Annotated in this window: 100 protein-coding genes and 5 pseudogenes (1 of these 105 cut by a window edge); 34 read left to right on the top strand and 71 right to left on the bottom strand. The window is 59.3% G+C overall.

Annotated features, from left to right (window positions below):
* Positions 1–24: 24 nt before the first annotated feature.
* The 7 genes from ACVDG8_RS34565 to ACVDG8_RS34535 form a co-directional block, all read right to left on the bottom strand.
* Positions 25–429 carry a hypothetical protein gene (locus ACVDG8_RS34565; RefSeq protein WP_447252476.1) on the bottom strand — a complete coding sequence of 135 codons (405 nt, stop codon included), beginning with the start codon at positions 427–429 and terminating at the stop codon, positions 25–27.
* A 390-nt stretch (positions 430–819) separates the two neighbouring features.
* Positions 820–2244 (bottom strand): hypothetical protein, encoded by a 1425-nt coding sequence (locus ACVDG8_RS34560; RefSeq protein ID WP_447252475.1) that lies wholly within the window; start codon positions 2242–2244, stop codon positions 820–822.
* Complete coding sequence (locus ACVDG8_RS34555) at positions 2211–2615, bottom strand: hypothetical protein (RefSeq protein WP_447252474.1); 405 nt, start codon at positions 2613–2615, stop codon at positions 2211–2213. The genes ACVDG8_RS34560 and ACVDG8_RS34555 overlap by 34 nt, the downstream gene beginning before the upstream one ends.
* Before the next feature lie 113 nt (positions 2616–2728).
* Positions 2729–2926, bottom strand: a complete 198-nt coding sequence (locus ACVDG8_RS34550) for a hypothetical protein (protein WP_447252473.1) — start codon at positions 2924–2926, stop codon at positions 2729–2731.
* Positions 2927–2991: 65 nt separating this feature from the next.
* Positions 2992–3252: a hypothetical protein gene (locus tag ACVDG8_RS34545; protein ID WP_447252472.1), complete on the bottom strand. Its 261-nt coding sequence runs from the start codon at positions 3250–3252 to the stop codon at positions 2992–2994.
* Entirely contained in the window at positions 3249–4538 is a 1290-nt protein-coding gene (locus ACVDG8_RS34540) for a tyrosine-type recombinase/integrase (RefSeq protein ID WP_447252471.1), read from the bottom strand. Before ACVDG8_RS34540 ends, ACVDG8_RS34545 begins: the two co-directional genes overlap by 4 nt.
* Positions 4539–4740: 202 nt before the next feature.
* The gene (locus tag ACVDG8_RS34535; RefSeq protein WP_447252470.1) at positions 4741–5064 is read right to left on the bottom strand and encodes a hypothetical protein; all 324 of its coding nucleotides are present in this window, start codon (positions 5062–5064) and stop codon (positions 4741–4743) included.
* Between ACVDG8_RS34535 and ACVDG8_RS34530 the strand changes: the two genes are divergently transcribed.
* Positions 5057–5302, top strand: a complete 246-nt coding sequence (locus ACVDG8_RS34530) for a hypothetical protein (protein ID WP_447252469.1) — start codon at positions 5057–5059, stop codon at positions 5300–5302. The genes ACVDG8_RS34535 and ACVDG8_RS34530 overlap by 8 nt on opposite strands.
* A 106-nt stretch (positions 5303–5408) precedes the next feature.
* Here ACVDG8_RS34530 and ACVDG8_RS34525 read toward each other — a convergent pair whose 3' ends face one another.
* Positions 5409–6038, bottom strand: coding sequence for a hypothetical protein (locus ACVDG8_RS34525; RefSeq protein ID WP_455707427.1), 630 nt, complete (start codon positions 6036–6038; stop codon positions 5409–5411).
* A gap of 253 nt (positions 6039–6291) precedes the next feature.
* On the opposite strand from ACVDG8_RS34525, the gene ACVDG8_RS34520 reads away from it, so the two are divergent.
* Positions 6292–6834, top strand: a complete 543-nt coding sequence (locus ACVDG8_RS34520) for a DnaJ domain-containing protein (protein ID WP_447252466.1) — start codon at positions 6292–6294, stop codon at positions 6832–6834.
* A gap of 278 nt (positions 6835–7112) precedes the next feature.
* The gene (locus tag ACVDG8_RS34515; protein WP_447252465.1) at positions 7113–7367 is read left to right on the top strand and encodes a hypothetical protein; all 255 of its coding nucleotides are present in this window, start codon (positions 7113–7115) and stop codon (positions 7365–7367) included.
* 43 nt (positions 7368–7410) lie between these two features.
* On the opposite strand, the gene ACVDG8_RS34510 is transcribed toward ACVDG8_RS34515, so the two are convergent.
* The 4 genes from ACVDG8_RS34510 to ACVDG8_RS34495 form a co-directional block, all read right to left on the bottom strand.
* Positions 7411–7704, bottom strand: coding sequence for a hypothetical protein (locus tag ACVDG8_RS34510; RefSeq protein ID WP_447252464.1), 294 nt, complete (start codon positions 7702–7704; stop codon positions 7411–7413).
* A 376-nt stretch (positions 7705–8080) separates the two neighbouring features.
* The gene (locus ACVDG8_RS34505; RefSeq protein WP_455707426.1) at positions 8081–9076 is read right to left on the bottom strand and encodes an ATP-binding protein; all 996 of its coding nucleotides are present in this window, start codon (positions 9074–9076) and stop codon (positions 8081–8083) included.
* A complete protein-coding gene (locus ACVDG8_RS34500; protein WP_455707425.1) occupies positions 9051–9323 on the bottom strand; it encodes a hypothetical protein in 273 nt (90 codons plus the stop codon). The genes ACVDG8_RS34505 and ACVDG8_RS34500 overlap by 26 nt, the downstream gene beginning before the upstream one ends.
* Entirely contained in the window at positions 9320–10066 is a 747-nt protein-coding gene (locus ACVDG8_RS34495) for a response regulator (RefSeq protein WP_447252462.1), read from the bottom strand. Before ACVDG8_RS34495 ends, ACVDG8_RS34500 begins: the two co-directional genes overlap by 4 nt.
* A gap of 229 nt (positions 10067–10295) precedes the next feature.
* Here ACVDG8_RS34495 and ACVDG8_RS34490 point away from each other — a divergent pair, with 229 nt between their 5' ends.
* The 7 genes and pseudogenes from ACVDG8_RS34490 to ACVDG8_RS34460 all read left to right on the top strand — a co-directional run bounded on the left by ACVDG8_RS34490 (position 10296) and on the right by ACVDG8_RS34460 (position 18488).
* A complete protein-coding gene (locus ACVDG8_RS34490; protein ID WP_447252461.1) occupies positions 10296–10964 on the top strand; it encodes a hypothetical protein in 669 nt (222 codons plus the stop codon).
* Positions 10965–11080: 116 nt separating this feature from the next.
* The gene (locus ACVDG8_RS34485) at positions 11081–11287 is read left to right on the top strand and encodes a hypothetical protein (protein ID WP_447252460.1); all 207 of its coding nucleotides are present in this window, start codon (positions 11081–11083) and stop codon (positions 11285–11287) included.
* Positions 11268–11597, top strand: a pseudogene (locus tag ACVDG8_RS34480) (efflux RND transporter permease subunit); the annotation flags it as partial. The gene ACVDG8_RS34485 and the pseudogene ACVDG8_RS34480, both read left to right, overlap by 20 nt.
* Before the next feature lie 162 nt (positions 11598–11759).
* Positions 11760–13031, top strand: coding sequence for an efflux RND transporter periplasmic adaptor subunit (locus ACVDG8_RS34475; RefSeq protein ID WP_447252458.1), 1272 nt, complete (start codon positions 11760–11762; stop codon positions 13029–13031).
* Between the two features lie 3 nt (positions 13032–13034).
* Positions 13035–16193, top strand: coding sequence for an efflux RND transporter permease subunit (locus tag ACVDG8_RS34470; RefSeq protein WP_447252457.1), 3159 nt, complete (start codon positions 13035–13037; stop codon positions 16191–16193).
* A gap of 12 nt (positions 16194–16205) precedes the next feature.
* Complete coding sequence (locus tag ACVDG8_RS34465; protein ID WP_455707424.1) at positions 16206–17699, top strand: efflux transporter outer membrane subunit; 1494 nt, start codon at positions 16206–16208, stop codon at positions 17697–17699.
* 102 nt (positions 17700–17801) lie between these two features.
* The gene (locus tag ACVDG8_RS34460; RefSeq protein ID WP_447252455.1) at positions 17802–18488 is read left to right on the top strand and encodes an aspartyl/asparaginyl beta-hydroxylase domain-containing protein; all 687 of its coding nucleotides are present in this window, start codon (positions 17802–17804) and stop codon (positions 18486–18488) included.
* A 16-nt stretch (positions 18489–18504) separates the two neighbouring features.
* Here the strand turns inward: ACVDG8_RS34460 and ACVDG8_RS34455 are convergent, their stop codons facing one another.
* Positions 18505–18810, bottom strand: a complete 306-nt coding sequence (locus tag ACVDG8_RS34455) for a DUF982 domain-containing protein (protein WP_447252454.1) — start codon at positions 18808–18810, stop codon at positions 18505–18507.
* Positions 18811–19025: 215 nt separating this feature from the next.
* Here ACVDG8_RS34455 and ACVDG8_RS34450 point away from each other — a divergent pair, with 215 nt between their 5' ends.
* On the top strand, positions 19026–20069 hold the full coding sequence (locus ACVDG8_RS34450; protein ID WP_447252453.1) for an ABC transporter ATP-binding protein: 1044 nt from the start codon (positions 19026–19028) through the stop codon (positions 20067–20069).
* A 6-nt stretch (positions 20070–20075) separates the two neighbouring features.
* Here ACVDG8_RS34450 and ACVDG8_RS34445 read toward each other — a convergent pair whose 3' ends face one another.
* Together ACVDG8_RS34445 and ACVDG8_RS34440 are read right to left on the bottom strand one after the other, a co-directional pair.
* On the bottom strand, positions 20076–21743 hold the full coding sequence (locus ACVDG8_RS34445) for an ABC transporter permease (RefSeq protein ID WP_455707423.1): 1668 nt from the start codon (positions 21741–21743) through the stop codon (positions 20076–20078).
* An 84-nt stretch (positions 21744–21827) separates the two neighbouring features.
* Positions 21828–22802, bottom strand: a complete 975-nt coding sequence (locus ACVDG8_RS34440; RefSeq protein ID WP_447252452.1) for an ABC transporter substrate-binding protein — start codon at positions 22800–22802, stop codon at positions 21828–21830.
* Between the two features lie 281 nt (positions 22803–23083).
* Between ACVDG8_RS34440 and map the strand changes: the two genes are divergently transcribed.
* From map to ACVDG8_RS34425, 3 genes are all read left to right on the top strand, one after another.
* The gene (gene map / locus ACVDG8_RS34435) at positions 23084–23911 is read left to right on the top strand and encodes a type I methionyl aminopeptidase (RefSeq protein WP_447257173.1); all 828 of its coding nucleotides are present in this window, start codon (positions 23084–23086) and stop codon (positions 23909–23911) included.
* Between the two features lie 32 nt (positions 23912–23943).
* Positions 23944–24606: a JAB domain-containing protein gene (locus ACVDG8_RS34430; protein ID WP_455707422.1), complete on the top strand. Its 663-nt coding sequence runs from the start codon at positions 23944–23946 to the stop codon at positions 24604–24606.
* 147 nt (positions 24607–24753) lie between these two features.
* Positions 24754–26007 carry a tyrosine-type recombinase/integrase gene (locus tag ACVDG8_RS34425; RefSeq protein ID WP_447252450.1) on the top strand — a complete coding sequence of 418 codons (1254 nt, stop codon included), beginning with the start codon at positions 24754–24756 and terminating at the stop codon, positions 26005–26007.
* Between the two features lie 172 nt (positions 26008–26179).
* On the opposite strand, the gene ACVDG8_RS34420 is transcribed toward ACVDG8_RS34425, so the two are convergent.
* Positions 26180–26782, bottom strand: a complete 603-nt coding sequence (locus tag ACVDG8_RS34420) for a hypothetical protein (RefSeq protein WP_447252449.1) — start codon at positions 26780–26782, stop codon at positions 26180–26182.
* 90 nt (positions 26783–26872) lie between these two features.
* On the opposite strand from ACVDG8_RS34420, the gene ACVDG8_RS34415 reads away from it, so the two are divergent.
* From ACVDG8_RS34415 to ACVDG8_RS34405, 3 genes and pseudogenes are all read left to right on the top strand, one after another.
* Positions 26873–27124, top strand: coding sequence for a helix-turn-helix domain-containing protein (locus ACVDG8_RS34415; protein WP_081296097.1), 252 nt, complete (start codon positions 26873–26875; stop codon positions 27122–27124).
* Between the two features lie 135 nt (positions 27125–27259).
* Positions 27260–28416, top strand: a pseudogene (locus ACVDG8_RS34410) (IS30 family transposase).
* A 356-nt stretch (positions 28417–28772) separates the two neighbouring features.
* Positions 28773–29921, top strand: coding sequence for a PIN domain-containing protein (locus tag ACVDG8_RS34405; protein WP_140555330.1), 1149 nt, complete (start codon positions 28773–28775; stop codon positions 29919–29921).
* 264 nt (positions 29922–30185) lie between these two features.
* Here the strand turns inward: ACVDG8_RS34405 and ACVDG8_RS34400 are convergent, their stop codons facing one another.
* From ACVDG8_RS34400 to traA, 5 genes are all read right to left on the bottom strand, one after another.
* Complete coding sequence (locus ACVDG8_RS34400) at positions 30186–31595, bottom strand: UvrD-helicase domain-containing protein (protein WP_447252448.1); 1410 nt, start codon at positions 31593–31595, stop codon at positions 30186–30188.
* Positions 31595–33304 (bottom strand): ATP-dependent nuclease, encoded by a 1710-nt coding sequence (locus ACVDG8_RS34395; protein ID WP_447252447.1) that lies wholly within the window; start codon positions 33302–33304, stop codon positions 31595–31597. The genes ACVDG8_RS34400 and ACVDG8_RS34395 overlap by 1 nt, the downstream gene beginning before the upstream one ends.
* Before the next feature lie 12 nt (positions 33305–33316).
* Positions 33317–35245: an ATP-binding protein gene (locus ACVDG8_RS34390; RefSeq protein WP_447252446.1), complete on the bottom strand. Its 1929-nt coding sequence runs from the start codon at positions 35243–35245 to the stop codon at positions 33317–33319.
* A gap of 211 nt (positions 35246–35456) precedes the next feature.
* Positions 35457–35669, bottom strand: a complete 213-nt coding sequence (locus tag ACVDG8_RS34385; RefSeq protein WP_447252445.1) for a helix-turn-helix transcriptional regulator — start codon at positions 35667–35669, stop codon at positions 35457–35459.
* A gap of 128 nt (positions 35670–35797) precedes the next feature.
* Positions 35798–38845 (bottom strand): Ti-type conjugative transfer relaxase TraA, encoded by a 3048-nt coding sequence (traA, locus tag ACVDG8_RS34380; RefSeq protein ID WP_447252444.1) that lies wholly within the window; start codon positions 38843–38845, stop codon positions 35798–35800.
* A 634-nt stretch (positions 38846–39479) separates the two neighbouring features.
* Here traA and ltrA point away from each other — a divergent pair.
* The 3 genes from ltrA (at position 39480) to ACVDG8_RS34365 (ending at position 41927) form a co-directional block, all read left to right on the top strand.
* Complete coding sequence (ltrA, locus tag ACVDG8_RS34375; protein ID WP_447250876.1) at positions 39480–41006, top strand: group II intron reverse transcriptase/maturase; 1527 nt, start codon at positions 39480–39482, stop codon at positions 41004–41006.
* Positions 41007–41299: 293 nt separating this feature from the next.
* Positions 41300–41626: a conjugal transfer protein TraD gene (locus ACVDG8_RS34370; protein ID WP_447257172.1), complete on the top strand. Its 327-nt coding sequence runs from the start codon at positions 41300–41302 to the stop codon at positions 41624–41626.
* A 1-nt stretch (position 41627) separates the two neighbouring features.
* Positions 41628–41927: a conjugal transfer protein TraD gene (locus ACVDG8_RS34365; RefSeq protein ID WP_447252443.1), complete on the top strand. Its 300-nt coding sequence runs from the start codon at positions 41628–41630 to the stop codon at positions 41925–41927.
* Positions 41928–42421: 494 nt separating this feature from the next.
* On the opposite strand, the gene ACVDG8_RS34360 is transcribed toward ACVDG8_RS34365, so the two are convergent.
* The 19 genes and pseudogenes from ACVDG8_RS34360 to betI (ACVDG8_RS34270) all read right to left on the bottom strand — a co-directional run bounded on the left by ACVDG8_RS34360 (position 42422) and on the right by betI (ACVDG8_RS34270) (position 66640).
* A complete protein-coding gene (locus ACVDG8_RS34360) occupies positions 42422–42781 on the bottom strand; it encodes a DUF2958 domain-containing protein (RefSeq protein ID WP_447252441.1) in 360 nt (119 codons plus the stop codon).
* Positions 42782–43173: 392 nt separating this feature from the next.
* Positions 43174–44715: an argonaute/piwi family protein gene (locus ACVDG8_RS34355; protein WP_447252440.1), complete on the bottom strand. Its 1542-nt coding sequence runs from the start codon at positions 44713–44715 to the stop codon at positions 43174–43176.
* A gap of 2 nt (positions 44716–44717) precedes the next feature.
* Positions 44718–46100, bottom strand: coding sequence for a toll/interleukin-1 receptor domain-containing protein (locus ACVDG8_RS34350; protein WP_447252439.1), 1383 nt, complete (start codon positions 46098–46100; stop codon positions 44718–44720).
* 63 nt (positions 46101–46163) lie between these two features.
* Positions 46164–46868, bottom strand: coding sequence for a M48 family metallopeptidase (locus ACVDG8_RS34345; RefSeq protein WP_447252438.1), 705 nt, complete (start codon positions 46866–46868; stop codon positions 46164–46166).
* Between the two features lie 4 nt (positions 46869–46872).
* Complete coding sequence (locus tag ACVDG8_RS34340) at positions 46873–47145, bottom strand: hypothetical protein (RefSeq protein WP_447257171.1); 273 nt, start codon at positions 47143–47145, stop codon at positions 46873–46875.
* Positions 47037–49914: pseudogene (locus ACVDG8_RS34335) on the bottom strand (type I restriction enzyme subunit R domain-containing protein); the annotation flags it as partial. The gene ACVDG8_RS34340 and the pseudogene ACVDG8_RS34335, both read right to left, overlap by 109 nt.
* Positions 49915–50054: 140 nt before the next feature.
* A complete protein-coding gene (locus ACVDG8_RS34330) occupies positions 50055–51305 on the bottom strand; it encodes a restriction endonuclease subunit S (protein WP_447252436.1) in 1251 nt (416 codons plus the stop codon).
* Positions 51298–52164 carry an N-6 DNA methylase gene (locus ACVDG8_RS34325; RefSeq protein ID WP_455707876.1) on the bottom strand — a complete coding sequence of 289 codons (867 nt, stop codon included), beginning with the start codon at positions 52162–52164 and terminating at the stop codon, positions 51298–51300. The genes ACVDG8_RS34330 and ACVDG8_RS34325 overlap by 8 nt, the downstream gene beginning before the upstream one ends.
* 295 nt (positions 52165–52459) lie before the next feature.
* A complete protein-coding gene (locus tag ACVDG8_RS34320; protein ID WP_455707421.1) occupies positions 52460–54418 on the bottom strand; it encodes an acetoacetate--CoA ligase in 1959 nt (652 codons plus the stop codon).
* Between the two features lie 150 nt (positions 54419–54568).
* On the bottom strand, positions 54569–55462 hold the full coding sequence (locus ACVDG8_RS34315) for a 3-keto-5-aminohexanoate cleavage protein (RefSeq protein WP_447252435.1): 894 nt from the start codon (positions 55460–55462) through the stop codon (positions 54569–54571).
* Between the two features lie 266 nt (positions 55463–55728).
* Positions 55729–56499, bottom strand: a complete 771-nt coding sequence (locus ACVDG8_RS34310) for an SDR family oxidoreductase (protein WP_447252434.1) — start codon at positions 56497–56499, stop codon at positions 55729–55731.
* Between the two features lie 234 nt (positions 56500–56733).
* Positions 56734–58083, bottom strand: coding sequence for a flavin-containing monooxygenase (locus ACVDG8_RS34305; RefSeq protein WP_455707420.1), 1350 nt, complete (start codon positions 58081–58083; stop codon positions 56734–56736).
* 271 nt (positions 58084–58354) lie between these two features.
* A complete protein-coding gene (locus ACVDG8_RS34300) occupies positions 58355–59128 on the bottom strand; it encodes an SDR family oxidoreductase (RefSeq protein WP_447252432.1) in 774 nt (257 codons plus the stop codon).
* Positions 59129–59330: 202 nt separating this feature from the next.
* Positions 59331–60287, bottom strand: a complete 957-nt coding sequence (locus ACVDG8_RS34295) for a helix-turn-helix domain-containing protein (RefSeq protein ID WP_447252431.1) — start codon at positions 60285–60287, stop codon at positions 59331–59333.
* Between the two features lie 130 nt (positions 60288–60417).
* Complete coding sequence (locus ACVDG8_RS34290) at positions 60418–61236, bottom strand: SDR family oxidoreductase (RefSeq protein ID WP_447252430.1); 819 nt, start codon at positions 61234–61236, stop codon at positions 60418–60420.
* A 212-nt stretch (positions 61237–61448) separates the two neighbouring features.
* Complete coding sequence (locus tag ACVDG8_RS34285; protein ID WP_447252429.1) at positions 61449–63518, bottom strand: ABC transporter permease; 2070 nt, start codon at positions 63516–63518, stop codon at positions 61449–61451.
* A 20-nt stretch (positions 63519–63538) separates the two neighbouring features.
* A complete protein-coding gene (locus ACVDG8_RS34280) occupies positions 63539–64639 on the bottom strand; it encodes a quaternary amine ABC transporter ATP-binding protein (protein ID WP_447252428.1) in 1101 nt (366 codons plus the stop codon).
* Positions 64640–64719: 80 nt separating this feature from the next.
* Positions 64720–65652 (bottom strand): ABC transporter substrate-binding protein, encoded by a 933-nt coding sequence (locus tag ACVDG8_RS34275; RefSeq protein WP_447252427.1) that lies wholly within the window; start codon positions 65650–65652, stop codon positions 64720–64722.
* Between the two features lie 355 nt (positions 65653–66007).
* Positions 66008–66640 (bottom strand): choline-binding transcriptional repressor BetI, encoded by a 633-nt coding sequence (gene betI, locus ACVDG8_RS34270; protein WP_447252426.1) that lies wholly within the window; start codon positions 66638–66640, stop codon positions 66008–66010.
* 84 nt (positions 66641–66724) lie between these two features.
* Between betI (ACVDG8_RS34270) and ACVDG8_RS34265 the strand changes: the two genes are divergently transcribed.
* A complete protein-coding gene (locus tag ACVDG8_RS34265; RefSeq protein ID WP_455707419.1) occupies positions 66725–67804 on the top strand; it encodes a helix-turn-helix transcriptional regulator in 1080 nt (359 codons plus the stop codon).
* Between the two features lie 200 nt (positions 67805–68004).
* Here the strand turns inward: ACVDG8_RS34265 and ACVDG8_RS34260 are convergent, their stop codons facing one another.
* The 3 genes from ACVDG8_RS34260 to ACVDG8_RS34250 all read right to left on the bottom strand — a co-directional run bounded on the left by ACVDG8_RS34260 (position 68005) and on the right by ACVDG8_RS34250 (position 70933).
* Positions 68005–68871: an SMP-30/gluconolactonase/LRE family protein gene (locus tag ACVDG8_RS34260; protein WP_455707418.1), complete on the bottom strand. Its 867-nt coding sequence runs from the start codon at positions 68869–68871 to the stop codon at positions 68005–68007.
* A gap of 58 nt (positions 68872–68929) precedes the next feature.
* Positions 68930–69427 carry a thioesterase family protein gene (locus tag ACVDG8_RS34255; RefSeq protein ID WP_447252421.1) on the bottom strand — a complete coding sequence of 166 codons (498 nt, stop codon included), beginning with the start codon at positions 69425–69427 and terminating at the stop codon, positions 68930–68932.
* Positions 69428–69733: 306 nt separating this feature from the next.
* The gene (locus tag ACVDG8_RS34250) at positions 69734–70933 is read right to left on the bottom strand and encodes an IS256 family transposase (RefSeq protein ID WP_023780675.1); all 1200 of its coding nucleotides are present in this window, start codon (positions 70931–70933) and stop codon (positions 69734–69736) included.
* Positions 70934–71567: 634 nt separating this feature from the next.
* Here ACVDG8_RS34250 and ACVDG8_RS34245 point away from each other — a divergent pair.
* Positions 71568–72356, top strand: coding sequence for an SDR family NAD(P)-dependent oxidoreductase (locus ACVDG8_RS34245; RefSeq protein ID WP_447252420.1), 789 nt, complete (start codon positions 71568–71570; stop codon positions 72354–72356).
* A gap of 366 nt (positions 72357–72722) precedes the next feature.
* Here ACVDG8_RS34245 and ACVDG8_RS34240 read toward each other — a convergent pair whose 3' ends face one another.
* From ACVDG8_RS34240 to ACVDG8_RS34205, 8 genes are all read right to left on the bottom strand, one after another.
* Positions 72723–74147: an aldehyde dehydrogenase family protein gene (locus ACVDG8_RS34240; RefSeq protein ID WP_455707417.1), complete on the bottom strand. Its 1425-nt coding sequence runs from the start codon at positions 74145–74147 to the stop codon at positions 72723–72725.
* Positions 74148–74380: 233 nt separating this feature from the next.
* A complete protein-coding gene (locus tag ACVDG8_RS34235) occupies positions 74381–76483 on the bottom strand; it encodes an ABC transporter permease (RefSeq protein ID WP_447252419.1) in 2103 nt (700 codons plus the stop codon).
* Positions 76480–77559, bottom strand: coding sequence for a quaternary amine ABC transporter ATP-binding protein (locus ACVDG8_RS34230; RefSeq protein ID WP_447252418.1), 1080 nt, complete (start codon positions 77557–77559; stop codon positions 76480–76482). Before ACVDG8_RS34230 ends, ACVDG8_RS34235 begins: the two co-directional genes overlap by 4 nt.
* Positions 77560–77662: 103 nt before the next feature.
* A complete protein-coding gene (locus ACVDG8_RS34225; protein ID WP_447252417.1) occupies positions 77663–78607 on the bottom strand; it encodes an ABC transporter substrate-binding protein in 945 nt (314 codons plus the stop codon).
* Positions 78608–78661: 54 nt separating this feature from the next.
* Positions 78662–79438: an SDR family NAD(P)-dependent oxidoreductase gene (locus tag ACVDG8_RS34220; protein WP_447252416.1), complete on the bottom strand. Its 777-nt coding sequence runs from the start codon at positions 79436–79438 to the stop codon at positions 78662–78664.
* Complete coding sequence (locus ACVDG8_RS34215; RefSeq protein WP_447252415.1) at positions 79435–80565, bottom strand: acetoin dehydrogenase dihydrolipoyllysine-residue acetyltransferase subunit; 1131 nt, start codon at positions 80563–80565, stop codon at positions 79435–79437. Before ACVDG8_RS34215 ends, ACVDG8_RS34220 begins: the two co-directional genes overlap by 4 nt.
* A 21-nt stretch (positions 80566–80586) precedes the next feature.
* Positions 80587–81594 carry an alpha-ketoacid dehydrogenase subunit beta gene (locus tag ACVDG8_RS34210; RefSeq protein ID WP_447252414.1) on the bottom strand — a complete coding sequence of 336 codons (1008 nt, stop codon included), beginning with the start codon at positions 81592–81594 and terminating at the stop codon, positions 80587–80589.
* A gap of 13 nt (positions 81595–81607) precedes the next feature.
* A complete protein-coding gene (locus tag ACVDG8_RS34205; protein WP_447252413.1) occupies positions 81608–82576 on the bottom strand; it encodes a thiamine pyrophosphate-dependent dehydrogenase E1 component subunit alpha in 969 nt (322 codons plus the stop codon).
* Positions 82577–82880: 304 nt separating this feature from the next.
* Between ACVDG8_RS34205 and betI (ACVDG8_RS34200) the strand changes: the two genes are divergently transcribed.
* Complete coding sequence (betI, locus tag ACVDG8_RS34200; protein ID WP_447252412.1) at positions 82881–83471, top strand: transcriptional regulator BetI; 591 nt, start codon at positions 82881–82883, stop codon at positions 83469–83471.
* Positions 83472–83614: 143 nt separating this feature from the next.
* On the opposite strand, the gene ACVDG8_RS34195 is transcribed toward betI (ACVDG8_RS34200), so the two are convergent.
* Positions 83615–84091, bottom strand: a complete 477-nt coding sequence (locus tag ACVDG8_RS34195; RefSeq protein WP_447252411.1) for a hypothetical protein — start codon at positions 84089–84091, stop codon at positions 83615–83617.
* Between the two features lie 1879 nt (positions 84092–85970).
* Between ACVDG8_RS34195 and ACVDG8_RS34190 the strand changes: the two genes are divergently transcribed.
* The 4 genes from ACVDG8_RS34190 (at position 85971) to ACVDG8_RS34175 (ending at position 88919) form a co-directional block, all read left to right on the top strand.
* The gene (locus ACVDG8_RS34190) at positions 85971–86429 is read left to right on the top strand and encodes a MucR family transcriptional regulator (protein ID WP_447252410.1); all 459 of its coding nucleotides are present in this window, start codon (positions 85971–85973) and stop codon (positions 86427–86429) included.
* A 1215-nt stretch (positions 86430–87644) separates the two neighbouring features.
* Positions 87645–87884, top strand: coding sequence for a hypothetical protein (locus ACVDG8_RS34185; RefSeq protein ID WP_447252409.1), 240 nt, complete (start codon positions 87645–87647; stop codon positions 87882–87884).
* A gap of 250 nt (positions 87885–88134) precedes the next feature.
* Positions 88135–88344: a hypothetical protein gene (locus ACVDG8_RS34180; RefSeq protein WP_447252408.1), complete on the top strand. Its 210-nt coding sequence runs from the start codon at positions 88135–88137 to the stop codon at positions 88342–88344.
* A gap of 350 nt (positions 88345–88694) precedes the next feature.
* Positions 88695–88919 carry a helix-turn-helix domain-containing protein gene (locus ACVDG8_RS34175; RefSeq protein WP_447252407.1) on the top strand — a complete coding sequence of 75 codons (225 nt, stop codon included), beginning with the start codon at positions 88695–88697 and terminating at the stop codon, positions 88917–88919.
* A gap of 363 nt (positions 88920–89282) precedes the next feature.
* On the opposite strand, the gene ACVDG8_RS34170 is transcribed toward ACVDG8_RS34175, so the two are convergent.
* The 4 genes from ACVDG8_RS34170 to ACVDG8_RS34155 all read right to left on the bottom strand — a co-directional run bounded on the left by ACVDG8_RS34170 (position 89283) and on the right by ACVDG8_RS34155 (position 93371).
* Entirely contained in the window at positions 89283–90467 is a 1185-nt protein-coding gene (locus ACVDG8_RS34170) for a hypothetical protein (protein WP_447252406.1), read from the bottom strand.
* 91 nt (positions 90468–90558) lie between these two features.
* Positions 90559–91380, bottom strand: a complete 822-nt coding sequence (locus ACVDG8_RS34165; RefSeq protein WP_447252405.1) for a hypothetical protein — start codon at positions 91378–91380, stop codon at positions 90559–90561.
* Positions 91381–91468: 88 nt separating this feature from the next.
* Positions 91469–91768, bottom strand: a complete 300-nt coding sequence (locus tag ACVDG8_RS34160) for a hypothetical protein (protein WP_447252404.1) — start codon at positions 91766–91768, stop codon at positions 91469–91471.
* 829 nt (positions 91769–92597) lie between these two features.
* Positions 92598–93371: an AraC family transcriptional regulator gene (locus tag ACVDG8_RS34155; RefSeq protein ID WP_447252403.1), complete on the bottom strand. Its 774-nt coding sequence runs from the start codon at positions 93369–93371 to the stop codon at positions 92598–92600.
* A gap of 200 nt (positions 93372–93571) precedes the next feature.
* On the opposite strand from ACVDG8_RS34155, the gene ACVDG8_RS34150 reads away from it, so the two are divergent.
* The 5 genes and pseudogenes from ACVDG8_RS34150 (at position 93572) to ACVDG8_RS34130 (ending at position 97222) form a co-directional block, all read left to right on the top strand.
* The gene (locus ACVDG8_RS34150) at positions 93572–93955 is read left to right on the top strand and encodes a Rid family detoxifying hydrolase (RefSeq protein WP_447252402.1); all 384 of its coding nucleotides are present in this window, start codon (positions 93572–93574) and stop codon (positions 93953–93955) included.
* A gap of 217 nt (positions 93956–94172) precedes the next feature.
* The gene (locus tag ACVDG8_RS34145; protein ID WP_455707416.1) at positions 94173–94808 is read left to right on the top strand and encodes a fumarylacetoacetate hydrolase family protein; all 636 of its coding nucleotides are present in this window, start codon (positions 94173–94175) and stop codon (positions 94806–94808) included.
* Between the two features lie 61 nt (positions 94809–94869).
* Positions 94870–96030: a pyridoxal phosphate-dependent aminotransferase gene (locus ACVDG8_RS34140; RefSeq protein ID WP_447252400.1), complete on the top strand. Its 1161-nt coding sequence runs from the start codon at positions 94870–94872 to the stop codon at positions 96028–96030.
* Between the two features lie 3 nt (positions 96031–96033).
* Positions 96034–96510: pseudogene (locus ACVDG8_RS34135) on the top strand (PLP-dependent transferase); the annotation flags it as partial.
* Between the two features lie 115 nt (positions 96511–96625).
* Positions 96626–97222 carry a PLP-dependent transferase gene (locus tag ACVDG8_RS34130; RefSeq protein WP_455707415.1) on the top strand — a complete coding sequence of 199 codons (597 nt, stop codon included), beginning with the start codon at positions 96626–96628 and terminating at the stop codon, positions 97220–97222.
* Between the two features lie 312 nt (positions 97223–97534).
* Here ACVDG8_RS34130 and ald read toward each other — a convergent pair.
* Positions 97535–98652 (bottom strand): annotated as a pseudogene (gene ald, locus ACVDG8_RS34125) (alanine dehydrogenase).
* Positions 98653–98675: 23 nt separating this feature from the next.
* Entirely contained in the window at positions 98676–100076 is a 1401-nt protein-coding gene (locus tag ACVDG8_RS34120; protein ID WP_447252398.1) for an aminotransferase, read from the bottom strand.
* Positions 100077–100409: 333 nt separating this feature from the next.
* Between ACVDG8_RS34120 and ACVDG8_RS34115 the strand changes: the two genes are divergently transcribed.
* Positions 100410–100652 (top strand): helix-turn-helix domain-containing protein, encoded by a 243-nt coding sequence (locus tag ACVDG8_RS34115; RefSeq protein WP_455707414.1) that lies wholly within the window; start codon positions 100410–100412, stop codon positions 100650–100652.
* Complete coding sequence (locus tag ACVDG8_RS34110; protein ID WP_455707413.1) at positions 100567–101040, top strand: cupin domain-containing protein; 474 nt, start codon at positions 100567–100569, stop codon at positions 101038–101040. The genes ACVDG8_RS34115 and ACVDG8_RS34110 overlap by 86 nt, the downstream gene beginning before the upstream one ends.
* Before the next feature lie 88 nt (positions 101041–101128).
* Here the strand turns inward: ACVDG8_RS34110 and ACVDG8_RS34105 are convergent, their stop codons facing one another.
* The 13 genes from ACVDG8_RS34105 to ACVDG8_RS34045 form a co-directional block, all read right to left on the bottom strand.
* Positions 101129–101959, bottom strand: a complete 831-nt coding sequence (locus tag ACVDG8_RS34105) for an ABC transporter permease (RefSeq protein WP_447252396.1) — start codon at positions 101957–101959, stop codon at positions 101129–101131.
* Positions 101956–103218 (bottom strand): ABC transporter permease, encoded by a 1263-nt coding sequence (locus tag ACVDG8_RS34100; RefSeq protein ID WP_447252395.1) that lies wholly within the window; start codon positions 103216–103218, stop codon positions 101956–101958. The genes ACVDG8_RS34105 and ACVDG8_RS34100 overlap by 4 nt, the downstream gene beginning before the upstream one ends.
* Before the next feature lie 97 nt (positions 103219–103315).
* On the bottom strand, positions 103316–104365 hold the full coding sequence (locus ACVDG8_RS34095) for an ABC transporter substrate-binding protein (RefSeq protein WP_447252394.1): 1050 nt from the start codon (positions 104363–104365) through the stop codon (positions 103316–103318).
* A 75-nt stretch (positions 104366–104440) separates the two neighbouring features.
* The gene (locus ACVDG8_RS34090; protein WP_447252393.1) at positions 104441–105550 is read right to left on the bottom strand and encodes an ABC transporter ATP-binding protein; all 1110 of its coding nucleotides are present in this window, start codon (positions 105548–105550) and stop codon (positions 104441–104443) included.
* Between the two features lie 75 nt (positions 105551–105625).
* Complete coding sequence (locus ACVDG8_RS34085; RefSeq protein WP_447252392.1) at positions 105626–107140, bottom strand: aldehyde dehydrogenase; 1515 nt, start codon at positions 107138–107140, stop codon at positions 105626–105628.
* Positions 107141–107519: 379 nt separating this feature from the next.
* The gene (locus ACVDG8_RS34080; protein WP_447252391.1) at positions 107520–108476 is read right to left on the bottom strand and encodes an IS481 family transposase; all 957 of its coding nucleotides are present in this window, start codon (positions 108474–108476) and stop codon (positions 107520–107522) included.
* An 84-nt stretch (positions 108477–108560) separates the two neighbouring features.
* Positions 108561–109370, bottom strand: a complete 810-nt coding sequence (locus tag ACVDG8_RS34075; RefSeq protein ID WP_447252390.1) for an MBL fold metallo-hydrolase — start codon at positions 109368–109370, stop codon at positions 108561–108563.
* Between the two features lie 984 nt (positions 109371–110354).
* The gene (locus ACVDG8_RS34070; RefSeq protein WP_447252389.1) at positions 110355–111749 is read right to left on the bottom strand and encodes an aldehyde dehydrogenase family protein; all 1395 of its coding nucleotides are present in this window, start codon (positions 111747–111749) and stop codon (positions 110355–110357) included.
* 169 nt (positions 111750–111918) lie between these two features.
* A complete protein-coding gene (locus ACVDG8_RS34065; RefSeq protein ID WP_455707412.1) occupies positions 111919–112395 on the bottom strand; it encodes a zinc-binding dehydrogenase in 477 nt (158 codons plus the stop codon).
* Positions 112396–112441: 46 nt separating this feature from the next.
* Entirely contained in the window at positions 112442–112945 is a 504-nt protein-coding gene (locus ACVDG8_RS34060) for an alcohol dehydrogenase catalytic domain-containing protein (protein WP_455707411.1), read from the bottom strand.
* Positions 112946–113100: 155 nt separating this feature from the next.
* Positions 113101–113883 (bottom strand): transporter substrate-binding domain-containing protein, encoded by a 783-nt coding sequence (locus tag ACVDG8_RS34055; RefSeq protein WP_447252387.1) that lies wholly within the window; start codon positions 113881–113883, stop codon positions 113101–113103.
* A gap of 286 nt (positions 113884–114169) precedes the next feature.
* A complete protein-coding gene (locus ACVDG8_RS34050) occupies positions 114170–114886 on the bottom strand; it encodes an amino acid ABC transporter ATP-binding protein (protein ID WP_447257168.1) in 717 nt (238 codons plus the stop codon).
* 109 nt (positions 114887–114995) lie between these two features.
* Positions 114996–115343, bottom strand: partial view of an ABC transporter permease gene (locus ACVDG8_RS34045; RefSeq protein WP_447252386.1) — the 3' portion only. Its footprint extends 387 nt past the window's final position; 348 of the gene's 735 nt are visible here — the last part of the coding sequence; the start codon falls outside the window, past its right edge — the gene reads right to left on this strand; it ends in the stop codon at positions 114996–114998.

Below are 115343 nucleotides of genomic sequence, written 5' to 3'. Positions count from 1 at the left end.
TTCACGGCGCTTGCCTTGGAAAAATTACGGCCGTTTCAGTGGGATAACTGAACGAAGAAACTCCGGCACTTCTGGACGCTCAGGTAGCGGATGCCGCGAATCTAGATTGTCCTTTAACCCGAGAGCAAAGCGCAGGGAAAGCACGGCGTGCGCGGCATAATTGGTTAGTTCTTCGCAACTGAAAACCTTATCCTTCGGAATCTGGCGCTGTTTTGCTCTATTGTGAAATACAAAACCTGAGCCATCGTCAGCCATAATACCGTGAATCGTGTCATTCCGAACGATCTGCAATCCCTTCATGACCGCCGACAATTCGCCAAGCGCTTTCTCGGCTTCTGCATTTAGCGGCTTGACCTTGGCAAGCTGGCCAAGGCGTTGGAGCCGCTGCTCTGTCGATAGCGGAAACACCATAATGACCGCTTCTTCCATGGACAGACCGAGTAAGGTTCTGAGACAGTTCCCGATAATGTGCTCGATATGAGCCCACCTCATTGCAAGTCTCCCAAACTTCTCAAAGTCACTCGGGCTGAGTTCCGATTCATATCGAAAAGGCGAGTCGAGCATGTCGTCAAAACCTTCGTATTTGCCTGGAGTTGATTTGCCCACATCTGCGGTAGGAAACGATCGGAGGTTCGTAGGAAAACAAATAGGATATCTAAGTCATTGAAATATATATAAATAGGAGAAATAGGAAGGATATCTCTCTCCCTCCCCTTTTTTGCCGGCTTGGGTGCCTTCTTTAAATCGCTTCCTATCGTCCTATTTTCCTATTCGCTGCGAAATCAATGATTTACGCGCCGACACGGCCTCCTATTCGCATTAACCCCCGAAAACCCATTGCTGGTCAATTATCGTATAAGCTTCGCCGCTATAACCAGCAAATTTTTTGTTCTTGTCAACCGGCCCCAATCTCCGCAATACAGCCATATCGCACAATGTTGACAGCGTGGCTTTAATCGCGGCAGGAGCCTTTCGCCTATCGTTTCTAAAGGCAGCTAGCTTGCTAACAGAACGGCTAATATCACTATAGGAAATGACATAATTGCTCTGCATGATAGCGGTAATTTCATCCTTAAATTCGCTATTGTCCTTAGTGACGTACTTTCTCACTACCTTTTTGATTTCATAAATCTGCCGCTCGCTATCTGTCTCGTCCTGAGCGCCCATTTCGCCGGCTTCGTACTTCGCGAGAAGACGCTTAGTATCCTTCACGATTAGAGAAGCTGACCATTTGACCATATCCGCCGTGATGACTGGCGCTCTCCAATCAACTGAAACCGCCAGCAATGCGGCCAGCCGTTGCGCCTTCTGATCAACTCGGGACCAAATTCCGCTTACAACGTCACCGGGGCGTGAATTCCTAATGGTGCGCGTGTATTCGCGAATTGCGTCGAAGACGCTATCTGCTTCTGTGTTAATTCCGACCGTGATAACTCTGTCATTCTGCACAAGCTCTGACACGTGGGCATATAGAGAGTCACAGCGTTCGATAAGCCCGTCACTTACTTGGACGAATTGATGCGACTTGTTATATGTGGGACAAATCCCGCCGAACTCAATTATCGTAAATCGCGGCACGAGGCCATGCTTTACCTGATTATCATCGAGAGCATCATAGATCGTTTCACCGGTTCCCTCTCCAAGAATGGTAAGCGCAGGGGAGTGAACGACATCCGTATTGTTTCTCTTGTCGGCGTATTCATACGCTTCCAGAATGCGGCCGTTTCCTGAAAGACTATAGAATTTCAACAGTTCCCTTTTCAGCGTTTGATTGTGCTCGGCTGAGCGGGGATTGGCTAGCTGTTGAAGCTTAATACCGAACTCGCCGGCAACGCACACGAAACAGGGATTTAATCGGCGCGCTGCGATTGACCGAACCAATCCGGGACCGCTAGAGAAATCGGCTGGCCCAATGATCGCTTTGGCAGCGGGCCGCTTCTTGACAAGCTTCGCGAGAATTTTGGACATGCCGGCGCTGGCGGCTTCCTTGCCCATTCCCGTATCGGCTACGAGCAATATGTACTGGTTTAGCCCCTCGTTTGAGAAGTTGTATTGCCTGCCCACAATTCCCGCGAACAAGGCAATCGCGCCTGCTAACGCAACCTCGTGAATTGGTTGCGGAGCTTGCGCCAGAATGAAATCTTGGATTTCGCCTATTAAGCCTGGAGGCCGGTGAGAATGCCAATCAGGCGGAACGATCTGATCAATGCTCATGACCACGATGCCGCCCGATAGTGCTTCCAATCGACGGTGTCTTCGTTGCGATTTCTTGTGAGGTGGTCAATCAGTTCGAAGACTTCATCATCCGTGGTAACGTCCGCGTATTGAAATCCGTCAACCGCTTTGAACTTAAATGGGACGTGCCCGCGAAAGAGCGGCAATATGATATGAGTTCCGGGCTTTCTCTGAATTACCCATACGAGCAGCCATTTGAAATCGTCGTACCAATCCGCTTGGAACTCATCCTTGCCGACTAATCTAATTAGATTATTTCGTTTACCGAAACGGGTATTCCTGAATGCAATTAAATCACTGTCGTAAGCCTTTCCATGTTCGCTTGGCTTATCAATAGTGATCGTATGCATTTCCGCAATCGTCGGGCAGTACTCAAGCATCGCTCGGCCTCGAAATTCATTGATTTTGCCGGCGACAGGCTTTATTGGTACTGCCTTCGGCTAGGTTCGATTGGGCCGGTTCTCTTTGCGGGGGCCGGCCTAATTTTTTTGCGCTATGCCGCTGCCATAGAGGCCGCTTCGCGGGCTTTGCGCCAATCGGCGGCGGCTTCCTTGGATACGAGCACGCGACCGCCCACACGCATGATGCGCGGCCCCTGGGCGGCTTTCTGGAGGTTGTAGAAGCTGGCGCGGCAAATCCTGTGGGCAGCACAGAACTCAGGCACCGTGTAGGCTTCGGTTTGCAAATCCATGACCGGTTACTCCTGTTCAAGACAGGCGAGCATTGGCCACAAAGTACCAAGGCAGTCTAGCGGCCTCAACGGTCAGGAATTGCAATAGAAAAGTGCTTTTTTAAATTCCTTCTTAGTAATGATCGCTTCTTGTCACATTCACCTAGCGCATTCTTTATGATTTGATTTGCAGCATGATCAATATCGCGATAAGCGCCAGCGTTAATTCCGGCGATTGCCGCATCAAGATATTTCTTGTCTTCGTGAGTACCGTTAAACGACTTGCTCTTGCGGCCTCGCTTCGGCCGTTCTAACGACGGTGCCCATTCAATTTCAAATTTCTTCATTTCGCGGCATCCATGCGGACAACATTCGTTGGCTCGCTATCACCAAAGCGCGGAGCGCCCGCGCGGATAGCATCCGCGATGTATGACGGAGCCAAATGGCCGTAATGCTTTTCGACCATGCGCGTATCCGCGTGGCCTAGATTCCGAGCGACAACCATCAACGGAACGCCATTCATGACGGCATGCGATGCCCACGTATGGCGCAAGCCGTGGAACCCGATAGGCGGGCTCAGCTTTGCATTGGAGCATGCATCGGCCATAGGCCGTGATTGGTGCGACTTCCCCCACGCCTGCCCCGTAGGGCCGCTGAACAGCCTCTGAGAGCCAGGGAGGCCGGCTGTAGCGCCCTTGAAGAACTCAGCGCCCTCCGCCGTCAGCACAACATGCCGCCCGCTGCCGGTCTTGCTCTGTCGGATATGGACGGTTCCCGCGTCGGGATTGAAATCCTCCACTCGAAGCGCGGCAATCTCGCCATATCGAGCGCCGGTTTGCAAAGCGGCTTGAACCAGTTTGCGGAAATCCGGCTCGCTGGCGTTGATTAGTCGCTTGGCTTCCGCGACCGTCAGATATCTCACGCGGGCAACATCCGCGTTTTCAAACGGCTCTACTCGTCGCCACTGAGCATCAGACAAAACCTTGCCATCGCGCCATGCGTGGTTGAGCGCCGCTTTCAGGATCGTTAGGACGCGGTTTGCACTCGCCTTCCTTCGCCGCTTCGCGTCGTCATCGTCTGACAGTTCGCGGAATTTCTGCTCAGCGCCTTTCTTGGTTCGAACGCGCGGCGCTGACTTGGCAGCTTTTTTGAGCCAATCGCGAATATCCTTGGCCTTGAGCTTGGCAACTTCCTTATTGCCTAGCGCGGGCACAATCAACGCCTCAGCTCGCCAGCGAGCGTCCTTCGCCGATTTCCGGTTGCTCTCCATCCATTGCAGATATTCCTCAATGGCTTCCTTGATTGAATAGGTGTGGGCAATCACGTCTTCGCCCGACAATTCCGCGTGTTTCTTCCGCGCGCGTTCCCACGCTTGATCGTGATCAAGAACAGTGTCGCCATTGGCCGGATACACGTCATCGGCATCAGCCAGCGTCTCAACGGTATAGACGCCCTCGTCCTGGCCCTTTCGCTCATCTCGGTAGCGCAACACCCAACGGCCGACTTTCTTGCCCTTGCGATAACCCAGGTGAACGCCTGAGCCGATCTTGGCGTAATAGGGATCGCCGCGCGCCATTAGGCCGGCCCGAGCGCCCTTGCTGTCGAATTTTTCGGCCTTGACCGTCTTCGCCATCGTCACGAATTCCGCATTTGTGAAATTTTGTGGAATATACAGGACCGATAGCGGATAGGCAATGCTAGACAGTTTTAGACATAACTAGCTGTAATTGCTAGATAATTATGGATTGCGGCAAACCACGATGGGATGTTTAGCGTCTCTTTCACGGCGGTAACAGGGGTTCGATTCCCCTTGGGCGTACCAGGTTTTCAAGCACTTAGCTGACATTCTGGCCGATGCACCCAATATGCATCGAATGTACTCCCGCGAATTTGCGTGAACGCTCTGATTGATTCTGCCCACATTCTTGCTTGCCTAAGCAACCAGCCACCACCAACGACTCCTCGCCCTTCGGAACAAAGAGGATATCAGCCCTCAGTGAACCCCAAGGATGGATATCGGCCTGCAACAGGAAGCTCGTCGCCGAAAGCTCCTCCGAGTGGCGGCACAACCGGATCGAAGAAATAAGCCCGCCACCGTGAGACTTCCGCTCGTCGAGCAGGAACCTGTGACCGGCAAGAGCGTTGTCGCGGATGCTCAAGAAGATCGCTTTTGCCGCCCTGTTATTTCAAGTCGCCTGCTTCTCGGCGCTGATCACCCAAACGCTACTTTTCTCGTCTGCGACACAAGCCGCCAACGCCCCAACCAGCGGGCCGGTCGCGGTCACACGGAGCGAATGTGCCGAAGCAACATGGCCAGATATCCCGGCCCACTGCCTAGAGCGCGTGGAGGTTCGAAAAGTCATCGCCGTAGTGGCCGACTACGTCAGTCGGCCTTAATCCAAAGATTGCCCGCCGCGCGCCGTCCAGCCAAGCGACGGCTCTTCGTCGGCCTCGTCCTCCAGATCGCAATCGACTTCCATCATGTCGAGCGCGGTGATGAGGATCAGGGCACGGTCCAGGAGGTCTGTGGCGTTTTCGGAACGAAAGGCTTCGGTGACGGTTTTCTAATGGAAGGGACCGCCGACACGAAGGACGATTCAGAATGGTTGAACTTTTGAACTTGGAAATGGCGGTCGCCAGGCAACGCGCGAAGCGCGCCGAACTTTCCCTCATGCAGGCCGAAACAATGCTCAGCGACAACCACGGGCTGGCGATCAGCCTTGCCTTGTGCTGCCGCATACGCACCGGGCAAGCGCGAGCGAAAGCAGCCCGCCGGCGACTCCTGAAGATCGCACGGCCAAGCACGTATTGAGGAGTCCAGGCCATGACGATGATGTTTGCCCCCCTGGACATGCACGGCGAAAAGCGCGCCGATCTCCATCGAGCCGCCAAGCTTGATCTGCTGCACAATCGGCTGGCAAAGCGCCTTGATCGGATCGAGCACTTGGCCGACGAGGTTGAGCGTGCGGCGGCCGTGCTGGTGGCCGTTGCTCACGGAGATGCTGTTGAGGCTTTTGAGGATGCGGTGTTTGAGAATTCGTCCGCGGCGTTCCTTCAGCTGGACAAGGGTCAGACACTCGGGCTTTGATCTCAGAGGAAGAGCACCGACGTTAGATATGCCTCTTTTTCCCAAGCGAAGCTCTAAGGTCTCTCTTCGGTTTTCCGTATGGGTATGGTTTCAATCTCGGTCCCCGTATATCGATAGTGCTTCTATACGGTATCCATGAGCGGGAGGCGCGACGCGATCGGCGGACTATGGTCCGACTTGTGACCGATCCTCAACAGGCGCAACTTGTCAGATGAACCTGACGGCTGAGGGCCTGGGTCGCAAAATTAGGCGGCCCGGGCCCTTGGTTTCTTCGGGCGATGTTTGAGGGAGCAGCGCTTTGTTCGTTGATTACTACGAACTCCTGGAGATCAGCCCCAACGCCAACTCGGAGACGGTTGAGCGGATATTTCGCTATTTTGCGATGCGCTACCATCCAGACAATCAGCAGACTGGCAATGAAGCCCGCTTCAGTGAAATCGTGGAGGCCCACAACGTCCTGAAAGACCCGGTAAAGCGAGCCCAATACGACATCGCATACCAAGAGCATTCCGGCCTTCGCCTGAAATTGGCCGGAGAAGCAAGCGACGCCAAAGGTGTCGAGCGAGACGCTGTGGTCCAGGCCAAACTGCTTTCGCTCCTTTACGTGAAACGCAGGCAGGACGTCACCAATCCCGGCATCGGAGATGTCGAGCTTGAGCGATTGTCCGGCTGCCCCCGGGAACATCTGGAGTTTCATTTATGGTACATGAAAGCAAAGGGATGGATATCCAGGATCGAGAACGGCACGATCGCCATCACCGTTGAGGGCGTCGACCGCGCCAACTCAGATCATCTCCGCGATCCGACGATCCGGCTGCTCGATCACGTGGCCACCTCGTGACCCCTTTTGCCCATATGGCGCATCAAGCCTAGTCACAAGCTAGAGCAATTCCAGGAAAAGTGTGATCGGTTTTCCGTCCGGAATTGCGTAGAAACAAAGAGTTAGAGCGTTTCGCCGTTTCCGTGAAACGGTGAAACGCTCTAATTGCACGTCTCCTGCAATAGAAGGATTCAACGCGCTCGCAGCAACGCGTCGTTAACGTCGTTGGCGAGTGACGATACCGGAACCCAGGTCAGAAAGTGTAAAATCCCACTCGCTCTCAGCCATGGGAGGCGAGAATGAACTTGCTTCGCACAGCGCTCTTATGCGCCGCTTTGACCAGCCTGGCCGGCGCGCCGGCCGTTCGTGCCGACGACCAGACGGCCCAGCCGACTGGCCAAACAACGACGCAAAAGCCACCGGCCATCCACTGCGAGGGACAGAATTGCCTGCCGCCGGCCGACGATCCCGTCCTCGACTGCAAGGGCGCGGATTGCACGCCGGCGCCACCGGCCGACCAGACGCCGGCTCCCGAAATTCAGAAGGTCAAGTGAGCGGTATTAGCTGGTATCGGAGACTCCCCGCGGTGTCGGCCGGTCACTCCGGAACCATTGGCGATGGCTCTTCGCACCGATAAACCATGCACCGACCGTCACTGGCCGGGACATAGTCAACCATCGGCACGTAAGGCGCATCGCACTCATTACCGAATTGGCGGACATAGCGGTCATAGGTGTTCGGTCCGGTGGACAGCACCGCGGCATGCTGGCTCTGGATCAGCGCCTGGGTCTGCGCGCACGTCATCTTGCGCGTGTCGGGCCGTGCGTTGGCGAAATTTGTGGCGGCAATGATGATTGCTGCCGTGCAAAGCATAATCCTGCCTATGGGCATGGTGGCGTCCTCGCAAAAACATCGTGTCATCAAATTCGCATCTCGTGACGCAGTCCCGCAATGGCCGCGCTGTCACGATGCGGCGAGCGAGGCCGCCTGTCCACGCAGTCAATCCCAGGTCCCCCGCAGCCAATCCGCCCAGCCGGTCGGGCGCTCGTCATGGATCAGCGGCGCGCTGAGCAGGTCGGCGGGATTGCGAAGGCGCTGGCCAGCGCCTTCGTCGCAACGGGCGACAGAGTATCCTTGGCGATCAGCAGGCTCTCGCAGTTCTCGGGCGCTTCCATCGGCCGAAAGCACTCGACCAGAAGGCGCTGAAGATGTGGTGCCTGGGATCACGCCAAGGGGCTGGAATAGCACCAGGACGAACGGCCGGATTCTAGACCGCCGCGAACACCACCGTTTGCAGCAGTCCGCCGCTCGGCCGGTTCTCCAGCCGGATCGTGCCGCCGTAGCGCTCGATGATCTCCTTGGCGATGGCAAGGCCGAGGCCGGCGCCCGCAATGAACTGCGTGCGCGCCGGGTCAACGCGGAAGAACGGCTCGAACGCTTTGTTGAGCAGGTCCGGCGGAATGCCCGGCCCGCGATCGGCGATGGCGAGAACGGCTTGCCCACGCTGGGCCGACAGCGAGACGGTGCAGCTCTTGCCGTGCGTCGCGGCGTTGATGATCAGATTGCGCAGCGCGCGCCGCAGGCCAAGCGCGCCGGCCTTGACCGAGACCCTGTCCAGGTGCTCGATCGAGACGGCGTGGCCGAGCGTGGTCATTTCGGCCTCTATATCGCGCACCAGCCGGTCCAGTTCCAACGGCTCGACCGCGTCCTGGTTGACCTCCTCGCGCACCAGCCGGATGGCGCTGTCGGCGATGCGATCGAGTTCGTCGAGGTCGTTCAGCCATTTGTCGCGGTCTTCGTCGAGGAATTCGGCCCTGAGCCGCATCCTGGTCATCGGCGTCCTGAGGTCATGGCCGGCGGCCGCGACCAGCCGCATGCGGCTTTCCATCGCCGTTTTCAGCCTTTCGGACAGCTCATTGAGCGCGCGCGCCGTCGCCCTGACTTCGGCCGGCCCTTTTTCCGGGACAGCCGCCAGCATGCCATCCGACCCGATCTTGCTGACAGTGGCCTCGAGCATTTCGAGTGGCCGCACCAGCACGCCGGTGAAATAGATCGACACCGGCGTGGCGCCCAGCACGATCAGCGCCATCCAGCCCGCCAGCCCGTACCAGACATCGCTCGGCGGACCCAGATCGGCAACGTCGACGATCATCCAGCGATTGCCGGGCAATGCGACCGAAGCGACCATGCCGGGCCTGCCGGCATTGCGTGTCACGACGGCTGAAACCGCGACGCCGTCATGCTGCAGCATGTCGTTCAGCACGCGTGTGCTTGCGGTCCTCAATGCCGGCTGCCGGGTGGTCGCTGATGGTCACGGGCGCGTCGCTGGCGCTCTGCGCGTGGCCAGGAACGAGCTGCACCATATACTGGATCTGATGCGCAAGCGGACCCATGACCAGCTCCGGCGACGGACCGCCGAGCACCTTGACCGCGACGAACGTAGCCAGCCCGACCACGCCGAGGATCGAAACGACCAGAAGGATGATCAGTCGGCGGCGCAGCGAGGTCATGTCTCGGCCTTCGCCGTCGGGACGCGGTACTCCGTCGTCTCGACGCGCGCCGTGAGCTGGTAGCCGCCATTGCGCACCGTCTTGAACAAAGCCGCCTCGCCCGCTTCGGCAAACTTCCGTCGCAGCCGGCTCACCAGCACGTCGACGGAGCGCTCCAGCGGATCGCGCTCGCGGCCTTGCGTCAGGTCGAGCAATTGGTCGCGCGACAGCAGCCTGCCGGGGCGGTCGAGGAAGACCTGCAACAGGTCGAACTCGGCGCCGGTGAGGTCGATCGCCGCTCCTTCGCCGTCGATCACCTTGCGCGTGTCGGGCTCCAGCCGATAGCCGGCGAAGTGATAGACGCGCACCTTGGGCGGCGCCGCTTCTTCCGGCGCTGCGCGCCTGAGCACGGCGCGGATGCGGGCCGAAAGCTCGCGCGGGTTGAACGGCTTGCCGAGATAGTCGTCGGCGCCGAGCTCGAGCCCGATGATGCGGTCGACATCTTCCTTCAGCGCCGTCAGCAGGATCACCGGGACATGCGGCTTGCGGTCCCGCAACGCCTTGCAGATGTCGAGACCCGAGCCATCCGGCAGCATGACGTCGAGCACGACGAGATCGAACTGGCCCGCGCCAAGCTTCTGCTCGCATTCGCGTCGGTCGGCCGCGACCGACACGCGAAAACCCTGGCCGTCGAGATAGCGCCCGAGCAACGTACGGATTTCGCGGTCGTCGTCGACGACGAGGATATGGGGTTGTGACTGCATTCCCTGCCCGTGTTGCCTGGTTCGCCCGTGATCACTCGCTCATGATTATAGGGAGAGCCGCCAGCAAGCGGCATGAAAAATTGCAACCGAACGTTTCCGGCAAGACCATGGAAACATTCGGAAACAAATCTCCTTTTTGCGGAAACCTTCGGCAACATGCCGACGCGAAGCGGCAAAAGTCGCTTCCTATCCTCCCTGCCATCCGAAGCATGCAGGAAAGGATCACGTCATGCGAGGCACATTACTGGCGTTCGGCTTGTTCTCAGTCGCGGCCATCCACCCGGTGCTCGCCGCACAGCCGCAACCCGGCGCCCCAGGCGACCAGCCGCCGGCGATAGACCGGCAGGACGATGCGGGCCAGGGCCCGATGCCGTGGCACGGCCCGCGCTGGGCCATGCGGCACGGGCCTGAAGGCTTTGGCCCACATCGCCTGGGTCCGCCGCCGGAATTTCTGGCTGCCCGGCTCGCCGCGATCGAGACAAGGATCGGCATCCGCTCCGAACAGCTCGACGCCTGGCGCGACTACACCAGCGCGCTGCAGGCGGTGCTGGCGCCGCCGTCGCGTCCCGATTTCGGTCCGGGCGGCACCGGCGCGCCGGGTCCCGATGTCCCTCCAGGTTCTGATGGAGCTAAGCGCGATCCTTTCACCTTCCAGGAAAAGCTGGCCGACGATGTCACGGCACGCGCCGTTTCCGCGGCCAAGCTGAAGGACGCGATCGCCGCGCTTCGCTCCAAGCTGACGCCCGAACAGCTCGAAATCCTCGCTTCGGCGGATCGACCGCACGGCCCGCCCCCCGGTCCATGGGGCGGTCCGCCGGATGCAGCCGGACCCGGAGGTTCGCCTGATGAGGGCGAACAGCTCCCGCCACCCCTACCCCGGAATGGCGAGCAACTCTGACCGGCAGCGCCGGCCGGCTCCCTGACCCACCCGTTCAAGGGCCGGCCGGTTTTCCGCCGATGTCAGAAGTGCCTCGCCGTCCGGCCATTCGAAGATCACACAATGGAACCACGACAATGTGGGAAGTCCTGATGATGTTGCGGCTGATCGCATCGGTCAGCCCGAAACTCTCGCCCGGCCATGGCCGCCACGCCTTGCCGCCGACTATGCCGGTGGAAACGCTGCAGGGAGCGATCCGGTTGAGTTTCGCCGCCTGGCGCCTGTCGCTTCCGTTGCCGAAGCGGCCCGACGGCCAGGGAAATCATGACCGCAAGATCGCTTAGGACGTATGGTCGCGGCAACTCGCCTAACCCTGTCGTCAAGGGCAAGGCGCTTGGCATATCGCCGCTTATCGGCATACTGATGCTGGTGGGCATCGCGGCCAAGAACTCGATCTGCTTGTCGAGTATGCCCTTGGTCGCGCAGAAGGAGCATGGCATGAGCCGCTTCGAAGCACTGCTCGACGCCGCCCGCAAGCGGGCACGGCCCATTGTCATGACATCGATCGCCATGGGCGCCGGCATGTTGCCGATCGCGCTCGGCATCGGCGCCGACGCCGAGACCCGCGCGCCGATGGCGATCGCCGTGATCGGCGGGCTCATCTCCTCGACCGTGCTCAGCCTCATCTATGTTCCGGTCGTCTACACCTTCATGGACGACATTCAACGCTTCCTTGCCAGACATCTCGGCCGGCTTCTGGTGAAGGAGCCCGACACCGCTGGCCGGGCCACAACTGCAATTCCGGGGAAAATCCAGATGCCTTTCCTGTCTAGTCAATCTGCTTTGCCAGCAAGGCGACGCCAACTGGCGCCTTGGGCCGGAATTCTGTGCGGAGCGCTTCTTCTTGCCGCCTGCTCGCAAGAGCAGAGCAAAGCTCCGGCCGGCATGGGCGGTGTCGGCAAGCCCGAGGTCGGCGTCGTCACGCTGCATCCGCAGTCGGTCGCGATCACGGCCGAATTGCCGGGGCGCACGGCGGCTTCGCTGGTTGCCGAGGTGCGGCCGCAAGTGGACGGCATCATCCAGCAGCGCCTGTTCAAGGAAGGCGCCGAAGTGGTGGTGGGACAGCCGCTCTATCTTATCGATCCGGCCAGCTACAAGGCAGCCTATGACAGCGCGCAGGCAGCTGAGCAGAAGGCCGAAGCGGCAGTGCCGACCGCGCAGGCCAAGTTCGATCGCTATGCCGGGCTTTTGAAGCAGAACGTTGTTTCCAAACAGGATTATGACGACGCCGCCGCGACGCTGGCGCAGGCCCAGGCGGATGTGGCCTCGGCCAAGGCAAGTGTCGAGACCGCGCGCATCAGCCTCGACCGCACCTCGATCACCGCGCCGATCGCCGGCCGCATCGACAAGTCCACGCTGACGCCGGGCGCGCTGGTCACCGCCAACCAGGAGACGGTGCTGACCACCATCCGCTCGCTCGACCCGATCAATGTCGACGTCACGCAGTCGAGCACCAATCTGCTCAATCTGCGCCAGGCGATCTCGGAAGGGCGACTGAAGTTCAGCGGCCCCAATGTCAGCGTCAAGCTGAAGCTCGAGAACGGCACCATCTATCAGCAGACCGGCAAGCTGGAATTCGCCGGCGCCAATGTCGACCAGACGACCGGCACCTTCGCGCTCCGGGCTGAGTTCCCCAATCCCGACCGCCTGCTTCTGCCGGGCATGTATGTGCGGGCGCTGGTCGAAGAGGGCGTCGCCCAGAACAGTTTCCTGGTGCCGCAGCGCGGCGTCAGCCGCAACACCAAGGGCGAAGCGACCGCCATGGTCATCAACGCCCAAGGGAAAGTCGAGACGCGCGTGCTCGCTGTCCGCAACAGCGTCGGCAACAACTGGCTGGTGGATTCGGGCGTCGGCGACGGCGACCGCGTCATCGTCGAGGGCATGCAGCTTGTCCGCCCCGGCGGCGATGCGACCGCCGTCGAGGTGACGATCGACGAGACGACCGGCGAGGTCAAGGAGCGCGGCCAGAGCACATCGGCGGCACCCGCCATGTCCAAGACGGCCAGCAATCAGTCGACCGGGAACTGAGCGATGTCAGCATTCTTCATCAACCGGCCGATCTTCGCCTGGGTGATCGCCATCGTGATCATGCTGGGCGGCCTGCTCGCGCTCACCACGCTGCCGATCTCGCAATATCCGCAGATCGCGCCGACCACGGTCAACATCAGCGCCACCTATCCAGGCGCCGATGCGCAGACGGTCGAGAATTCGGTGACCAAGGTCATCGAGCAAGGCATGACCGGCATCGACAATCTCGATTACATGACGGCGACCTCGACTTCGACCGGCCAGGCCTCGATCACGCTGACCTTCACCACCGCCGCCGATCCCGACACCGCCCAGGTGCAGACCCAGAACAAGCTGCAGCTGGTTCAGTCGCAGCTGCCGCAGGTGGTGCAGAGCAACGGCATCACCGTCTCCAAATCCTCGACCGGCTTCCTGATGGTCATCGGCTTCGTCTCCAGCGACGGCAAGATGAACTCGACCGATCTTGCCGACTATGTCGACTCGACCATCAACGACACGCTGAAGCGGGTCGAAGGCGTCGGCTCGACGCAGCTTTTCGGCTCCAGCTATGCCATGCGCATCTGGCTCGATCCTGACAAATTAGCCAAATACACGCTGATGCCGAGCGACGTGGCCGCGGCGATCGAGGCGCAGAACACCCAGGTTTCGGCCGGCCAGCTCGGCGGCATGCCGCAACGCAAGGGTCAGCAGCTCAACGCCACGGTGACGGCCAAGAGCCGGCTGCAGACAGCCGAACAGTTCCGCAACATCATCCTGAAGAGCCAGACCGACGGCTCGCTGGTGCGGCTCAACGACATCGCCACCGTCGAGCTCGGCGCCGAAAGCTATACGACTGCGGCAAGATTCAATGGCCAGCCGGCGGCCGGTGTCGCCGTCAACCTCGCAACCGGCGCCAACGCTATCAGCACGGCGGAAGCGGTGCGCACGACGATCAACCGGCTGAGCTCGACATTCCCGCAAGGGGTCAAGGTCGTCTACCCCTATGACACTTCGCCCTTCGTGCGGCTGTCGATCGAAGAGGTGGTCAAGACGCTGGCCGAGGCGATCGTGTTGGTGTTCCTGGTGATGTTCATCTTCCTGCAGAATTTGCGGGCGACCATCATCCCGACCATCGCCGTGCCGGTGGTGCTGCTCGGCACGTTCGGCGTGCTGTCGCTGTTCGGCTATTCCGTCAACACGTTGACCATGTTCGCCATGGTGCTGGCCATCGGCCTGCTGGTCGACGACGCCATCGTCGTCGTCGAAAATGTCGAGCGCGTCATGCAGGAGGAAGAATTGTCGCCGAAAGAGGCGACGCGAAAATCGATGAACGAGATCACCGGCGCGCTGGTCGGCATCGCCACCGTGCTGTCTGCGGTATTCGTACCGATGGCCTTCTTCGGCGGCTCGACCGGCATCATCTACCGGCAGTTCTCGGTGACCATCGTCTCGGCCATGGTGCTGTCAGTGCTGGTCGCCCTGGTGCTGACGCCGGCGCTGTGCGCCACCATCCTGCGGCGGCCCAAGGACCATGCCACGCAAACCGGCCCGTTCGGCTGGTTCAACCGCGTCTTCGATCGCGGCACGACAGCCTATCGCAACGGCTCGCACGGCATCATCAACCGGTCCTGGCGTTTCCTCGCCATCTTCCTCGCCATCGTCATCGCCATGGGCTGGATGTTTACCCGGCTGCCGAGCTCGTTCCTGCCGGAAGAGGACCAGGGCATACTGATTACCAGCGTGTCGCTGCCGGTCGGCGCGACGCAGGACCGGACCGAGCGCGTGCTGGCCGAGGTGACCGACCACTATCTCAAGGAGGAAAAGTACGCGGTCGAAGGGGTCTTCACCGCCTCCGGTTTCGGCTTCGGTGGCGCCGGGCAGAATGTCGGTATCGCTTTCGTGCCGATGAAGGATTTCAGCCAGCGCAAATCACCGGCTTTGGCGGCGCAAGCGGTCGCCCGCCGCGCCATGGGCGCCTTCTCCAAGATCAGGGATGCGCAGGTCTTCGCGCTTGCCCCGCCGGCGATCCAGGGTTTTGGCAACACCAACGGCTTCGACTTCTACCTGCAGGACGTCAACGGCGCTGGCCATGATGCACTGATCCAGACGCGAAACCAGCTTCTGGGCCTCGCGGCACAGAGCAAGCTGCTCACCGCCACGAGGCCCAACGGCCAGGAGGACCAACCGCAATTCTCCGTCGACATCGACCAGGAAAAGGCCAGCGCGCTCGGCGTCAGCCTCGCCGACATCAACAACACGCTGTCGAGCGCCTGGGGCAGCGACTACGTCAACGATTTCATCGATCGCGGGCGGGTGAAGCCGGTCTATATGCAGTCGGACGCAAACTTCCGCATGCAACCGGAAGATCTGGACAAATGGCAGGTACGCAATGCCAGCGGCGCCATGGTGCCGTTCTCAGCCTTCGCCTCGAGCCACTGGACCTTCGGCTCACCCCGGCTTGAACGCTACAATGGTTCGGCAGCAGTCGAGATCCAAGGCGCCGCGGCCCCGGGCGTAAGCTCTGGCGCGGCCATGGACGAGATCGATCGGCTGGTGGCGCAATTGCCGCCTGGATATTCGCATGAATGGACCGGGCTATCGCACCAGGAACGCCTTTCCGGCAACCAGGCGCTGTCGCTCTATGCGATCTCGGCGCTGGTCGTCTTCCTGTGCCTGGCCGCACTCTATGAAAGCTGGTCGATCCCGTTCGCGGTCATGCTGTCGGTGCCGATCGGCATCTTCGGCGCGCTTGCGGCGGCCACCCTCTTCGGCCAGACCAACGACGTCTATTTCAAGGTCGGCCTGCTGACCACGATCGGCCTTGCGTCCAAGAACGCCATCCTCATCGTCGAGTTCGCCATCGAGCGGCAAGCGGCCGGCATGGGGCTGGTCGAGGCGACGCTCGAGGCGGCGCGACAACGCTTGCGGCCGATCCTGATGACGTCGCTGGCCTTCATCCTCGGCGTCACGCCGCTGGCCATCGCCAGTGGCGCGGGCTCGGGCGCGCAGAACTCGGTCGGCATCGGCGTGATGGGCGGCATGATCGCGGCGACGGTGATCGGCGTCTTCCTGGTGCCGCTTCTGTTCGTCACTGTGCGACGCATCTTCAAGGGCAAGGCGGCCAACCAAAGTACCGGCGGGCAGAATACGGGCGATACACAAGCCACAGCCACTCAAGAATAAGGTTTCTCCAGAATGATTGGTTTTGAACGCGGTCTCGCGACCGCGAAGGGCCTCTTCTTGCCCGCATTTACCGCTGTCCTGCTTTCGGGATGCGTCGTTGGCCCGGATTATGAGAAGCCACTGCTGGCGATGCCAGCAGGCTGGAGCGGGCAGAAGGCGGCGAAACCGGCAAAGCCGGCGCAGCTGTCGAAATGGTGGCAGCGGCTGCGCGATCCCGAGCTGAACGCGCTCGTCGAGGAAGCAGTCGCCGGAAATCTCGATGTCGCCAGCGCCAAGGCCAAGATCCGCGAAGCGCGCGCCAGTTACCGCCAGTCCGTCGGCACATTGTTTCCGTCCGCCGACGGCTCGGCATCCGCGACCCGCAACCGGGCATCCGCCACCACCGCCGGCACGTCCGCCAGCGAAACTTACGATCAGTATCAGGCAGGTTTCGACGCCAGTTGGGAGCTCGATCTTTTCGGCGCCAATCGCAGGAGCGTCGAGGCGGCGCGCTATGGGCTCGATGCGTCCGAAGAGGACTTGCGCTCGACGCTCCTCACGCTGGTTGGCGATGTGTCCTCGAACTATATCCAGGCGCGCGGCTACCAGGCCCGCATCGCGCTCGCCGAGCGTTCGGCGGTATCGCAGCGGCAGACCGCCCAGCTCACGCGCACCATGGCGCTCGCCGGCACGGCAACCGCCGCGGATGTCGCCAAGGCCGAAGGACAGGCCAGCGGCACCGAAGCCGATGTTCCGAGCCTGCGAGCAGGCTATGCCGAGGCGGTGCATCGTATTTCCGTGCTCACCGGACGGCCGCCGGCGGCACCAAGCGAGCGGCTGAAGCGCGGTGTACCGATTCCTTCGCCGCGGCTGCCGATTCCGACCGGCGTTCCGGCCGACATCCTGCTCGCCCGTCCGGACGTTCGCGTGGCCGAACGGCAATATGCCCAATATACGGCCAAGATCGGCCAGGCCGAGGCCGCGCGCTATCCAAGCGTCAGCCTGACCGGTGACATCAGCACCACTGCCTTGAGGGTCGGCGACCTCGGCAAGAACTCCACCATCGGCTGGTCGTTCGGGCCGACGCTCAGCGTGCCGCTGTTCAATGCCGGCCAATTGAAGGCTGCCGTCGACGTCGCCAAGGCGCAGCGCGACCAATATTTCATCGCCTACAAATCCGCCGTGCTGACGGCGTTGGAGGACGTTGAGAACGCTCTCGTGTCGCTGTCGCAGGAGCGCATCAGGAACGGCAAGCTCGACTCTTCGGCCAAATCCTACGGCGATGCCGCGCGGCTCGAAAGAACGCTCTACAAGGCCGGCGAGACCAGCCTTCTCGACGTGCTCGACGCGGAACGGTCGCTCTATTCTGCCGAGGACACCTTGCTGCAGAGCCGGGTGTCGATCGCCACCGACTATATCGCGCTCAACAAGGCGCTTGGCGGCGGCTGGGACGGCACCATCGACAGCGCCAGGCCCGAGGTCGTCGATGTCGGCACCGGTCCGCACCTGGCGTCGGAGACGCAATGAGGTGCGAGCCGCGATGTCTAGCCGTCCACGGCTCGAACAAATCTGCGTGAGCGATGGTTTGAAGCAATTGCCCACTGTATATAAAATCGCCGAGGTAATGACATGCAGAACGCTTACGATCTTGGAACCAACCTGGTCCGTCGCATCTACGAAAAGCGCATAGATGCACCGGCGATTCTTGATGCCGGCACGCATTTTCCCAACGCGGCGAAGTTCACCGCCGCCTGGCAGGGCATCCGCGACGAAGCGCTCGCGGCAAAGCTGAACAAGGCGCCGCGCTTCCACGACATCATGCCGGAGCAGGCTGATATCTCCGCCAAGGACGGCCTCGACTGGCGCATGTTCGTGCTCAAGGCCTACGACATGACGGTTCCCGAGAACCTCGCAAGGATGCCGGTTCTGAGCCGGCTGCTGAGCGAATGTCCCGAGGTCAAATCGGCGGCTGTCTCGTTCCTTGCCCCGCACAAGCACATCCCGCCGCATCGTGGCCCGTTTCGCGGCATCATGCGGTTTCATCTGGGCCTGGTCATCCCGAAACAACCGGACGGGCGCCCGGCGACGATCATGATGATCAATCACGAGGAAAGGCGCATCGCCGACGGCGAATGCATGCTGTGGGACGACACGTTCGAGCATGAGGTCCTGAACAATTCGGACCAGCCCCGCGTCGCTCTGCTGCTCGACGTCTGGCGCCCGCAAATGCCGCTCGACATGGAAATCCTGTCGCGCGTGATCGTGCGTGGCGTGCAGGTCGGAATGCGCTACAGGGGCGTGTCGTTCGGCGGCTGATCCGGCGAAATAGCGGTTAGAACCTTGCCTCGCGGGCGGCATTTCCGTTGCCGGCGCGTTTGCCCGGAACCATCATGTCCCTGGCCAGCAATCCGCTGACACGGCAAAAGGCCATGAAGGCGCGGCACGCCTCCTCGGTGCTGGCCACGTCGACGGTCGCGCCGAAACAGGCGTTGAACGCCGTCTCATAGATCTTGCCCTGGCGGCGCTTCGGCCAGTCCTGCAGGACGTCGAGCGCCTGCTCGACGCTGTAGATTTCCTCGATCGGCAGGCCGGGCGCGGGCGTGATGCGCACCGGCACCTCGAATTGCAATCTGTCCATTCCCTGTCTCCCGAACGGCGCAGCCTCAGCAACGCAGCTCGCTATGAAAAGTTGCTTTAAGCGCCTTCTGGCGCAGGAATGTGACCTCAGTGCGGTCAACAATCGGTTCACTGGTGCGGCAGACAGGCGCCCTTGCCAGATCAGCGCCGGTCTCATTGCCAATGCCGGATTTCCAACGTATTGCCGGGCCATCGCAACTGCGGTGGAGCGAAAAAATGAGCGAAATCCGGGTCGAATCCCTCATCAAGCGCTATGGCGACACCACCGCGCTCGACGGCGTCTCGCTAATTTTTCCGGAAGGTTCGTTCACGGCGCTGCTCGGCCCATCCGGATGCGGCAAGACGACGATGCTGCGGCTGATCGCCGGCTTCGAGGCGCCGAGCGAAGGCAGCGTTTACTTCGGCGATGCGCTTGTCGCCGATCCGAAGCGGCAATTGCCGCCTGAGGTGCGCAATGTCGGCGTCGTCTTCCAGTCCTATGCGCTGTGGCCGCATATGGATGTCACCGAGAACGTCGCTTATCCGTTGCGAGCCAGGCACGTCGCTCAAGCCGATATCCCTGCCCGCGTCGCCGCCGTGCTCGACATTGTCGGCCTTGGCGGCTTCGCGAAACGCCGCATCGACGAGTTGTCGGGCGGCCAGCGGCAGCGTGTGGCGCTGGCCCGTTGCCTGGTTGCCGAAGCCAGGATCATCCTGTTCGACGAGCCGCTCGCCAATCTCGACATGCATCTGCGCTCCGCCATGGTCGACGCGTTTCGCGAGATCCACCGCCGCACCGGTGCGACGATCGTCTATGTCACCCATGACCAGGCCGAGGCGCTGGCGCTAGCCGATCGTGTCGCGGTGATGAGCAACGGAAAGCTGTTGCAGTCGGCTGCGCCAGAGGAAATCTACCGGTCGCCCGCCGATGCGGCGGTGGCCGGCTTCGTTGGCCGCGGCAGCCTGATTTCCGGCAATGCCGTCGACCATGCCGGCGAGACCGCAACGATCGACATCGCCGGACACCGGCTTGCGGCGCGCAGCAACAGCGGGCGGGCCGGCGCGGTCAGGGTGCTGTTGCGGCCGGAAGCCTTGCGTATTGCGTCCGAAGGCCTGCCGGCGACGGTGCTGGACAGCGTCTATCGCGGACCGGTGCACGAAGTCCGGCTGGCGCTAGCCGAACCTGGACAACATTTGCTGGTCGACAGCGCCGAGGCGCTGACGGCGGGGCAATTTGTGCATGTCGCGGTATCCGACGCCTGGGTGGTGCCCAGCGCCTGACACGCCTTAGCGCCAGGGCAAAACACCAGCTGGCAGGCGACGGCCGAACCGGTCGAGCGCCAGAAGCAGCACGACGACGACAATGATCGTGGACACCGCGATCGCGGCCGCCTGCGTTCCAAGCCCCGCCTCCTCCAGGCTGAACAGCACGACGCCCAGCGTTTCCTTGCCGCTCGACCATAGCAGCGCCGACACGGTCAGCTCATTGAACGCGCTCATGAAAACGAGCAGCCCGCCCGCCACGGCGGCGGGCGCGGCGAGCGGCGCGGTGATCGTCCACAGCCGCCGCAACGGGCCGGCGCCGCAAACGGCGGCCGCCTCGTCGAGATCGCGCGGGATCTGCCCGATTGCCGTGGCAACAGGCTTCAGCGCCAGGGTGAGGAAGCGCATTGCGTAAGCGACCAGGATGATCGAGGCCGTTGCGTAAAGGCTGCCGATCAGCGGCAAAGGCCGCAGGAACAAAAGGATGCAGGCGATGGCCAGCACCACGCCGGGGATCGAATAAGGCAGGTCGACGATGCCGGCCAGCACACGCCGCCAGCGCCGGTCGAAGCGTTCGAGCCGCGCGGCCATCGGGATGACGCCAAGCGCAAGGATCAGCGCCGCGCCGCCGGCGAAGAACAGCGAGTTGCGGAAGGCGCGCACGGTGGAAGCCTGCCGGACAAGCACTTCGGTATAGTTGGCCAATGTCGCCGTTTGCGGCTCGAGCGGCACGCCGAAGGACGGCACCAGCGACGTCGCCAGCAGCGCGCAGGCGGGCAGCAGGAGCGTCAAGCCGATCACCAGCCAACCAAGGCAGGCAAGGGGCAACCGGTAGCGTCCGAGCTCGAATTGCGCCGGCTTGCCGGCAACGATGCGATGGCCAGCGCCGCGCAACGCCACCGACTGGAACGCCATGCCGGCAAGCGCCAGCGCGCCGACCAGCACCGACAGCGCCGCGATCTGCGGCAGCACGCCGGGCCCGAAGCTCGACAGGTCCTGATAGATCAATGTCGGCAAGGTCAGATAGTTGACGGGCATGCCGAGCAGCGCCGGAATGCCGAAATTGCCGACGCCTGAAACGAAAGCGAGCGCCGCGGCCGCCACGACATAGGGCCGCACGACCGGCAGCACGATGGTCCGCAACACGCCAAGCGGCGTTGCGCCGCAGGAGCGCGCGGCCTCGACCAGGTCGCGCGGCACCCGAGACAGCCCTGCCCGCATCGTGATGAAGGCGATCGGCGCATGTTGCACACCGTAAAGCAGGATGATGCCGCCCCGGCCAAGCATCGGGTTGGCGGTGCCGGGCGGCGGCGCCAGGCCGAACATGCCAAGCAAGGTGCTCGACGGGCCGAACAAATGCAGCCAGGCCAGCGCCGTCACCTGCGGCGCGATCATCAGCGGCAACAGCAGCAGGAAACCGAGGATCTTTCGCCCCGGCAGGTCGGTCATGGTGACGGCGATGGCGAAGGGGATGCCGATACAGAGCGCCAGCACGGCGCCGAAGAACGACGTATCGAGTGAGTGCCACATCGCCCGCAAGGCGGCAGGTTTTACCAGCCGACCGGCAAAAGCGCCGAAATCGGCCTCGCCGCCAGGCGCGATCGCGGCGATGACGAGGCGTGCCATTGGCAACAGGCTGAGCACGGCGATGACCAGAAGCACGGCCAGTGCCGATAGACGCTGGCCGAACATCGTGCCCGACCGCGCGAAATCGCCGGATCCCTGCGAGCTCAGAGCTGATCCGACGATGCTATTTTCCGCAGTGGACAACGGCGCTTACTGGCTCATCGTCGTGCTGAACTTTTCCTTATTTTTCGCATCATTGGCGAGCGCGGTGGCGGCGTCATAGCCCAGCACCTTGATGGTGGAGCGATCCGGATAGCCGGCCGGCAGCGCGACGTCGGCGCGGGCCGGGATGTAGCCCATCTTGGCGGCGACTTCCTGCCCGTCCTTCGACAACAGGAAGTCGACGAAGGCCTTGGCGGCTTCCTGGTTCTTGGCGGTGGAGAGGATCGCGACCGGCTCGGTGACCGCCGACACGCCTTCCTTCGGGAACACGAACTCGACCGGCGCGCCCTTGGCCTTCTCGCGGATCGGCATGTAATCGACGATCATGCCGAAGAGCTTGTCGCCGCCGCTGACGGCTTTCAGCACGTCGCCATTGCCACCACTGGCCTGCGCGCCGTTCTTGGCGAGCGCGCTGTAATAGTCCCAGCCTTCCGGCAGATTGCCGGTGAGCGTGACGGTGTGGATCATCGCGGCACCCGAGGTCAGCGGGCTCGGCATCGCGATCAGCCCCTTGGCTTCCGGCTTCTTCAGGTCTTCCCAGCTCGTCGGCACGAAAGGCGCCTTGGTGTTGTAGACGATGCCGGTGGTGATCAGTTTGGTCGAGAAATAGGTCTTGTCCTTGTCGTAAAGCGCAGCGTCGAGGCCATCGACCTTCGCCTCCGGATAGCTAAGCAGCCGGCCTTCCTTCTTCAGGCCTTCCATGGTCACGACATCGGCGATCAGGAGCACGTCGGCCTGCGGCTGGCCGGCTTCGATCTCGGCATGGAGCTTGGCCAGGATCTTCGGCGTGCCGTCGCGCACCCAGTCGACCTTGATGCCGGGGTTCTTGGCCATGAAGGCATCGACGGTCTGTTGCGCGTCGGTGTTGGGCTGGCTGGTGTAAAGCACCAGCGTGCCGTCGGCGGCGGCAGCGCCAGCCACTGTGGAGGCCAGCAATATGGCGGCGAGAACGATCCGGCGCATGAAGTACCTGCTTTTTGTCACGGCTGAGGGAAGTCCGGCAGTCGCCGGGGGCTGGAAAACCTGACTAAGGCCGCAGGATAACCATTGTGTGACAGGGCGATGCAACCGGCATCGCCCTGTCCAAAACCTTCTTCGCCATCTGCGCTTGCTGGTTCGCGGGATCCGTCTCCGGGGTGCGCAAATGCACTTCGTTCTTGAACCTTGCGGCTTCCGGTGCCAAATCTGGAGAAATCTCCTCCGCATCGGCTCGCACCATGAGCCGGCACTCCGAACGGACGAAAATGGTTACCTATCTCGACGCCGCAACGGCTCCTTTGAGAAACACCGGCCAAATAAGGCTCTATGGCGAGGAAGGCTTTGCCGGCATGCGCAAGGCCTGCGACCTCACCGCGCGCTGCCTCGACGAGCTTGTGCCGATGGTGCAGCCCGGCGTGACGACCGAAACGATCGACCGCTTCGTCTTCGAATTCGGCATGGACAATGGCGCGCTGCCGGCGACGCTCAACTATCGCGGCTACACCAAGTCTTCGTGCACCTCGATCAACCACGTCGTCTGCCACGGCATTCCGGACAACAAGCCGTTGAAGGATGGCGACATCGTCAACATCGACGTCACCTATATTCTCGACGGCTGGCACGGCGATTCCTCGCGCATGTACCCGGTCGGCGCCATCAAGCGCGCCGCCGAGCGCCTGCTCGAGGTGACGCATGAATGCCTGATGCGCGGTATCGCCGCGGTCAGGCCGGGCGCCCGCACCGGCGCCATCGGCGCCGCCATCCAGACCTATGCCGAAGCCGAGCGCTGCTCCGTGGTGCGTGATTTCTGCGGCCACGGCGTCGGCCAGCTGTTCCACGACGCGCCGAACATCCTGCACTACGGCATCGTCAGCGAAGGCGTAGAGATGCGGCCGGGCATGATTTTTACCATCGAGCCCATGATCAATCTCGGCCGCCCGCATGTGAAGGTGCTCTCCGACGGCTGGACGGCGGTCACGCGCGACCGCTCGCTGTCGGCGCAGTACGAGCACACGATCGGCGTCACCGACACCGGCTGCGAGATCTTCACGCTGTCGCCGAAAAACCTCGACCGGCCTGGCCTGCCGGCTTAGTTTCAGCCAAGGCCTGAGGGGAGCGGGCGGTGATGGGGAAAGTCGAAGAAGACGAGCGAGCCTTCTTTTCGGAAAGCTGGGTCGAGCCGCCACAGAAAGCCCCGACGAAAGCGGCGCCCGCCGAAAAGCCGCATTATCACGGCCATCGCGATCGCCTGCGCGAGCGCTTTGTCGCCGGCGGTCCGGATGCCCTGCCCGACTACGAGTTGCTCGAGCTCCTGCTGTTTCGCCTGATCCCGCGTGTCGACACCAAGCCGATCGCCAAGGCGCTGATCGCCCGCTTCGGCTCGCTGGCCGAAGTGCTCGGTGCTCCGGCGTCTCTGCTTGAAGAAGTCAAAGGCATCGGCCCGACCGTAGCGATCGATCTCAAGGTCGTCGCCGCAACCGCACAGCGCATGGCGCGCGGCGAGGTGCGCGGCCGCGAGGTGCTGTCGAACTGGACGCAACTGCTCGACTATTGCCGCTCTGCCATGGCTTTCGAGGCCCGCGAGCAGTTCCGTATCCTCTTCCTCGACAAGAAGAACGGATTGATCGCCGACGAGGTGCAGCAGACCGGGACCGTCGACCATACGCCGGTCTACCCGCGCGAAGTGGTCAAGCGCGCGCTCGAACTCTCCGCCAGCGCCGTCATCCTGGTGCACAATCATCCCACTCAGTCCTTTTCAATCACGCACGATCACGCTTTAGCACGTTGATACATATCGCTTTTTCGACTTGTCGCAGAGTCGGACACTGTGGCATATTGGGGTCGGTTTTAGGGGGATCGAAGCCCGTTTTGAACCCAACCACAGACCCCTACTACCCGTCAGCCGATCCCACTCGAAAGCCTACGGGAGACCCCAGTGCCAAGCCTTACCGATGGAGAGATTCGCCACGCTTTGAAGCAGGTCGAGGAGACCAGTAAGCAGCAGAACCTTGTCGATGGCGAGGGTCATGGAACAGGCCGCCTCGTTCTAGTGATAAAGCCAATGCCGACCCGCATAACGGCGGACTGGATGGCCCAGCAGTGGCGAGACCAAAAGCGTCTCAAGAAAAAGCTCGGGTCGTATCCGTCAATGAGCCTCAGCCAGGCTCGCGAGATTTTCAGACGCGACTTCGCCGACATGATCCAAAAGGGACGCAGCATCAAGATAGCCGGCGACACGCGACCCGGCACGGTCGCCGATCTGTTCGAGGCTTACGTCGCGTCGCTTAAGGCAGATGGAAAACCGTCTTGGAAGGAGGCCGAAAAGGGCTTGAACAAGATCGCCGATTCGCTCGGTCGCAACCGCCCTGCCCGCGACATCGAGCCTGACGAGATCAGGGACCTCATTCGCCCGATCTATCAGCGAGGCAAGCGGTCTATGGCCGATCATGTTCGCAGCTATATTCGATCGGCATTCAGTTGGGGGCTGAGATCCGAGCATGACTACCGAACAACCTCGGTCCGTCGCTTTCGTCTCGTCTACAATCCAGCGGCGGGCATTCCAACCGAACCGAAAAAAGTTGGAACGCGCTGGTTGAACGAGGAGGAATTCATCCGTCTCTATCGTTGGCTCGAAACTCCTGATGCACCGGTCCACCCCCCTTATACGCGTGCCGTAAGAATTCTTATGTTGACCGGACAGCGCGTCGAGGAGATCGCTCGGCTGCACGTCGATCAATGGGATGCGACCGAGCGCATCATCGACTGGTCCAAGACCAAGAATGGAAAGCCTCACGCCATCCCCGTGCCCAAGATTGCGGCCGAGCTTATTGGGTCGATCAAGCCGAATGAATTTGGTTGGTTTTTCCCATCGGCGACTGACCCGTCCAAGCCTGTCAGTCATGGAACACTCTATTCGTTCATGTGGCGCCAGCGCGATCGCGAGGTCATCCCCGTCGTGACAAACCGCGATCTCCGGCGAACCTGGAAGACGCTTGCCGGCAAAGCAGGTCTCTCGAAAGAGATCCGAGACCGATTGCAAAACCACACTCTGCAAGACGTCAGTTCCAAGAGCTACGATCGCTGGAATTACATGCCGGAAAAGCGTGCTGCCATGGCTCGGTGGGACAAGTTTGTCAGCGAGCTCCTGACGAAGAAGAAGCGTAAAGCCTGGCTCAAGGCAGTTGCCTGAGCTAGCGATTGCCTCTCCTCACCGCCATCAGCGGCGGAGGCAAAGCTTCACTGCGGGAACCAGACTACGACTCTGGAGGGCAGGAGTTCGAATCTCTTCGGGCGCGCCATTTCATCCAATTGATTTTCCTAACTGTTTTCGCAACACCGGTGAGTCGGCGTCGGCTTGATTTTCAGAATTCAGCCGGTTTTTCAGCCGGTTCTGGAAAAACGGACGGTTCCGCGAACGATGTCGCAGTCTGGCGCAAACGTTTCGCCGCATGTTCCGCCTCCACAACGTCTACGAGTTGGGCTGCCTGCTTCAGGTGCCTCGATACATCAGCGCGGGTCGTCGAGCGGTCCAACTCGCAAGGTGGCAAATTGCCCGCAATAGCTTTCAGGTCGCGCAACACGGAAGCGATGTGTGGCCAAGGAAAATCGGTCGGATCGCCGATATCCCGGTCTGCTCCGACGATGACCTCCAACTTGGCCAAAATGCCAACTAAGGACAGAGCTGACACCTCTGGAATCGCATCTTGAAGTTTGAGCGCCTCGGTCACGGCTAAGACTTCGGCTTGCTGAGCGACAGCGTAGTCGACGCCGTTCGACGCGTTCACCGGCATGGGCTGCTTTTTCATTTCGCCTCTGGTCATTGCCTGAATTCCGGTATTGCTGATAATTCTCGTCTCCAACCGCTGCTGGACCCTGCAAAGCACCAAAGACGTATGTTGGGCACGATGCCATGCGGCCCACAGGACGAGAGCTGGGTCATGTTTCATTGCTGCTGATGGCGCCATCTTGGATTCCTCCAATTCGACATGGCTAGGTCGTATCTGAATTTAAGATAACTGGAAATCAGATATAATTGAAGCCCTATCTGGAACTGGATGAGGCCGGTGGTGAAAACGCTCGGAACGCTGCGCCACAAGTCATTGATCACGATGCTCATTGAAAAGCGTGAGGCTAGCGGGTTGACACAGACCGAGCTCGCCGAAAAGCTAGGCGAATATCAGTCGTTTGTCGCTCGACTCGAAAGCGGCCAACGCCGCGTCGACGTAGTCGAATTCATCGATCTGGCGAAAATCCTGGGATTCGACCCTTCTGCAGCCATCAAGAGATTGGCAGCAGAACCAAACTGAATCTAGCTAAGACCGTCCGAGCAGCTCGCGAGGCCACCACTCAACAGCGCCGTAGCGAGCGAGCGGCGGCTTTGCGCCGGTGGGTTCAACCGGTCGCTGCAACACTCTTAATCTGAGAGGATGAGGAGGTGTTGCATGGTGACGTCACGGATCTGGTTTACGTCAGCGCAGAAGGCCGAGCTTTGGGAGCGATGGAAGCAAGGTCAGAGCATTTCGTCGATCTCGCGGGCACTGGACCGCCGGAACAAGACCGGCGTTCAGCGGATCGTATCCTTACACGGCGGCATTGCTCCCTCAGCAAGGCGTAGAGCAGCCTCGGCGCTCGGGCTGGCGGAGCGCGAAGAGATCTCTCGCGGGATCGCGGCGGGTCTCGCGATACGCGCTATTGCACGAAGTCTCGGGCGATCCCCATCGACAATATGTCGGGAGATCTCTCGCAATGGCGGTGCACAAACGTATCGCGCAACCCGGGCCGACAAGCAGGCTTGGCAGCGCGCGCTACGCCCGAAGCCATGTCGCCTGGCGCGCTCTGGACGGCTACGGTGGCGGGTGGCGCAAAAGCTGGCGCTGCAATGGTCTCCGGAGCAGATTGCGGGCTGGCTGAGGCGAGCGTACCCAGGCGATCCAAGCATGCGGATATCTCATGAAGCGATCTATCGCAGCCTATTCATCCAGTCGCGAGGGGTGCTCAAGAAGGAACTGACAGCGCACCTGCGTACCAAACGACAGATGCGCCTCGGCAAAGGTGCAGAGAGCCGAACGGGGCAAGGTCAAATCCTCGATATGGTCTCCATCCGCGAGCGTCCCGCAGAGGCGGAGGATCGTGCCATCCCAGGCCATTGGGAGGGTGATCTGCTCACCGGAGCGAACGACAGAAACATCGTCACCCTCGTCGAGCGGCATAGCCGGTTCACGATGCTTGTGAAGTTGGCGAGAAGGGACTCGGCGACCGTCGTGGCGGCCCTCGCCGAGAAGATCGGCACTTTGCCCCAAGAGCTGCGGCGCTCGTTGACATGGGACCAGGGCAAGGAGATGGCTCGTCATAAGAGCTTCACCGTCGCAACCGATCTACAGGTCTACTTCTGCGATCCGCGCAGTCCCTGGCAACGCGGCAGCAACGAAAATACCAACGGTCTGCTCAGGCAGTACTTCCCGAGAACAACCAACTTCTCGCAGGTCTCGCAGGCCCAACTCGACGGCGTCGCCCTGCGGCTCAATCAGCGTCCCCGAAAAACCCCGGACTTCGAAACGCCCGCCGATAGGCTACAGAAGGTGTTGCAGTGACCGGTTGAACCCACCGCCCAATATCGGTCGTGGAGGCCGTCATTGCCATCCCTGAAAGCGGACATGGCTTCGGAGCCTCGTCATGTCTCCTGCGCCCATTGCGGTAATCGCGCCAGCAGATTAAGTCTCTCGTCTCTGGCCACGGCTCCCGACTGACGAACTGCCGGATGCCGACGCTTGAGGTTTCACTCGCTTTAGTAGCCTCACGCGGATGGCGCCTTACACGCGCGGCCAGGATCTCGCGTCCGATCAAGGCGGCAACGGAAGGCGACGCGGTAGCCTGCCTTAACCAGGAATCCATGCCGACTGGATCGCAACTTGGCTACAACATAAAACCAAACACGTCTCAAGTATGAGTGAAAAAATGCCGACAATGACTCGACAGCAGGTGATCGACGCCATCAACGATGGCCGCATTGCGGCAGTAACGATCGACACAACCGTCTTCGACAGCAAGCAGAAGGACTTCCGCCGGACCGACTTCCGGTCGATCTCGCAGATCAGGATCAGAAACACACCCATCCTAATCACGGATGTGATTGCCAACGAAATGATTTCCCATTTGGAAGTCGAGGCTGCAGACACCCAGCGGGCGCTGAAGACGGCACTTCGAAGCAACAATCTTAGGTGGTTTCGACAGAGCCCGGCAGGTGAGCACACCGGGTTGTTCATAGACAAAGATCCTGCGGAATTCGCAAAGTCAGAGTTCGACGATTTTGTCAAAGCTGTAGGAGCGGAGGTGATCAAGGTCGCTGATACGCCGGACGGCCTGACGGAACTGTTCCGTCGATACTTTGCGGTGCAGACGCCTTTCGCGCAGAAGGAATCTCGCAAGCAAGAATTCCCTGACGCCGCAGCATTGCTGTGCCTAGAGGAATACGCGAAGGCGAAGGGTAAGCTCGTCATATGTGTCGCCCAAGACAAGGCCTGGAGGGACTTCGCCGCGAAGTCGGATCACTTGGTCACGGTCTTTCCGCTGACCGAGGCACTCGGGATTTACAGCGAGGCATTCAAGGACGCTGATCTCGCCGACAAGATCGTCGAGCTCTGGCTCGAAGGAAAAGAAAAGGACTTCGAGGAAGCGGTTCGCGACGCGATCATCGAACGGCTCACATATGTCGATTACGACGTCGATGCTGACTGCTCAGTCGAGTTCGAAGCGGAGCCGATGGATGCTCAGCTCAAAGAAATCCTGATGGGCACGCTGACCAACCCCGTGGTGCTGACAGCGAACGATGAGACGGTCACATTCTCGATTGAGGTCGACATCAAGGCGGGTTTCGGGGCTCACTTCACCTTTTCGGTGTGGGACAGTGTCGACCGAGAAAGTGTCGCAATGGGCGGCGAGTATGTCGAGACGACTACCGACGTGCCGGTTCATTTGACCATCGTCGCCGATCGGGATGTGACGGACGGGATTGTCTTCCATGAGATCGAGGTCAGTCAGAAAACTTTTACCGTAGATTTCGGCTATGTGGATGCGTTCCCGGCGGAAGAGCCCGACTACGACTGAAAGCTTCCCTAGGAGAGGAGTTCAGTGCTCGCGGCAGGTTGCCCGCATCAGGCGGCTTTCGGGAAATGAGGCGGCAGAAAAGACGATTTCACTCTGCCCCAATGGCTCATGGCCTCATGAGCATTAAGGGCCGACAACGGAAATCATTTCCGCTTCGCGCCCTCAAGTAGGACACTGAAGGTACCGTGCCTGTCCCTAAAAGCTGACGGTAGAAGCCTGTAAACGCGCATACGCTAATCTGGCAGGGCGCACATCCAACGCCGCTCACCACTCCGGATTGAGCAGTGGTGAAGTTGCGCAAACAAGTACCCGCTTCGATCCTCGCGTCATAGCCACGTACAAGTTGCGCGCGTTTAATGTGTCCGCGTTGAGGATCACGGAAACCTCCGCTTCCAAACCTTTCAATAGCAACGTGCTTCCTACTGACCGACGTGCCAGCGGCCGGCCGATTAGGCGCGATTGCTCTCTGACGATTATGGTGGCCTCAAAAAACGAGGGGCCATCTGCCGGCGATGCCAACTGCAGGGCACGTTGAGTGGCGGCGAGCACGGCCGGGCGGTAGCAGTAGACCCCGCCCGTCTGATTGATCGCGACTAAAAGGTCGGACACTGCAGAGAGCGACCGAGTAGCTTCGAAGTTGAGAGCCGCCGCTTCGATCACAGTCGGCAAACGACCCAGGGTATTGGCCTTGGCTGCTGCGACCGACCGGACGAGGTCCTCGCCACCGAAATTGCTCATGAGGTGTTCGGCATAACCCGCAATCACCGCCAAGGCGCCAGGGTCTCCCACATCAAGGGTTCGCCCAAAATCAGTGAGGTCCCGAAGGTCAACCGCCTCCACGGTAACGGCACCACTAATCCTACGGGCGATCCTTCGCTGTCCGGGCGGATCCGTACTCTCTCCGATAATAAGGACCTTGGTTTCGCCAGGCGCAGCGGCGGATCCGGCGGCAAGTCGCCGCTCTTCGTCGTGCACGCCATCGAGTTGCACCCATTCGATACCCGGTGCGCCGCGAAGATCTATGGGGGTGTGGCTTGCCAGTTTGTCTCGCATGCCGAGCAACCAAGCACCCAGTTCCGGAGATCCGGCGTTGATCCAACGCCATGGTGTCTTGAGCTCTCCCCGTATGGGAAAGTATGCGACAACGTCGTTCCAGGCTGGGAGAGCATCGCCGCCGAAGCCGAATATGGCCTGAAACGGGTCCCCAACTACCACGGTCCGAATACATTGGGCCAGATGCGCAACCATCAGGTGCTGGCGGACCGAACAATCTTGGTATTCGTCCACGAGAAGGCGGTCGTAGCTAGCTTTAAGCAGGTCGGTGATGTGACCCGCCTGGACGAGGCCAGTCGCCGCAGATCGGATAGCTGGGTAGTTCGGCCTGGCGCCCTCGATGATCCTCGGATCGTGGCCGGATCGCAGCGGGAAAGTTGAGATTAGCCGTATCGCGAACCCGTCCAGGGTCGCCAGTCGATACGTTGCCGGAACCACACCAGCCTTTCCAAGACGGGCGCGCAGGGCGGCAACGCCAGCATTGGTATGAGTTAACACCAGGATCGGCTTTGGCCCCTGATGGCGTGAAAGAGCGTCAGTGATGAGCTGAGTCTTGCCGCATCCGGCGGGCGCGACGATCGCACCGTGGTCGATCTGTAAAAGGTCGATTTCTACCGCCATCAGGCAAACGCCCAGCCCCAAAGGCCGTCGAGGACGTTCGTTAGGCTCGGCTGGCATTGCTGACGGACCGGCCCGACGACGTCGTTGCCGACGGTCTCCATCGCTGATTGAGTTTTGAGCCAGCCGTATCGCGCGGCCGCATTGCCGAGCACAGTGCGGCTTGCCAGCGACAGCGTTCCGGTGGCGAGCTCGGCCTCGATGGTGGCGAGGTTTGTGGCCTTTGCCGAAACGTTCTCGATGTGGGACTGGATGGCATCCCCCTCCTTTATTTCGATAGCCAAGTCTAGCAGCGCCTTGACGGCTCCGCCGGGCACGGCCGCAAAGATCTCTTGCTCAAGTGCTCTGCCGGCTGTCCAGGCGAAGACCTGCCCACCAGCGGTCAGGAACCCCGCTTCCAGGTTGGGCGGAGCCGGCTTGTCGCTGTCGCGTAGAATGGCGACCTGATACCCCAGCGCCTTGAACGCCAGCGCGCGGTTGAACGTCTCGTCTCCATTCCCATTGACCAGGGCGACACCGCGGGTCGCGAGCGCGGCGAAACCAGTTTTATTGAAGTACTGGTCGAGCCCGCGCACGATGCCGATTTCGCTTGCTCCTTCGCAAACGATGATTTTAGTGGCGAGCAGCGCGTGTGGGTTGGATCGGATCGCCCCCTGAACATCACCGCTGTCGCTCGCCCGCACAACGGTATGTCCGGCAGCGCCACCTCGAACGACAAAAAGCTGCGTCGCGTTGAGCTCGGTCACGACCACTGGCGAATGGCTGGTGGCGAAAATCTGCACCGGCGGAACCTGCTCCTTTGCACCCAGCGTTGACAGCAACCGGATGATCCGATGCGGTTCGAGGCCGTACTCCAGCTCGTCGATGAGGAAGGTCATCGTCGAGGCGGAAGCCCTGCGCTGAAGGGCTGCGATCAAGAGCCGCGACGACCCCATGCCTAGGGATCGCAGTGGAACGCCGATCTCATCGTGTAGCGAGATGGTGCCCGCGTTGAAGGTGACTGAGCCCGAGTCAAGCAAGGCCTGTATGACTTTGCCCACTGGCAGACCCAGAGCAGTGGCCTCAGCCAGAATAAGCTTCAGCGGCGGTTCGAGCTCCTTGAGCTTGGTCGTGTCGAAACTCTGACGCAGTTCCCGCGCGGCGCGCATGAGCTCCGCCTGGGCGTTGCCCGTTCCATCCGTGAGCTTGCTCACGACGGAACCGCGCCGCCAGCTGAGATGACTGTCCCCGGTCGCACCCAAACGCGCAGGCGCGATACGCACCCTGTCGGCCCAGGCGAGATTCCGGAATCGCCCCATCGCTTGCGCGCGTGGAGAGACGAGGGTCCACTCCGGCTCGAGGTCCGCTTGAACGGTCAATTGCACGGTGAGTGCGGGTTCGAGCCCCGTTCCCGGCTCGGGTTCGACCTTACAGGTCGCGGCGTTGAAGCCGACTAGGAAGTCGCCGTAGGTGTCGATGCTTTTGAGCGGCTCGTCGAGTTCGCCGAGAGTGACCGCTATCTGGATCGGTTGAGTAACGTCGAGCCCGTGGAAGTCACTGTCGGTGAACGTCGCCGAACGACGGGCCCCAAGGCATAAATCGATCGCATCGAGGATGCTCGACTTTCCGCTGTCGCCCGGCCCTATCAGGCAGTTGATCCCGGAGGACGGCAGCCACGTCAGTTTCTTGATCGACCTGAAATTCGAAATGTCGATCGCTCGTATTAGCGTCATTAGCCCCCGCTCTCAGGCCGAAAGGCCCAAACCGCCTTGGCGCGCGATCGGCTTCGCCACAAATGTGTCAGCGTCCAAGCCGGCTTGGCGCAGGAATGGTGCCTCTGAAAGCCGGGCATATAGATTGAGCATCCGAGTCTCGGCACGCCGGATGAATGTCTCATAGGCCATCGGGATGATCTTCGTGCGTCCCTCCTCGCGCACTCCTTCGCGCGGCGTCAACCTCGACCCCAAGACGAAGCAGGTGACACGCGTCGCATCGTCTATCAGACCTTGAGTCTGCAGTTCGACGACATATTTCCACGCCTGGTTCTTGTGATCCATTCCGATCGCAACGCCCGGCCTTTTCAGCTCGACGACGACCAGGTGCTCAACGCCGATCACCTCATGCTGATCGTCAAAGGCGGGGCGAGCAAATAGACCCACGCTGCCATCAGGAAGGATGACGAAGTCTGGCCGGTTGAGACTTCCCTGTCCCGTCCCGCCAAGCAACCGTCTGATGACCTCCGACATGCCGCGATTGGACGTGAACTCGATACTTTCGAACTCGGGGCCAAACACCCACAGGCTCCTCTCGATAAGAGGCTGCAGCTCGCGCACCTCATCGGCGCGCTCATCGCGAAGCTTATCGTGTAGTTCGCTGATCAGCTTTAACCGGCTTTGAATCTCGTCAAGCGCCAGCTTTGCGGTTGCGACACTCCAATCCGCTAGAATGCCATCCAGTTGGTCAATCTCCCCCGGATGAAGACCGTGCAGCCGTGCGAGCAAGCTGTATTGTGATGAAGACGCTTCCAGATTGGCGAGAATGCCAGAGACCTGATCGATCTGCTCGGAGGATATACCAGGGCAGGTATCGACAACTTGCTCGACAAAGTTGTTCCACCGTTCGCGCGCGCTCGGCGCGATCCTAACGACGGTGGAGGCATAGCGTTCGCGAACCGCCTCCTTGGTCTCCAAACGACGCTCGGAATTGAACGCGGCAATTTCCTGGCGAATCTTATCCTGCACGGCCATCTGGGTCTTCTTCCAGACATCATTAGTAGGCTGGAAACCCGACCAATCCGGTAGGATAGCATCGGTGTCGGCCAGGAAATCGGCAAAGACGATGAACGTGAAACGCTTGGCTTCGCTCGTCCGCCCATCGAGTACGCGTTCGTAGTCAGTCCCGCGCCAGCCGCAATCGCCTACCAGCCGATTGTTGACGTGCCAGGCGATGCCGTGCTGCCGCGTCGTTCGATCGGCGCGCTGAGAGTCAATCATGAAAATTGTGGCGCGGCCGATATCGAGGATATCGACGAAGCTCTTCCGCAGGAAATCATGCGGAATGTCGTCGAAGGTGACGGGGCGGCCGTCCAACGACACCTTGAAGATCGGGTCTGTCAGAAAGCGCGTTCCAAGCACCTCTCGAACATCGGCCGCGGTAAGCCGAAGCCGCGTCGGTTCCACGGCCCGGATTTCTACGCCGTGCCCGGTGCCTTGCTCACGCTTGATGACTTCCCAATCGAACGGGCGCTTCCCGCCCCGCGAAACCCGATAGGTGACTTTCTCGTCGGCTGCCTCGATAACGATCTCGTAGGGATTGGAAAAGGCAAAGCCGCCGTGTCGACCCCGACCATTGTGTCCATACACTCGGCGTGGGGCCAATTCCATAAGCTCTGCGGGTGGGGAAACATACTCGCCCTCAGCTATCACCCGATTATAATCGAAGACGCCCCAGCGCTGCTCGAACTGCGCGGCCGTCATGCCACGGCCATTATCTTTGATCGAGAATTTCCGAGCGCCGTCGTTTGTCGGCCAGGTTATGTCCACCTGTGTCGCGTAGGCATCCCAAGCATTTGCGACTAGTTCGACCAAGGCAACCGAAAGATCCGAAATAATTGGGCCGGCATGACGGTCCAAGAACCGCTGATCGAATGCCAAAAATTGCTGTTCAGATGCCATCGCCCACCCCCTTCACCTGCTTAGCAGAGGGATCGGCATCAGCCCACTTAAATAAGCAGCCTGCGATACAGCATCGGCCTTTTCAGCAAGTCTGTTTTGTTGGATCGTTATCCAGAAGCGGCCTGACCGCTTGCGGCCCCTTCCCAGTCGTTGAACTTGCCTCAGAGGAGTGTTCAACGTTGACAGCAACGTGCCACTACAGCGCGATTAGTCACAGTGTTTTCGTGATGCACTGGGTGTGCCATGAGAGAGGATCGGCGATCCATCGATTGACGTCGGACTCCCTCCATCCCGCCCCGTTGACACTGATCTTGATCTGAGCCGGGAACGTGCCCTCGGCGATCTTGCGATAGATGGTTGAACGGGACAGGCCCGTCCTGGCGAGGACGGTTTTGAGGCGTATGATACGATCCGGCTCGGACATAGCTTGCCTGCACCTCACTGGTTCTTGCTGATTGCTGCTGGGACAGACAGGACGAACCCGTGCCGGAGGCAATCAGGTTTGTCGCCTCAGCCAGCTGCGGAGTAGAAACGGCGGCAAACCGGCATGCCTTAGATTCCAATCCCCCGCCCCCTGCCGATGCCATGGCTGAATGCGAGTTCCGCGCCGAGGCGACGACCCGAATCCACGTTGATGCCAAGCTCGAGTTTGCGGTTCGCGAGTAGGGATTCAAGTTGAGGATCGCGTTCGAGGCTTTTCGCCATGTCGGACATGGCCGAGCGCGTTGACCTGTAGCCGGCCATGTCGCCGGCCTGGTATCGCTCCCGTCCCGTCCGATCGAGCTTTTGCCAACGTTCGACGAAACGGTCGGCGCGGCGGCCCGGATCGATGTCCATCCCGGTGCGGATTTCCGACTCAAGCTGGAGAGCAAGCACGACGCGGCTGACACGGCCGGCCCCCGCCTCGCGGACAAACTCGGGATGCTTGAGGTAGGCCGCTTCGGCATCGCGCCAGCCATACGGCCGCACCTTTTCGAAAGCGCTGCGGGCATCCGTCAATTCGCGCATCTGGTCGGGACTGCCCTGCCTGTCCGCATTTCCAGTACTGAGGATCGCGTCGAGCGCGCGCGCGTGACGCACAAGCGACTGGGTGCGTGCTCGGCGCATTTCTGCTTCCGCGTCCATCGGCATATCCGTTTCGCGCGGCACTCCCGTGGCGGGAGCTTTCCTTTCGGGCGTGGAGCCAGCATCTCCGATTTGCGCCCCAACATCTTCCCTTCCCGGTCCAGGTCCACGTTCCTGCATGGGCTCGCCGTCCGCGGGCGAGCGCAATCCGTCAAACAGCTCGCCGATCCTGTCGCGCAGCTTCTCCGGAACGATCCGGCGCACGATCTCGACCACGCGCTCGCGGAAGGTGATACCTCGCTGCTCGGCATAGCTCCGCGCCGGGTCGACCTGCTCGTAATCCGATGCCATGTCCTTGGCGCGGTCGCGTGACAGCGTCCGGATGAGGCGCTCGCGGGTTGCGAAGTCATCGCCGCCAAAATGCAGGTCCATGCTGTCGCGATGCCGCGACAGTGCGACGTAGCTGCCATGTGCATCCATACCCGGTGTGGCGAGCACATGGGTCCGGTCAACGGTCATGCCCTGAGCCTTGTGAATGGTCGCGGCATAGCCGTGGTCTATGTGGGCGTAGTCTTTCAGGTCGAAGCGCACCGACCTTCCATCGTCGATGCGCGCGGTTATGCTCTGTGTGCCGACCTCTTCGATCATACCGAGCGTTCCGTTTTTGACGCCGAGCCCGCGCTCGTTGCGCAGGAACATGACGCGATCACCGCTGGCGAAGTTTCTTGGGCCGCGTTCCACATGGACCTGAACATCGTCGCCGAGATCGCCGGCAAAGCGCATGCGCTCGCGCGCGGCCTGGTTCAGCGCACGCACCTCGTCGTTTGTGTGGGTGAGGATGATCCGGCTTGCCTCTGGATGCGCCTGCCTGTCGCGATCCCAGCGCTCGACCAGATCGCTGCGCGCTTCGTCGCGCGTTGCAGCCTGATGCACCATGCCTTGCGCGTCGTAGGCGCTGATTGCAGCGCCGATCCTGCCGGTAGCCAGATCGCGCGTGGCATCACGCTGCCAGTCCTCGCGCTGCCGGCGCACCTGGCCAATTTCGACGCCGCCATGTCGCTCGTGAATCGAGCGGAATGCAGCGCCCGCTTCGATTGCCTGCAGCTGCTGCGGGTCACCGACGAGGACGACTTTCGCGCCAGCGTCCGCCGCATGGGAAAGCACGCGCTCCAACTGGCGCGTGCCGACCATGCCGGCCTCATCGATCACCAGGACATCGCGGGCGGTGAGCAGATCGCGGCCCTGTCCCCAGCTATGCTCCATACTGGCGATGGTGCGTGACGAGATGTCTGATCCGCCCTCCAGATTCTCGGCGGCAATGCCGGAGAGTGCCGCGCCTCGGACCTCGTAACCCGCCGCTGCCCATGCCTGGCGCGCAACGCCAAGCATGGCGCTCTTGCCTGTTCCGGCAAAGCCGACAACGACACCAAGACCGCGATCATCGGTGATATGCGCCAGCGCATCGGTCTGCTCGCCTGACAGGACAAGCCCGCGTTGGGCAGCTCGCGCCAGTGCTGCCTCGCGATGTGCATCACTCACCGCGTGTCGCTCGTCCAAATCCATGCGCTCTGCCGCGCGGTGAAGGCGCTGTTCGGTCTCGATCATCTGCCTTGTGGTGAACCGATCTTCGCCGCGTCGATCCTTGCCGAGCTCGACCAGGTCGGGTGCGTTGCTGATAGCTGTCATCACCTCGTTGAACTGCTCCACTCCGTCGCTGTGCCGATGCGCAAATTTCGCAATGTCCTTTCGGGTGAAGGTCGATTGCTGATGGGTGATGGCATCGAGCGCCACGGATGGATCGGCAATGATGCACGCACCATTGTTGCGCGCGATCTCGCGATGCAGTTCGGCGCGATCTGCTTCACTGTCGCCAGCCTCAAGGCCACCGCCCTCAATGCGTTGAGCCGGCGCACCGATCTGGGTTTGCGGCTCCAGGGCAATGCCCTGCGCTTCCAGGCTGCGATGGTCGATGCGGGCGTCGATGTCGAGTTCGGCCAGGCGTTCATTGGCCAGGTCCGCCCATCGCTCGCGCCAGCGCTCGACCAGCTGGGTAGCATTCCAGTATCGAACCTTCCCGCCAAAACCGTTCTCATCCACGGCCCGCATGGTCAGCATGACATGAGCATGCGGCTTGGGACTGCCATCCTCCGCCCTGTCCCAGTGCACATTGAGATCGGCGACCATGCCCTTGCTGACAAACTCAGCCTGAACAAAGTCGCGCGCCAGTTCGATGCCTTGCGCCTGGCTGAGTTCACGCGGGAGCGCAAACTCGACCTCGCGGGCAAGCTGCGCATCCCTGCGGACCTCGAACGCCTCGACATCGTTCCACAGCCGTTCGCGGTCGCTCCAGGCCTCCAGTGCATTCGCAGGCAGCATCACCTCGGAATGGACGACACCGCGCTTGGCCGAGAAGTCCTGAACACCATCGATCCGCTCGTCCCGCAGTCGCGAAGCCGAGCGGTACGCTGCAGACGCGACAGCGCTTGAGCCTGCCTTGCGGCCAATGACCTTGACGTGAAGATGATAGATCGCCATCGCGACCAGATGTGCGTTGGGAGTTGAAAGGAAGGAGGGATTCAGCCTTCATGCTGCAATGGATCTCGCGGGGTGGAGGACCCCGCACGCCGTATGACGCAACATGCGGCGATAAGCAGATGGGTGAGGAGAACCGGGCGCTTCCGGGGAACCGTAAATTAGCAGAACCCATCAAAGCCGAACGGGCGGGGACTTCCGACCCCGTGAGCGGTTCGGCCAGCGAGCTTGCCATGGCGAGGGAAACCGAACCGATGGCGGACGCCCCGTTTAGAGATGGAACCTGCCGACTCGGAAGTGGGCGGGTCGATCTACGGATCGGTGGAGTGTTGGTCCGCGCTATCAGTACGCGGATTGGAGGCGCGCAGCTTGCTGTGCGCCAGCCTCGGCATGAGTTTGCGTGGCGCCGAGGCCGGATTCCACACGGGGTAGAGTCGGCGCCTAAAGCGAGCGAGAGATCAGTTGCGGAACCCAAGAACCTTGTCACCATCTCCGGCGGTTTCGGACGCCGGACGACTGAAGCGGCCAGTGACCGTGGTGCCGAGGGACGGAGCCTTCGTAGTAGTCCGAGGACGGGAAAGCCGTTCACATGGCGAAGGGAGGCAGTGGATACGGTTTGCAAGCAGGAGGCGGGCACATGTCCGGCGAGGTGAATACCCCGTTCGTCCTCGACATGCAGCGCAAACTGTATCGGTGGAGCAGCGACGAACCTGACAAGGTCTTTGCTGATCTGTTCAATCTCATATGCGACCGCAGAACCCTTGCCGAAGCTTGGCGACGGCTCGCCCGCAACCGCGGCAGCCGAACACCGGGAACGGACGGGATGACGCGTCGCACGGTCGAACAGCGTGCCGGTGGCGCAGCAAGGTTCCTCGAGGAAATACGCGAGGCACTTCGCAACGGAACATATGACCCGGAACCCGTCAGGCAGCGGCTGATCCCAAAGCCTGGCAAACCGGGAGCATTCCGGCCACTCGGAATCCCCACGCTGACAGATCGCTTGGTGCAAATGGCCATGAAGCTGATCCTCGAACCCATCTTCGAGACGGATTTCTATCCGACCTCGTATGGGTTCCGGAAAGGACGGAGCACCCATGATGCTCTGGAGCGAATCCAGAAGTGTCTTCACCCGTCGGTTCGTGGACCTTCGGTCTACGACTACGCCATTGAAGGCGATATCAAGGGCTGCTTCGACGCAATCGACCATCACGTCATGATGGAAGGCGTGCGACGGCGTATCGGCGACCGCAAGGTGCTGAGGCTGATCTTCGCATTCCTGAAGGCCGGCGTGATGATCGAGGGGACCATCCGACATCCCGTAACCGGCTCGCCACAAGGCGGGATCATCTCGCCGATGCTGTCGAACATCTACCTGACAGCCATCGACGAACGGTACGGACGATGGTCCATGCGCCCCCGTGAACCGAGTAGCAGGGCGGCAGGCCGGCGGACTCTGGACCGCAAGAACGGCAAGCCGACATTCTACATGGTGCGATATGCGGACGACTTCGTCGTCCTCATGGAGGGCACGAGGGAGCAAGCGGAAGCTGAAAGGCAGGCGCTGGCGGAGTTCCTGAAGACGGAACTTCGTATGGAACTGTCGATGGAAAAGACCCGGATCACCGAGACCAAGGAAGGCTTCGACTTCCTCGGCTATCGGGTGGTGCGCACCAAAGCGCTCCGCACGGGGCGACTGGTCGGCAACCTCTTCATCCCGAGGAGCAAGCTCAACGACCTGCGCCACAGGATCAAGGTCCTGGTGAAGAGCATTCCTACGGGATGGCCGCTCACCAAAGTCGTCGGCACCCTCAACCCGATCCTGCTCGGGTGGCGGAACTATTACCGATATGCCACGCAGGCGTGTCGGGACTTCAGCCATCTCGACAAATGGATTTGGGAGCGCGTTGGACGTTGGCTGCGTAAGAAGCATCGAAAGGCAACGTGGCGAGAGCTGCGTCGCCGCTTCACCGTCAACGTCACGGGACAACGGCATCGATGGGTCGAAGGCACGAAGCGCCTGAGGCTCCTCCGCGACGGCGGAACCATGCGTTACCCTCACCAAAGCATCGAGAAACCGAACGGATGGAATGCCCAATCCCGGCACCGTCAGCGCGAGAGCGTGGGCGACTTCTGGGACGCGTTCTACCGCCTCACGTCGGACTGAGGCACACCCATGAGCGATCTTTCGCTCATGCACGGAGAGCCGGATGCAGGGAAACTTGCCTGTCCGGTTCGGGGAGAGGGATGGAGAAACTTGTCTCCGAAAGGGGAAGTAGCGCTTCATCTCTACTCCACCATTTGCACGGCAAAGCCCACGTCGGCACGACGTATAAGCGCGCCCTCCCTCGAAAAATTCTCGGGATGGACCAGCCCGTCCCGGGCTGTCTCGGCAACCCTGAAGCCTTCCGGCAGGCGCTCCACTATCATCGCCGCATCGACAATCAATGGAGGAAAGCGATGCGTAAACCACGCGATTTCGACGCCGAACTGAAGGCGCTGGAAGACAAAGCGCGAGAGCTCAAAACGCGAAAGGTGCAGCAACTTGGCGAGCTGGTGATCGCGACCGGCGCCGATCAGCTGAGCACCGACGAACTGGCCGGCGCATTGGTCGCAATCGCAGAAACGAAAGAGACGGCAAAGCGTGAGGCATGGGCCAAGCGTGGAGCGATGTTTTTCGAGAGCCGGTCCCGGCGAGCTGCTCCAGCATCTCTGCGTAACTCTCGCAGCGCTCCAGCGCGACCGGGCAGCCCGCAATCGCCGGCAGGCGGCACAGGCTCGCAATGACATGCGCGCGTGGCAGGTCGAGCGCCGCAAGCGTACCCGACATCTGATCGAACTCGGCGGCCTCGTCGTTAAGGCGGGCATTGTCGAGCTCACCCATGACGATCGCGCTATCATCTACGGCGCGCTGCTTTGGATCGCCGCCAAGCTGCAGAGCGATGAAGGTGAGCATGCGCGCAACTTATGGGCTGCGAAGGGAAAGCAGGCGTTTGATGCGGAACGGCATGAAAATGAAAGGATCAGTGAACCTAGCGGCAGTTGCGCAACGCCGCAGTCTCAAGGCAGATGTCTCGAACGAGACTGAAAGAAAGCAATACCGCGCTACTGGTCGAAGTCCTCACGTCGGCGGAGCACTGCGAAAGCTAGCTGTTCCAAGTAGCAGGCTGTCGTGCGTGCAACTTCAGAGATCACTGGCTCTGATAAGCCACCTTGCATGCCGCCGCCCCGGTCCGGCATAGCGCAGCGCAGCCGGATACAGCAGCCAACTTTCGCCCGCGCATGCAGGTAGTCCACCGCGCGCCCGGCATGTGATGCAGCCATGAAGATGGCGCGTCCAATGCACGGTTTCATTGGCCGAGGGTGGCATAATGGCGAATTCTCGGCATTGCGGAAAGATTCAAATCCGGCATCCGCACCTGGTCGCGGGAGATGACATAACAAGCGGTATTGCCGCCATGCTGGATATCGATACCGAGGGCGACCAAGAACGCCTAGTGGTGCCACGGACGCGTGCCCTGTTCGGGGCGCGGATAAACGGATCGGTGATCTGTTTGCAGAGGTCGGTTTTCATGGCTGACCTCACGCGATGATGCGCTGGTGGATGCGCGCTTCGTCGGCGTATTCCGTCAGCGTTTTAGTGGCAGTGAAGTGGAGGTCGCGCTCGATGCCAATACCGAGCGGGCCTTCGACGCTTTCGATTTCCGAAAGGCTAACATAGCCAAGTTCCGGCTCGCCAAAGCCAAGGTCGCAAAGACCGAAGGCGATATCGGGATCGGCAGGATCAAGCTCGCTCAAGAGCCACGTTGCCCCACCGCAAGGGTGGAACAACTTAACCACCGGCTTGAAGTCGATGGTTCGTCCATTGCGCTCGATCCAGTGGCGGTTGAAACGCCCGTTATTGAGAAGCTGTTTCTTGAGGTCATCCGGTATCAACGGCATGGGTAGTCTCCTTTTTTGGTCAGAGGGTTCAGCGCAGCGAAGCGCGTCTGAACCTCTGGCCGTCGCCGAGACCGGGGGTAGCAAAGGCAAGAAAAAACGATGGGCGGCACGGAGGGTCCGCCCGAGCGGTCCCCATTCAAAAAATCAAAATTAAAAAAGCATGGGGAACGGGGGGATGCCGTGGCGCCTGTCGTTTTTTTCTTGCCTGCGCGAGGGGCAGCGCCCCTTAGGAAACGAAAAGCGCGCGGTAGCGCGAGGGCAAGGGATCGTCACCCGAGGGGCCGAGACGCACGCATGGCGGCTCGGTCCGGCGTAGCGCAGCGAAGCCGGATAGAGCCCGGTCCTGCACAGGCAGGATGCCTCCCTAGGCTGACGGAACCTGACTTCGAAGCCTAAATGTAAAACTTGAATGCGAGCTTTGGCTCGCTGGTCTGGGGTGCGGCTAAAATCACTTCGCCTACCGCGTCGGCGAACCGGATGGTCACAGGAAGCCGGTCGTTGTGAAGACACGAGTTAAAATTAATTTTTGTGAGGCTCATCACGTCCTCAAGAACCGTTTGCAGGGGGCAATTCCCTCGCTGCCTCTTCACCAGCAACGGGTTCGGCGTCTCTGGGCCGATATAGGTATCAAGTCGCGGTGCATATCCTGAGGTCCAGAGGTAGGCCTCGCTGTCCGATAAAAGAAGCGCGGTGCCTCGCATGACCGGGTATTTACCCGGCCGGAACAGTTTCAATGCGTCTTTCGCATCGGAGATTTGCACCCCGACCACGTTGGTTTCAGGCGGGGCTCCGCTGAGAAATCCTTCCCACTCCTCATCGGTGAAGTAGGACTTCGCATGAAGAAACAGTTCCGACGGCGGCGTGTTGTCGTGTTGATCCCGGTATTCCTGAACCACCATTTCGACAAGGCGTTTGGCCGCCGGCTTGTCGATGTGAAACTGCTTGGTGTCGGTGTGATACCAGGGACCAAGGGCACCCCGGAACACAACACCCTCGCCGCTCGACAAAAACATCTGGGCTGCACAGCAGGCGAAGCCGTCGTCAGCCGTCGCATCGCGCCTCTTATACGCAAGGCCGACATAGCAAACGCCGGCGCGCACGCCCGAAAGTTGCCACGGGCGACCACCTGCCTTGTAATAGGCGCCGGTCGATAGTTTCCACGCAACTGTCGCGGGATCTTCCAGCCGCCTCTTGGGCTGGCCGTTGCTTTTCAGGAAATCATTGGGCGCGAGCGTGGTCTCGCGAACAATTTGCGTGACAATCTTTGGGGCCAGGAGCCGGGCTTTGAGCTGCCTTCGAAAATGCGTGGCGTATTTGTAAACGTCGGCTTCGGCCTCTTCCAGGCCAAAGAGCGTCGGCTCCTCCTCGAGCTTTAACGCCGCCGACTTCGATATCCTGACCGCGCCCTGAATCCGGTCCTTCGTCGGCACTTTGGAGCGCGGGCGTCCGAGATCGTAGACCTCTTCAGGAATGATCACGAACCAAAAGCTCGGCGGGTCCTCCATGCGGTCACAGCGCGCAATCAGCGCGTTTACGTACAAATCAACCGCAGCTTTGATTGCCTCGTTGCGATTGACGATACTCAGTGCGGCGTGAAGCGCCGATGGATCGATGGTGTTGATCACCGTCTTGGGCTTGGTTGGCCACGGCGCGTTGTATGCCGCAGAAAATCCCGGAAAGGGAACATGTTGCGGCTCGATCAACCGCGCACCCTTCCGGGGCGGAGGGACATCGACAAAATTTGCCAGCGACTTTGCCCAGCGTTCGAGCCGTTCAACGCCTGCCTTGGTACCGATAGCGCCATAGTGGATTTCGGGCCGCCCGCCATCGACCGGGCCATACAAAAACAGCCCATCGCGAGGATAAACGAGGGTCTGCCCATACCTGAATTCGAGCTGCGGTTCGGGAAGGTAGATAAGGTCAAGCTTGGCCATGATCAAACCTCACCGTCGTCATCGTCGCCGAAATCGTCGTCATCGCGATCAACGATAAGTTCATCATCGTCATCCTGGTCTTCAGACGCCGCATCCGATGGTGAGTTGACGCCAAACGGCGCTGCGAAGGTAATCGGCGGTAGACTAAGGCGCATGGAAACGCCCTCACCCAAAGCGACGTCGACAAAGTCAGCGCCACCCGCAAGCCAATACCAGAACGCCAGCAGCAGATCGCGCCACTTGTCGTTTCGCCAGCCTTTGCAAAACGTTCGGCGCATCCGATGTATCCGCCGAGCATCGCCGATCAGGTCATGGCCGTTGGACGTGAAAATGACACGGCCATACACGCGGACATGGCGCAAGGGTCCCGAGCGCGCCCAGCAACTCAAACCATAATGCCAATGGAAGCCTCGTTTCTCCGAACGGCCGACGAGCTGCCGCCGGCCCTTCAGCCCTGCCCAGGCGAAGGGGTGCTGGTCCATTGTGGCTTTCCCGCTCGAAGGCCACCACGCATTTCGACCGTCCGCATATTCGAAGGGCCTGAGACCCTTATCCTCAAAATAGGCATCCAGCGCGCGACGGCTGATGTCGGTGAATTTCGGCCGGCAATCCTTCGGCGCAAGCCGCTGCGAATGCCAGCCGGATTCCAGAAACGTGTCTGTCTCGCAGGTATCAACAAGCTGCAGCGGCAGATTAGGTCCGAAATAATCTTGCAGCTGATGAAGCGGAGCAAAGCTTATGAAGCCACGATTGTGGGCCGCAATCGGGATGCGACAATCTTTGATCATCGTCTGCGCAACGCCAATCGATATACCGCCCTTGAAGTCGTAGAATCCGATCGACGGTGGAAGGGCTTCGATCGATAGCCAGTTCGAGATCAGGGTTTCCGGGCCGGCTCCAACAGTCCTCGCGTCTTTAAGTTGAAGATTCTGCCACGCCTGGGCGGCGCTCGGGGCGGCATTTCTGGGAACGCCTGCTTCCTCAAGGACCGGAAGAAGCTCGGCAAGGCCTTGTGCCCACCCTTTTTCAAAATTGATGTATTGGGCCTGCACGATTTGGAGCGGCGACTGGTAGTCAGCGAGGCGCAATGGGACGATAAAGCCCGGTTCCTTTATTCGTTTCGCCGTTTCGATCGCAATGGTGATTTCATTGCGGACGCCCTGTTTCTGGACGCTGCCCGCCGTCGCAACCAGCAAAAATCGTTTGGCTTTGTTGCGAATGGCATCTTCAAGGATGCGTTCCCAATCGTCGCCGCCTTTGAGACGCATGACATCTGCGAAGACGTGATAGCCCAGCGCGGTCAGACGGCCGCCCAGCCACAACGTGAAGGCGTTATCCTCCGGCGTGGCATGGCTTATGAAAACGGCATCCCGTGTATCCGTCATTGAGCGGCTCCATCTGTCACCGATGTGTGGATTGGCAGGGCTAGGATCAGTTTCGGCCTTCCTTCAGGAAAGAATGCGTTCGAGGCTATTTTTCCGGTCACGCCAGTCCGGCATCAGCGTTTCCAGCACGTCATAAAAAGCAGGCCCGTGATGCGGGTGAACGAGGTGGGTAAGCTCATGGAGAATGACGTAATCGATGCAAAGGGTGGGCGCGCGAATGAGATCGGGATTGAGGGATATCCGCCCGCTGCGGCTCCAGCTCCCCCAGCGCCGCGGCATCGACCGGATTATCAGCGGCGGTGCACGCCCTAACGTCTTCTCGAAGCGCGCCGAAACAATCGCGAAGCGTTCGGCGATCCTGGCTTTTCCTTTTTCGCGATACCAGGCGATAACCAGCCGTTTCACCGTGCTTGAGTTACGATGCGCGGGCGAGGAAACGTGAAGGAATGCTCCCTTGAGTTTGACCTCTTCAACAAGGCCCTTGTGAAGTTTGAGGCGGTACTGACGGCCAAGATAGAGATGGGTTTCGCCGCCGACATAGCGGCGCTCCGGTGCGCGCGGGCGGAACTGCTCAAAGTGCAGCAGCTGGCGGATCAGCCAGCGCGCCCGCTTTCTTAAGCGCTGTTCGATTTCCTCTTGCGATGTTGCTTCGGGAGCAATGACCCGTATCGCCCCATCCGGAAACACCGTAATCGCCATCGTTGCTCGGTCCGAGAACTGCGCGGTGTAGTCGAAGGTGTGAGCTGAATAGGCAATCGATCCATGCATGGGGTTAATCCGGCATGCGGGCGCGCGCGATATTCAGCACGCGGTCAATGATTTCATCCATGTGATCGGGCGTCAGCGGATGTCCTTTTTCATCGCGCATCGTGTCAAAGAGATAGTCGTCGAGATCGTTGCGCATCTCGTTTTGAATGTCCTCGCGCTGCGCCCAATTCACGACGCGGCGGCGGGCAATGGTATTGAACATGGTTTCGGCGGCCTCGGCCGCGTCCGCCTGCACGTTGGCTCCGTCGGCATGGGCAGCCGCGAGATGCTTTTCGATGGCGTGATAGAAGGCGACGGCGGTGTCGTTGCCGCGCAGGTGTTGGGCACGTCATCGTGGCGAGGGCGAACAACCTGATCCCTCGCATCGCGGACGATGTTGAGGAACTCAAGCTGGGAGATCCGCTGCGCCCGGTGATCGTCAATCGCCTTTTGGATCAGCGTCGAAATCTTCTCAAAATAAACCGGGTCCTGTTCCATGCGCTCGTTGATGGTGCGCTGGGTAAGGCTTGCGATCATGTCGGCCTTGGAAGCCGGCGTCGCCTGTTCGCCGACGGCTTCTTCGAAAGCCTTGTCATCGAAGATGTTGACGGGGGCCGTGAGCGTGACGACTTCGTTTGCATGGATGTGCTGGTCCAACAGCTTGCGAACCCGCTCCTCGTACAGTTTGAAATCGATGTCTTCCTGGTACCGCTTGCGAACGGCGGTGCGCAGCTTTTGAAACCGGCGCAAATCCTCCTTGTACGAAGCAATGGAAGCCTCGTTACGCGCGTCGTTGATCCAATCGGCGGTGGAAAGTCCGATTGCGAGCGTGCGCGCGAATTGCGCCAGGCGCTCATAGAAATCCTCGCGGCGTTCCTCGTCGCCCAAATGCCGCTCGAAGGCTTCTTCATCCAGCTTGTTGGGCAGTTCCTTGAACAAGTCCCAGAGCTGATGCTGGCGCTGCGGGAGTTTTTCAATCTCTTCCAGATTCTGGGTGACAACGCCCTGGACGTCTTCGGCCTCGAATTCCGCGAAGGCGGAATAGGTTTTGAGCGCGGGGTCCAGCGCGCCCAGAACACCGGCATAATCGATGATGTAGCCATATTCCTTTTCGTCCTCGACGCGGTTTACACGCGCTATCGCCTGCAACAAGCCGTGGGCCTTCAGCGGTTTGTCGAGATAGAGAACGGTATTTTTGGTGCATCAAAGCCGGTCAGGAGCTTGTCGACAACGATGAGGATTTCGGGATCGGTGCGGTCCTTGAACGAACCCACGATCGAACGGTTGTAATTCTTCTCATCGCCGTAGCGATCCATCATCTTTTTCCAGAAGCGAACCACCTCTTCGCGGGATTCGTCCCCCACCTCGTCATAGCCTTCCCGGTCATCAGGCGCCGAGATGATGACTTCCGACGTGACCATGCCGATTTCATCGAGCGCCCGCTTGTAAAGAAGCGCTGCCCGCTTCGTCCGGGTGGCGAGCTGCGCCTTGAAGCCGGTCCCCTTCCAGTTCTTGGCGAAGTGCTCCGAGACATCGTAGGCCACGCAATAGATCGTGGGCTCGGTCTGTCCGATTTCGCTGTAGCGCGTGAATTTGCGCTTGAGATCGGCGCGCTGGTCCGGCGTCAGATCACGGCTGACGCGCTCAAACCACACATCGATGCCGGCGCTGTTGACGTCCTGCTCGACGTGGCGGCCTTCATACAGCAACGGCACAACAGCCCCGTCCTTCACGGCCTGGTCGATGGCATAGATATCGATGAGCCCGCCGAACTTGGCGGCGGTACTCTTTCCTTTTTCATCAGCGGCGTGCCGGTGAAGCCGAGATAGCAGGCGTTCGGGAACATCCGCTTCATACGGGTGTGCATTTCGCCATACTGCCCGCGATGGCTTTCATCGATCAACAGGAACACGTCGCTCGAAAGGTCGCGGTAGTCGCGAACATTTAGCGCGGTATCAAACTTGTTTATGACGGTCGCGATAATCGAGGCGCGATCCTGTGCGACCAGCTTCAGCAGATGGCGGCCGGAGTTGGCACTCTCCGGTTCTGCCCCGCAGGCGGCAAACGTTGCCGTGAGCTGCTCGTCAAGATCGATGCGATCGGTGACAAGCACGATACGGGGATTGATGATTTCCGGGTCAAGCGCCAGCGCCCTTGCCAGCATGACCATGGTGAGCGATTTGCCGGAGCCTTGGGTATGCCAGACGACGCCGCCCTGGCGGCGGCCCTCGAGGTCCCGCTGCTTAACCCTGGCAATGATGTTTTTGACGGCGAAGAATTGCTGATAGCGGGCAACCTTCTTGATGCCGAGATCAAACAGCGTGAAGCGCCGCGCAAGGTCGAGAAACCGGTCGGGCCGGCACAGCGCATAAAGCATCCGATCCTGCTCGGTAACCTCGCGCCCATCACGCATCATGCGCTCGAAGGGAACCTGTTCCTCCTCGAAGCCGTCGCCGAAAGTCTTCTTGGTTTCGGCCGGGCCGAGCGACGTTGTCAGCAACTGCCCAATATCGGCGTCGGTGAATTCGCGCTCCCGCCAAAGCGCCCAAAACTTGCGCGTGGTTCCGACGGTGCCATAGCGAACCTTGTTCTTGTTGGTTGCGATAAGAAGTTGAACCGAACGGAACAGGTGCGGAATCTGGTCGGGACCCTGGTTCCGGATGCTCTGGGAAATTGCATCCTCAAAATCCTCATTCGGTCCCTTGCACTCAATAACGCAAAGCGGAATGCCGTTCACAAAAAGAACGATATCTGGCCGCCGTGTCTTGGCCGAGCCAGCGCGTTCAACGTCAAACTCCTTGCAGACATGGAAGGTGTTGTTGGCGGGCGTGACCCAATCGATGTATTTCAGGGACCGCCCGCGCATGTCGCCCTCAACGGGCTGGTCAAGCGACGTGCCAAGCTGCAACAAATCGGTCGTCAACTCATTCAGGCGCATGAGGCCCAATGGCTCACGGCTGCGCAGGCGCTCAATCGCGGTTTGAATGTTGGATTCCGAGAACGGGTATTGTTTTCCGCGATACTCGAGACGCATGAGCTGCGCGCGAAGGATATCCTCCAGCAGCACATTGGAAAGCTTGCCGCGCCGTTCGCGGTCAACCTCGGCCTTGGACAACATCACCCACTTTGGGGGCATGGTCTGCAAAAGATGCAACGCCGGAATCTGCGACAGATGCATCTCGCCGTCCCTGAATTGATGCCGCTTGTTCATTGGGCGGCCTCCTCGGTGATGCGAGCCGCCATCGCATCAACGTCGCTGTCGCGAACCGGCACGCGCCACTCGCCGGTCAGAAGCTTCTGCATGAGGCCGCGCTTTTGTCTGCGGAGCGCTTCCATTTGCGCTTTCAGGAGGTCAACCTCGCGCTGGAGAGAGTCCAGCCCGGCAGCCATGGCCTTCTGCGTTTCAATGGAGTGCGGCAACAGAAGCGGCGTTTGCAGCAGCCACTCGACATTGAGAACCATTTTTTCAATGTCGACGCCATAGCTGCAAATGAACGCTTCGTGCTGAAGCCGCTCGGTGCGGCTAAGCCAGTCGAAATAGGGCATCCAGAGCTTACCGGGCTTAGCCCTTAAGCACGCATATTCCTTGGAGACGTGCCCTCCGTCGAATTCGGGCGGCACCATTGCCCATGCACCGTGTACGACTTGGCGTTTGGAGATCAAGAAATCGCCGGCACGCACCGTGTACATATCCTTGGTGAGAATTTCATGGCCCTTTCGGTCGCCGCGAAACACCAAGCCGCCACAGCCGCGCTTGACGGTGATCAACCGATAGGTCGCATCCTCATCCCAAGCGACTCGCTGTTGCGCGAGGGTTGTGACATCACCAATTGTCGTTTTTTCCCATCCACCCTGTTCAGCGGTCTGCCTTGCGTCACTAACGCGCTCTGCAAGCATTCCAAGTATACGTCGCTGCTTATTCTCAATTAGCCGAGAGCCGACAGCGGTTGCGATGTCCCAAGTATTTAGAATCTCCGCCACACGATGCTGTTCCGGAAGAGAAGGAACAAATATCGGAAATTCTTCGACATCCGACCGAGTTATGTTGGGGTCTTTCCGGCTACTCGCGGCAAATCGCCGCCAATATCCGACCCGCCCGTTTAGATATTGGAGGACATATGATGGGTCCGCCTTTTTACGATCCAATTCGATCGCAGATATGGCCTGATTGATCGCAGCCGGTATACTCAAAAGGCCCGTTCGTCCAATTTGACGGAATCCCCCATACATTGCGACCAAGACGGTTCCGGCTGGAAAAATACGAGAACGAGATTCATCGATCGCAAATTGCGTTAGCTTCTCATCGGTATCTGAGATGATTGAATTGTTCAGGTCCCCTGTTTTTACCCAAGCGGTACCGACGTTAGAAAAATAGCGCTTCGACTGCGCACGCGGGGGCGTTGAGCCACTGGACACTTTTGCAATTTTACTCAGACGGGTATGGCGATGGTCAGACATTTAACCCGAGGTCCTTGAGGTGAATTTTCATTTTTTCTTTGACCTGCGCGAGCTCCAACTCAAGCGCATCAATTTCGCATTGGACAGCTGATATGTCGACTTCGTCCTCGGCTACAAACGTGTCGATGTAGCGCGGGATGTTGAGATTGAAATTATTCTCATCGATCTCTCCGATAGGAACTGAACGAGAATATTTATCGATAGTTTTCCGCCCTTGGAACGTCTCGACAATTCTCGTGATTTGCTCTTCCAGCAGCATGTTCTGTGTCTTCGCTTGCTGAAACTCTTGGCTCGCATCAATGAAAAGCACATCCTTACGCCGCTCCAACGGGCCACCAGATTCCCGACGACGATCAAAAATCAATACTGCGACAGATATCGAGGTGGATTGGAACAGGTTTGCTGGCAAGCCAATAACTGTATCGAGAAGATTTTCTTCGATGACCTTTTTGCGAATTTTGCTTTCAGCACCGCTGCGAAACAGAACGCCATGCGGCACAACTACGGCAACGCGACCAGCCCTTTGCCGGGCCGTTTCGATCATATGCGTGATGAATGCCCAATCGCCCGTCCCCTTCGGCGGGACGCCACGATGAAATCGCTTGTGCTTGTCGCTGGCGGCATTCTCGGCGCCCCATTTGTCGAGCGAGAACGGCGGGTTGGCAATCACGACATCGAACGCGAGGAGTTTGTCGTCTTCGATGAGCTTCGGGTTGTTGAGGGTATCGCCCCATTCGAGCTTTGCGCCATCGATGTCGTGCAGGAACATGTTCATCTTGGCGAGCGCGTGCGTGCCGCCATTGACTTCCTGCCCATAGAGCATGACGTTCTTTGATCCGACCTCCTGCGCTGCCTCGATCAGCAGCGAGCCGGAGCCACAGGCGGGATCGGGTCGATCCCTTCCAGAGCCATCCAGAAGCCGAATCTAGTATCCTACTTTGTCCATGAGCACCCGCAATTCGGACTGCGGAGCGACCCAGAAAGTTCGAAAAGCTTCCAAGAACCCCAGTCGATCCCTAATTGTAGAACCGTACAATAAGGATCGATGATGTTCCGAGGCTTCGGGCCTTTCGGCAGGCCGCGAATATCCGGCGTCGGCGCGCCGTGATGGAATTCATCGCCCGGGCCAGGCAGGGGGCATTCAATCGATCCGGTCACATCGTCAATTCAACAATGTTTACAAACTGCCCAAGCGCTTCCGGATTTGCCAGCGCCTCGATGTTCTTCACTGGACGCCCGTGGATGACTTCGCGCACCGCCAATTCGACAATCTTTCCCGACTTCGTGCGTGGAATGGCAGATACTTCTAATATCTTCGCAGGCACGTGACGGGGCGAAGCTCCATCCCGTATCGTCTTTCGGATTCTCCTTTCAAGATCAGAATCAAGGACGAAACCATTATTCAGCCGCAAAAACAGAACGATCCGGACATCACCTTCGAACTCCTGACCAACACAAAGGGCCTCTTGCACTTCGTCCAGCCGTTCGACCTGATTGTATATTTCGGCCGTTCCAATACGGACGCCGCCTGGATTAAGCGTGGCATCCGACCGACCGTAAATGACAATACCATCGTGATGGGTCCACTCAGCGAGGTCGCCTTGGTTCCAAACATTCTCATATTTCTCGAAGTATGCCGCTTTGAACCTCCGTTGATCCGGGTCGTTCCAGAAGCCTATGGGCATTGAGGGAAACGGCTTCGTACATACGAGTTCCCCTTTTGCCTCTCGGAGTGGTCGGCCTTCCTCATCCCAAACGTCGACGGCCATGCCCAAACCTGGTCCGGTTATTTCGCCGCGCCATACTGGTCTGGTTGGGTCACCAAGAACGAAACAGGACACGATGTCGGTGCCCCCCGACATCGAAGACAACTGCAAGTCCCTTTTGATATCTTGATATACGTATTCGAAGCTTTCAGGAGAAAGAGGCGATCCTGTCGATGCTACTAGTCGAAGAGAGCTGAGTTCCCGGTTCCTCAGGGGGATAACGTGGCTTTTCCTCAATGTGTCCAGGTACTTTGCCGAAGTGCCGAACAGGGTGCATTTCTCAGCTTCTGCATAATCCCACAAGACGTTGGCATCGGGATGAAGCGGCGAACCGTCGTACAGCAGTAATGCTGCGCCACTAGCCAGCCCAGAAACGAGCCAGTTCCACATCATCCAGCCACAGGTCGTGAAATAGAAAACACGATCAGCCTTCCGGATGTCTGAATGGAACCGATGTTCCTTCAGATGTTGGAGCAGCGTCCCTCCGGCCGAATGCACGATGCACTTTGGGACACCAGTGGTGCCAGACGAAAACAAAACGTAGAGCGGGTGCGAGAATGGCAGTTCCGTGTACTTGATATCGCCGGGCTGCCAATCGCCCATGAATTCGCCCAGGGTCTTTGCACCTTTAATCGACGAAGCCAGGCCTTGTGCATCCCCAGCATAGTGCACAATGAGTGCAGGACACGCCAATGCGGATGCAACTGCACGAACCTTCAGCGAGATATCCTGCTCCTTGCCTGCGTACCAATAACCGTCGCAAGCGATGAAGAGCGAAGGCTCAATCTGTCCAAAGCGATCTAATACGCCTTGTGCGCCAAAATCGGGCGAGCAAGATGACCAGATCGCACCCACCGAAGCTGAAGCCAGCATAAGAGCTACGGTCTCAGGAATGTTGGGCAACATGGCTGCCACCCGATCGCCAGGCTTGATGCCCATGGACACCAAGGCCTGCTGCATCTGGGAGACAACACACTTTAGGTGATCCCAACTCCACCGATAAGTGACCTTGTCTTCGCCGCGGAAAACTGGGGCGTCCGAGGCGCCGCCTTCCCGAAGAAGATTGCGGGCAAAATTCAACCTGCCTTCCGGGAAGAAGCGGGCAGCGAGCATGTCAGAGCCGTTGATCAGCGACCGTGGACCAGGCTGGCCGATGACATCGCAATAGTTCCAAACAGCATGCCAGAAATCTGTAGGATCCTCCACGGACCAGCTATGGAACGATTGATAATCGTCGAATGGCGTACAAAATTCGTACGAGCACCAGTTCTGGAATTCCTTCATTGCCGAGGCTTGTACTTGCTGTTCGCTCGGCGACCATAGTGGCAGGTTCGGATTTGTCGACATAGGGTTCTCTGCGTTACCGCGATGCTTCCACGCTCGGCCTATTCAAGGCTAACGGCTCCAAATGCCTCTCAAGAAGGCTTCCCATGAAATCACAGTCATGCGCGCGTGATGTGCATGCCGCGCAAAGGATGGCGCCGTCTCGTTCGACTGCTACCACCGCTTCTTCAGGTTGAGTTTCTCACGTACTTCATGCGGCTGAAGGATGCTGACGTTCATCCCCGCGAGGATCGAGACAGCGCGTTCTACAAGCTGGCCATTGCTGGCCAGAACTCCCTTTGACAAAAACAGATTGTCCTCTAGGCCGACCCTGATGTTTCCGCCCGCTAGGGCGGCCATTGCGACATAGGGCAATTGCTTGCGTCCGATAGAAAACGCTGAGTACGTCCAACCTTGAGGCATGTTATTGACCATTGCCATTAGCGTGCTGGGATCATCGGGGGCCCCGTATGGGATCCCCATGCACAGTTGAATCATCACCGGATCATCAATGAGGCCCTCCTTAACCAACTGCTTGGCAAGCACCAGATGGCCTGCATCGAAGACCTCGATCTCAGGTTTCACGCCAGCCGATTGAATACGTGCTGCCATAGCCCGCAACATCCCGGGCGTGTTGGTCATTACGTAGTCAGCCTCGGCAAAATTCATTGTGCCGCAGTCCAGCGTGCATATTTCTGGCAAGAGTTCTTCCACATGGACAAGCCGTTCGGTCGCCCCAACCATGTCAGTTTTCTTTGGGTTGAGCGGCAAAGGCTGCTCCGCAGAACCAAGAACAAGATCGCCACCCATTCCGGCTGTGAGATTTAAGACGACATCAACGCCAGAGTCGCGGACTCGTGCGACGACTTCGCGATAGAGGGCTGGATCACGTGATGGGGCACCTGTTTCCGGATTGCGCACATGGATGTGTGCAATCGCGGCACCAGCCTTCGCGCCTTCGATACTCGCTTCGGCGATCTGTTTGGGGGTAACGGGTACTTTATGACTTTTGTCGACTGTGCCACCGGATCCGGCGACTGCACAGGTAATAAACACGTCGAAATTCACCGTTTAACCTCCAAATTGGATCAAGGATTTGCCTGCATCAGCGGTCATCGAAGCAATTGTCATTTCGTCCGCCTGAAATGACAGGAAATATTGTTTTATACTTCGACCGCAGACGGCTCGAAGAATTCCGGGAGATCGCGATCACACGCCCATCGGACGTGCCCCTGACGCCGCCAATGGCGGCACCGAGCGCGGGGCACTCCTTGACCCGCCCTCGAGACGAACCTGGACTGACGAAGCCCACTTCCACGAGATGATCGAGAACCTCAACTCCCGATATGGAAGGTCTCGGTATGGCCATCGACGGCAATCGCCTGGCCCGACACCATCCGGGAAGCTGGTGATCCGAGGAAGACGCACATGTCCGCTATCTCTTCAGGTTTCACGAACCGCTTGATCGACTGTGATTGGACATATTCGCCGTGCACAACCTCGATCGAAACATTGCGGCTTTCAGCTTCGGCCTTAGCAACGCGATCCATGCGCACGCCCTCAACCGAGCCTGGGCAAATGGCATTGGCGCGAACGCCATAAGGGCCGAGCTCTATCGCCAGGGACTTTGTAAAGCCGATCACCGCCCATTTGGCTGCAGCATAAGGAGTCCGCAGGCCATAACCGTAGAGGCCGGCGGTCGACGAAATATTGATGATGCTGCCGGACTTCTGGCCCTTCATAACGGGCGCTGCGCGCTTGACACATAGAAACTGGGCATCGAGGCAGACGTTCAAGCATTTCTGCCAGTCGTCGAGCCGAAGGTCTTCCACGTAGCCGGTGGGCCCCTTCGTTCCGGCGTTGTTAATCAAAACGTCAAGGCCACCCAGATCGTTCAGCGCCTCGTCGAACCAACGGTTGACGGCACCCTCATTCGATACATCCAAGTGCGTGGCTACGACATCTGGATATGACTCAGCGACTTGCTTCAGTGCCTGCTGGTCGACATCGCAAATATGTACCTTTGCACCATTGTCGTAGAAAGACTTTGCGATGGCCCAGCCTATTCCAGAACCGCCTGCCGTGATCATTACGCGCTGGACCAATTAAACCTCCGATAAGCATTTTCGATGTTGATGTCACTTGCCCGCCAACGCCCTGAGGGTCGCAGCTCTCGAATCCGCAGCCACCCTTTTATGCCTGGCTAGCCGTCCGGCCGCACCGAGGGCTATCTCGCCACAAGGGCGCAACTTGTCCTGCAATCGGCTGAGCCTGTGGATGACATTCACCAGCCTTGTGCAGCGCGGTTGAAGGACAACGTCGAGCACCCGCGCAGTCCTCTACTCCGCAGGCGACGGTTCGTGTACCTCGGCGCTACGCGGAATCGGTGGCCGTGCACCATTGAAGCCGAGAGCCCGAGCCCGCTTCTTACCCTTTCGCAGCTCACGATCGAGCTCGTCGAAGTAGATGTCCTGATCGAGCTGCATGGTATGACGCGCTGACTTGTAGTAGCGCGACATGTGCCTCTTCTCGTCAATCAGGATCGTCTTTTTCTGCTCGTCCACGCTCGGCAGTACATAGTCACCGGCCAGATATGCGGCGATCCATTTCGCCTGGTGGTCGGCAATCGCGAACAGAGTCACGCTTGGCTGGGCAAGCCCAATGAAGAACAAGTTGGGAATACCCGGCTTGATGACACGCTTGAAAAGCGGCAGCTGGTTATTTGGCGCCGAGATGAACGAATGGTCAAAGAAGGGGAAACTGATCTTGTAGCCCGTTGACCAAATGATAGCGTCGATTTGCTCGCGTCGGCCGTCTTCGAACACGACCCCATCCCCATCGAGCCTCTGGATCCCGGTGCGCATCGAAATGTCGCCTGCGGAAACATATGACGGAAATGTATCCGAGGTCGTCCCATGAGACTCGAACACCCGATGATCCGGTTTCGGAAGCCCGTAGTCCTCCATGCGCCCGACGGCGAAATGATAGACCATGCGGCCGAGCGTCCGCTGCAAGGAGAGCGGAAGCGATGGATAAAGCTTGCCCTTGTCGGCGGGCTTACCCAGCAAAAATCGAGGAAAGATATGCTGACCGCGCCTGGTGCTTACAAACAGCTTTTGGGCAATGTGGCGCGGGCAGATTTCGCTCGCGATATCCATCGCCGAATTTCCCATTCCCACCACAAGAACTCGTTTGTTCCGCAGGTCGAACGGAGTGAAGGGATCACGATACGAATGTGCATGAAACTGCACGCCGTCGAATTTTCCGGGATAGGCGGGCTCCGGCAAGCGGGGATCCCAATGATGCCCATTGCAGACGAACAGCGCGTCATAGGATCCGCGCTGGCCGGAGCTGAGACCAATCTTCCACGTCCCCTTCTCGTCCCGCCGCGCTTCGGCAACTTCGGCCAGCAGGGTGACCTTATTATCAAGACCGAAATGCTTCACGTAGGACTGCAAATAGGCGTGCACCTGCGTGTGATGTGGATAGTGAGGAGTATCGGCGGGCATGGGGAAATCCGGGAATTCAAGCTGCCCCTTGGATGTGTCGATATGCAAGGACCTGTACGCTGCGGACCTCCCGTTGGGATTGTCGAACGCCCACACGCCACCAATGCGATCGCTCATTTCGAACCAATCAAAAGGAATGCCGCGATCCGTTAGCGCCTTTGCGGTAACGATGCCGCTCATGCCAGCACCGATGATACAGCATCTGGGAAGGACGTGAGACGTCATAATAGGCTCCGTTGATCTATCATTGATTTAGCGAGAAACTATCAAGTGGCGTCGGCTGACGACAATGGTGCCGACGGTCACCATCAGCCGACGAAATCTTGCGATTTGCTTGAAACAATTGAATTGCGTGAGCCAACCATTTTTGAGGCCCCACAATAGACGCCTGAACGACTTCACACACGCCGTTGGGATAGGAACTGCAACAACCTCAACGTCGAGCTTGGTCTCACCAAGGCAGCCGCTCACTGAGATAGAAGAAGCCGCCTGTCGGACCGTCGTCCGGGAGGCTTGCGTAGATGATTGCGGTGCGCGCGCCCTCCTCGACGCTAAGGTCCGCGACATCGCTGCCCATTTTCGTGCGCACCCAGCCGGGATGGATCGAGTTGACCTTGATGTCAGTATGACGAAGTTCTTCGGCGAGTTGGACGGTGAATGCATTGAGCGCGGTTTTTGAGGCGTCATAGGCAAACGCCTTGTGAGAATAGACTGGAGAGGCTGGATCGGAATGATGCGTGAGTGAACCCTGAATGCTCGAAAGGTTGACGATCCGCCCTGCCCGCGACTGCCGCAGGAGGGGCAGCAGCGTCTGGGTCAAGAAAACTGGAGCGAAAAAATTCGTCTCGAACGTCGAGCGAAGAAGGTCTCTCGGCGTCCCGCTGGCGAGCCTCGGCGCCGGCGTTGCAGCATTCTCGCTGTCCAGATAGACAGCAGCATTGTTGATTAGGATGTCGAGACAACCGTGGGTGTGAAGCAGACCGTCATAGGCTGCTTCTAAGTCCGCTTCGCTCGTTACATCCAGCCTCAGGCTCTGCGCCGTATAACCTTCTTCACACAATCCAGCTGCTGCACCCTTGGCCATTGCTTCATCGCGTGCCGCGATGATGACTCGTGCGCCCAGCGCAGCCAATTGGCGACTTATTTCCAGCCCTATGCCGCGGGCGCCGCCAGTTATCAAAGCAAGCTTGCCCGCAAGGGCTGCCCCTGTTTTCGTATCGTTCATATTCGTTCATCCCCTGTTGCGACTAGCCTGCTGCCATTGCGCTAGCTCAGGCGGCACGAAAAATAGGATCGGATATGCTTGCAGTCAGACGTCTTCCTTTGGTGGCGACAAAGACTTAGTGAGCGCATTTTAGGTGGACGTCCGATGCCGCTGGCAACTCACAGCCAGCGATCTTTTCTTCATGACACTGATGGCCTTGAATCTACTGCAAATTGACCTTCTTCAGCTTCCGATGGAGCGTCGCTCGACTCATTCCAAGGGCGGTGGCGGCTCTCGAGACATTGCTGTTCGTGCGAGACAGCGCACGCAGGAGGACTGCTCGCTCGAGCACAGCAAGATCCTCGCCATCCTCGGCACCAGGTTCCTGGAGGGCATCCGCTGCTGGCAAACCTCGTTCGATCTTTCGATCGTCCAGCCTTAGGGCAAACCGAGCCGCGCGGGTCGCTCCCACCACCATGTCGTGTTTGTCCACGGCAAGCAGCGCGACCGAATTCACATCGCTTGGCAGCATGATCAAACGTGATCCGGCAAAAGCGGTGCGGAAGAGATTGAGTTCGATCCGCATCGCGGCATCCCTCGCGGTTTGCGACAGGAGCGAGAACATCACCTCGCCCACGTCATCGCGGCGTATATAGATATCGAGCGCAGCAGCAACACGGCCTTTCTGGTCGCGGATCGGGGCGGTCGCGCAACTAAGTCCAATGTTTGAGCAAAGGAAATGCTGGTCGCGAAAAACGTTGATGGCCCGCTCGTCGGCAATGGCGGTTCCAATTCCATTGGTTCCAACGCTTGCCTCCGTCCAGATCGAGCCCGTCCATAGGCCGAGGTCATGAAATTCCTTGTCGTCCCCGCGCACGCCCCGGCGTTCCAAGGCGATGCCGTTCTTGTCAGTAAGTAGGATGCAACATCCGGCCTTGCCTACCGTCGAGAACAAGCGATCAAGCTCTGCTCCTGCGCTGGCAATAAGTTCGCCAGCCTCGTCCCGCGCCCGGTTAAACTCGCCTTCGGTCAACCGCATCGGAGTCGTTGCCTCGTCAGGCGCGAGACCGTGAACCGTGATGCAGCGGCGCCAAGAGGCCACGATCGACGAGCCGGCTGCAGCCGATTTCCGATCGGCATACGAGTAGACATGCGTTGTATGCGCGGCGTTTACCGACATCGACGTTTTCCTCAACCGTAGTGGGTTAGCCCTCGCCTATGTCCGTCGCGTCGGCCGTTAATATACAGTCTGCCTGGCACGACCCGCGTGGCCCCATTGGTAGCGCCAGCACGGATCGATTTCCCGAGCTTCAATGTGCCAACGTTTCGACATCAGGCCGCTTTGGAGCGCTGATTGGCGCAAAGATACCTGCCAGCATTCCTCCGTCGACTGGCAGTTCGGCGCCCGTGACCATTCGAGCAGCATCGGACGCGAGAAACAGAATCGCTTCTGCGATATCTGACGGAACCGGAAGCTTGCGCATCGGTACTACACTGCTCAGGCCAGCGACTGCAGCCTCGCGTCCGCCCACTTCTTCTGCGAAGGCCTCAAGCATCTCTGAATCAACATAAGTCGGGTGAACGGAGTTGCAGCGGATGGGCAGCGCGTTGGCAGCGCAATAGAGCGCCACGCCCTTGGTAAGAAGCCTAACAGCTCCCTTGCTGGCGGCGTAGGCAACGGCATCATCTGAAGCAATGTTGCCGTAAATCGACGAGATATTTACGATCGAGCCGGAATTCCCGGTCGCCTTCATTGCTCCTACCGCAGAACGGCAGCCTAGAAAGGTACCCGTGGCATTAATATCCATCGTTCGCTGCCAATCAGCCAGGGAGCAATTGATGAAATCACCGTCAGTCCAGATGCCAGCCGAGTTTACCAGCACATCGATCCTTCCAGCGCGCCGGAGAACTGTATCGAAGGCTGCCGACCACGAGTCCTCTTTAGTCACGTTCAAGTGGGTAAAACACGCTGCCTCGCCGATCTCTGCGGCAGCCACTTTGCCCCTCTCGGTGTCAATGTCGGCAAGAAATACGAAGCCACCTTCGCTCGCAAAGAGACGCGCAGTTTCCCGGCCAATGCCAGACGCCGCCCCAGTAATCAAAGTAACCTTACCCGATAGCCGTCCCATACCGAAAATTACCTCCAGTTCGTCTGAGCCGGGAGGGTATTCAGTAGTCTAGTTGCCAACAATGGTGCCGATGGTAACCATGCATGTACGACACGCGCAGAAACTTGTTCAGAAGCAAGTAACACCTCTATTTGCACACAGTGCTTCTGCAACGGCGCGGCGCGTGTTACAGAAATGAACTGATTTTCTTTCGAGCGGTTACACCCGGACGCCTAATGCAAAGCGTCGCCGCGCCCTCCGACACTCGCGCGCATGACCCGGTCTGAGATCATGGCGACGATCGCAATCGACAGGCCGGCCACCAACCCCTGACCTGCATCTGCCTTGCTCAATGCGATATAGACCTGCTGACCGAGATCTTTCGTCCCGACCATCGCCGCTACGGGCAACATCGACAAAGCTGCCATGATGGTTTGATTGATGCCAAGCACGATCTCCGGCTTGGCGACTGGAAATTCGACATGGATTAGGCGCTGCCAGGCGGTACAGCCAATCTGGCGTGACGTCTCGACAAGTTCGGCTGGAATTCTTCTTATCCCTTGCTCGACGTAACGAATTGGCGGGACGATTGCATACATCGCGATCGCTATCAGTCCCGTCAGTTCTCCGACCTGGAAGAACATCAACGCAGGGATGAGAAAGATAAACTGTGGCATGGTCTGAAGGGTGTCGCAGCACGGTCGCAGGATTGCTGAGAATCGGTCGCTCTTTGCGGCCATAATTCCGAGCAGCCCGCCAGAAAAAGTGCAAATCAGCACGGCTAGAAGGCAAAGATATAGAGATTGGCCGAGAGGTTCGTAGAGGCCTGCGGTTACGATGAAGAACGCGCCGATCGTGACTGGCATCGCCAGCCTCCCACCGCCCACCGACCAGGCCAGTGCAGCCACAACCGCTATGAATGCCGGCCAGGGAAATCCGTTGAAGCCGACGAGCAGTATTGCGGCTGCTAGCAGCACTACCGTACCAACTCCCCACCGACCTTTGACCGCCAGCCAAGCGGACAGCGCGAGCGCCGTGCCGACGTAGAGGGCATTGAGCGAGGGCGTCCAAGCGAAGCCCCAGGTGAAGGGTGTCACCGCATTGGCCAGGCCAATCCGAAGTGGCAGCATGAAATGATAAAGGATGAAGGCCTTGAAACTGGCGAGTGGCACGGAAAAAGCACGGACCAGCTCGATCACGAAATTGTTCAAGGCCTTCGGATCGATCATGCCTTGCAGGGCGTCAATTCGTTCCATGCTTGCCGGAGCAAGATGCAACAGCACGCCAAGAAGAAGGGGAACTGCAAGAAGAGCTGCTCCTCGGATCACGTCTCGTCGCGTAGCCTGCGCTGAGTCGTAACGCGGCTGTGCGAATCCACGGGTGATGCGATCAACCACCATCGCCAGGACCGCGATCACCATGCCGGATAGCAGGCTCTGACCGAAATCCGCTTTGCGCATTGCATTGAGTACTTCCCAACCGACATCATTGAAGCCGCCGATGATCGCAGCCATGATTACCATACTGAAGCTCGCCATCGTCGTTTGGTTCACGCCAATTAGGATTTGTTGGCGGGCAGTCGGCAACACGACATGCCAGAAACGTTGTCGACGCGTGCAACCAGCCATGCCGCCGACTTCCAGCAGTGAAACCGGCACACGGGCAAGGCCGAGCATGGTGCAATGGACCATCGGCGGGATCGCATAAGCCACACAGGCCACTAGTCCGGCGATCGGCCCGAAACCGAATAGCAGCAGGAGGGGAATGAGAAAGGCAAAGGCGGGCACGGTCTGCAATAGATCGAGCGCCGCCAGCGTCACACTTCGCACTCGGCGTGACGTGTGAGCGGCGACGCCGAGCATGAAACCTATGGCGACAGCAAGCGGCACAGCAAGGGCGACCATGGACAAAGTGTTCATCCCCTGTTGCCAGTACGCGGCAAGGACGATGTAACTGAGTGCCGCCGATGTAAAAAGCGCTAGTCTCCAGCTTTGCGCGTGCCAACCAAGCAATGCGAAAAAGATGATTGTTGCAGGCCAAGGCATCCAGCGGAGCACAAAGCTACATGCTTCGAGCACACTACCCAGCACTGATGATATCAATGAGCAGAACGGGGTCAGCAGCGGCTCGAGCCAGTCAAAGATGTTGCTGATGGCAGGCGCCGCCGGAAGGATCCAAGCTTTGGGGTAAGTCAGAAGCCACGGCCAAGCTGTCCGCTGGGCAAGGCAAAGCGCTACGAAGACCAGAATGCAGAACCAGATGGTCTGCCGCCGAAGCCGCAGGGGTGGAACGTCGACCCGCACAAGCACAGCTCCTAGATTGCTCACCGTGCCACCCTTCGCGACGCATCATTAGCCAACACTTTCGCGATAATCTCAGAGGTCAGCCACCCCACCGGGCCTTCCCCTTCGCGGGTGATGACAAATGTCTGTTTGCCAGCAAGGCTGTATGGCAACAGCACTTCGATCGGTGTGGCTGCATCGATTTCATGACCCTGACTTGCGTCCCAGCTGCTGGGGAGCTTGGCCATTACTGAGCCTGCGGTCACAACCCTCGCCAGTGATACCTCTTCGGTGAAGCTCGCCACGTAGCTGTCTGAAGGATTCATCAGGATATCGGCTGGCGTGCCGATCTGGATAATCCGTCCCTCACGCATGATCGCGATCCGATCCGCCAGGCGGAACGCCTCCTGGATGTCATGGGTGATGAAGACAATGGTTTTCTTCAGCAGTTGCTGCAGTCGCAAGAACTCGTCCTGCATCTGCCGTCGGATCAGTGGATCGAGGGCTGAAAACGGTTCGTCAAGGAACCACAATTCGGGTCCGACAGCGAGCGATCGAGCGATACCGACGCGCTGTTGCTGGCCGCCGGAAAGCTCGTGAGGCATACTGCTTTCTCGGCCACGCAGCCCCACAAGTTCGATCATATCGCGAGCCTTGGTAGTCCGATCTGCCGGCGGCATGCCCTGCATGCGCAAGGGAAACGCGACATTGTCGAGTACATTAAGGTGCGGCAATAATCCGAAATTCTGGAACACCATACCCATGACCTTGCGCCGCACCTCGACCATCCGGCGCTCGCTAGCTGCCAATAGGTTCTCGCCACCAAGCCAAACCTCGCCGCCCGTCGGCTCGACAAGACGCGATAGGCATCGCACCAACGTCGATTTGCCGGAGCCCGAGAGTCCCATGACGACAAAAATCTCGCCTTCCCGGACGTCAAAGCTGACGTCTGCCAACGCAAGATAGTGTCCGGTCTCTTCCAGCCTGCGCTTCAACGCAGCCGCTGACTCGTTGGCTAGAAGCGACAGGGACAGTGCATTCTCAGGCCGCGCTCCATAGATTTTCCAAATATTGCGGCATCTGAGCTTGGCGGCGGGCTCACCGGCCATCCCGAAACCAGCCCCTTCGACAGGGATAATCATGAATCAACTTTCTCTTCGGAGATGCTGGAAAGGGATGGCCGTTGGTCGCGGACGAGTGCCCGCGACCCTGTTGCGCGCGATCAACCCTGCGCTGCCTTCAGCCAATTCTGCCAATCGCTCTGGTGCTGATCCAGCCACTCATCGACGGCGCCGTCCAGGTTCTTGCCTTGTTTGTCAACGGCGTAGATAAGCTTCTGTTGGTCATCGGCATGCACTTGAAGTGATTTCATCAGAGCATAGCCAGCAGGCCATTTTTGCGCGAAGCCCGACCATACGACCTTGATCACCGGCGGCGCAACGATGCACGCCGTTAGGTCGGTTTTATCGCAAGGTGGCATGTTCAGCCACTCGACAGGCACTTCAGCAAGGACCCAGTGAGGCGCCCAGAAGCGCATCAGCAAAGGTTTATGGGCTGCGGCGGCAGCCTGGAGTTCGGCAATCAGAGAACCTTCAGATCCGGCGGGAACGGTCGTGAAGGGAATATCGGCATTCTTAAGCTCTGGCCCGCTAGCCGAACCCCAATCTGCCGGATAATCAAGCAATCGCCCATTCGGGAAGGTTTCCGGTGTCGCCAGAGCTTGAACACACGAAGGATTCTTTAGAGCCGTCCAATCAGGCAGTCCTGGACAAACGGCTTTGGTGTCAGCCGTGTAGATCCAGCCATCGCGGGTCTGCAGCCCGAGTTCTCCAATTTGCTCGAGCTTCTTTTCGGCCAGCGCCTTTGGGTAGACGTCACCGAGATTGCTCGGCCAAACCTCTGGTGAAACAGACAAAGCCCCGCTGGCGATGCCAGTGAATTGTGGCAGAGTGCCTGCCGTAATGTATTCCACCTTGTAACCGAGCTTTTCCAACAGTTTGCCGGCGATGTGTGCGGTCAGGTTCTGCCCGGTCCATTCGTTGATTGCGATCTTGATCGATGTATCCGTATCCCCTAGCGGCTGCGCCATCGCGCTCGCCGCAAGACCCAATGTAACCGGGATGGCCCAGAGGGCGACTTTGATATAGGTAAGCATGAACTGCATCTCCCATTTTTGTCGTCGTTAGTTGGATCTATGCGCTTCACCCCTGCGCGAGGGGGCGCGATGCCGAGCCTATCCGCTCGTTGGAGAACCATTTCGAGGACTGTCGACCACGAGCGTCATGAAAGGCTCTCATTAGCTTATCGATGCCGGAAGCCTATTCAGACGCCCCGATGCCAACAATGGTGCTAACAGTCACCATTAGGCGGCTCACAAGGATCGAGGCGTCCGGCCGCATACCTCATCAGAGGGGATGATGATCGCGGCATGCAGCGGTAGGCGTGCAACGCGAGAAGTTCCCTGCCTGCGATCTCATCGCGGACTTGCAGTCCAACTACCTCGACGAGTGCTAAACGGCCTCTTGCCGGACGCGATTTGTCCGAATCAGGTGATCTTCCCAATTTACGTCTGGAATGCGATGGCCCAGATAATCGGCCATCTGAACCAGCGCTTCCGGAGCGCTAACGTCACCTGAGCGCAATCCCAGCCTCAGCCACAGGCCATCAATAAGCGTGGAGATCCCAAGGGCGATGGTCCCGCACTGCTCCGGCGGAACGAGTTTGGCAAGTGCGGTGATTAGGTTTGAGCGCATGCGGGCATGAACGACACGTTGAATACGGGCAAGCTGCGGCTCTCGTGAAACCTCGGAACAAAGGGCGAGCCAGGCATGACATATCCCTGGCGTGAAGAACTCAATGCTGAAATTGCCCTCGATGATTGCCCACAGACGCTGATCAGGACTGCGCGCCAGGCGCATCCTTCTGATGACCTCATCGCGCAGCAACGTGTTGGAGTGACGCATCGCGTGCTCGAACAGTTCCTGTTTGGTCTTGAAATAGTGGTGGACGATGCCTTTGGACGCACCCGCCTTCTGTGCAACTTTTTCAACGGTTGCCCCGCCCATACCCTCCGCTTGAAGGACCTCAAAGGCAGCGTGGCACAGCTCTCGGCGTCGAATATCGCTTATTCTCGTAAGGCTCATGTGACGATGTTGACATATCTGGCCAAAGAGATCAACAATTGGCCCAGTGACCAATTTATGAGCTGAACAGCCAGGGAGGGTCAAATGAACGTTCTTTCTCCAGTGAGCGCCGATCCTCGAGACCGCGTGTGGTCAGGCAGCGCATTCGAAATGTCAGGCGTTGGGGCCAGCAGCGAAATCTGGGACGCGATCGTTGCTGCCGGTGCCAGCATAGGTGACGAGGTATTTTACGATCGACTTCTCGACGTGCTGGGTGCGCTGGTTGAAGGCGATCTTCTCTCTTTGGTGCGCTATTCGAGCTTCGGCGCTCCCGACCTCATCATCCCGCGCGAAATAAGCGCCGAGGTCGCTGCCCCCTACAATTCCGGTCTGTATGCCTTTGATCCCTTCCACCATTACTGGCAGGCCGTGGGCCGCCCCGCGGTAAAGTCACTTCGCGGACTGGCACCAGCCGATTTGTGGACATGCGGCTACGCCCTGGAGTTCCTGCGTGCCGCCTGTATCAGTGACGAAATCGCGGTGTTTCTGCCACCGATCGGCGGAGCCAGCCCCACCCTGATCCTGGATCGAGCGAGCGGTCGTTTCACGGCGGCCGAACTCGCACGTGTCGAGCGCGTGTTGCCACTCCTGACTGGTCTCCACAATGCGCATCTGAAGTCGATTGTGAGCCGCGGGCTAATCGCGCACGCTGCGGAAAAGCCACTGCGTTTGATCGATCGCAGCGGCAAAGAACTCGCCGCCAACATCGCCTGGAAGAAACTCGTCGCCGAAGCCGGCAGCGGCCTTTCCGAAGCTCTTGCTGCATTCGGCAGCACTGGCGTGACCCAAACGTCCCTGCCCGATGGCCGTCTTCTGATCAGATCTCCTCTGGCGGCCGATTTCGGCGCAGCCCCGGGAGGCCTGTGCGATCAGGTGGAAGTGCCAGCCCTGTCTGGTCCCGTTGCCCCCCCTGACAGCTGGCTTGAGCCACTCACCCATCGCGAGCGGCAAATCGTGTTGTTGACCCTCGAGGGCCATCCGATCGCCGGGATAGCCAAGCGCCTTGGCGTGAGGCCCGGTACCATAAAGAACCATCGGCTTCGCCTCTACCAGAAGCTCGACATCACCACCGAGCGGGAGCTTTTCCTCACCCACATGCGGTATCTCCGCGGGGCAGGAACGTGACTGCACGCACCCAAAATGTGGGCCGCGTTGCTCCTGCACAATAGGCTTGATGAGGCACTCGAAGGACGGCGGCCGATCACCCAACGCTTCTTCTCGCGGGACCTGTCCTTGAGCGCAATGGCTTATTGGTCCCGTTCCCGATCACATCACGGGCAACGCGTTCAGTCTCCCTACCCTGCCCTGGGTCGAATCCAGGCCGCCTAAAACTTGAGACTTGTTTCCGGCAGTCCAGGCCAGTCGATGGTGCGCATGAAAACCGCACCGCCCTGGTCCTTGGCTTCTGTTGCCGGCCCCCATCCTGACGTAACGTAGAGCGTTTTCAGTTCCGGGCCGCCGAAGCAAACGCTTGTCACATGCGACGCAGGCAAAGGAAGCGACAGTTTGAGTCTGCCGTCGTCACCAATGCATACCACTTTGCCGCCACCGTAGAGTGCGCACCAGACATTGCCCGCACTGTCTACGGTCAGACCGTCGGGCATACCGTCGTCTTTCGAGAAGTTGAAGAAGTCTCGCGGGCTCGAGAGCAAGCCGCCATGATCTAGGTCATAGCAAAGAATGCGCCGCCCGACCGTGTCACTGAAATACAGCTTACGATTGTCAGGTGAGAAAGCAGGCCCGTTGCAGATGACGTACCCTTCATCCGCGACTTCGGAACGACCGTCGGCCGTTACACGGTAAAAGACGCCGTTGGGCTCCGTCTCCGAAAGGTCATAAGTTCCCACCCAGTATCGGCCGGCGCGGTCAACCTTGCCGTCGTTGTAGACCAACCCCGTCTTCTCACTCTTGGGATCGGCGAAGAACCGCGTCAAGCCAGTTCCCGGATCGAAAAGATGCAAACCATGATCGACAGCGAGGAGGAGGCCCTGATCGGTAAACACGAGCGATCCGATCGTCTCGCCCAGAGCTATCTTCCATCTCTCGACAGCACCTTTGCCTTTTTTTTGGCGCTGCACGAAAGGGCCGTAAAAGTCGATCCAGTAGAGCGCCTCCTCAGCTGGATGCCACAATATGCTTTCGCCAAGACGATCGTAGGTTTGGGCACAGATTTGCCATTCGGAATCGCGCATGTGTGTTTCTCTGGTTCCGCAGTGTTGGTCCGCCGTCTCTGGTCCCCGCACGCCGGGCTCAAGCGGCCTTGCGAACGCTCATCACCCGGCCGAGTTGCGGAGGAACATCCAGGTGCTTATGCACGTCCCAGATGCCGGAAAGGGTCTCGAGAATATTCACACCCATCGCTACGACCTTGCCGATCTTTTGGTCGACATGGAGCTGCATGATCTCGTTTGTGGCCACAAGTTCCCTAGTCTCACCGTGCAGCATGCGATGGAACAGATGTAGGCGCTTCTCATCGAATCCGACGAGTTGTGTCTCGACTGCGAAAGTCTCCCCCACCTTCATTTCTTTGAAGTAATTCAGGTGGGTCTCGGCAGTAAAAAAGGTAAGACCTGCCGCTCGATATGTCTCGTCGTTCCCAATGTGGTGGAAAAAAGCATCGAGCCCGTCGCCAAAGGCAACCAGATAATAGGCATCCTGCATGTGATTATTGTAATCCACCCAGGAAATCGAGACGGAGCCCTTATGGAGAGCAAGAGGGGCTTTCGAGATCGCTCGATTAATTTCCATGATCGAATTTCCCGTTACAGGTATTCATGCTACGAGCCGGCAGACCGGCGCCGAGCTATCGGCACGTTTATCGGCCAGTTCTCGTCGGCCGATCGAGCCCTTAAAGATAAGGCCAACTATACTGACCCAATGTCGAAGGCGTCCTCGCGCGGGCGCAGACTTGAATTGCAGGTTGTGATGGCACGACGCTACCGCGTTGCAGACGTCATTATTGGCTCCAGAGGCAATAATCGATTTGATCGTGTCCCGGGGAGTGGTGTAGCTGACGGCATTGGTCGCCGTGCTCTCCGGCATGGGCCGGGCTGATCAGCGCGCCACGGCTGGCAAGCTGATCAGGGGATCATCGCTCATCTGGCTGATCGTTTCCAGAGTCATATATCTGGCCCGCTGCACTGCCCATTCATCGTTCTGTTCGAGCAGGATTGCGCCGACCAGACGCACGATCGCATCGTCGTTCGGGAAGATTCCGACGACCTCGGTGCGCCGCTTGATCTCGCCGTTGAGACGCTCGATCGGATTGGTCGAGTGCAGCTTGGCGCGGTGTTCTTTCGGGAAGGTCATGTAGGCCAGCACGTCGGGCTCGGCGTCGTCCATGATTGTCGCCAACTTCGGCACCTTCGGCCGGATCTGGTCGGCGACGGCGCGCCATTGCACGCTTGCGGCCTCGGGCGTTTCCTGGGCGAAGGCGGTGGCGATGAAAGCGGAGACGACCCTGCGGCCGCTCTTGCCGGCATGGGCCAGCACGTTCCTCATGAAGTGGACGCGGCAGCGCTGCCATGTCGCGCACAGCACCTTGGTGACGGCCGCCTTGATGCCTTCATGGGCATCGGAGACGACGAGCTTGACGCCGCGCAGGCCGCGGCGGGTCAGCTTGCGCAGGAACTCCGTCCAGATCGGCTCGGCCTCCGAGGTGCCAATCTCCATGCCCAGCACCTCGCGCCGGCCGTCCGCGTTGACGCCGACGGCAATGATGACGGCGACCGAGACGATGCGGCCGCCGCGGCGCACCTTCAGGTAGGTGGCGTCGATCCACAGATAGGGCCAGTCGCCCTCGATGGGTCTTTCAAGGAACGCTTTGACCTTGCCGTCGATCTCCTCGCACAGCCGCGAGACCTGGCTCTTCGAAATGCCGCTCATCCCCATGGCCTTGACCAGGTCGTCAACCGAGCGGGTCGAGATACCCTGGACGTAGGCCTCCTGGATGACGGCGGTCAGCGCCTTCTCGGCCATGCGGCGCGGTTCGAGGAAACCGGGGAAATAGCTGCCCTTCCTGAGCTTCGGGATGCGCAGCTCGACGGTGCCGGCGCGCGTCTCCCAGTCGCGCTCGCGATAGCCGTTGCGCTGGGCCGTGCGCAACGGGTTCTTCTCGCCATAGGCGGCGCCGGTGGCGGCCCCAACCTCCATTTCCATCAGCCGCTCGGCGGCAAAGCCGATCATCTCGCGCAGGAGATCGGCATCCGGGGTCTTCTCCACGAGCGTGCGCAGGTTCATCATGTCGTCGGTCATCGGTGGTCCTTCCGAATTGGGTTGGCGTCAACAACCAAACCCTACCGGAAAGCGCCGATGACCACCGCAAGCCGCTCGCTCGCTACAGCGCGACTAACGGCGCACTCGCGAGCGGCTTCACTACCGCCGAGCTACACCACCTGTGGGGACACGACCATCGATTTCGAAAACCTACCAGCGCCCAAGGCACAAACAATGGTGCCGAAGGTCATCATTGCGGCAGGAGCAGCGAGCCCTTGAGGTTTCGATATCCAACGCAAGCGTAAAACAAGGGCGGCACGATTGGTTTGCCGCGTCGGTGTCAGTGATTTGCGACTTCAAGATCATTGTGGAGCGCCAAAGCCTCAGGATTGGCTAGTGCCTCCTAGTCGACCCTGGAGCCTAGCAGTCGGCTCGTTCATAGGCGCACCGCGATTGAACCGCTTCCGCTCGAAAACAAGCGTCACGAGCGACTTTGCCAGATTCATTTCTGATCCTGTAAGAGCGAGGACGACTGTCTCGACGACATCCCAACGGCGCTGAAGAAGCAGTCACAATGCTGGCAGCGGGCAAGGATGGTGACCGCTGGCACCATTGTTAGCGCCGGGGCGCCTGAATACGCTTTGGGTATCGACAATCCCCACCGGAGACCCTCATGAACACCAACCAACTGCCCCGGGAAGGGGATACGACAGCGTCTTCAGCCAAACTGCGGATGCCGCCCCTTCTTGATGGCCGGCGGGCGGTTGTCACCGGCGCTGCGCGCGGTATCGGCAAAGCAATAGCCGACGCCTTCGCTGACGCTGGAGCGACGGTGGTTCGTCTCGACATAAACGCTTCAGACTCTGTGCGCGGCTGCGATATTGCGGACGAAGAGTCTGTGGTGCGTACTTTCCTGGATCTGGCAGCCGAAGGACCCATCGATGACGTGGTCCATGCAGCTGCCATTGGCGCTGTCGCTCCACTGGCCGAGATGTCGGCTGCTCAGTTCCGGCGTGTGCTTGACGTGAACCTGACTGGAACATTCCTGGTCGCGCGTGAGGCGACACGGCATCTGGGTCGTGGGGGAAATCTGGTCATGATCGCTTCGCAATACGGTCTGAAAGGATGGCCGCTGTGGGGTGCCTATTGTGCCTCCAAAGCTGGCGTATTGAGGCTGGCCGACAGCCTTGTGGGAGAATGCGCACCGAAGGGCATACGCGTGAATACGATTTCTCCCGGCAGCGTCGACACGGAGATGGTCTCAAGCACCACAGCCAATGTTTCTCAGCAATCCGGTGTAGATGCCGCGGCGATTCGAGCACAATATGAAGCGGCCATCCCAATGGGCCGCTTCGCGCGGCCGGACGAGATCGCCTCTGTCGCTGTAGCGCTGTGCTCGGGTCTCTGCTCCTATGTCAATGGATCGAACATCGTCGTCGATGGCGGAGAGCTTTCGCGATGACGGGATGCGTCAAATGCGTGCGCTAGCACGGTGACGCTGTTGGTAGCCAAGACGCCATTCCCGAATCCGATGCCACACAGCCTAAAGGCAATCCAACGGCCCAGATGTGCGGTTGAGTAGGTCCCTTGATACCATCCCATCTGTGGCGGCGAGATTATAACTCGCTGCCGAAGGGAGCGGCTTTATCTGGAAAGCCTGCCGCTCGAGCGCTGACCTCCTGCCCTTTCCCGATAGTTTTCGTGGCCGCTGCCCTACCCCGTACGGCAGAGCAGCGGCCAAGGGAGACGAACTAAGACCTGTTCAGACGCACCACCCCGAAAGTAGCCTCCGAGTCTTACTCTCACAGCCCCAGACGGGGCGGCGAAATCAGTTCCCGTAACCGATCATGGCCTTGGTCTCCAGGAACTCAGCAATGCCGTGTTCGCCGTACTCGCGGCCGTTACCGGACTGCTTGTAACCTCCGAAGGGAGCGTGGGTATCCCAATCGGGATAGTTGATCTGAACCGTGCCCGCTCGAAGCCTACGAGCCACGCGCCGTGCACGGCCCAGGTCTCCGGACTGCACATATGCCGCAAGACCGTATATACTATCATTCGCGATCCGAACGGCCTGGTCCTCGTCGTCGTAGGAGAGCACGGAAAGGACGGGACCGAAGATCTCTTCGCGAGCGATCCGCATTTCGGGCATCACGTTCCCGAACACTGTCGGCCGTACGTAGTAGCCGCGGTTCAGGTTGTCAGGCCGCCCGATTCCGCCAGCGACGAGCGTCGCTCCCTCGTCAATGCCGGCCTGGATCATGGCCTGAATCTTGTCGAACTGAAGTTGGCTCGCAACGGGGCCCAAGACAGTGTCAGGCGAGAGTGGGTTTCCCACTTTGTGCTCTTCAGCGGCCGCACGCGCAATCTCAAGGGCGCGGTCGTGATGAACTCGCGGAACAAGCATGCGCGTCGGCGCATCGCACGACTGTCCGCTGTTTCCAAAGCAGGCCGACACTCCCCCTCGAACCGCCGTCTCAAGGTCAGCGTCTGGCAAGATGATATTTGGTGATTTGCCGCCAAGTTCGACGCTAACTCGCTTCACTGTGTCCGCGGCAGCCTTGGTCACAAGGATGCCGGCTCGAGTGGACCCGGTGAACGAAACCATGTCGATATCTGGATGTGACGATATTGCAGTGCCAACCTCGTCGCCTGTACCGTTGACCAGGTTGAACACGCCAGCCGGAACGCCCGCTGCGTCCAGGACTTCCGCCAGAATGATTGCGCTTATTGGTGCGATTTCGCTGGGCTTGAGAACCATCGTGCAGCCGGCAGCCAGTGCTGGCGCGATCTTGCAGATCAGCTGGTTGAGTGGCCAGTTCCATGGCGTTATGAGCCCCACAACGCCAATAGGCTCGCGGATGACTCGCGTCCCGTTCCGGATGGTCTCGAAAAGCATGTTTTCAAGACCATCGATCGTCGCTTCGAGATGAATCCGGCCCGCAAAGACCTGGGCTTCGCGAGCAAAATTGATAGGCGCTCCGATCTCCTGGGTAACCGCCTTAACGAGATCATCGTAGCGGGTATTGTAAGACGCAAGCACTCGTCGGAGCAGTGCAATGCGGTAGTCGGTAGACGCGAGTGAGAACTGATCGAAGGCGTTGCGCGCTGCTATAACTGCCTTGTCAACATCCGCTTTCGATCCGAGCGCAATGCGGGTGTATGCCTCCTCCGTTGAAGGATCGATGACATCGAGAACTTTCAATCCGACCGGGTCGACCCACCTACCGTCTATATAGAACTGCTGATGATGCATTTGCTTCTCCAATCCGTTCGTCGTTCTGGTTTGCCGCCGCGGGTCGAGGGCGGGTCGACAGATGGCTATTCACGGTGCCTCATCGAAAACAGCCGTTTCGTTGATCCGTTTTCCCAACCAGGCAGCCGTTAATCGGGACCAAGCCACCCGAGGACTTTAGCGACTGGTCAAACCCGCACCGCACAGCCCAAGCCGACGCTCAAGGAGAGTGTTCCGCATCAGGCGTATGATGCTCAACTTTCATCTGTAGGCTCCGCATAAACATAATGGCGATCATACCATCCCCGAATTATGCGATCGGCGACCATGGCGACCAACGCGATTGCCAAACCAGACGTCAGACCGAGGCCGGCGCTGGCATTGCCTAGCGCGATGTAGACCTGTTGACCGAGATCCTTTGTGCCGACAAGTGCCGCGACCACCACCATGGACAAGGCGGCCATGATGGTCTGATTGAGGCCGAGCATCACGTTCGGCATGGCAAGGGGCAGCTTGACCTGGAACAGCAGTTGCGCAGGCGTGCAGCCACATTGTCGTGCTGCCTCGACGCAATCGACTCGCACGTTTCGAATGCCATGCTCGGTGTAACGGATCGGTGGCACGATCGCGTAGAGCATGATTGCGATCAGTGCAGTGAGTTCCCCCACCTTGAAGAACATTAAGACCGGAATGAGGAAGACGAACTGAGGTATCGTCTGCAGTGCATCCTGTACGGGCCGCAGCACTCGTGAAACCGTGTCGCTGTGTGCCGCCCAAATGCCGAGAGCCCCACCGATAGCCAAACACAACAGTACCGCCAGGCCACAGAGATAGGCCGACTGCATGAAGGGCTCCCACAGGCCCGTCAAAAGGATGAAGATGCAGCTTGATAGCGAGAACAGCGCAACTGAGCGACCGGCGCATCGCCAGGCCAGAGTGACAATTAGCGCGATCGTGGCGGGCCAAGGGAAGGTTGAAAACCCGAAGAAAAAATAGAGCGCTGCGATGACTACGGCAAACGCCGGACGCCAGCTAAAGCGCAGAGCGAGGCTCCAGGCTATGGCAGCTATCGATCCCAGGTAAACGGCGATCACCGTTGGAGTTAAGTCAATGCCCCAGGTAAACGGCGTTACGGCACGGATCATGCCGATCCGAAGCGGCAGTATAGCGTAATAGAGAACCCCGTTCTTGAAAGCCTCGATCGGGCCGTCAAAGTGAGCAACGAGGCCCAGAACCCAATGATTGATGGCATCGGCGTCGATAAGGCCTCGCTCAGAGGCAAAGGGGAGTGTAACCGCGATTCCGCTCAGTCGGATGAGCCAAGCACCGATCAGTGCCATGGCGATTATGCTCCACATACGCCGGCTGGTAAGCCAGGCCGGATGCTGCGTGGCATCGCCGTGCCCGGCCAGGCCAAGCGTGATCCGGTCCATGACCATGGCGAGAAGCGCAATCGCACCGCCGGCGAGCAAGCTCTGGCCGAATGCCGCCGCGCGCATCGAAGAAAGGACTTCCCAGCCGATATCAGCGAAGCCGCCGATTATCGAGGCGATGATCATGATACTAAACGCGGCCATCGTCGTCTGGTTGATCCCAACCAGGAGCTGAGGTGCCGCCGTCGGCACATCCACCAGCCAGAAGCGCTGCCGTGGCGTGCAGCCGCTCATCACGCCTGCCTCGGCAATGTCGCTCGGGACACGCTCAAGGCCCAGTATCGTATTCTTCACCATGAAAGGGATGGCATAGACGGAGCTGGCAATCAGCCCGACCACCGGGCCGAATCCAAACAGCAGCAGCAACGGGATGAGATAGGCGAAGGCCGGCATAGTCTGCATCACGTCGAGCGCGACGTTGATGGTCGCTCGCGCCTGCCTTACCTGAAAGGCGAGGACGCCAATAGCGAACCCTGCGAAGACGGAGATTGGAATGGCCAACAGGACGAGAGCCATGGTGTTCATGCTCTGGGGCCAGTATTTGGTCACCAGGAGGTAGCCGAGAGTGAAGATCGAAAAAGCAGCTAGGCGATAGCCGCCGGCACGCAGTGCGATAATCCCGACCACGATCATTGTTATCGGCCAGGGAAGCCATTGCAGGCCAGTTTGCACACCCACCATCGGCCATGTGAGCAGCCAGGAGATGCTGCGAAATAGCGGCCGAACCAGGTCTGTGATGGCGGCACTCCAAGCGTCCACCCATTGTGCTATAGGCGCGACCCAATCGGAAGGATACGCGGCGAGCCAAGGCAGGACGCCACGCAGAGCTAGGCAAAGAACCGTAAAGAATACCACCGCCATCCAGACCGACAGGCCGGCATCCCAGTGCAACCGCCGAGGTGCGGCCGTGTTGAGCTCATTCAATGCCGCCGTTCCCTGTCTCGTTCAAGCATCTGCAGTACGGTTTGGCGATCGATTGCCCCCACGACGTTTCCTGCTGCATTGACCACGCGGAATCCGGTGATACCGGCAGCAACCTTGGCCACAAGCTCCTCCACGTACATCGTGTCCAGCACAGTCTCCACGCCCGGGCCGCAGTCGACGCTGTTCTGGGCTGCGATATCTGCGGCATGGACAGCGCGAAGCAGCGATATGTCTTCGACAAACTGCGCCACGTAGTCGTCGACCGGGCCGCGCAGGATATCGGTTGGCCGGCCGATCTGGATGATTTCGCCTTGGCGCATGATGGCGATCCGGTCCGCCAGGCGGAAGGCTTCCTGGATATCGTGGGTGATGAACACGATAGTTTTTCCGAGCTTCTTCTGAAGCCTGAGAAACTCATCCTGCATCTGTCGCCGGATCAGAGGATCGAGCGCCGAGAACGGTTCGTCCAGGAACCAGAGCCCAGGCCCGACTGCTAGCGAGCGCGCGATTCCCACGCGCTGCTGCTGGCCGCCGGAAAGCTGATGGGGAAAGGACCCTTCTCGACCTTCGAGGCCGACCAGCGCAATCATTTCCGTCGCCCTCACATAGCGCTCTTTGACGGTACATCCCTGGACGCGGAGCGGAAAGGCCACGTTGTCGAGGACGCTCAGATGAGGCAGCAGCCCGAAATGCTGGAACACCATCCCCATGCTGCTTCGGCGTAGTTCAATCAGCCGCTTCGGGCTGGCGGCGAGCAGGTCCTCGCCATCCAGAAGCACTTGGCCATGGCTGGACTCGATCAGACGCGAGAGACATCGCAGTAGTGTAGATTTTCCCGAGCCGGACAGGCCCATGACGACGAAAATCTCGCCGACATGGACATCGAAGCTGGCGTCAATCACCGCCGGGATTTGCCCGGCTCGTTTGAGGCGTTCGCCTACGGCGCCCGGGTCGGAAAAGAGCTCTCGGCTTCGGGCGAGGCGCTCGGCAGGAGCGCCGTATACCTTCCATAGGCTTCGGCAGGATAGCTTCACGGGCCGCTCCGGCTCCGCTTTTGTCATGACGCTTGCTTTCATCTCGTTATGATCGCCGTAGGGGCGTGTGGGGGACGCCGGCCCCCCGGCGCCACCTCCCTGATATCGAGGTGCCGCCGACGTCCGGCGGCCGAGCGATCCCGCATCAGTGCGTAGCCTTCTGTATCCAGGGCTGCCAGACGTCCTGATGTTGGTCGATCCAGGCGTTGACGACCGTGTCGATGTTCTGGCCCTTCCTGTCGATCGCCAAAATCATCTGCTGCTGGGTGTCCGCGTCTTCTTGGAACGCCTTCAGGAATTCATAGGCCGCTGGCCATTTGTCCTTGAAGCCCGACCATACCACTTTATGGACCTCGGGAGGATTGATGCAGTGATCGTTGTCCTGCGACTTGCAGGGCGGCATAGATACCCATCCCAGGTCGGCTTCCGCGAAGATGTAATGAGGCGCCCAGAACATCATGAGCAGAGGTTTCTTGGCCGCAACTGCGGATTCGAGCTCGGCGACCATCGCGCCCTCGGACCCGCCCGGCACGGTAGTCAGGGGCAGATTGTTGTCTTTGATGATCTGCCCGGATCGGGAGCCCCAGTCAGCTGGGTAGTCGAGCAGACGGCCGTTCGGGAAGGTTTCCGGGGATGTCAGCGCCTGGACGCAGTTTGGCTTGGTGAGCGCAGTCCAGTCCGGCAGGCCAGGGCAGACATCCGTCATGTACTTGGGATAGACCCAGCCCTCCTTTGTCTGGAGGCCGAGCTGGCCAATGTCCTCCACCTTCCCCTCATTCAGCACCTTCGGGAAGATGTCGCCCACATTGTTCATCCAGATCTCGAGCGTCACGTCGAGCGTACCGTCAGCGAGGCCCGTGAACTGCGGATAGCCACCCGCGGTCACATACTCGATCTTGTAGCCCATGCGTTGCAGAAGGGCCCCGGCGATATGTGTGGTCACGTGCTGGCCTGTCCATTCGGCCATCACCAGCTTGATAGGCTCGTCCTTGGCCCCTATGTCGGCGGCCCGAGCCGCCCCGGATCCCATTGCGAAGAGCATCGCCACGAGTGAGCCTGACGTGAACTTGAAAAAACTGGACTTGGACATCTCTTTTCTCCCTGTTGTAATTGTCCCCGTTCATTTCCGAGAAGTAACCCGATGTCAGTGCGACGTGAGCCCTCCGTCTATGTTGATTGACTGTCCGGTGACGCTCGGCGCGAGTGCCAGATAGACTGCGAGACCTCCGATCTCCTCGGGCGTCTGCGGCCGGCCCTGCGGCACGAACTCAAGCACATGCCGCTGCCATGACTGCTCCGCCGTTTCCCCTTGCTCTCTTAACTCGTCTGACAGCATGTCCCACATGTGCGTTTTCACGACACCGGGGCAGATCGCGTTCACGGTGATGCCGTCGCGAGCGACCTCCTTGGCGAGAGAATTGGTGAAACCGAGCACCGCATATTTGGAGGCGCTGTAAAGAGCCAGTTTCGGGTAGCCGTCTTTGCCGGAAACCGAGGAGATGTTGATGATGCGTCCGAAGCCATTGCGCCTCATCGCGGGGACCGCTGCCTTGCACGATAGGAACACGCCCTTGGTATTGATATCCATCACCCGGTCCCACTCGGCTTCCGCCACGTCCTCGACAGCGGCCACGCTGATGACCCCGGCGCAGTTGACGGCGATGTCAAGCTGGCCGAATTGCTTTTCGACATCCGCCACCAGAGCGACGAAGTCGTCCCATTTCCTGACATCGACGACACGCGACTCTGCCCGTCCGCCTGCTCCGCGGATTTCTGCGGCAACGGCCTCTGCGGCTTCCGCCTCGATGTCGGTTACGACGACAGCGGCGCCCTCGCTCGCAAGCGCCAGCGCAATGCCACGCCCGATGCCGCGGCTTGCGCCCGTCACATAAGCGGCGCGTCCTACCAGCCGACCGGTCATGCTGCTGCTCCCACATGCGCCGAGAGGATGGCGTTGACCTGCTTCACAGCCTCCAGCTGAGGCATGTGGCCAACGCCCGGCAGCCGATGCACGGCTACCGACGCGGGCAGTTGCCCGAGAGGATCAGGCGAGAGGATGGCGTCTTCCTGTCCCCAGACAACGGCGACCGGGATTGCCGGATGCTTGGCGATCCAGGCCACGAGGGCCGGGAGCAGCACCGAGCGTTGGCGCCCATCCGGGAAACAGGCCACAACGATCTTCGAGAGCGCTGCCTCGGCGCCATCGAGCCGTTTGTTGCGCGAGACCTGGTCGGCGAATTCCCGGCCCACTATCGAGGGGTCGGCAAACAGTCTGCCAAGGCAGTGCTGTAGGTCACGCGCCCTCTTGGCGGCAAGGAACTCTGCTGGAAAGGTCGGATCAATCGTCTCTGCCAGGCCGACAGGCGCGATCAGCGCGAGCGAAGCGACGCGGCCCGGATGCGCCAGCGCCAATTGCAGGGCGGTGCCTCCCCCGAGCGAATGGCCCACCAAATGCGCCCGCTCAAGCCCAAGCGCATCCATGGCATGCAAAACCGTTTCGGCAAGTTCCGCGAGATCGCCGGTCCGTATCTCCTTCGTCGACTCGCCGTGCCCCGGCAGGTCGATCGCATAGACCGCCCGGTCGACGGCCAGAGACGCCTGGATCATCTGCCAGGCGTCGAGATCGCCGCCGAAGCCGTGGATCAGCAGGGCGGCTGTGCCGCCATCGCCGACCTGCAGGTAGCGAAGTCTGCGTCCATCGGGCAGATCGAGCTGCCTGGGCGCTGGCGCCGGCGCAAAGGTCGCCTCGCCGGCCGCACTATCGGCGAAGCGGGCGATAAAGGCATCGACCTCGGCGTCGGGTACCGTCTCGTCGGCAAGAATGCCGATCAGGGCGCCGCAGGTCCGCGTTTCTCCCTCAGCGATGACGTGCCGGCGCAGCACTCCTGCCTCCTGCGCTTCGAGCATGTTGGTGACCTTCGTCGTCTCGATTTCGGCTAGCTCCATGCCTGGCTCGACGCGAGTGCCTTCGGGCACGAGCCATTCGACTAGCGTTCCCTCTTCCATGGTCAGGCCCCAGGTCGGCATCGATATGGCTGTGATCTGCATCGTCATCGCTTTCGGTCGGCTTTATTTGTTGAGCAGGCGCCGGACGGCGGCTTCGACCTGTCCGGCGTTTGGGATGTAGGCAGCCTCCAGCACCGGCGCGAAGGGGACCGGCGTATGGGGGGCGGTCACCCGCCGGATAGGCGCCTTCAGCGCGTGGAAGGCCTTGTCTGCGACGATGGCCGCGATCTCGCTGGCCACGCTACAGCGTGGATTGGCTTCGTCGACAACCACGAGGCGGCCGGTCTCAGCGACGCTCTCCAGGATGGTGTCCTCGTCGATCGGCGAGGTCGTGCGCGGATCGATTACCGTCGCATGGATACCGGATGCCGCTAGGCGGTCGGCTGCCTCCAGCGCGACATGCACCATCCGCGCCAGCGCCACGATCGTCACGTCGCCCCCCTCGCGTAGAACGGAGGCTTCGCCGAAGGGGATCCTATAGGCCTCGTCGGGTACCTGCCCCTCAATGTCGTAGAGCTTGGTGTGCTCTAGGAAGATGACCGGATCGTCGTCGCGGATGGCTTCGATGAGCAATCCCTTGGCGTCATAGGGCGTCGACGGGATGACGACCTTCAGGCCCGGAATATGGGTGAAGAAGGAATAGAGGCATTGCGAATGCTGCACCCCGGCGCTGAAGCCGGCGCCGAACATCGCCCGGATGACCAGTGGCGTCTTGGCCTTTCCGCCGAACATATAGCGAAACTTGGCGGCCTGGTTGTATATCTGGTCGAAGCAGACGCCGATGAAGTCGACGAACATCAGTTCGGCAACCGGCCGCAAGCCGGTGACGGCGGCGCCCGCCGCCATTCCCATGATGGCGCTTTCGGTGATCGGCGTGTCGATGACGCGCTCGCGGCCAAAGGCGCCGACCAGCCCGCGCGTCACCCCCATGACGCCGCCATAGGCATCGTCTACCCCGGTGCCGCCGGCGCCGCCTGCGACATCCTCCCCGATCACGACCACGCGCGGATCGCGCCGCATCTCGGCATGGAGGGCTTCGTTGATCGCTTGCCGGAAAGTCTTCTTTGACATGTTGTGCGTCCGATCAATAGCTGAGGTAGACGTCGGTCAGCAGGGCGGAGGGCGACGGATCCGCTGCCGCCCGTGCCTTCACCACGGCGGCTGCGACCTGCCGTTCGACCTCGGCGTCGATGGTGTCGAGTTCGGCCGTCTCTAGAAGGGCCGACGCGCCGACGCGGGCACGGAAGCGAAGCAGTGGGTCCCCATCGGTCCGCGCCACCTCCAACTCCTGCTTGGACCGATAGCTCTGCGGATCGCCGCAGTAGTGGCCGTGGTGGCGCACGCAGCGCGCCTCGATGAAACTTGGCCCTTCACCACCGCGCGCTCTTGCCAACGCTTCTGCCATCGCCTCATGGACGGCGAAGAAATCAAGGCCGTCGATGCCTTCTGCTGGCATGCCGAAGCCAGCGGCGCGAGCGGCGATGTCCCTGGAACCGACCGCATAGTCGACGCCGGTCCCCTCCCCATAACCATTATTTTCAACAACGAAGATCACCGGAAGCTTGAGGACGACGGCCATGTTCATGGCTTCGAACATCGTGCCCTGGTTAGAGCCTCCATCACCGGCGAAGGCGACGGCCACACGATCGGTCCCGAGCGTCTTGGCGGTCAGCGCGGCCCCTACCGCCAAGGGCGGGCTGCCGCCCACGATCGCATTGGCGCCGAGCATGCCGCGCTCAATGTCGGCGATGTGCATTGAGCCGCCTTTGCCACCGCAGAGGCCGCCCGCCTTGCCGAAGATCTCCATCATCATGCCATCGATATCGCAGCCCTTGGCGATGCAATGGCCGTGTCCGCGATGCGTCGAACCGATGTAGTCACGGTCATCGAGGTGCATGCACACGCCTACGGCACACGCTTCCTGCCCGCTGTAGAGGTGAACGAAGCCGGGGATTTCACCGTTGGAAAAAGCGCGGTTCACCGCATCCTCAAAAGCGCGGATGGTCCGCATCTGACGATAGGCGGTGCGCAATGTGTCACGGCTCATTTGCATGAGCCGGCCTCCCGCCATGCGCAGACTGAGTTTGGAACGCAGATGGGTGCGGCCATATCGGCCAACATTCCACCGTCGACCGCAAGCTCGCGTGCAATCAGCGCAACTTCATCGTTGGGCCGGCTCATTCGCCTCTCCCTACCCTTCATCGTGTTGACAGCAGGTTGGCGTCGACAGAGGGGCTTGTCAACAAAAAGTTGACACATGAGCCAATTTTTTGGCGCGGTGCCAATTTCTCGACTTCCGGCATAATCTGCCTTGACTGTCGCCCCGGGCACGTGCTGTCAGTGGCCTAGAGGATTGAATGAAAACACGAATTCGCGACATACGACGCAAGGACATGCAGCAGGTTGCATTCGACATCCTTGCCGAGGAAGGGTTTCATGGCGTGACCCTGGCCAAGGTAGCTGAGCGCCTCGGCATGTCGCGCGGCCTGGTCCACCACTATTTCAAGGGCAAGGACGAATTGTTGGAAGCCGCCGTGCGTTTCGGGAATCGGCTTATTTCGGAAGAGATCGCGGCGAGCCTGCGCCGGTGCAAGACACCGAAGGAGCGCCTAACCACAATCTGCAACGGCAACTTCGATGAGCGGATGTACATTGCCAGCCGGGCTCAATATTGGATTTCCTACTGCGCCCAAGCAACCTTCTCCGAGCGCTTCGCAAGATTGCTAAATATCCAGAACGCGCGGATGCGCAGCAATCTGCTGCACGAACTGCGCCAACTCCTACCCAACGTGAAAGCCGAGCGCGCAGCAGAAATGATCGCCATGTTGATGGATGGGATGTGGGTTCGCTTGGCCGTGACCAAGGTCGAGCCCTCGCGAGATGCGGCGCTGGTCATGTTGAATAGCCTAGTCGACAGTTTGTTGGATTCAGGTAGCCTGCCGGGCTAGTGGTCGAAGCTCGACGCTTGTCCCTATGCCGCAGCTCGGAACAGTAGATTAGGGATGCGTGACTGACCGGGCCTAAGGATACTGACGAAATGCGGCCACGTCCAAACGTCAAGATGTATGCGATCACTCGATTCGCCCCCGCTTCACGGCTGTCCGAAAACTGGAAAATCTCTTGACTGAGTCGCGTGCCGCCGATAGCAGAAGAATGCGTCTTCGATAGTGGGTCTCGGTATGTAGCGGTCTCCCGCTACCATTTCAGACCCACCATCATAGGTAACGGCCGCCTGATGACGGCCGCCTAACGTGGTGAGCTTTTTCGGTATACCGCGCGTTGGGGAGTGGGGCCTGCCAATAAGGGCGGCAAGCTTGCCCTTGGCCCCAATCGGTGCTCCAGCTCCAAGCGATCCAGAGGCCAGAGCGAAGCGGTGCAGCGCCGAACGCCGCTCCGGGTTCCGGTCGATCTCGACCAGATAGGCCGGGCCTTGGAGAGCATACAGCGCCAGCGGCGGCGGCGTCCAATCGTCAAGCTGGCAGTCGATCTCGGTCCCTGTCTTCCCGTTGTCGGTTAGCGGCATGCAGGACAGGTCGCGGAGGTTGCCGCCAACAATGCGAACCGTCATCGGAATCCTGTTGCCACGGCGATTTAAGGAGGGGCTGCTACGACATCGGTGCCGTTGTGACGGCGCTAACGATCACTTCTGCTGAGACTGTGCGATTTTCAGGATCTTTTCCACAGACAGTTCTGTATCCTTGACGGCTTCCTCTATAGGCGGTCCGACGCTGATCGTACCCCCGGTGGAAGGGTAAACGTTGGGGCGGCGTCATTGACCCTATTCACAAGCCAAAAAAGAAGCGTCATGACGCCGCTGTAGGCCGCGAAGAAAATCGGCAAGCCGACCAGGAACCCGTAGGTGCGCGCTATCCAATGTGCGGTCGACAAGCCGAAAGGAATGATGGAGAGCCCGGCAAAGATCAGGCAGTACAGAATGCGGGCCAGACACCTGCGAAATGGATAGCCCTGCGCAATTCTCAGCATCCCGTAATAGTGCAGCGATACAGTTGCGAATTGCTCAAACGTCTTATTTAAAGTTGAGCTATTTCAAAAATCAGCGGAAGTCCCCCAACGGGTCAGCTTGGCGAAGCTCGAACCGCTCCAGTTGCATCGGCTCATCTCTTCGACGCCGGGGAACGGAGAGCCGAGCGACTTGCCGGGCTCCCTCACGCCCGCGCGAGCACCATGCCAGTGGCGATATCGAGCAGGATGTATTCGCCTGTCTCAGGGTTGAAGTGCTGAACGCGTCTCATCGGGATCTTGCCAGAAGATGCACTTGTAGAACCTGCGATCTTAAATCGCCAGATTTATTTCGTCTTGCAATTTATAGTCACCCTATGCGCGAATAAAAGGAATTTCCCTTCTATAAATTCACGTTTTTCTTTTCTTGTAAAATTATGATCATCGTAAACAGTGCTGTCTATCATAGACTTATAAAGATTTATTATATCTTGCTCACTTTTTCCTGAACTTTCAAGGAAGAAACGTAAAATTTCATCGTTTTCAGCAAGCGAATCGGACGTCTTCCCTACACAAGCACAATAATCTTTGGTGAACTGTTTTACCTGCTCACAGTGGGCCATTTGTGTTTGCGAAGTGATTGCAGGCGGGGCGGCTATCGTTTAAGCGATGACCTGAGCTGAATATAGTATAGAGAACCCCGCAATCACAGTCGTTGCAATCCACTTCATTCCAATCATTTCTCCAGCCTCGATTGGCTACACGGTAGCGTATCTTCGGCTGCTTGCCCAAAAATGTTTGGATTCTGACATCACTTTCCATTGTCCAATAACGGCTGCCCGAGGCAGGCATCTATAGATCAACCGGCGCCAACCTGCTCTGCAGCCTTGCTCATCGATATTCTGCCAGCGGATCAGATCGCACGTTGCTTCGGCGAGCCGCTCGGAACTCTGCCGGGTCTACCGCTGCATCGCGGATCGTCATGACGCCGTATCGCGTCGCCGACATCAGATCGTCTCGCAGACTCACGACTTGCCCATCCTTCCGATGGTACCGTAGCAATTGCGAAACGCCGCGCGTTCGAAACGACACCGCCAAGGCTTTAGATGCAAGCAGGCTTGCTTGCGGCCGTGCGGCGTACAGGGCGGATTTTCAAACTGATCCACCACTAGGCTATCGCGTAGAGGGTTCGGATATGCCGACCTCATTCACCAGCTCACGCAATTCTGCCGACGGCGCGCGAAAGAAAGTTCGAAAAGCTTCCAGGAACCCCAGCCAAACCGGATGCTCGGCAGACAACTTCGCTCCACAAGCCTCGTTCGCTCTACGGCCCTTGCTACTTCTGAAATAACATCAAAGGGTTGTCCGAAGTCCGTACGAATTCCGCGTCGGCTCCACTGCAGTTCGATAGACCAAGCTTAGGAGGGCGGTTGCGTCGTTGATCATCAACCAATAGAGAGGGAATAAATCAGACAAAAGGACCACCAATGACCAACGAATCCGACACCCGCCCTGCCGAACTAGCTGAGTTAACAGCCGATATCGTCTCAGCATATGTCAGCAACAATCCATTGCCGGTGTCTGGTTTGCCGGACGTGATAGCATCGGTTCATGCTTCGCTGTCCGGACTTGGCACGCCGATTCCGCCTGTCGTTGAACCGCAAACTCCCGCGGTCAACCCGAAGAGGTCGGTGACGCCGGACTTCATTATCTGCCTCGAAGACGGCAAGAAGTTCAAATCCCTGAAGCGGCATCTCAGCACGGACTTTGGCCTGACACCGGACGCCTATCGCGCCAAATGGAACTTGCCACACGACTACCCTATGACAGCTCCGAATTACGCCGCTCAGCGCTCGCAACTGGCGAAGTCCATCGGGCTTGGCCGCAAGGCTGAACCCATCGCACCAGCCAAGAAGGCACCTGCGAAGCGGAAAGCCAAAGCGTAGTCCGCCACCACCTGACGCAGCGGAAAGACTCAGCTATATTTGGAGAACCGTGGACCTGAAAAGGACCGTCTGGCCGGCGCCATTCGGGGCAACCTCCAGCGAGGGCGCCGGTCTTTTTTCCTAACGGGACGGTAATACATGATTACTTTATTTGCCGCTCAGTCAATCTGCGGCAGTGCCGGTTGGTGGTGACTCTAATTGCTGGTCACTATCTGTGCTACCGCCTGCGAATACGCCCAGGCACCTATCGTCATCGCTGAAGCTATCAACGGGCCGCTCGACAACGGCCTCGGCCGCGACGCGAAGGTCTCCGTCCCGCCCGGACCGAGGTGGGCCGCGCGAACCTCGGCCGCCATAGTCCAGGCGGACGTGCAGGAACTCGCCCCTCTTCCTGCCTGCAACGATGTCAAGAATGCTCTCGGCAAACCACGGCTTGGCCAAGATCTGATGGTACTACCTGGCGATCTACGGCGCGGTAGATTCCATACAGTGACCGTGTCATCGCCGACGCGAAGGACTTCGCCGGTCAGCTCGATTTTCTGCCCGCTGTGAGGTGTGCTGTCCACGATCGAATGAGGCTGGATATAGGAGGGGATCAATACGCTGACCCGATCCTCAGTGACGCGCTTGCGTACGGTTGCCGTGATAGCCACCGTATCGCCGACCTTGATGCTGCCCTCTGCCATAGGACGAGTCTGGCGCTGGAGGTGTTTTCGTCAAGCGGTCGCTAATATGACAATCCCATATGGGCGGTGGAAAAGCCCGCCGGCGGACGAAACGTGAGTTGCGAAAAACGCGACATGGAACCAAAGTGGTTACACCCTGTAACCGGAAAGAGGTGGCTGCCGTTAACAGCCACCTCTCCGCGGGTGTCGCTCCGTACTGGAACGCGGGGTTTGCGGTTCAAGTCATCTGCCAGGTGACACCGCAGACCCCAGCCAGCCCATACAATCTACAAGCAATTGCTATCCCATGCCTGCAAAGGCTGGGTTTTCCCACAAGGTTTTTGTTCTTTTTTCGTTCTTTGCGACTGCAAGAAGCCCGAAACGGGCAGCGGCCCTTTTGTTGTGATGGTGGGGCCGAAAATTGCGTGAATCTACATCCGTGTCCAGGCGCGGTGCGAGCCGGCGACATCCTTGTACAATGTTCGTGCCATTACTAGGTACGGGCAAGCCTGGAGCAGCGGGAAGGATCCACCAAAAAGGGAGGTTTTAAATGCAAGTTCACGTGTTCAAGGGAAAGGGCAACGCCTATGGGTTCACGGGCGATCGGTCCGGTGCCAACCTTCCCTCTCAGGGCGGCCCCTGGGCATTCCAGAAAACCATCGATTTAAAGCCCGGTGAAAATCGCATTGGTCTCGACTCTGACAAAGCGCTTCGCGAAATCAACGCCAATGGTTTTTATGTTGGCGGCGCGGGAATCGTCATCGAGGAGCCCGGCAACCGAAAGCGATAGTACCTAACCGCTTCCAGCGGTGTCACATTCCTCGTCCAGCACCCGGCGCACCGGAATGTAGGCGTGGGATATCAACCAATCAGCCAAAATCGGCTCCACCAGATCGAGCTTCCCAGTTCCCCATCTCGTCGGCTAGGGCGCGCAGGATTTCGTCCGTGCGCGGTTCTAGGCTGAGCCCGCTAACGTTCCTCAACAGCAACGCTGCACGCCGCAGCATTACCTGTAAGTCCGCCCGCGACGCATCCGCGATTTGATCAGCGGCGCTTTCAAGTTCCTGGACGAATTCATCGCGAGACATCGCCGAACCCTATTAGCGCAGTTCCAGAGCGATGGCGCTAAGCGCTTTGATCATCATCACGGCCGCCGTCTCACGGTTGATGGCGATCCGGACATCCTCACCAAGTGTTTCCAGGGTGAGTACATCGACCTTGGTTTCGCCGTCCCGGGTGGACGTGCCTGACTAATATCGCTGATGGTGGCTTACGGAGCCTCGGGAGGCGGAACCGAGCCGCCGATGCCCTACCTTCCCCAACTCGAGCAACTGGTAACCGTCAACAATAGAAGCAAAGGCTTACCTTTCAAGGCACGCTACATCGCGCTTTCCTGCCGCGCAGGGTCGATCCTCCAAACGGATTAACAGTCCATCCGATTTCTAACCGGCGATATCCGCAGGTTCTACTCCCGCGCACCGCGGCTTCTATTCCTCGGTCACACATGCTCACTCACGGCTGTGTAACTGCATTATCCACGGCTAGGGAACGTGCTCGAGCCTTCTCATTCGACCCGATTCGGGAAATCTGGAAGAGTCTGATGGATTACAGGAAATTTTTGACAGCTGAGGAGGTGTCGGAACGCTATCGCGGCAGCATCTCTCTTGGAACGCTACGAAATTGGCGAGCCAAGAGGATTGGACCGGCGTACGTCAAGCTTGGCAAAGCGGTGTTGTACCCAATTGAGGAACTCGAGATGTGGGACCAAAAGAATACAGTGGCGTGCCGTGCGTCAACGCCGTTCAGCATGAACGACAGTGAGTGAGCGTGATTGGTGACGGGGACACATCCAATCCCCCAGAAGCCGTTCCCCGCGCTCTTAGCGATGCAGATTTTTTCGATGTTTTTCAATAGGATAGACGATACAGAGAGGAAGTTCCACAACCAACCCGCTCGATACCCGTCGGGAATGCTGGATCACGCCGCGTCACTTTGGAATCAAAATCGCTTTGAAAAGCCGTGACTTGAGCATCTCTGTCGCGGGGCAAACTCGGCGCACGACGGGTTGATAGCAAACAAAATTCGGAAGTGTCCTATGAGGTCGTTATTTGGGGAAAGAAATACGCCCTTCCCTGCCCCACAATGCAAAGCCGATTTCACGTCCCTGCCTGTGTAGCGCAAGCCAGGCCTACCTCACTCCCGTGCAATCAGATGGCTCGGGCGACTCAAAAAGCTTTATTCGATCTTGGAAAAGTCGTTTGTGATCCGCGCTGGAATATCTGATCGCGTCAGCCTCTGTCTTCGCAGCCGCTTTGAAGTCGCCGGAAAAAGCCTGGGCGCACGCGAATGTATCGAGAACATCGCCGTCCATCGGCAAGATGGCTGCCGCCCGACTGGCAGCCTCGACAGCCTGCCCCTTGAGCCGTTCACGACCCGGAAAGCTTTCAGTGGCTATGAGCCAAGCGAGGAGATTGCTGCCGACAGGATGATTGGGGCGACGTTTGGCGACCTGCTCTAGATCGGCAATCTCCTGCGGCATGTTACCTTGGTCTTTCCATTCAAAATAGCGCAGAAAATAGCCGTAACCCAATGCCTCATCGCGTGGCATCCCGTAGGCCTGGTAGGCCGGTTGGCTTGGTGGCGTCACGCATTGCGACCGGCCGTTCATGTCCCAATCGACGGAGGCCCCTGAATGCAGCGGCCACTCGACATAATTATGTTGGTCTCCGCCGGGCAGCGATATCTCGACCAACCGGGCGGGCACTGACAGGGTGTCGGCCACAGTGATCAGGATCATGGAGCCAGTGTCGCAGTCGAACAGGTGCCTGAAAGCGCTTCCAGGGTAATCCCGGCTATAGAGGGCGTCACCAAGGGTATTGGTTGGAATATGCAGTGCGAAGCCTCGCGCTTCCATTTCGTCGCTTGTCGCGCGGCTAATCGCGAGAACCTTGTCGCTTTCACTAAGTGCGGCTTTCGGCGCTGACATCTTGGCGACGACGCTGTCGACAATATCATCCAACAAGCGATAGCTTTCATCAGAGACGAAGCAAGCTTCCGACTCGAGGTCGAGCAATTCGAACCCAAAGCCATGGTTGTGAGGTCTATAGTCTCGGCGTTTGGCCGCTGGGCATGGACGCGGGGGCACGTCTACGAGTTGCGCAAACGGCTCGGCATAGAGCCCCTCGCAGGTTGAGAGAGCTTTGGGTTGCGGCTTGCCTACAAACGCCCGCGGCGCAAGATCGCCACGCCGGGTGAGGAGCGAAGGTGGTGGTTCGTCATGCGGAAACTTGGCTTCGGCATTTGCGCCTGCCGAGGAAAAGATCGCAAAAAAGGCGGTACCAATGAGCAATCTGAGCATTGCAAGTTCAATCACTGGATTACTTCTACTTCCGAACTCTCGGCCGGCAACAGGCTGCGCAGCAGTCATCCAAGCGTGCGGCTCTTCAGCACTCCCACGGCGCCACTTATGGCGCCACCATGGATCGCAGACCGTTCGCCACGGCCTGCTGTAGTTCCCCTGACAAATGTACGGCCGAGGACGCCGCGCTAGGCACAACGGTCGCCTTACTGGTCTTGGTTGCCGGCACCGCCTCGGTCGGCCCTAAGGTAAGCAGCAGTTCGTGCGTGCGTGTCCTGTTGGCAGACACCAGCGCGGGGCTGGTGGCTGAGGTCAACCGTACAAGCTTCCAACTAGGCGTCACCGTGCCGGTGGTGACGACGATAAATTTCACATCGTAAGACAAGACATCGAGTTTGCTTGCCTGGCTCTTGGGGAAATTTGATGAGGGGATGCCGTTCATCTGAACGAGAGCACCCTGCAACCAGGCATTGATCCCAAGGTTGTCTGAAAGCAAGGGAGAAGCGCCATGCCGATCGATTGGCTTGAACGTGCCATCCGGCATGGTCCTCCCACACGACGTGTCAGATTGGTCGAGTTCTGGCTTCAGGCTTTTAACACTGAAGAACGAGTAGTACCTATCCACGCGCGTTGCTTGTGACGAGGCCACTAGACCCGTCGACAGGGTAAAGCTTCCGCCCGGTATGTCGCGAAGAAAACTTACCCCCGGATTCACCGCGCCCGTCTCGTCGACCTGCATGACCAGGGTGAGCTGCGCGCCCCAATTGTCCGGAAGGGCCTCGGTGGGTTTGCGATCGAGCCCCGTGGCGGTCTGGCCTTTTTGGGCGTTTACGGCCTGGCGCAGCTCGCAGAAGATGCTCTGTTTGATGCGAAAGACCAAGTTGTCGTGAATGTCATCCTTTTCCCAGACCTCGGCGAGCTGCGGCACGTGCGTCCCGCACCCAGACAGCGCAAATGAACTCAGAATTACCGACGTCAGACCCGCCCGAAACCCAGTCCCCATATCCGTAGAGCCTTCATTGAGGTGGAAGCGTCATCTTTTCGATGTCTTTAACGTTGCCTTCGGTCAGCCCCTTGATGATCACATCGAAAGGCTGGCCCGGGATGGGCACCTGCAACGTCTTTCTGCAGGTCTGAACGCAATTGGGTGGCCTGCCAGCGACAGCGCAAACATTGAGCGCCGGGCAGTCCGCGCATAATTTTTGGATATCGCACATCTGGTCTGCGCCGGCAGCCGTCTGCGCCAGTGCAGGCCATGCAAAGCATAGAGATGCAACAAAACCTGCGGATATCAGCTTCGAGAAACGTTGATGCATGAAGTGCAACCCCGATTTTCCAGCCTTCAGTAGAAAACACTATTTGATGAGCTGCAAGTTCTCCACAGAGTTATGTACAGAAATATCTTTGGAGAGAGCTTTGCTATCGCTGCGAATTTGGGTTCCGCAGCTTTCCTGTTGAGAACAGTCAAGCCTCGCCCGAGCCTAAGGCAGCTCGCTTAGCCAGTCCTCCTGCTCCAACCAATACTCTGCCCGCCAGTTAGATCAGTTGTTCAGAGACCGCTTGAACAGGTAAGCGCTCGGAGTCCGTTGTTGATCGGTACGTCGCAGTACCGAGCAAATGCGATTGTGACCAAGCGTGAGAGATCACAATGGTCATTTGATACATGCCCCAATTGACGACGCCACCTCTCCCGCACTTAATCACAAGTGACTGATAAATATTATGAATACGGCCTCGGTAGCTTGATCCACAATGATCCCGCTCCATACCCGTCGGGCATGTTGGATCACAATGTTCGACGCCCCGATCGAAATTCGCTCCAAAGTCAACGGCTTACGAGTTTCCTTGCCGCTGACTCTACCGCCGTACGACGGGTGGCAGAGAGCAGACGGGCGGTAGAAAGCAAATGTACCCCAGTTGTCCCGCGACGCCGTTGTTGGAGGCAAGACATGTTCCCTTCCCTGCCCCACAATGCAGCGTCGATTTCGCGCCTCTGCACTATTTGACGAACCTGCTGAACGGAGGAGATATCGGCAATCGCCGCTCGCTAAGAGATATTGCTCTCAGTAACGGCCCTACTGGCTGCGATCGGGATGAGTGAAATAGGCCGCGAGCAGCTCTTCGTTTGCAAGTCGTGGCTGACGCTTATAGCATCGATCGTGCATAAAACGCTGGCGTTGTGCCGGTAAGTTGCTTGAAGCGTTTTGTGAAATGCGCCTGGTCGGCAAAACCCACATCCAGCGCCACTTGCGCGACGGGCTGCCCGAGCCTCAACAAGCGCCGCGACCGCGCAATCCGGACTTGCGTAAGATAGGCGTATGGGGTCAGCCCAAGGTGTTTCTGGAAGAGCCTGATGAGGTGAAACGGACCGACGCCGGAGGCTCTTGAGGCGTCTTCGAGGCTGATGTGGTCACCAGCATGGGCTTGCAGGAACGCAATCGCACGGTTGACTGCCTTTGAGCAGGCCGCCACTTCGAACGGAATGGCGCGGCTGGTTCCATAGCGGTGGAACAGCTGGGAAATGCCGGAGATCATGGCCTCCTCGGCGGCGGCGTCGTCGCCGGCCATGGCAAGCCGATGGGCAGCACCCAGCCAGCCCCAGATGTCGCGGTCGTCGACGACTGGTTGTCTGACTTCGAGGTATCCGCCTGTGGGATGAGCCAGCATCATAGCAATGGCGATTTGCGGCACGTAGAGGGCCGCGTAGATCAGTTCGCTGCCATGCTCGCGCTCTCCGGTATGCATTTCACCGGCATTGACGACGGAGATGCTGCCAGGTGCTGCATATTCTCGTGACCTTCCGCGCCGGAACGATTTCACGCCGGCATGGATGATGCCGATCATCAACTCGTCATGCGTGTGCGGCGCAAAACTGTGCCGCACGAACCTTGCCGACATCAGATCGATGCCGCCGAACATCTGCGAGCTGCGGAACGTCGCTTTGTCGAGCGGGCTTTCGAATTGCTGGGAAGGCATAGGGGCCGGGTCAGACAAAGGATCAGTATCAGGCAGAAGGTCAAGATCAGACAAGAAGCGTAGATCGGATCGTGCTTCCCGTAAACCGATGGCACACCCGAGCTGAATCGGGCGGCACCGCCAACTGAACCGAGGAGCACGAAATGACCAGAACGACAGTCACAGCACCGGACCTGACGCCGCCTGTCGGACCATTTGCGCATGCTGTTTGGGCTGGCGACCTGCTTTATACGTCGGGCCAGGCCGGGCAGGATCCGGAAACCGGAGCGATCGTCGTAGGCGGCCTCGAGGCACAAACGCACCAAGCCTTCGAGAACATCAGGCGCGTCCTTGCCGCAGCAGGCCTCGGCTTCGACCACGTGATCAAGGCCCATGTTTTCCTTGCCGACATGGACGATTTTGCGGCCATGAACGCCATCTACGGGATGATGTTCACGTCGCCGTTTCCGGCGCGCACGACAGTACAGGTGGCCAAATTGCCGCTTGGTGCCCGAGTAGAGATCGACGTGATCGCGCGGCGATCTTGAGTTTTGTGGCGGATCATGAAGCTGGTGCGCTTTGGCGAGTGCGGACAAGAACGACCCGGCGTCGTCGACCCACAAGGTCATATCAGAGATGTTTCAGGCCAGGTGTCGGATTGGGCCGGCGAAGCTCTCGATCCAGACTGGCTCGCTGCGTTTTCGGAGAGAGGTAACTGCTTTTCCTATCGCGTCGGCAAGTGCCCGACTTGGGCCGCCTGTCCCGATGCCGGGAAAAATGATTTGCGTCGGTCTCAACTATGCCGATCACGCAGCCGAGACGGGTTTCGAATTGCCGAGCGAACCCCTCGTGTTCTTCAAGGCGCCCACAGCGCTGAGTGGACCAACCGATCCGATCAGGATTCCAAAGACCGCGAGCGCGGTCGATTGGGAGGTCGAACTTGCCTGTGTGATTGGTCGGCCGACGGCCAACGTCACGGAAGAAGAGGCGATGGGCGCGGTTGCGGGGTTCGCGGTCGCCAACGACATCACCGAGCGAAATTGGCAGTTCAAGCGAGGTGGCCAATGGAGCAAGGCGAAAAGCGCCGACACCTTCGCGCCGCTCGGCCCATGGCTGGTTACGCGCGGCGAGGCCGAGGATCTGGGAGGGCGACGAATCTGGCTGCGGAAGAATGAAGCGATGCGACAGGACTCGTTGCTGGCCCGAATGATCTTCACTGTCCCCCAGATCATCGCGCACCTCAGCGAATTCATGCGTCTCATGCCGGGCGACGTGATCCTCACCGGCACGCCTCACGGTGTGGCCTACAACAAGCCGGATCCGGACTATCTTCGGCCGGGAGATCAGCTTCACTGCGGGATCGAGGGTTTGGGCGAACAACGCATTATGGTCGTCCGATGATCCTCTGCCTTCGTCGCGATTGCCTCAAACAGAAACAGACGCAATCCATGTGGAGCGGGAAGTGACAGGCATTTCAGGGACCCGCGGACGCTTTCCGCGAAACGACATTATTTCGCTGCTGGACGTCAACCGGCGCTTCAACCTTGCCGAGAGTACGGCGCAGGATCTGACATTCGGTGAACTCATCGACCTGGCCGGCGGTGCGGCCACACTGCGCGACCTCAAGATGGGCTATGGTTCTTCCACGGGCCTGCCGCGCCTTCGCTCCGCGATCGCGGCACTCACAGGGGTCGAGCCCGATGAAGTCGTCACCACGCAGGGCACGGCGCTGGGCCTGTTCCTGCTTGCCTTCGAACTCTGCCGTGCGGGCGACGAGGCGATCATCGCCACACCTTGTTTTCCGCCTGCCCGCGCCTCGCTCGCCGCCTCGGGTGTCACTGTGCGCGAATGCCGCCTGACCTTCGATCAAGGCTACCGGCTCACGGCGGACCTGCTTGCGCCGCTTCTCAATGAACGGACAAAGCTGGTCAGCATCGCGAGCCCGCAGAACCCGAGCGGTATCAGAACCTCGGTGGCGGAGGTCGAGGCCATCCTGGAGTTGATGCGCGCCAGGGCTCCCGAAGCAATTCTGTTCGTCGACGAAACCTATCGCGATGCGACATATGGCAATGAAACGCCGCCTCCAAGCGTTGCGGCGCTGGATGAGGCGATCATTACCGGGGGGTCAGTATCAAAAGCGCATGGCGCGCCGGGACTTCGCGTTGGGTGGCTGACTGTTCGGGACGCCGGGCTTCGCGACCGGCTGACCACCGCCAAGATGAACATCGTGATTTCCGGCTCTCCGCTCGACGAGACCTTGGCCTGCGTCGTCCTCGACAACAGGGACATGATCCTGAGCGAGCGTCGGGGCCTGCTGGCGGCGGGGTTGTCGAAAGTTGCGGCCTGGGTCGACCGCCAGAATGGTCGCGTCGACTGGGTCAAACCGGATGGCGGAGCCCTGTGCTGCCTTCGATTGAGCCCCGACGCGTTCGATGCGGCCGCGGTCAATCGCTTCTGGTCGGCTCTGCCCGAAGCGGACCTTCAGATCGGTGACGGTGCCTGGTTTGGAGAGTCCTCCGCCATCCTGCGTCTCGGCTTTGGCTATCTGCCGATCAACGTTCTTGCCGCCGCGCTGGATGCACTTTCGAAGGCGATAGAGGTCGCCTCGACCACGAGGACCTAAGAAATGACGAAGGATGCACAATCGTGCGGTGCGGCAACGCCGAAAAACAGCACGCGTCCGGTATCTGCGGACATAGTTCCTGCGACGAGTTTCCACACCCACCCCGACCTTATCGGTTTCTCAGCCAATGACCTGACGCAGGACGCGCCCCACTTCTATACGCGGTGGAGCAATCCGACCGTCGCGGCCCTTGAACAAAAACTGGCCGAACTCGAAGGTGGCGAAGCGGGGCTTTGCTTCGCAAGCGGCATGGCGGCCATATCCGCTTTGTTTCTGACGCAACTCCGGAGCGGCGATCACCTCATCCTGTCCGACGTTTGCTATGCAGGGGTGGCGGAGCTTGCGCACGACATCCTGCCCAAGTTCGGCATTGCCGTTTCCGCCGTCGATAGCGCCAATCCAGCTAACGTCGCCGCAGCCGTTCGGGCCGAGACGCGCCTCATCCATGTCGAGACGCCGGCCAACCCGACCTTGAAGCTGACCGACATCGCGGCGATCGCTCGAATTGCCAGGGGTTGCGGCGCCAAACTGTCGGTCGATCTCGACAATTGCCACGCCGATCGCGACACGCCCGCTGTCGCTTGGCGCCGACTTTGTGGTGCATTCGCTGAGCAAATACCTGTGCGGTCATGGCGACGCGATCGGCGGCGCGATCATGGGCGACGGGGCCGCGATGGCGGCGATGAGAAAGGAGGCGCTTATCCACCATGGCGGCTGCCTGTCGCCTTTCGCGGCATGGCTGATAATGAGGGGCATCGAAACGCTCGAAGCACGCATGATGATTCATGAGCGCAACGCTAGTATCGTGGCACGCTTTCTTGAAAGCCATCCGAGTGTCGAGAAAACCTACTGGCCCGGGCTCGCCTCCCATCCCCAGCACGAGCTTGCCACTCGACAGATGGCCAACTTTTCAGGCATGGTTACATTCTCGGTTGGCGATGGCGTGGAACTCGCCCGCCGTTTTGCCGAATCTGTGACGACCTTCAGCTATGCCGTGTCCCTCGGCAAGACGAAGAGCCTCATCTTCTACATCCCTTCGGACGATATCATTGGTACATCCTATCATCTTAAGCCAGATGCCGCCGCTCGGTACAGGGAATGGATAGGACATGGCGCCTTTCGCATGTCCGTTGGATTGGAAGATCCTGATCGCCTCGTTGATGAGCTCGGCACGATTCTCGCCAAAGCGTAGGCTTGGCGGACGGAGGCCACGCTACCTGCCGACGCCGCGAATCGTGCGTCGGCTTGAGCGCTACAGCATCAAAGGCTGGACGTGAATTACATTTCAGATGAACGATAGACCTAGATGCGAGCGAACTGCAAATCGCCAAGGGAAGGATCTCGTTCGGTCAAAATACAACCTCGGCCAAATCTGTCCGTCATGCCTGAGCGATGGCCTCGTTTTGCGTTAACTGCCGCCGGGGCACGCGCAAATCCGCGCAACCGAGCCGCGCCCATGCCCTCACCTTTCGATCGTGCAGAGAGTTTGATCATTTCGGGGCAGCTAAGCTGCATTCAACACCTTTTCTGGTGAGAATGCTTCGTAACCCAATGCCTCGGCGACAGGTCTGTTTGTAACGCGGCCCTTGTGGACGTTGAGGCCATTGCGCAGATGCTCGTCTTCGGCAATGGCGCGCAAGCCCCGATCGGCCAAGGCAAGGCCGTGGACGAGCGTGGCGTTGTTTAGTGCACGAGCGGAAGTGACCGGCACGGCACCCGGCATATTGGCAACGCAATAATGCACGATACCGTCAACGACATAGGTCGGTTCCGAGTGGGTCGTGGCATGCGAGGTTTCGAAACATCCACCCTGGTCGATGGCGACATCGACGACAACGGCCCCCTTCTTCATGCTCGACAGCATTTTGCGAACAATGAGCTTCGGAGCCGCCGCGCCGGGAACCAGAACCGCCCCGACGACGAGATCCGCCGAGAAAATTTCTTCCTCCAACGCCTGGATGTTGGAGTAGCGCGTGTAACGCGCCCATTGAAAATCTCATCGAGCTGACGCAGGCGTGGCAAGGACCTGTCCAGGATGGTTACGCCGGCGCCAAGACCGATGGCCATCTTGGCCGCGTGCAGGCCCACGACGCCACCACCGATAATGGCAACCTTCGCCGGGAGGACGCCCGGCACCCCGCCTAGCAAGACGCCCAGCCCGCCATTGGCCTTCTGCAGTGCCGTTGCGCCAGCTTGTATCGACAAACGCCCGGCGACTTCAGACATGGGAGCAAGCAACGGGAGCCCGCCACGCCCATCGGTCACCGTCTCATAGGCGATAGCCGTTACGCCCGAGGCAAGAAGACCCTTGGTCTGTTCCGGGTCTGGCGCCAGATGAAGATAGGTGTAGAGGAGTTGGCCATCGTGGAGTTGCACCCACTCCGAAGGCTGAGGCTCTTTGACTTTGACGATCATGTCGCATTTCTCAAAGATGTCCTTTGCCGTGGCAGCGATCTCCGCGCCAGCGGCGATATAAGCAGCATCATCGGCGCCAATCCCAGCGCCCGCCTTCGTCTCGACCCAGACCCCGTGGCCATGAGCGACATACTCACGGACCGAAGCGGGCGTCAGGCCGACCCGATATTCATGGTCTTTGATTTCCTTCGGGCAACCGACACGGATCCCCGTTGCTACACCGTTGCGCCTCACTTGGTCGCCCCTTCCTTTGCAAGTTCGTTCATGACTTGCCTCGTCGCCTGGTAGGCTAGATCAACAATCTCATCGATTTCGGATTCGGTTACGACCAGCGGCGGGGCAAACCCGAGGATGTCGCCCTGCGGCATTGCCCGGGCGATGAGGCCCCGTTCGCGGGCAGCCTTGGAAATGCGCGGGCCGACTTTGAGCAAAGGGTCGAACCGCTCCTTCGTCTGACGATCGGCGACAAACTCAATGGCGCCAAGCAAACCCACGCCTCTGACTTCGCCAACAATTTCAAGTTGGGCGAAGCGCTCCTTCAGGCGTTTTTGGAAATGTGCGCCGACTGTTCTCGCACGGTCGGTCAGCCTCTCTTTCTCGAAAATGTCGAGAACCGCGTTGGCCGCGGCGACTGAAATTGGATGACCGGTATAGGTGTAACCGTGTGAAAATGCGCCGACGCGCTCGGCGGCCTCTTCCATCACAGCGAAGACCTTCTCGCCGACGATCGCTCCCGAAAGCGGTGCGTAGCCGGACGTCAGACCTTTGGCGACGGTGACAAGATCCGGTTCGATCTCATACAGCGTGCTTCCGAAGTCCGCGCCGGTCCGGCCGAATCCGCAGACGACCTCGTCTGCGATCAGGAGGATGTCGTATTTCTGAAGGATCCGCTGGACTTCGCGCCAATAGCCGGCGGGAGGCGGGATTATGCCTCCCGTGCCGAGCACAGGCTCGGCAATGAAGCCCCCGACGGTTTCGGGGCCCTCCTTCACAATCAGTTGCTCAAGCTCAGCGGCGCGCCTGCGAGAGAACGCGTCCTCCGTCTCGCCTGGCACACCGCCCCTGTAGTAATGCGGAACGCCCGTATGCAAGATGGTCGGCAAAGGAAGGTCCATGTGGTCGTGATAGACCGACAGGCCGGTCATCGAGCCGGCAACGACCGAACAGCCGTGGAAGCCGCGGAGACGCGAAATGATCTTCTTCTTCTTCGGCTGGCCACGCAGATTGTTGTAGTACCAAACAAGCTTCGCCTGGGTCTCGTTGGCGTCAGATCCGGAAAGCCCGTAGAAAACCTTGCTGGGCTTGCCCGGTGCCATTTGCACAAGCCGGGCGGAAAGCGTTGCTAGCCCTTCGGTCGTGTGCGCTGCGAAGGTATGATAATAGGCCAGCTTGTGGGCCTGCTCGGCAATGGCTTCCGCAACTTCGGTTCGGCCATATCCAACGTTCATGCAGTACAGGCCTGCAAAGCCGTCGATGTAGGTTTTCCCCTGGGCATCTTCGATGCGGATGCCTTTACCCCCAACGACAATAGTGGGGTCGCCGAGCTTGCCGGTGGCAAAATCCCTGAGCTGGGTGGCGGGATGTATAACACTCGCACGATCAAGCTCGGCGATTGTTCTAATGTCGGTCATAGGATCCTCCAGAGCCGCCGCATCGCGAAGCGGCCGCATTTCGCTGCACCTCTCCTGCATAGTCGCGAGCGAAAGAGCCCGTGTCCGCCGCCGCGGTGGCGCCGCCGTCTCAATGCCGTAGTCGCGCCATGCTGGAACCCCCTGCGGGGCTCTTTTCTCTCATAGCGGAAATGATTATACTTTGGAAGAGATTTTTCTTTATAGTAGATTGTCTCTTCTAAAGAGGATACACGAAGCTTCTCCAATTGAGCCTGCGCGCGGCCGGTGTGACACGAGGTGCGAGCGTGGCTAGGGTGCAATGAACTGGTAATGAAGGCTGGGAAGTGATTCGATATGGCCAGAGCGGCAGTGCAAAAAGTTGGTCGGCAGGATCCTGTTGGACGGGCATTTGGGGATCGGGTGCGCGCGTTGCGAGAGCAGGCCGATTTGACGCTGGATCAACTCTCCAAATTGTCGGGTGTAAGCCGAGCGATGCTCTCCCAGGTCGAACGTGGCGAAAAAGAGTCCGACAATCGGCGTCGCGAAGCGCATTTCCCATGCTTTGGGTGCCTCGTTTTCAGCCTTGGTGGGCGATGAAGGATCGACGCGAAGGACGTTTGCAATTGTGCGCAAGGACCAAAGACAAGTGTTCAGAGATGCGGAGACGGGATTCGAACGCTATCTCCTTTCGCCCCTGATGCCGGGCATGCCTGTGGAAGTGGTGCTTCATCACCTTCCCCCAAAGACATCGACCGGCAAATTGCCCGCCTACCCTGCGGGGTGCACCAAGCATGTGCTGGCTTCTCGAGGACGTGTCGTGGTGGGAATCGACAACGTTGAGACCATTCTGGAGGAAGGGGATTCCCTGTACTTCGAAGCCGACGCGGAGCACTGGTTCGCGAACCCGACCCCCAAGCCCTCTGAGTACTATCTAATCATCGCCGCGGCCCAGGCCTTTGTTCGCCGCAATGATGCAGGATCATAATGCGGAGTGGCCAATTTCGTCGCGTTGGGATTTGACCAGAGCTCTGGCTGCCGTCCAGTTAATTTTGACTTGCTCGCTATTGGCTAGTTCACGGAGTGTTGCCCTTCAGCCGTTCGTTGCGCCGGCGCAAGCCTTCCATAGTCGCAAGCAGAATGGTCGAAACAGCAGTCAGGATCACGGCCGCGGCCGTGATTGTCGGGCTAATGTTCTCGCGTATGCCGCTGAACATCTCGAGAGGCAAAGTCCGCTGCTCCGGTCCCGCCATGAACAGGACAATGACGACCTCATCGAAACTGGTCGCAAATGCGAATAGAGCTCCGGACGCCAGCCCTGGCAGGATGAGCGGCAGGATCACACGGCGAAAAGCATACAGGGGTGAAGCGCCGAGCGAAGCCGCCGCGCGGGCCAGGTTCATGTCGAAGCTCTGCAGTGTCGCACCGACGGTAATCACCACGAAGGGCGTCGCAAGCGCTGTGTGAGCCAGGATCAGTCCCAGGTAGTTGCCGGTGAGCCCCAGCGGCGCGAAAAACAAATACAGGCCGACAGCGGTGATCACAACCGGGACGACGACCGGCGAGAGCACCACTGCCAGGACAAGCGGCTTGAACTTGCTCTTCCATTGGGCAAGGCCAAGCGCGGCCAACGTGCCGAGCACCATCGACAAGGCTGTCGCGGCGATACCAATGATCATGCTATTCTTGAGTGACGACATCCAGCGCGCAGAGCTGAGAAAATCATCATACCAGCGAAGGGAGAATCCCGGCATCGGATAGGTTAGATAGGAGCCGGAACTGAACGACAGCGGCATGATCGCCAGGATTGGCGCCACCAGGAAGAAGAACACCAGCGCGGAGACGACGATGGTAGTTCCCCAGGCAATGCGCTGGCTGGGTGTGCGAAGCGAAGAGGTGCCACTCAATTCTTCATCCCCCCTGTGATCTGCTGGCCGTTGACCAGCTTGCCATAGATGAGGCTCAGCAGCAGAGTTGCAAACAGCAGCACCGCGCCCAAAGCGGAAGCCAGGCCCCAATTGGCGGTTTCAGTTGTATATTGGGCGATGAAGTAGCTTATCATTTGGTCGCCGCCGCCGCCGACCAGTGCTGGCGTGATGTAGTAGCCGAGCGCCAGTATGAAGACGAGCAAGGTACCGGCACCGACGCCAGGCAGGGTTTGCGGCAAGTAAATTCGCCGGAACGCAATCATTGGTGACGCGCCAAGCGAAGCTGCCGCTCGCATGTATGCCGGAGATATCGCCTTCATGTTGCTGTAGAGCGGCAGGATCATGAAGGGCAGCAGAATGTGGGTCATTGCCACATAGACGCCGAAGCGGTTGTAGACCAGACGCACCGGCTCGTTGATAATGCCCAGCCACTGCAGGGTGTCATTCACCACCCCCTGGCTCTGCAACAGCACGATCCAGGCACAGGTGCGCGCCAAGAGCGAGGTCCAAAATGGCAGCAGCACACAGATCATGAGCAGATTTGAACGGTTGGGCGGCAGCGCCGCCAGCAAATAGGCGACCGGGAAGCCAAGGATCAAGCAAAGTACTGTCACGATTGAACTGATCATGAAGGTGCGGGCGAAAACATCCCGATAGATCGCCTGATCCGACGCGACCGCGACGATGCCGCCGTCCACATTCCGGGTGAGGTCGATGGCCTCCAGCAGGTAAAAATTGGTGACCGGCCCGCTCGCGCTTTTTATAGCCACCCAGGTTTCGCGGTCATGCCAGGCTGGATTGATGTTGCTCAAGGCTTCCTTGGCCGTGCCGGCCGGCGGACCTGCCTGCAGTTTGCGCGCCGTGCTGGAAAGGATCGTTCGGAATCCGGTCATTTTGTAGTTCAGCCGCTTGGATGCGATGGCGATGGTGCCGGCGTCGCGAGCTTCCATTATATCCGTCGCGAGCGCGGCATACGCCTGTTCGCCGGGCAAGTCCTTTCCATTCCAGTTCGCCAATGCTGCCACGGTGCGTGGCAGGATCTTCGGCACCTCCCAGTCATGGACCGAGCGCCACAGCATGCCGGATATGGGACCCAGAAAGGTGAAAAGCAGGAAAGCGAGCAGCGGCAGGATCATTGCCAAGGCCTTGAGCTGTCGCGCCCGCTCCGCGCGCTTCAATTGACGCTTCAGAGAGATGTCGGCCTTCGCATCGGTCCCGGTGAGGAGCGCAGTTGTCATGGGTTGAGCCTTCTGACGGAGAATTCCACACCGGACCAAAGACTGGCGCCATCTCTTGGAGCCAGTCCTGCGCCGATACGGTGCTCTGCTGCTGCGCCTACTTTGCGACCCACTTGTTGAAGCGTTCAGTCAGGCGATCGATGTTTTCGAGCCAGAACGGAACGTTGATCTCCAGCGTGTTCTTGGAGTTGTCCGGAGCCGTTGGCAGATCCTTCAGGACGGCCGGCTGCAGAAGGGATGTGGCGTCCTTGTTTGCTGTGCCGTAAGCGATGGCCTGCGAGAACTTGGCCTGGTTTTCGGCTTTGCCGGCGAAGTCGAGGAACTTGTAGGCCGCATCCAGGTTTGGGCTGCCCTTCAGAATGACCCAGCTGTCAACCGTATAGAGCGCCTGGTTCCACACGATGCCGAAATTCTTCTTGTCATTTTTGTTCGCGGCATCGATGCGGCCATTGTAGACCATGGTCATCGTCACCTCGCCGGACGCAAGCAGCTGCGGCGGCTGAGCGCCGGCCTTCCACCAGACAATGTCATCCTTGATGGTGTCGAGCTTCTTGAAGGCTCTTTCGACACCTGCGTCGGTGGCCAGTAGCTTGTAGACGTCGCCCGGGGCCACGCCGTCCCCGAGCAGCGCAATCTCCAGCGTGCTTTTCGGTCCCTGGCGCAAGGCGCGCTTGCCTGGATATTTCTTGGTATCGAAGAAGTCGGCCCAGCTCTTGGGGGCATCCTTCAGCTTGTCCCGATCGTAGGCGAGAACGAAATCGTAAAGGGCGGCGCCAATGCCGCAGGTTGAGACTGCCTGCGGCAGGTAGGCGCTCTCGCCTCCGATTTTCGAAAAGTCGAGCTTCTCGAAAAGGCCCTCCTCGCAACCAACAGCTTGTTCCTCGCTTTCGACCTGGATGACACCCCAGGTGGACGCCCCGCCTTCTACCTTGGCGCGCAAGACGCCAATGCCACCATCCCATGACTCGTCGTTCATCGGAATGCCGCTCACCTGCTTGAACGGCTCGAAATAGGTCTTCTTTTGTGCGTCTTGCAAAGCACCGCCCCACGATACGACCGTCAGATCGCGTGCCTGAGCGGCGGTTGCCAGCGCAAGCCCGGCGGTGAACGTGGCGACGACTCCCAGTGCTGTCATAAGCTTCAACATTGTTCAGTTCCCTTGTTGCTGCGAGGTTTTTCATAATGTTCCCCGTCTGGCCGCTCGCGCCGGCCATGCGGCTGACTAAATGGGATCAAGGGCCAAGCAGTCCTCGGGCCGGAACCCGATGGCTACGCGCTGACCGTGGCTGAGGCCTCCAAGGTTGTCGGATTGAAGCTTGACGATGAACTCGCCATTGCCCGCGACGTCGAGGACGGCCAATGCATGATCGCCGAGATAGATTGTGCTTAGGACCGTCGCCTGCAGCCGGTTTGGCTGATCATCTGCCTTTGCGTCTGGCAGGATAGAGACGCACTCGGGCCTAACCGAGAGAGACGTGGCGGCGCCGGGTGCGCGAACATTGACCGCCTTTGCGACGACGGTGCCACCGGAGGCGATGGCGACCCGGCAATATTTCCCCTCGATGATGTCGATGGTGCCGGACAGAACGTTGTTTTCACCAACGAAGTTGGCGACGAAGCTGTTGACCGGGTCCTTGTACAGAACGCTCGGCCTGTCGATCTGCTGCACGATGCCGTCATTGAAGACCGCGATGCGATCCGACATCGTCAGCGCTTCGCTCTGGTCGTGGGTGACGTAGACGACGGTGACGCCCATCGTGTCGTGAATTTGCTTTATCTCCAGTTGCATCTGCTCTCGCAGGCGCTTGTCCAGGGCGCCGAGAGGTTCGTCCATCAAGACCAGCTGCGGTTTGAAGACGAGCGCGCGAGCCAGTGCCACACGCTGCTGCTGGCCACCGGACAGTTGCCCGGGTCGCCGTTGCGCCAGTCCTTCCATCTTGATCATGCGCAGCGCAGCTTTTACCCGTTCCGCGGTCTCTGCTTTACTGACCCCTCGCACAGCCAGAGGGAAGGCAACGTTCTCCTCGATGGTCAGGTGCGGGAACAACGCGTAGTTTTGGAACACCATGCCGATGTCGCGCATATGCGGCGGCATGTTCTTGATGGACCGGCCGGCGAGATAAATGTCGCCGTGAGTCGGCACCTCAAAGCCCGCCAGCATCATCAGCGTGGTCGTCTTGCCCGAGCCAGACGGGCCAAGCAGCGTAATGAACTCGCCCTTCTTGATCTCGAGGTCGAGGTTCTTCACCACGATATTTTCGCCGTCATAGGTCTTCTGCACGCCTACAAAGCGCACCAAAGCCGTTGCCGGCGTAGCCATGCTGCCTTCCATATTTTCCTCCCGCGCCGTCGTCTTCGTTTCGCCCCGTGGCTGCGCGCGAAGCCGGGACCGACGGCAAAGCTGTGGTCACTGGACGCTTGGCAGACGCATCACAAATGGCGAGGGCACGCCACGATTGGTGTTCAAGAACACACTCTTGGCCTCAAGGTATTCTTTGATGGCTTCCTTGCCATTCTCGCGGCCAATGCCAGAGTTCTTGAAGCCACCGAACGGCGCCAGGTAACTGACGACACGATAGGCGTTGACCCAGACCGTGCCGGCCCTCAAGCGAGATGGGAGATTTATCGCGCGCGCGAGGTCTTGCGTCCAGATACCTGCGGCAAGGCCGTACAAGGTATCATTCGCGATTTCGACGGCTTCATCCTCCGTCTTGAAGCGAATGATCGAGAGTATGGGACCGAAAACCTCCTCCTGCGCGATGCGCATGCGGTTGTTCACTCCGGTGAAAATGGTGGGCTTGACAAACAAGCCGCCATTGAGCCCATCTCCCGTCGCTTGCTCGCCTCCCAAGGCGCATTTGGCGCCCTCAGCCTTAGCAATTCCGATGTAGTCCAATATCTTTTCGAACTGCGGCCGCGTTGCAATCGGACCGATATCGGTATCGCTTCGGAATGGATCTCCAAGCTTGGCGCTGCCGGCAAACTCGATCAGTCTTTCGACAAACTCGTCGTGAATGGAATCCTGAACCAGAAGCCGGGAGCCCGCCATACAGGTCTGCCCGGCGGCTGCAAATATGCCGGCGACGGCTCCTTTCACGGCATCATCGAGATCTGCATCGGCAAAGACGATATTGGGCGACTTGCCGCCGAGTTCCAGCGACACGCGCTTGAATGCTTTTGCGGCAGCCTGATAGACGGCCCGGCCACCGGCCTCGCCTCCCGTAAAGGCAATGCGCTCAACCAGCGGGTGGTTCACGAGGGCTTCGCCGGTCTCCCTGCCCACCCCCGTAATGACGTTGATCACGCCAGGCGGGAAGCCCGCCTTTTCAAACAGTTCGGCCAGATACAGCATCGAGGCGGAAGAATATTCGGAGGGCTTGACCACCACGGTATTGCCGGCAGCAAGCGCTGGCGCAAGTTTCCATACCGTCAAAACCAGCGGCGAATTCCAGGGGGAAATGGCTGCAACGACCCCGATGGGCTCGTAGCGGATGTAGTGCATCATCCCCGGCCGCTCTGCCGGCGTTACGGAACCCTCCACCTTGTCCGCCAGACCACCGTAATAGTAAAACCACTCCGGTAAGTAGCGCATCTGGCCGAGCATTTCAGCCAGGAGTTTGCCGTTGTCCCTGACCTCCAATTCGCCGAGCTTTTCCGCATTGGCCGCGACCAGGTCACCGAGCCTGTAGAGGAGCCGGCCGCGCTGGGTTGGCGTCATTTCCGCCCAAGGGCCAGAGGTGAATGCCCGATGGGCCGCTCGCACAGCCACATCGACGTCCTCAGCCGTCGCGCTTGGAACGCGCGACCAGACTTGTCCGGTATAGGGGTCGGTGCTGTCGAAATAGGAGCCACCGGACGCCGGCTTCCACTGCCCGTCTATAAACAGGGACAGCGTCTCAACGTTTTTGCTGCGTTCGTACAACGGCGTCCTCCCGAGAAACCTGTCTTCTATAGCAGAATTTTTCTATAGCAGAATTTTTCTCTTATGGAAGAGGAATTCTTCGAAAGCAGAAATTTCGCGCTGGATTTCCACCCGCCGGGCACGCGGCTTCCTTGACCTCCGCAAGCAGGCGGCCGCTCAACGATAGCGGCTTGTGGGTCCAGAGGTCAGGATGGCCCGCTTTGAAACGACGCCCGCAAAGAAAAACGGAGCCTCTCGCGAGGCTCCGTCAGTTAGGGAGGATGTGCTTGGGAGACATTGTGCCCCGCAGATTGTCACGTCCAATGCGGAATTCCATCCAGCTTGGCTAGCGATGGATTCGAAGGTCGGCGCGTGGCGGCCTTTCTCGGCCGAACTCTCCCTAGATGTGGAGCCTGAACAGGTTGTCCTCTTTTAGAGCCAGGCGACTGATAGGCGGTTTAGATTTTAGGCTGCCGTGCGGGCGATGCCAACTGTATCTGTGCAGCCAGACAGGCAGTTGGGCGGCGCGGTGATCTGACGTCGGATAGGCGATGGCATAGGCCCATTCGCGCAGCGCCGTCTGAATGAAGCGCTCGGCCTTGCCATTGGTCTTGGGCGTATAGGGTTTTGTGCGGATATGCTTGAGGCCGAGCTCGCGGCAGGCCTTGGCGAAAGCCTTCGAGTTGTAGCAGGAGCCATTGTCGGTCATGACGCGCGCTATGGTGACGCCGAGGCTGGCGTAATAGGCGACCGCCGCCTTGAGGAAGGCGATGGCGCTCTCCTTTTTCTCGTTGGTCAGGATTTGCGAGAAGGCGATGCGGGAAGCGTCGTCGATACAGACATGGACGAACTCCCAGCCCACGCCGCGACTGTTGGACTGGCCGGTGCGATCGCCGGTGATGCGGTGGCCAACCCGTTCAAATCGCCCGAGCTTCTTGATGTCGATGTGGATCATGTCGCCGGGATGCTCGCGCTCGTAGCGTCGGACCGGTTCGGCCGGCTCGATGTCCCTAAGCCGCGACAGTCCGGCTCGCTTGAGAACCCGGCAGACGGTGGCGGGCGAGACGCCGGTCTCGTTGGCGATGTGCTTGCCGGTCAGCCGTTGGCGGCGCAAGGCGACGATGCGCTCGGCAATGGCCCGTTCGGTCATGCCTGGCATGACGGTGGGCCGCGAGGAACGGTCGACCATGCCGGCCCGCCCTTCGGTCTTATAACGCTCGACCCAGCGCGCCACGATCTTTGCCGACACGCCATAGACGCGCGCCGCATGGGCTTTGGAAAAAGCGCCTTCTATCACCGACAGCGCCATCTCCTCTCGACGCAGCGGCGTGAGACGGGCATTCTTGTGGATGTTCATTCGGACCCTCCGGTGGATGCTGAAGCCTGGTAACTCCAGTCTCCCCGGTCCGGTCCGAATGGACAACCTCCCGAAAGCTCACACCTAGAGCGGGGTGTAGCGATAGCCTTCGCCGTGCTCGGTGACAGCACCAATGCCGGGAGAGGCAAGGTGTGCGCCCGCAACATAGTAATTCGGGCGTGCCACCCGGCGAAGCACACTTTGCCGCGTCGCGCGCGCCTGAGCCTGGTCCGCGTCATACTCCCAGGTCAGTTCTGGCCTGTCGAACTGAATGGATTGCACATGGACGATGTCTCCCCAAATCAGCAGGGTTTCGCCACCGCTGGAGACCTCATAGGCGGTATGGCCAACTTCATGGCCATGTGCCTCTACCGCGGTGATTTTGTCGGCGAGTTTGAAGCCGCCTTTGATGGGCTCGCGGCGCAATCGGAAGCGAGCCAGGCTCTCGATCTTGTCGAACAGCGGGATTTCCTCTTTCGGAACGAAGAGACGCTTCAAGTTCGGGAACGCATCCGTTCCGTCAGCCGCCACAAGGCCGTGGGCATGATCTTCGTGCGTGTGTGTGAGCGCCACGGTCTCGATCTTTTCACGAGACACACCAGCCTCATGCAAGGCATCGAGCAGAAAGCCCATCGATGGCTCCCACGTGTTGGCCGTTCCGGTGTCAATCAGAATGTATTGGTCGCCATCAATGACCAGGAAGGCATTGACGGACAATCGAAGTTTGCCATCGACCAATTCGACCTGCTGCGGAAGGCTTGACCCGAAGGGACGATTGCCCTCCTGGCACAATCGGCTTGTCGGCATGTCAATATAGCCATCGCGAAGCGCTACAACATTGAGATCTCCAAGCGCAAATCGCGCAAATCGTTTTCCGGAGCCTATCTTTCTCATACTTCCCTCTATTTATAGATACTAGCTCGGGCCAAGGTAATCGGAACGTGTTCGCATATCTGTGCAAAAGCAACAGCATGTGCTTTCCACACGAAATCTATCACTGAACTGCCACGATGACACCGCAACACTGTCTTGATTATGCACCGGAACGCCGGCCAAACTTATCTTTTAACACGCATAATTTCTACCATCGCTGAAATATTTCTACAATAGCGAAAATTCAGTCCAGGTGACGGCGGCGCCCTGGCAATGCCTGTCCAACAGTCCTAGGTGGCTACAGAGCCTATGGCGGCGGGCAAGCCTTCCAGCCCTTGGCTAGGTTAAACCATACGCGGTTAAACCATACGCGGACATCGAATTGAACTGACGGGCACAGCCGTAGCATCGCCTATGTTCGATGCATGTAAACAAGACCGGCGAAATCACTTGAGCGGCCGCGCCGACAGCATGGCCAGACAACGGCCTGACCATCGATGTCGGCTGTCCATCACAGGAGGCCGAGAGAGCTGTGTCGCCTGTAGGAGATTTCCTTTCGTGCCGCATGACGAAGCTGGATCACATGGAAGGCGAGGCATACGCCGCACCAAATGCACTCCGACTAATCTGCCGGCCGGCACCACGTTCTGCTTGTAGCCGTCCGTCGACATAAACGATCTGACCGCGCGATCGTCGTGTTTGGAACCCCTGTGACCGTCTTGCCCTCAAAGATGCTGAAGTCTGTATTGTGATGGTGTGTCTTCGTGCTGACGGTCTTTGTGCCGTTGGGATCCCAAAGGACGATATCCGCGTCCGCGCCTTTTGCAATCACGCCCTTGCGAGGCCACAGATTGTAGATTTTCGCGGAGCAAGCCACCCGTCGAGTACGCTGGCTGGAAAGGCTGCGTGGCCGGGTGCCGCGTGTGTCGGGCGTTTGCCCCGCTTCAGGCCAGGCCCTTCGGCCCCGCACGGGATGACGCTGCGCCAAACGCGCACCCACAGCGCTCAACCGTCTTGCTGCCTTTCATAGAAGCCTATGATGGACTTGACCTCTAGATAGTCATCGAGGCCATAGCGCCCACGCTCTCGTCCGTTGCCGGACATTTTGTAACCTCCGAACGGCGCATTAAAGTCTGAATCTGGATCGTTGACACTGATGGCTCCAGCGCGAATTCGACGCGCAATGCGCTGTGCGTCTATCTGGTTCTGCGACTGGACGTAGCCACCTAGCCCATAGACGGAATTGTTAGCAATCCTGATTGCGTCCTCTTCGTCTTCGTAGGGGATCATGCATAGCACAGGACCAAAGATCTCGGTCTGCGCGATCATATCGTCCGACGACTGCATCGCCAGCACGGTTGGACGACAATAGTAGCCTTTCTCCAGCCCTTCTGGGCGGCCGGTTCCTCCGGCGACCAGTTCTGCGCCTTCTGCAAGTGCGGCTTCAATGAGCGACTGTACCTTGTCGAACTGCTTTGAATTGGCCAGGGGTCCCAGGTCGACGCCTGAAACCCACGGGTTGCCAACGACAATGCTCTCAGCTGTACGTTTGGCAAGGCGCTTGGCCTCCTCAAATCTGTCTCGCGGAACAAGCATGCGAGTGGGCGCGCTGCAGGACTGTCCCGAATTGCGCATGCCCTCACGCGTGCCAATCGGCACCATCTTCGCGAAATCAGCGTTCGGAAGAAGGATGTTGGCTGACTTGCCGCCCAGCTCCTGGCAAACCCGCTTGACTGTCCCGGCGGCGGCACGCGCCACATCGATGCCCGCGCGCGTTGAGCCCGTGAAGGATACGAGGGCGACGTCAGGATGTGCCGAAAGCGCTCCTCCCACTGTCGGCCCATCGCCTTGGACGAGATTGAACACGCCGGCGGGCAGCCCGGCTTCGGTCACGATCTCAGCAAAAATCACAGCGTCGAATGGGGTGATTTCGCTTGGCTTAAGGACCATCGTGCAACCGGTCGCGATGGCCGGCAGAACTTTCTGAATAATCTGCCCGAGAGGCCAGTTCCAAGGGGTGATCAAGGCACACACGCCGATTGGCTCTCGCAGGATGAGGGTAGTCCCCAGACGTTCCTCGAATTGGAAATTGCGCAATCCTGCAAGGATGCCCCTGGCATAGCCGAGGACTTCATCGACATTTCCCAGCCTCGACTTTGCAACGGGAGCGCCCATCGTCAGCGATTGAACCTGGGCGAGTTCTTCGCGGCGGCTCTCAATCCCGGCGATGATGCGCTCGATGATCCCAAAGCGGAATTTTGGGTCTGAAGCCGACCAACCCGGGAACGCAGTCTTGGCGGCCTCGACCGCCCGCTCGGCATCGACGGCGTTTCCGAGGAGGATTTCCGCCAGGACGCTCTCATCGGCCGGGTTGACCACAGTGAACGGAACACCGGCCACGGGGTCACTCCATTGGCCGTCAATGAAACACTTCCTGGACCGTTCCTCGACCGAAACAGACAGGCTCGGCGCATAGGAGTTGGTTTGGCTCTGTAGGGATAGGTCAGACACGTTTCTGTTCCTTGCGAAAGTCGAAAGGTATTCGGCGCCTGTTCCAGCGCTCGCCCCTTTAAGAAATGAAAACACCCTTGCCGCCGCTTTGCTTGTCGAAGGCTTGATAGGCTTCGGCGGCTTGGTCGAAAGACCACCGGCTGGTGAACAGCCGATCGAAATTCAGGTTCCGCTTTATGGCGAAGTCCGCCAACTGCCTTTGGCCGACGCTCGACATCGACCATGACGTCATCGCAGTGATCTGCCTGTCTAGAAAGCCTTCGACATCGAAATGCACATGCGTGCCAAGACCGACAAAGCAGGCTCGACCCCAAACAGCCAAGCAATCCAACGCCGAGCGTCCTGCCGCGCTTGATCCGGACGTTTCCAGGGAAAGTTCCGCTCCCTTGCCGCCAGTCAGGTCGCGGACCCCTGCAGCCGCATCCATCTCCAGCGGGTTGATTGTGGCGGCCGCACCGAATTCCTTCGCCAGTTCGAGACGCGTCGGCTCCACATCGAGCGCTACCACTCGCAAACCCTGGGCAGCCGCGATCATTGTTGCCGAAAGACCGACCGGCCCCTGCCCGAACACCGCGATCGTCTCACGTCCCGTGGCGCCAAGCCTGCTCAAGGCGCCCCATGCCGTTCCCGTTCCGCAACTGATAGCGGCTCCTGACTCGAAAGAGGGGCTCGTCCAACAGCACCAACGTAGCTGCCGGCACCTTCATATAGGGTGCGTGACAGCCGTGAGCGTTCGATCCGTAGAGCTGCATGTCGCCGTCGGTGCAGAGCTGGGGCCAGCCGCTTCTGCACTGGTTGCACGTCGTGCAGCCGTAGTAATGGTGGACCATAACGCGCGCACCGTCCCGCCAGAGCCGCTTGTTCGCGTTGCTTCCGGTCGCGACCACAATTCCCGCCGGCTCATGACCCCGAATGAGGTCTGGTCTCACATTCGGCGAAGAAGCATCGGCGCGATAGTCATGCAAATCGCTTCCGCACATGCCCGACGCCTTGATTTCGATGACCACCTCATCGGGACCCGGCGTTGGATCCTCCACCGTCGTGTACTTAATCTCACGACCGCCTGGAAACGAGATTCCACGCATTCACAACTCCCAAGACAACGCGCAGCCTGAGCACTCCATTCCTGATGCCGAGGCCGCGCTGTTCAAAATTGGCTGCAGATGAGCGCCCGCGCATCGCGGCCAAGCACACTGGGATGGCCGGCCCAAAACAAGCCGGCCACCGCGACCCTGATTGACTACAGCAGCTTGAAATTGAAATATTTCGCTGAAATCTTGTCGTATGTCCCGTTCTTTACGATGGCATCGATCGCTGCGTTCACTTTTGCCAGCAACTCAGTATCCTCCTTGCGGATGGCGATACCGCTACCTTCACCGAGCAGGCCGCCCGAGAATTCCTTCCCGACGAATTCGTATTTGTCGCCGCCCTCGTGCTTGAAGAAGCCGAGTATGGAGCTGGACTTGTCCTGAAGCATCAGATCGATCCGATCGGAGAGAAGATCCAATTCCACGTCCGTGGTCTTGTCGTAGCGGACGATCTCGGACTTGGGAAACTGCGCTGTGACGAACGAATCCTGGACCGAACCTCGCTGTACCCCAATGCGCTTACCTGCCAGCCCGTCCGCGGAGGCGTCTGTGATCGCCCCCTTCTTCGCCACGAATTGAGATGACAAATTCTTGTATTTCCGGGTGAAAGCCACCTGTTTCTTGCGAGCTTCGGTGATGCTCATCTGGGCAACGATCATGTCGTATTTTTTGGCAGTCAGACCGGGAATGATCCCGTCCCATTCCTGCGCTATGATCGTGCACTTCACCTTCATCTCCGCGCAAAGCGCATTGGAGATTTCGATGTCCCAGCCAGCGAGCTTGCCGCTCTCGTCGACATAGTTCCACGGAGGATATGAGCCTTCCGTCGCGATCCGCAGCGTCGTTTCTTGCGCAAACGTGCTGCTCGGGGCAACTAAGCTTACTAGTGCAAATGCCGCTATCGCGAGGGCTTTTTTCAAGCTTGCGAATTTCATGTCAGGTTCCCCTTTTTCTCAGGTAAGCCCATCTTTGAGCTCCCAGACAGGTTTGAGCGAAGGGCGTTTTGAGTCAACGCGTACGAAACAATTTTCATGACATGAAATCGCAACGATGCGTTGTCGCGGGATCCGTATCCGTCTGCACGATACGTCGATGCATCAAAGCTTGGCGAGATGACGCCCAGACGTGCGCCCTGGATCCGCTTTGTTGCCGATTTAAGGGCGATCGCGATCCCCCAATCACGGACATGCAAAGTTGGACGCAACACGATCGTACGACGTTTCAATGCAGCATCTGCGACAGGAAGTCCCTGGCACGCTGGGTGGAAGGGGCGCTGAAGAAATGGCCTGGGGTGTCTTCCTCCACAACGCAACCGGCATCCATGAAAACGACACGGTCGGCGACTTCTCGGGCGAAGCCCATCTCGTGGGTCACGCAGATCATCGTCATGCCGCCCGCGGCCAGTTCGGTCATTGTGTCGAGCACTTCCTTTACCATTTCGGGATCGAGCGACGACGTCGGCTCATCCATCAGCATGATCTTCGGCCTCATGCACATCGCCCGGGCAATCGCCACCCTTTGCTGCTGCCCACCGGACAACTGCGCGGGATATTTTGCGGCCTGGTTGGCAATTCTGACCTTAGTCAGGAACGCCAGAGCAAGATCTTTGGCTTCGGCGAACTTCAGCCCCCTCACCTTCATAGGGGCGAGCATGCAATTGGCGAGCACCGTCATGTGGGGGAAAAGATTGAAGCTTTGGAAGACCATCCCCACATCGCAGCGGATCTTGTCAACGCTTGACCGGGCACCGTCCAATGGCGTCCCATCGACGACCACGGATCCCTGATCGTGGGCTTCAATGCCATTGATGCAGCGGATCAGTGTGGACTTGCCCGAGCCCGATGGCCCGCACAACACAACTTTCTCGCCCTTGTTCACGGCCAGATTGATTTTGTTCAGCGCGGTAAACTGGCCATATCGTTTGATGACACCAGACATCCGCACCTCGCCGCCGAGGTCACGAATATCAACCTGCGGAAGTGACAGTTCTTCGGCCAAGGTTCCCATGCATATTGCTCCATTAACCGCAAGTTCGAGGCGGCACGCCTCATCCCTGAACCGACAGGTCTGCTTCTTTCAGAACATGCGTATCCACGGTCTTGAGGTTCTCCACCGCGAAGCGTCGCTCAAGAACGCGCAATGCCCATGAAATGCTGGTTGTGATGCAGAAATAGATCGCGCCGGCTGTCAGAAACACCTCGTAGGGCGCGTAGGTATTGGTCACTTCGAGACGCGCCGCACCAGTCAGTTCCAAAATCGTGACTGTGCTGGCGAGGGATGTTGCCTTGATCGTCAGAATGATCTCATTCTCATAGGCAGGAAGGGCGGCCCGAACCGCGAGTGGCAGCGTCACGAGAAGCTGTGTCTGGAACCAGGACAGTCCAACCGAATACGC

The sequence above is a fragment of the Mesorhizobium sp. ORM8.1 genome, assembly GCF_053005525.2.
Note: the sequence above shows the minus strand (reverse complement) of the source record. Positions and strands in the feature narration are given on the sequence as shown.

Bases quoted from the DNA above. Each gene is read 5' to 3' on its own strand.
- ACVDG8_RS34490 (WP_447252461.1), top strand. From the start codon at position 10,296: ATGCGAGGCACATTACTGGCGTTCGGCTTGTTCTCAGTCGCGGCCATC.
- ACVDG8_RS34400 (WP_447252448.1), bottom strand. From the start codon at position 31,595: ATGGCGGTAGAAATCGACCTTTTACAGATCGACCACGGTGCGATCGTC.
- ACVDG8_RS34555 (WP_447252474.1), bottom strand. From the start codon at position 2,615: ATGCTTGAGTACTGCCCGACGATTGCGGAAATGCATACGATCACTATT.
- ACVDG8_RS34275 (WP_447252427.1), bottom strand. From the start codon at position 65,652: ATGCTTACCTATATCAAAGTCGCCCTCTGGGCCATCCCGGTTACATTG.
- ACVDG8_RS34390 (WP_447252446.1), bottom strand. From the start codon at position 35,245: ATGGCATCTGAACAGCAATTTTTGGCATTCGATCAGCGGTTCTTGGAC.
- ACVDG8_RS34550 (WP_447252473.1), bottom strand. From the start codon at position 2,926: ATGGATTTGCAAACCGAAGCCTACACGGTGCCTGAGTTCTGTGCTGCC.
- ACVDG8_RS34365 (WP_447252443.1), top strand. From the start codon at position 41,628: ATGCGCGCGTGGCAGGTCGAGCGCCGCAAGCGTACCCGACATCTGATC.
- ACVDG8_RS34495 (WP_447252462.1), bottom strand. From the start codon at position 10,066: ATGCAGTCACAACCCCATATCCTCGTCGTCGACGACGACCGCGAAATC.
- ACVDG8_RS34150 (WP_447252402.1), top strand. From the start codon at position 93,572: ATGACCAGAACGACAGTCACAGCACCGGACCTGACGCCGCCTGTCGGA.
- ACVDG8_RS34290 (WP_447252430.1), bottom strand. From the start codon at position 61,236: ATGGGACGGCTATCGGGTAAGGTTACTTTGATTACTGGGGCGGCGTCT.
- ACVDG8_RS34195 (WP_447252411.1), bottom strand. From the start codon at position 84,091: ATGACGGTTCGCATTGTTGGCGGCAACCTCCGCGACCTGTCCTGCATG.
- ACVDG8_RS34115 (WP_455707414.1), top strand. From the start codon at position 100,410: ATGGCCAGAGCGGCAGTGCAAAAAGTTGGTCGGCAGGATCCTGTTGGA.
- ACVDG8_RS34305 (WP_455707420.1), bottom strand. From the start codon at position 58,083: ATGAGCGGCATCGTTACCGCAAAGGCGCTAACGGATCGCGGCATTCCT.
- ACVDG8_RS34415 (WP_081296097.1), top strand. From the start codon at position 26,873: ATGAGGCCGGTGGTGAAAACGCTCGGAACGCTGCGCCACAAGTCATTG.
- traA (WP_447252444.1), bottom strand. From the start codon at position 38,845: ATGGCGATCTATCATCTTCACGTCAAGGTCATTGGCCGCAAGGCAGGC.
- ACVDG8_RS34210 (WP_447252414.1), bottom strand. From the start codon at position 81,594: ATGTCAAAGAAGACTTTCCGGCAAGCGATCAACGAAGCCCTCCATGCC.
- ACVDG8_RS34420 (WP_447252449.1), bottom strand. From the start codon at position 26,782: ATGGCGCCATCAGCAGCAATGAAACATGACCCAGCTCTCGTCCTGTGG.
- ACVDG8_RS34345 (WP_447252438.1), bottom strand. From the start codon at position 46,868: ATGCATGGATCGATTGCCTATTCAGCTCACACCTTCGACTACACCGCG.
- betI (WP_447252426.1), bottom strand. From the start codon at position 66,640: ATGAGCCTTACGAGAATAAGCGATATTCGACGCCGAGAGCTGTGCCAC.
- ACVDG8_RS34475 (WP_447252458.1), top strand. From the start codon at position 11,760: ATGCCTTTCCTGTCTAGTCAATCTGCTTTGCCAGCAAGGCGACGCCAA.
- ACVDG8_RS34080 (WP_447252391.1), bottom strand. From the start codon at position 108,476: ATGAACATCCACAAGAATGCCCGTCTCACGCCGCTGCGTCGAGAGGAG.
- ACVDG8_RS34460 (WP_447252455.1), top strand. From the start codon at position 17,802: ATGCAGAACGCTTACGATCTTGGAACCAACCTGGTCCGTCGCATCTAC.
- ACVDG8_RS34300 (WP_447252432.1), bottom strand. From the start codon at position 59,128: ATGAACGATACGAAAACAGGGGCAGCCCTTGCGGGCAAGCTTGCTTTG.
- ACVDG8_RS34245 (WP_447252420.1), top strand. From the start codon at position 71,568: ATGAACACCAACCAACTGCCCCGGGAAGGGGATACGACAGCGTCTTCA.
- ltrA (WP_447250876.1), top strand. From the start codon at position 39,480: ATGTCCGGCGAGGTGAATACCCCGTTCGTCCTCGACATGCAGCGCAAA.
- ACVDG8_RS34515 (WP_447252465.1), top strand. From the start codon at position 7,113: ATGAACTTGCTTCGCACAGCGCTCTTATGCGCCGCTTTGACCAGCCTG.
- ACVDG8_RS34225 (WP_447252417.1), bottom strand. From the start codon at position 78,607: ATGTCCAAGTCCAGTTTTTTCAAGTTCACGTCAGGCTCACTCGTGGCG.
- ACVDG8_RS34065 (WP_455707412.1), bottom strand. From the start codon at position 112,395: ATGATCGCGGCTGCCCAGGGTTTGCGAGTGGTAGCGCTCGATGTGGAG.
- ACVDG8_RS34100 (WP_447252395.1), bottom strand. From the start codon at position 103,218: ATGACAACTGCGCTCCTCACCGGGACCGATGCGAAGGCCGACATCTCT.
- map (WP_447257173.1), top strand. From the start codon at position 23,084: ATGGTTACCTATCTCGACGCCGCAACGGCTCCTTTGAGAAACACCGGC.
- ACVDG8_RS34185 (WP_447252409.1), top strand. From the start codon at position 87,645: ATGCAAGTTCACGTGTTCAAGGGAAAGGGCAACGCCTATGGGTTCACG.
- ACVDG8_RS34320 (WP_455707421.1), bottom strand. From the start codon at position 54,418: ATGTCGACAAATCCGAACCTGCCACTATGGTCGCCGAGCGAACAGCAA.
- ACVDG8_RS34350 (WP_447252439.1), bottom strand. From the start codon at position 46,100: ATGACGGATACACGGGATGCCGTTTTCATAAGCCATGCCACGCCGGAG.
- ACVDG8_RS34280 (WP_447252428.1), bottom strand. From the start codon at position 64,639: ATGATTATCCCTGTCGAAGGGGCTGGTTTCGGGATGGCCGGTGAGCCC.
- ACVDG8_RS34440 (WP_447252452.1), bottom strand. From the start codon at position 22,802: ATGCGCCGGATCGTTCTCGCCGCCATATTGCTGGCCTCCACAGTGGCT.
- ACVDG8_RS34215 (WP_447252415.1), bottom strand. From the start codon at position 80,565: ATGCAGATCACAGCCATATCGATGCCGACCTGGGGCCTGACCATGGAA.
- ACVDG8_RS34050 (WP_447257168.1), bottom strand. From the start codon at position 114,886: ATGTCTGGTGTCATCAAACGATATGGCCAGTTTACCGCGCTGAACAAA.
- ACVDG8_RS34355 (WP_447252440.1), bottom strand. From the start codon at position 44,715: ATGGCCAAGCTTGACCTTATCTACCTTCCCGAACCGCAGCTCGAATTC.
- ACVDG8_RS34250 (WP_023780675.1), bottom strand. From the start codon at position 70,933: ATGACCGACGACATGATGAACCTGCGCACGCTCGTGGAGAAGACCCCG.
- ACVDG8_RS34565 (WP_447252476.1), bottom strand. From the start codon at position 429: ATGGAAGAAGCGGTCATTATGGTGTTTCCGCTATCGACAGAGCAGCGG.
- ACVDG8_RS34155 (WP_447252403.1), bottom strand. From the start codon at position 93,371: ATGTTCGGCGGCATCGATCTGATGTCGGCAAGGTTCGTGCGGCACAGT.
- ACVDG8_RS34485 (WP_447252460.1), top strand. From the start codon at position 11,081: ATGTGGGAAGTCCTGATGATGTTGCGGCTGATCGCATCGGTCAGCCCG.
- ACVDG8_RS34510 (WP_447252464.1), bottom strand. From the start codon at position 7,704: ATGCCCATAGGCAGGATTATGCTTTGCACGGCAGCAATCATCATTGCC.
- ACVDG8_RS34160 (WP_447252404.1), bottom strand. From the start codon at position 91,768: ATGCATCAACGTTTCTCGAAGCTGATATCCGCAGGTTTTGTTGCATCT.
- ACVDG8_RS34220 (WP_447252416.1), bottom strand. From the start codon at position 79,438: ATGACCGGTCGGCTGGTAGGACGCGCCGCTTATGTGACGGGCGCAAGC.
- ACVDG8_RS34075 (WP_447252390.1), bottom strand. From the start codon at position 109,370: ATGAGAAAGATAGGCTCCGGAAAACGATTTGCGCGATTTGCGCTTGGA.
- ACVDG8_RS34545 (WP_447252472.1), bottom strand. From the start codon at position 3,252: ATGAAGAAATTTGAAATTGAATGGGCACCGTCGTTAGAACGGCCGAAG.
- ACVDG8_RS34385 (WP_447252445.1), bottom strand. From the start codon at position 35,669: ATGTCCGAGCCGGATCGTATCATACGCCTCAAAACCGTCCTCGCCAGG.
- ACVDG8_RS34090 (WP_447252393.1), bottom strand. From the start codon at position 105,550: ATGGAAGGCAGCATGGCTACGCCGGCAACGGCTTTGGTGCGCTTTGTA.
- ACVDG8_RS34120 (WP_447252398.1), bottom strand. From the start codon at position 100,076: ATGACCGACATTAGAACAATCGCCGAGCTTGATCGTGCGAGTGTTATA.
- ACVDG8_RS34095 (WP_447252394.1), bottom strand. From the start codon at position 104,365: ATGTTGAAGCTTATGACAGCACTGGGAGTCGTCGCCACGTTCACCGCC.
- ACVDG8_RS34145 (WP_455707416.1), top strand. From the start codon at position 94,173: ATGCCGGGAAAAATGATTTGCGTCGGTCTCAACTATGCCGATCACGCA.
- ACVDG8_RS34465 (WP_455707424.1), top strand. From the start codon at position 16,206: ATGATTGGTTTTGAACGCGGTCTCGCGACCGCGAAGGGCCTCTTCTTG.
- ACVDG8_RS34260 (WP_455707418.1), bottom strand. From the start codon at position 68,871: ATGCGCGATTCCGAATGGCAAATCTGTGCCCAAACCTACGATCGTCTT.
- ACVDG8_RS34500 (WP_455707425.1), bottom strand. From the start codon at position 9,323: ATGACCTCGCTGCGCCGCCGACTGATCATCCTTCTGGTCGTTTCGATC.
- ACVDG8_RS34445 (WP_455707423.1), bottom strand. From the start codon at position 21,743: ATGTTCGGCCAGCGTCTATCGGCACTGGCCGTGCTTCTGGTCATCGCC.
- ACVDG8_RS34295 (WP_447252431.1), bottom strand. From the start codon at position 60,287: ATGTCGGTAAACGCCGCGCATACAACGCATGTCTACTCGTATGCCGAT.
- ACVDG8_RS34455 (WP_447252454.1), bottom strand. From the start codon at position 18,810: ATGGACAGATTGCAATTCGAGGTGCCGGTGCGCATCACGCCCGCGCCC.
- ACVDG8_RS34240 (WP_455707417.1), bottom strand. From the start codon at position 74,147: ATGCATCATCAGCAGTTCTATATAGACGGTAGGTGGGTCGACCCGGTC.
- ACVDG8_RS34330 (WP_447252436.1), bottom strand. From the start codon at position 51,305: ATGTCTGACCATCGCCATACCCGTCTGAGTAAAATTGCAAAAGTGTCC.
- ACVDG8_RS34395 (WP_447252447.1), bottom strand. From the start codon at position 33,304: ATGACGCTAATACGAGCGATCGACATTTCGAATTTCAGGTCGATCAAG.
- ACVDG8_RS34430 (WP_455707422.1), top strand. From the start codon at position 23,944: ATGGGGAAAGTCGAAGAAGACGAGCGAGCCTTCTTTTCGGAAAGCTGG.
- ACVDG8_RS34360 (WP_447252441.1), bottom strand. From the start codon at position 42,781: ATGCCGTTGATACCGGATGACCTCAAGAAACAGCTTCTCAATAACGGG.
- betI (WP_447252412.1), top strand. From the start codon at position 82,881: ATGAAAACACGAATTCGCGACATACGACGCAAGGACATGCAGCAGGTT.
- ACVDG8_RS34230 (WP_447252418.1), bottom strand. From the start codon at position 77,559: ATGAAAGCAAGCGTCATGACAAAAGCGGAGCCGGAGCGGCCCGTGAAG.
- ACVDG8_RS34175 (WP_447252407.1), top strand. From the start codon at position 88,695: ATGGATTACAGGAAATTTTTGACAGCTGAGGAGGTGTCGGAACGCTAT.
- ACVDG8_RS34450 (WP_447252453.1), top strand. From the start codon at position 19,026: ATGAGCGAAATCCGGGTCGAATCCCTCATCAAGCGCTATGGCGACACC.
- ACVDG8_RS34190 (WP_447252410.1), top strand. From the start codon at position 85,971: ATGACCAACGAATCCGACACCCGCCCTGCCGAACTAGCTGAGTTAACA.
- ACVDG8_RS34370 (WP_447257172.1), top strand. From the start codon at position 41,300: ATGCGTAAACCACGCGATTTCGACGCCGAACTGAAGGCGCTGGAAGAC.
- ACVDG8_RS34060 (WP_455707411.1), bottom strand. From the start codon at position 112,945: ATGCGTGGAATCTCGTTTCCAGGCGGTCGTGAGATTAAGTACACGACG.
- ACVDG8_RS34255 (WP_447252421.1), bottom strand. From the start codon at position 69,427: ATGGAAATTAATCGAGCGATCTCGAAAGCCCCTCTTGCTCTCCATAAG.
- ACVDG8_RS34405 (WP_140555330.1), top strand. From the start codon at position 28,773: ATGCCGACAATGACTCGACAGCAGGTGATCGACGCCATCAACGATGGC.
- ACVDG8_RS34265 (WP_455707419.1), top strand. From the start codon at position 66,725: ATGAACGTTCTTTCTCCAGTGAGCGCCGATCCTCGAGACCGCGTGTGG.
- ACVDG8_RS34055 (WP_447252387.1), bottom strand. From the start codon at position 113,883: ATGAAATTCGCAAGCTTGAAAAAAGCCCTCGCGATAGCGGCATTTGCA.
- ACVDG8_RS34470 (WP_447252457.1), top strand. From the start codon at position 13,035: ATGTCAGCATTCTTCATCAACCGGCCGATCTTCGCCTGGGTGATCGCC.
- ACVDG8_RS34540 (WP_447252471.1), bottom strand. From the start codon at position 4,538: ATGGCGAAGACGGTCAAGGCCGAAAAATTCGACAGCAAGGGCGCTCGG.
- ACVDG8_RS34205 (WP_447252413.1), bottom strand. From the start codon at position 82,576: ATGCAAATGAGCCGTGACACATTGCGCACCGCCTATCGTCAGATGCGG.
- ACVDG8_RS34530 (WP_447252469.1), top strand. From the start codon at position 5,057: ATGCTCAAGAAGATCGCTTTTGCCGCCCTGTTATTTCAAGTCGCCTGC.